The organism is Pseudoduganella aquatica (assembly GCF_009857595.1).
GTDB classification, from domain to species: Bacteria; Pseudomonadota; Gammaproteobacteria; order Burkholderiales; family Burkholderiaceae_D; genus Rugamonas; species Rugamonas aquatica_A.
Genome location: NZ_WWCU01000010.1, coordinates 1 through 114,153 on the forward strand (window position 1 = coordinate 1; position 114,153 = coordinate 114,153).

The window sequence follows — 114,153 nt, forward strand, 5'->3', positions numbered from 1 at the left end:
TATACCAAGACACAACATTACTCTTCTCCTGATCAACCTTGCAAATGCGGGCTCACGGCACGCCGGGCCAAAGATACTGTTCGATCTTTAATGGAATAAGAGCAACTGCTGCGAAATCTACATCACGATCTTGGCGACCAAGGGCGGGTACGGCATCCAGTTGCTCTGCCCCGACGTTCCGTTTTCGGGGCAGATGGAATAATACAAGGGCGGGTTAGCACGCAGTGCGTAACCCGCCAGAGTAGCCACGCCCTCGAGTGGCATCGTCTATAATGTCCGGAGCGTGCGGGGACGGGTCCCGCGCTCAACCGTTCATAGATGTCATCGATGTCCTTTGACTTAAAAAAAGCACTCCCCAAGCCAGGCAACCGCTTTGCGCTCCCCACTTTGCATGGTTCCGCCGACGCGCACGCGCTGGCGCAGGCCGCGCTTGAACTGAAGGCGCGCGGCCAGATGCTGGCAGTGATCGTCGCCAACGCCAGCGACGGCCAGCGCCTGCTCGACGAAATCCCCTGGTTCGCAGGCGAAGGCACAGCTTCAAAGCTGCGCTGCCACCTGCTGCCGGACTGGGAAACCCTGCCCTACGACGCATTTTCGCCGCACCAGGACCTGGTGTCCGAGCGCCTGGCCACGCTGCACGAGATCCAGACCGGCCAGTGCGACGTGATGATAGTCCCCGCCACCACGGCGCTGGTGCGCATGGCGCCGCCGTCCTTCCTGGCGGCCTACACCTTCTTCTTCAAAAAGGGCGAGTCGCTCGACGAGGCCAAGCTGAAGTCGCAGCTCACGCTGGCCGGCTACACCCACGTGACGCAGGTGATGTCGCCCGGCGAATACTCGGTGCGCGGCGGCCTGATCGACCTGTTCCCGATGGGCTCCGCCCTGCCCTACCGCCTGGACCTGTTCGGCGACACCATCGAGACCATCCGCACCTTCGACGCCGACACCCAGCGCTCGCTGTACCCGGTGAACGAGGTGCGCCTCCTTCCCGGCCGCGAGTTTCCCATGGACGAAGCGGCCCGCACCACCTTCCGCAGCCGTTGGCGCGAACAGTTCGAGGGCGATCCCTCGCGCTCCGTGGTGTACAAGGACATCAGCAGCGGCATCGCCTCGGCCGGCATCGAGTACTACCTGCCGCTGTTCTTCGACGAAACGGCCACGCTGTTCGATTACCTGCCCGAAGGTTCCACGCTGGCCATGGTGGGCGACATCGACGCGGCCATCAAGCGCTTCTGGCTGGACACGCAGTCGCGCTACCGCTTCCTGAAGTCGGACCGCGAACGCCCCATCCTGGCGCCGGAAGCCATATTTCTGGGCGACGAACAGTTCTTTACGCTGGCCAAGCCGCATGCGCGCATCAGCATCTCGCGTGAAGACCTGGGACAGGCTTCCGAAATCTCGGCGCCGGTGCCCAATATCGCCGTCAACCGCCACCTGGACGACCCGCTCACCAATCTGCGCGCCTACCTGCTGCAAAGCGGCCGCCGCGTGATGATCTGCGCCGAATCCAACGGCCGCCGCGAAACGCTGCAGCAGTACTTCGGCGAATTCGACCTGGCGCTGGCGCCGGTGGAAGGCTACGAAGGCTTCCTGCAGTCGGACGCGAAGCTGATGCTGGGCGTGGCGCCGCTGCACGCGGGCTTCGAATGGTCCGCAGACCAAGGCCAGCTCGTATTCATCACCGAGACCGAGCTATACGCCGGTTCCGGCCGCCGTGCGGGCAAGAAAAAGCAGGAAGGCGTCACCCAGGTCGAGTCCATGGTGCGCGACCTGTCCGAGCTGAAGATAGGCGATCCGGTGGTCCACATCAATCACGGCATCGGGCGCTACATGGGCCTGACCAGCATGGACCTGGGCGAAGGCGAAACCGAGTTCCTGCACCTGGAATACGCCAAGGACACCAAGCTGTATGTGCCGGTGTCCCAGCTGCACGTAATCTCGCGCTACTCCGGCGCCTCGCCGGACGACGCGCCGCTGCACTCGCTCGGCTCCGGCCAGTGGGAAAAAGCGAAGCGCAAGGCCGCCGAACAGGTGCGCGACACCGCCGCCGAGCTGCTCAACCTGTACGCCCGCCGCGCGCTGCGCCAGGGCCATGCCTTCGAATACTCGGCGCACGACTACGAGCGCTTTGCCGACAGCTTCGGCTTCGACGAAACACCGGACCAGGCAGCCGCCATCGGCAATGTGCTCAAGGATATGACCTCCGGCAAACCGATGGACCGCCTGGTGTGCGGCGACGTCGGCTTTGGCAAGACGGAGGTGGCGCTGCGCGCCGCCTTCATCGCCGTCATGGGCGGCAAGCAGGTGGCCATCCTGGCGCCGACCACGCTGCTGGCCGAACAGCACGCGCAAACCTTCGCCGACCGCTTTGCCGACTGGCCGGTGCGCATCGCCGAAATGTCCCGCTTCCGCACCGGCAAAGAGATCGCGCAAGCCATCAAGGGCATGTCGGACGGCACACTGGACATCGTCATCGGCACCCACAAGCTGCTGTCGGACGACGTGAAGTTCGAGCGCCTGGGCCTGGTCATCATCGACGAGGAGCACCGCTTCGGCGTGCGCCAGAAGGAAGCGCTGAAGTCCCTGCGCGCCGAAGTGGACGTGCTGACCCTGACCGCCACGCCGATTCCGCGTACGCTGGGCATGGCGCTCGAAGGCCTGCGCGACTTCTCCGTCATCGCCACCGCGCCGCAGAAGCGCCTGGCCATCAAGACCTTTGTGCGCAGCGAGAACGAGGGCGTAATCCGCGAAGCCTGCCTGCGCGAGCTGAAACGCGGCGGCCAGGTCTACTTCCTGCACAACGAAGTGGAAACCATCCAGAACCGCCTGGCCGCGCTCACCGAGCTGCTGCCGGAAGCGCGCATCGCCGTGGCGCACGGCCAGATGCATGAACGCGACCTGGAAAAGGTGATGCGCGACTTCGTGGCGCAGCGCTACAACATCCTGCTGTGCACTACCATTATCGAAACCGGCATCGACGTGCCGACCGCGAACACCATCATCATGCACCGCGCCGACAAGTTCGGCCTGGCGCAGCTGCACCAGCTGCGCGGCCGCGTGGGCCGTTCCCATCACCAGGCCTATGCTTACCTGCTGGTGAACGACGTGCAAAGCCTGAGCAAGCAGGCGCAGCGCCGCCTGGACGCCATCCAGCAGATGGAAGAACTGGGCAGCGGCTTCTACCTGGCCATGCACGACCTGGAAATCCGGGGCGCGGGCGAAGTGCTGGGCGAGAACCAGTCCGGTGAAATGCTGGAGGTGGGCTTCCAGCTCTACACCGACATGCTGAACGAAGCGGTGCGCTCGCTCAAGGCCGGCAAGGAGCCGGACCTGGCGGCGCCGCTGTCGACCACCACCGAGATCAACCTGCACGTGCCAGCCCTGCTGCCGGCCGACTTCTGCGGCGACGTGCACGAGCGCCTGTCCATCTACAAGCGCCTGGCCAACTGCAAGGAGCAGGACAAGATCGACGACCTGCAGGAGGAAATGATAGACCGCTTCGGCAAGCTGCCCGAGCCGGCCAAGGCGCTGATCGAAACGCACCGGCTGCGCATCGCCGCGGCCACGGTGGGCATCGTCAAGATCGACGCGCACGGCGAAGCCGCCACGCTGCAGTTCATGCCCAAGCCGCCCATCGACCCGATGCGCATCATCACACTGATCCAGAAGAACAAGCAGATCAAGCTCAATGGGCAGGACAAACTCAAGATCACAGCGAACATGCCCGACCTGTCGGCGCGCGTCACGCAAATCAAGACCGCAATTAAACAACTGGTAGCCTGATCCGATGAAGACCCAAAACAACCACACGATGAACCTGGTGCTGCAAGGCCTGGGCGATTGCATGCCGCGCCTGGAGCGCATTGCGGCCCTGACCGCGCCGCAGCGCGTGGTGCGCATTTCCGACACCGCCATTCGCTGCGAAGGCATCACCTACTCGGTGGCGCTGCGCCAGACCATCGAAGTGGCGGCCCACGCGGCCCAGCTGGACGCCACCTATATGATGGGTGTGCACAAGCTGGACGAATTCAAGCTGGTGGCCATGGATATGGACTCCACCCTCATCACCATCGAATGCATCGACGAAATCGCCGACATGCAGGGGCTCAAGCCGCAGGTATCGGAGATCACCGAAGCGGCCATGCGCGGCGAGCTCGATTTCTCGGCCAGCCTGCGCAAGCGCGTGGCGCTGCTCAAGGGCCTGGACGCGTCCGCGCTCGAGCGCGTGTACACCGAGCGCCTGCAGCTGTCGCCGGGCGCCGAGGCCATGCTGGCCGCCGTCCAGCGCGCAGGGCTCAAAACGCTGCTGGTATCGGGCGGCTTCACCTTCTTCACGTCGCGCCTGAAAGAGCGCCTGGGCCTGGACTACACGCTAGCCAACGAACTGGAAATCGTGGACGGCAAGCTGACCGGCGAAGTGCTGGGCGAGATCGTGGACGCGGAAGTGAAGAAGCGCACCGTGGAAGAATGCTGCGCCAAGCTGGGCATCAGCACCGGCGAAGCCATCGTGATGGGCGACGGCGCCAACGACCTGAAGATGATGGGTGTCGCCGGCATGTCGGTCGCCTTCCGCGCCAAGCCGGTGGTGCGCGAGCAAGCCAGCGTAGCCCTGAACTTCGTCGGCCTGGACGGCATCCTCAACCTGCTGGCCTAAGCTGCCAGGGCTTGGCCTTGCAGCAGTAGCGACCGGATTTGACCAAGCACAATACGGCTTCACATTGGGCAAACTACCATGGCCTCCTCACATACAGGAGGCCGAATGCATTTAGCCCCAGCTATCAAATGAATGATACAGGCCTTATGCGCGCTGCGGCGTTCGCCGTTGCATGGACAGGCCTCAGTGCGGTTCATGCGGAGGGCATAGTGTGCCCTCAGACCATCATGGTCACATCCTCGGCCCCGACTGTTCGAGAGTGGCAGCCGGCCGGCGGAAGACATGAGCATACGCTGGAAAATGCGCAGATTTTTTCCGGTCATCCCAGCGAAGAGGCCGCGCTCGTGCCTGACGAGGCTTCCAGCAAAACCACACTGACGGCAAGGTGGCAGCTGCCACCGGAAGCCCAGCAGGGTTATTGGATAAGCTGCAGCTACAGAGACACAGCCCTCACCATGGTCCGCAAGCTGGACCGAAAATATTCCACCTGCATGATCCGCTACAAGCGCAACAAAGGTCCGCCGCCAGGGCGCCTGCAAACAATCGAGTGCTCCTGACACAGGCAGCATGCGCTCGGGCGGCGAAAGCTAGACCGCCCGGGCGCATAGGCAGGTCTTAGAACTTGTAGGTTGCGCCCACGAAGTAGCGGCGGCCGGACCAGGCCATCTCGTTGCGGCGCGAGGTGGAGCCGGAGTTCAGGTACTGCGCTTCATCCGACAAGTTCTTGCCCTCGAAAGAGATGGTCAGATTGTCGTTCACGCGGTACTGGATCTTCGCGTCCAGGAAGCCCACCGCTTCGCCGTACACCGGCAGCGACGCGTTGGCGTCCACCGAACCGGTGTAGTAGGCGTCGCGGTAGTTGTAGGCCAGGCGCGCGTTCCACTGTCCCCTGTCATACCAGATGCCCACGTTGTAGCTGTTGCGCGACATACCAGGGTACGGCAGCACCGTGTTGTCCAGCGGGTTGAGCAGCTCCTTGCCCGGCGCGTAGGCGAAGGACATGCGGGTGTAGTTGGCGTCCAGCCCCAGCCCGCCCAGTACACCGGGCAGCATGGTCAGCGCGGTGCGGCCGGCCAGTTCCCAGCCCTTGGTCACCGCGCCTTCGCTATTGATCGAGGTCTTCAGATCCCACAGCCTGCCGTCGCCGAACACGTCCTGGTTCGGCAGCACCACGTCGTTCTGGATGTAGCTGGCGATGTCCTTGCGGAAGAAGGCGAGCGACAGCTGCGAGTCGCGCGATGGATACCATTCCACGCTCACGTCCTTGTTCGTGGCGCGGAACGGCTTCAGGTTGACGTTGCCGCCGGTGCAGTCGTCCGCGCTGCCGTCGCCGCCGAATTGCGACTGGCCGCTGTTGGCGATGCAGTTGACGGTCGGCGTCAGGCGGTCGATGAATGGCCGCGACATCACCTTGCCCCAGCCCAGGCGCGCCACCAGCGTGTCCGGCACCAGCCAGCCTGCCAGGTTAAAGCTCGGCAGCACGTCGTTGTACTTGTTGTTGACGGTGACGATGTCGTTCTTCAGCACGGTCTCCACGCGCGCGCCGCTGGACGGATTGAGCGTGTAGATGCGGTAGGAACGCAAGCCGGTGGCGTTGGTTTCCGTGCCCGCGTAGCGCACGCCCACATTGCCGTCCCAGGCCACGCCGAACAGCTCATGCTCGAAGTCGGCGCGCAGGTAGAAGGCCTTGATGCGCTCGGACACGGCGAACTGCGGCGGCATCTTGTACATCTTCCCATCGCTGCCGATGGATTCGCGCAGCAGGTCGTGGTTGTAGCGGCTCAGGTCGAAGAACTGCGCCGAGTTGGCGAAGCTGGGCGCCATCCAGCCGGTGGGATAGCCGCTCAAGCCATCGTAGCCGTTGAGGAAGGTGCCCGGCGTGTTGGTGCGGATGGCGTCCACCAGCGTGGCCATCTGCGGCGCGGTCACATAGCGCGTGGTGTTGTTGGCCGTGAGCCCGCTGCCCGGAATGACGGCGCCGCCGTTGCGCAGCACGCCGCTGGTGTTGAGCGGGTCGAAGATAATCTCGTGGGTCACTTCCGGACTGCGCACGATGATGTCGTCCGCCGTGCTGTTTGGATCGGCGCCCGCGCTGGCCATATAGCCGGTCCAGCGGTACTGCTCGGAGGTGGACTTGCGGCCCTGGCCGCCGAAGTGCAGCGTGGTCAGGAAAGGCAGGTCCGGACGGTACTTCAGATCCAGCTTGACCTGGTCTTCGGTATTGTCGGTGAACGAAGGCTGGTAATTCGAGCGGATGCGGGTGTAGCTGCTGCTCTTGTTCGGGTCGAAGTTGGCCGGGAAGACGAATTTCGGCAAGCCCTGCTCGTCGAACTTCACCTGCAGGCCGGGGATGTTCGCGTCCAGCACGATGTTGTTGGTGTGCAGCTCATAGAAGGAGCTGGTCTTGGCCACCAGGCCCTCGGCGGACCACGCGCCTTTTTTGTAGTTGAAGCCGGCCGACTTGTAGTCCGAGTTGATGTTCAGCGCAAAGTCGCGCGCGGCGGTATTGAAGTTGTAAGACGCGCCCTCGCCCGGCACGTTGACGCAGCTACCAGCGGTGAAGCCCGTCATCACGTGGTTGGTGAAGCTCATACCCGGCGGCGTGACGCCGGTGGGAGGTTCGGCGCAGGACGCGGCGGGCGTGCCCAGCGGCGCGCCGTTGGCGCCATACACCGGCGCCACGCCACTATTGGAAAAGCGCTTGATGGCGCCGAAATCGGTCACATAGTTGCGGTCGTTGAGCTTCTGCTTCTGGTCGTTCTTGTTGTAGCGTGCCCACACGTTCAGGTCGTTGTCCACCTTGTACTGCGCGGTCAGCTCGGCGCTGGAACGCTCGTGGTCGCGGGTCCAGATGCCGTAGCGCGGCACGCCGGGCGAGTAATCGAACCACTGGCTGTCGCAGGCGGTGCGGTCGGCTGCCGTGCCCAGGGCGGCGCAGCCGGCTTTCGAGCCGACGGCGGCAGCGCGCGGGTTCAGGCTGGTGTTGGTTTTTTCCGGCGACTGGTCCCAGTCGCGGAAATAGCGCCAGTTGCTGTTGCGGACGTAGTCGTTCTGCGTGAACACCTTGTCATACACCAGGTTGGCCATCAGGCCCAAGCGGCCATCCAGGAATTTGTCGGCCCACAGCAGGCTGCCGCGCGGCTGCGCGCCGCCCCGGTTGGTGCTGCGCTCGCCTTCCAGCTTGACCACCATCGTGCGTTTCTTGAAGTCCAGCGGCATATTGGTCTTGATGCTCACCGTGCCGCCGATACCGCCCTCGGTCTGGTCGGCGGTCACGCCTTTGAACACGTCGATGGACTTGATCAGCTCGGCCGGCAGCTCGCGCAGCTCCGCGCCACGGCCCGCCGTCCCGTTGGTGCTCAGCACCGACAGCCCGTTGATCTCGATCCGGTTCAAGTTCGCCTCGACGCCACGGATATTGACCTGCGAGCCTTCGCCGAAGTCACGCGACAGCTGCACGCCGGTCACGCGCGACAGCGCCTCGCCCACGTTTTTGTCGGGGAATTCGCCGATGTCCTCCGCCACGATGGAATCGACCACGGTGCTGGCGTTCTTCTTGCGGTCGATGGCGCTGGCCACCGACTGGCGCGTGCCGGACACAATGACGACGCTGCCGCTTGCCGCCGGGGCCTCCTGGGCGTATGCCGCAGGCGCCGCCAGCAACGCCAGCGCACTGGCCACTGCGGCCGCACACGCGGTAGGCCGGATAAGTTGATGGGTAATGCTATTCAATGCCATGCCTAGGTCTCCTCATATTTTTTGTAGTGGGCTAGCAAGGTGAAATGCGCCTTACAAAATCGATAATATGCGTAAACGTTTAATCGAAATTGTCAACAATGTGACTAATTGGGGCAGGCAGCTCACGCGGCTGGTGGGGAGATGTGTGTCAAAAGATTGAAAAATTCGCTACACTGCGATATCAACTTTGCAAGGAGCAAGCATGGCAAGCGACATCGTTTTGGACAACCGGCTGGAATCGGCCAAGAACACCGCCTGGTGGCTCTACCTGCTGCACGGCGTGGCATTTGTATTCTCGGTCGGCACGCTGTCGCTGCTGGTGCTGATCATCAACTACGTGCAGCGGCCGTCCACCGAAGGCACTTTCGTCTACAGCCACCACAGCTGGCAGATCCGCACCTTCTGGTGGTATATGGTCTGGTTCGTGCTAGGCATCATCTTTGCCGCCACCTTCATCGGACTGGTGCTGGCCGTGCCGATCTGGGTCGTGGCTTGGCTGTGGTCGGCCTATCGTCTGATACGCGGCATCAAAGACCTGAACGAGAACCGGCCCATGCCGGACTGACATGACGGCGGCGCAGGAGATCCTGGCGCACAACCGCCAGTTCAGGGACAGCAACCGGGACGACCTGGAGCTCAAGATAGCGAGCATGCGCAAGGATGTGTATCCCTTCTTCCGCGCCACCGCCCACCTGTTCTACCGCGACATGGCCGCCCTGCCCTCGTCGCCCTACACCAACGCGCAAACCGGTCGCTGCTGGCTGGCGGGCGACGCTCACCCGGCCAACTTCGGCTCCATGCGCGACGCCGGCGGCGGCCAGGTCTTCGCCGTCAGCGACTTCGACGAAGCCTATCCCGGCCAATACCTGTGGGACCTGCGGCGGCTCGCCGTAGGGCTGCTGCTGGCCCCCTACGCCACCGCGCTGGAACCGGACGAGCGGCGCGCCGCCATCGCCGCCATGGCAACGGCCTACCTGGCCTGCATGGAGCAGTTCCAGAGCCCCGGCGCCGCACAGGCATTCCGGCTCAGCGAAGACAACACCAGCGGCATCGTTCAAAAGATCATCAAGAAAGGCGCCAAGGGCGAACGCGGCGAACTGCTGGCCAAATTCCAGGACAAGAACACCGGCGCGCCAAGCCAAGCCAAAATCGATGAGCTTGTCGCCGCCATGCCCGGCTACGTCGCCGGCATCGCGCCATCCCTGCGCAAGCCTGCCGGGTTTTACGAGGTGATGGACGTGCGCCAGCGCTTCGGCGCCGGCATGGGCAGCCTCGGCAAACTGCGCTACTACGCGCTGCTGCGCGGCGGAGCCGACGGACAGGTACTGCTCGAACTGAAGCAAGCCATCGCCAGCGCCGTCGCGCAAGCCAGCCCCGGCGTGCTGCCGGAAGCAGCCGGCGGCGGCCACGAAGGCCGGCGCATCGCCCTGGCGCAACAAGCCATGCTGCCTGGCGCCGACCCGCTCGCGGGCTACGCCACCATCGGCGGCCTGCCCTTCAACGTACACGAAAAAGCGCCCACCGATAAAGACTTCAAGTACGAAGACATCACCACCGCAGCCGAGCTGAACAAAGCCGCAGCCAGCCTCGGCATGGCGCTCGCCTCCGCCCACGCCCTGGCCGGCCAGAACCTCGCCAGCCCGGCGGCCTCGGCCGATATCGCCGGCCAGATCCACCGCGCCGTCAGCAGCCTGGGCGGCTTCCTCGCCGAGTTGACCCGCTTTGCGGACAGCTACGCCGCCAAGGCCAGGCAGGACTGGCAGGACTTCGACGCGGCGGTGGCGCGGGGCGAGCCCATGTACTGAACGGTAGCTTGATCTTCATCTAAACGCGCGCTGCCGCTGCGCCCTACCATGGAAGTTCTCGTGGAACCGGGAGGCGACATGAAACACGCAGCCGCAATGCTCTGCGCCGCGCTGGCAACCGGCGGCGCGCGAGCCCAGAAAGAAGAAATCGTGTGCCCGCCCGCCATCCTGGCGTCCACCACTGTCACCACCGCCGAAGGATGGGAACCAGTAGGCGGCGCCGCAGAATACAAGCTCGAGCACGCTCAACTTTTCTCCGGCCATCCCAGCGACTCCGTGCAAGTCACGCCGGACGAGAGTTCCAAGGGCAAAAGCCTGATCACGCAGTGGCGCATCAAGCACGAGCAAGCCCCGGAATTCTGGATCGGCTGCGCCTACCGCGACACCACCGTCGTCCTCGCCCGCAAACTCGACACCCACGTGTCCCGCTGCGTGGCCCGCTACGACCAGAGCGACGGCCCGCCACCGGGGCATTTGCAGTCGCTGACGTGCTCTTGAGGCGGCTTGCCCGTGAGAATCCGCGCATTTTTCCATACCAACAAGATGCTATTCTTCGTGGCTACGGCTAAGGCCAACCATATAACAACCAACGGTAACCATGCTGCCCAAGAATCAAACCTATCAAAGCCTGATATCTGGTTTTCTCATGATATCGGCACTCACACCAACTGCCCTGTACGCCCATCCGTCGACTGCGGTAGCGTCTGAACGCATCGAGGTGGCGAGCTCGGAGGAACTTTCTCGCTGCGACAAGCCCATTTGGCCACATCAAAGGTCGAACGGGAATCTGAGGGGCGAAGTGACGCTCGCCTTCCTTGTCAGCGATGAGGGGAAAGTAATCGATACCTTCGTTCGTAAGTCGAGTAAGTATGAGTCGCTCGACAGAGCTGCAAGCTTTGGTATCCGGAGATGCCAATTCAAACCAAGATTGGTCAATGGTTTTCCCATAGCGAGGTGGATACAAGTGAAGTATAACTTCATCATGCCTGGGGGTTACTCCGATCCGACGGAGAAGATGTTACGCAACCAGCGCAAAGCCGTTGACGGCGACCTCGATGCCTATTTTCAGCTGGCGCTAGACATCCGTTCGGAACTTGCTGATGATACGCAGGCAATCCCAATGTTCCGTGATGCGGCTGAACGCGGACACGCTGGCGCGATCTATCAATTGGCGGACGCGATGTGGCACGGCCGGGGACTGCCGATGAACCAACCCAAGGCCTTGAGCTACTTCATGTCCGCAGCGCAACTGGGTCATGCGGACTCCGAATATGAAGTTGGCATGGCTTATGTCAACGGCGTCGGCGTCATGCCCAGCATTGCCAAAGCGATTCCTTGGCTCAGGAAAGCGGCCGACCAAGGCAACCACGAAGCACAGGTCGCGTTGGGCGACGCGCTCGCCGCACAGACAGAACCACAGCCGGACTACCAAGCGATTGCAGGGTGGTATCAGCAAGCGGCCCAGGCCGGAGACGACTTGGGACAACTCAGGCTTGCACAGTGCTATTTGTTGGGTTCGGGCGTTGAAAAAAATCCGGCGCAAGCGGCGTTTTGGCTGCGCAAGGCCGCCGATCAGCGCCAACCGCGCGCGGAGGCCTTGCTGGCATCGTTGTACCTGGAGGGTACCGGCGTCGCTGTAGACAAAACAGAAGCCGACAAGCTGCTGCGACTTTCGGCAGCGGGAGGCGACCCGGTTGCGATGCGGCGTCTCGCTGCGATAGCACCAACGCCCGACGAAGCCAAGGCCTGGCTGCAAAAGGCGCTACAAGCGGATCCAAGTGCGAACACGCAGTCGCTTACACATTAAAAAGGCCCTTCGACGTTGCTGTAGCTTTCATCTGTGACTCGCGTCCAATCCGAATTGGTCATACGCACGCCTACTGAAATATTGATTTAGCTCGGCAAGACGGCCGTGCTCCATGGCGCGAGCAGCCGCCAGCCGAGGCTCGTGTAAAGGCCTCGTCCTTCTTCCGTCGCGACCAGCAGGCGCTCCGTCACATTTGCCTGCCTGGCTATCGCATCCAGATGCTGCATAACGACCGTGCCCAGGCCACGGCGGCGATGGAATTCGGAGGTGATGATCTGATCGAATACGCCGCAGCCTTTGTCCGTGGTTATTCGGCCTGAGGCGGCTACTTCGCCATCCATGTGCATGACCCGCACCAGCTTGGCGCCGTGTTCAGCTGACTCTTCGACGGCATAGCCGGGGGGGAGTTCTACGTGCCTGGTCATCGCACCGGGTCCCAGCATCAGGTAGCCCGGGTCTTCCACGACCCAGCGGGCCGGCAGTGCAGCACGCAGGACGGCGGGTTCGACCGGCGCCTTCAGGTAGATGAGAGGGGCATGTATTTTGTCGGCACATGCCTGCAGCGCAGGTCCGGCGTCGAGGAAAACATGGCGGCGCAATTGGAGTGGCATGCCAACTTCGACGCTCAAGCCACCATTTTCCCTGACGGGCAGCGGCACGCCACGGGACAGGCTCCAGCCGGTCAGCCAGCGTTCCAGCAAGGGCAAATCGATCTCGTTCATTCTCGGTTCTTTCTGTTAGAAGAGTTCATCAAGCTGCTCGAAGAATTCACGCTTTGAGGGGGCGTCGGGCAGGCCCAGGCCGGGCAGGAGCTGCGCGGCTGCCTGCTCGGAGACGTCCTCGCGCAGGTTGCGGTGGGCGAAGGCGATGTCCATCCAGCGGTCGGCCAGCCCTCCCCGGCCAAAGTCGATGAAGTGCAATTGATCGTGCTGATCGACGAAGACATTGCTGTCGCCCAGGTCGCCGTGGGCGAAGACCAGGTCTTCCTGGGGGATGGTGGCATGAAGGCGCGCCACGAGATCCTGAGGCGTGGCGAGGCCGGGCCATGGCGTAAGGTCGTATTCCTCGTCGATGAGGCCTTTGTCGAGCAGGTAGTCCAGTTCGCGCAAGCGGAAATGCGCGCCAGCGTCGAATGGGCAGCCGGCGGCGGACACCGACTGCACCTGGCGCAGCGCTTCAAGGAACAGTTCGATCACGGGCTGCCCGGCCTCCACACGCGCGGACAGCGGCACGCCCGGCACGGCGCGCGTGATCATGTATTCGTGCGTATCGCTGCTGGCGGTGAGCACCACTTCGGGCACGTTCAGCCGCCCGGCAAGCCAGCCAAGGATGGCGGCTTCGCGCTGCACGCTGTAGGTGGTGGGCGCGTACACGGCCGGGGATGCCTTCAGGTAGAACAGCTCCTTGCCGCGCTTGAAGCTGTGCACCTGGCACGGCGATTCGCCAATCTTATCGCGCCGCAGCGCGGCGTTTCCGATAAAACCGGCAATCGCTGGCGGCCGCATGCGCTTACAGCTTACCGAGCGCCTGCTCGATGTCCGCGATCAGGTCGTCCGGGTCTTCCAGGCCTATGTTGAAGCGGACCAGGATGCCTTTGCCGTGCTGCCAGTCCTGGCGCATGGCCTGGATGCGGTACGGTACCGCCAGGCTGTTGGCGCCGCCCCAGCTGTAGCCGATGCCGAACAGTTTCAGCTCGTCGACAAAGCGGTCGGTCTGCGCTTCGGTGTAGCGCTCGTCGAACAGCACCGAGAACAGGCCGCCCGCGCCGCTGAAGTCGCGCTTCCAGATGTCGTGGCCCGGGCAGTCTTCCAGCGCGGGGTGCAGCACCTTGGTGATTTCGGGACGCGCCTTCAGCCATGCCGCCACTTTGCGCGCGCCCCTGTCGTGCGCTTCGAAGCGCAGCTTCATGGTCGGCAGGCCGCGCAGCACCAGGTAGGTGTCGTCCGCTCCCACGCCCATGCCCAGGCGCATGTGCGCCTGCGAGATGCGGTCGTGCACCGCGCGGTCGCGCGTGATGACGGCGCCCATCAACACGTCCGAGCCGCCGGACTGGTATTTGGTCAGCGCCTGCATCACCACGTCCACGCCCAGCTCGAAGCCGCGCAACGCTAGGCCCGCGGCCCAGGTGTTGTCCAGCGCGACCAGCGCGCCCTTCTCGTGCGCGGCCTTGCAGATGGCCGGCAGGTCCGGCACTTCCATCGACACCGAACCCGGCGCCTCGGTCCACACCAGCTTGGTGTTGGGCTGGATCAGCGCGGCGATGCCGGCGCCGATCAGCGGATCGTAATAGCGCGCGCTGACGCCGAAGTCGGCCAGCCAGCGTCCCAGCTCGCGGTTGGGGTTGTAGACGTTATCCGGCAGCAGCACGTCGTCGCCGCTTTTCAGCAGCGCGAAGTCGACCATGGCGATGGCCGCCAGCCCGCTCGGCGCCAGCAGGCAGTGCAAACCGCCTTCGATTTCGGCCAGCCGCGCTTCCAGCGTAAACGTGGTGGGCGTGCCGTGCAGGCCGTAGGTATAGGCGTTCTTCTCGCGCCACTCGCCCGAGCGCAGGGCGGCAACGTTCTTGAACAGCACGGTCGATGCGTGGTGGATGGCGGTCGGGAAGGCTGCGAAGCCGGACGGCGCTTCATAGTCGGTGTGGATCAGGGCGGTCTGCTGGGATTTTGGATTCGTCATGGCTCTTGAATGAAAAAAGGCGGACCGCCTGTGCGCGTCCGCCTTCGATTTTACAGCAGTGGAATAATTACGCCTCGCCCCACAGGTCATGCGCGTCGGCGCGGGTGATTTCCACGTCGAAGAACTCGCCCACTTTCAGTTTCTTGTGCGGCTCGTATGGCTTCTTCACGTAGACCACGCCGTCGATCTCGGGCGCGTCCGCAGCGGAACGGCCAACTGCGCCGCTCGGGGTCAGCTCGTCGATCAGCACGCGCACGGTCTTGCCGACCTTGGCCTGCAGGCGCTTGCGCGAGATTTCCTCTTGCAGCAGCATCACGCGGCCGCGGCGCTCTTCGCGCACTTCTTCCGGCACCGGGTTGGCGATCTCGTTGGCGGTCGCGCCTTCCACCGGCGAATAGGCGAAGCAGCCCAGGCGGTCGATCTGGGCTTCTTTCAGGAAGTCCAGCAGGTATTCGAATTCGGCTTCGGTCTCGCCAGGGAAGCCGGCGATGAAGGTGGAGCGGATGGTCAGGTCCGGATTCATGGCGCGCCAGCCCAGGATGCGGTCCAGGTTTTTCTCGCCGCTGGCCGGACGCTTCATGCGCTTCAGCACATCCGGATGCGCGTGCTGCATCGGGATGTCCAGGTAAGGCAGCACATTACCGCCGCTCATCAGCGGGATGATCTGGTCGACGTGCGGGTATGGGTAGACGTAGTGCAGGCGGATCCAGGCGCCGTAGGACTTGGCCAGCTCGCCCAGCGCTTCGGTCAGCTGCGTCATGTGGGTTTTGATCGGGCGGCCGTTCCAGAAGCCGGAGCGGAATTTCACGTCCACGCCATAAGCCGAGGTGTCCTGCGAAATGACCAGCAGTTCCTTCACGCCGGACTTGAACAGGTTCTCCGCTTCCAGCATCAGCTCGCCGATTGGACGCGATACCAGGTCGCCGCGCATGGACGGGATGATGCAGAAGCTGCAGCGGTGGTTGCAGCCTTCGGAAATTTTCAGGTAGGCGTAGTGCTTGGGCGTGAGCTTCACGCCTTGCGGCGGCAGCAGGTCGATGAAAGGCTCGTGCGGCTTCGGCAGGTGGAAGTGCACCGAGGCCATCACTTCACCCAGCGCGTGCGGACCGGTCACGGCCAGCACTTTCGGGTGGATGGTCTTGATCATGTCGTTGCCGTCGCCGTCCTTCTTGGCGCCCAGGCAGCCGGTCACGATGACTTTGCCGTTCTCGGCCAACGCCTCGCCAATGGCGTCCAGCGATTCCTGCACGGCGGCGTCGATGAAGCCGCAGGTGTTGACGATCACCAGGTCCGCGCCGTCGTAGGACTTGGCGGTCTCGTAACCCTCGGCGCGCAGCTGGGTCAGGATTTGTTCGGAGTCAACCAGCGCTTTCGGGCAGCCGAGCGAAACGAATCCGACTTTGGGAGCGGTGCCGGCGGGTGCCGCTGCGGTTGCAGCCTTGGGAATACGGGAGATTTCTTGCATGGTAGTGGGAAGCGATCAATGTTCAAGCCAATCGGCCATTATACCCTATGCGGGCACAGGCAAGATGTTTCCAAAATGCACTTCACTTATGTATAATTGCCTTAAGTAAAAGATTCCATCCCAGAGGCACTCTTGCTCAGCTTACACACCAGCCAGGCCAATCTGGCCGCACTGAACGCCACCACGGCCACGCAGAGGCAGATGGCCGTCAGCGCGACACGGCTGGCCACCGGCTACCGCATCAACTCGGCCATGGACGACGCGGCCGGGCTGCAGATCGCCACGCGCCTGAAGGCGCAAAGCAGCGGCATGAAGGTGGCGATGCGCAACATCCAGAACAGCATTTCGCAGCTGCAGTCGGTGGAAACGCTGTACGAGGGCATAGGCAACAACCTGCAGCGCATGCTGGACTTGGCCACGCAGGCGGCCGACGGCAGCTATAGCGAGGGCGACCGTGCAGCCATGCAGGCCGAATACGACGGCCTGGCCAAGGACAACAGCCGCGCCATCTGGCACGAGACGGTGTTCGGCGAAAGCGGCCTGTTCCCGGGCGGCACCTTCACCGACTTCGACCGCTCCTTCCAGATCGGTTCCGACGCCAGCGAACGTTTCATTTTCCAGTTCGACGACGCCTACGAAGACGCCTTCCAGCCCCTGACGAAGACTTCGGTCTTCAACGCCGGCAACATCGCCGCCCTGCCCGTGCTGGGCGATGAACTGCTGGGCGGCAATGCCGGCGACACCATAGACAAAGTCAACGCCGCAATCGACGGCGTCGCGGCGGGCCGCTCCATCTTCGGCTCGGTCTCCAACCGGCTGGAGCACGCTTACGCCAACCTGCAGAACATCAGCCTGAACACCACGCGCGCCGAAGGCCGCTTCATGGATGCCGACTTCGCCCAGGAAACAGCGGTCATGACGGCCAGCCAGATGCTGATGCAAAGCGGCACCGCCATGCTCAAGCAAAGCAGCAGCGTCAGCAGCCTGATCATCTCCCTGCTCCAGTAATCGCCAGTACGGAAACGCAAAAAGGGGTCAGGGTTAATTTTCCGCCTGCGGAAAATTAACCCTGACCCCTTTTTGTTTTGGGGAAAGGAACGCGCCTTACTTTTTGTCGGCGGGCGGGACCGGCATGACGAAGGGGAAGGCGCCGAACAGGTTTTTGCTCTGGTTCTGCATCTGCTCCTGCATCTGCACGAACAGGCTCTTGCTCTGGTCGATATAGTTATTCATCATGCCTTGCATCATCGGGCCTTGCACGTTCATGAACTGGGTCCACATTTCCGGGCTGAACGGTTTGCCGTCCAGCGAGGCGCCGGTGAATTTGCGCTGGATGTCGGTGAAGGCTTCCACGTTCTTTTCCAGGTAGGAACCCATCATGCCCTGCATGGCGTGGCCGTAGTAGCGGATGATCTGCGCCAGCACGCTGGTGGAGAACATCGGCACGCCGCTGGCCTCCTCTTCCAGGATGATTTGCAGCAGGATGCTGCGGGTCAGGTCTTCATTCGACTTGGCGTCGACCACCGTGAATTCTTCGTTGTCCAGCACCAGCTGCTTGACGTCGGTTAAGGTGATGTAGGAGCTGGTCTGCGTGTCATACAGCCGGCGATTGGGATATTTCTTGATCAAGCGTTCCGCATTTTTTTTTGCACTACTCATCACAAGTCCACGTATTGCGCCGCAGCGCGTTAATCCGAAAAAAAAGCGAACCAGGTTCGCTTTTTCACAAGCCTTATAGTCCTATTATAGAGTGAAAAAAACTCATCAGCACGTTCTGGCTTATAACTTTCGTGTTTTATTGCAACGCAACCAAGACGCTAGTCGGCTTTCATTTTTACGTAGCGGCCTGGAGCCGGCTCGATAGGCCGGTATGCGGCGTTGCCGGGCTGGGTGGGCGCTTTGATGTCCTTGCCGCCATGCTCGGCCAGGAACTTGGCCCATTCCGGCCACCAGCTGCCCGCGTGCTCGGCCGCGCCCTGCAGCCAGGTGTCGGCGTCGGCGCGCTTGGCCTTGGCGGTCTTGGGCGTGGCTTCGTCATTGATCCAGTAGCTGCGTTTTTTCTTCGAGGCCGGATTGATCACGCCGGCGATGTGGCCGGACGCGCCCAGCACGAAGCGGTTGGCCTTGGGCTTTTTCGGGTTCAGGATGTTCAGCGAGCTGTAGGCAGAGGTCCAGGGCACGATGTGGTCTTCGCGCGAGGCATAGATGAAGGCCGGGGCGTCGATGGCGGACAGGTCGATCTTTTCGCCCGCCACGGTGAGCTTGCCGGGCTCCTTCAGGCTGTTTTCCAGGTAGGTGTTGCGCAGATACCAGCAGAACATGGGGCCGGGCAGATTGGTGCTGTCCGAGTTCCAGTACAGCAGGTCGAATGGCACCGGTTCGTTGCCTTTCAGGTAGTTGGACTGCACATAGTTCCACACCAGGTCGTTCGGACGCAGGCTGGAGAAGGTGGTGGCCAGGTCGCGGCCCGGCATCAGGCCGCCCGCCTTGAGCGACTGCTCGCGCAGCGCCACCTGGGTTTCGTCGACGAAGACGTTGAGCACGCCGGTGTCGCTGAAGTCCAGGAAGGTGGTCAGCAGGGTCAGGCTGGCGGCGGGCTGCTCGCCGCGCGCGGCCAGCACGGCCAGCGCGGTGCTGACCAGGGTGCCGCCCACGCAGAAGCCGAAGGCGTTGACCTTGTCCTGGCCGCTGATGTCGCGCACCAGGCCGATGGCGTTGATCACGCCGCGCTCGACGTAGTCGTCCCAGCTCACCTGGGCCATGGACTGGTCCGGATTGCGCCAGGACACCAGGAACACGGTATTACCCTGCTCCACCGCGTAGCGCACCACGGAGTTTTCCGGCTGCAGGTCGAGAATGTAGAATTTATTGATGCATGGCGGCACCATCAGCAGCGGCCGCTCGTGCACTTTGGCAGTGGCCGGCGTGTACTGGATCAACTGGAACAAATCGTTCTCGTAGATCACGTGGCCCGGCGTGAGCGCCAGGTTGCGGCCCACTTCAAAGGCGGACTCGTCCGACAGCGAGATATGGCCCTTCTGCATGTCGCCCAGCATATTGGCCAGGCCCTTGGTCAGGCTTTCGCCCTTGCTTTCCACCAGCTTTTGCTGGGCTTCCGGGTTGGTGGCCAGGAAGTTGGCGGGCGACATGGCGTCCACTACCTGCTGCACGGCGAAGCGGATTTTCTGCTTCTGTTGCGGCGCGGCGTCGATGGCGTCGGCCATGGCGGTCAAGAATTTGGCGTTAAGCAGGTATGATGCGGCATTGAATGCGGTCACCGGGTTGCTTTGCCAGGCGCTCGAGGAGAAACGGCGGTCGCTCAGCGACGGCGCCTTGCCGGACAGGACTTCCTGCCACAGCGCGCCGAATTGCTGGAGGTACTCGTTTTTCAGCTGCTCGATCGTGTCAGGCTTGATGGTGGCGCCCGCATCGCGCAGGATGGCGCCGATGGGGTGGGACTGGACGTCCGGCACCATGTTGAACCAGGATTGCCATTGGGCCGGGTCGCTGAATTGCGAGGTCCAGGAGGTGGCAAAGGCTTGAGGATCGGGCAATTTCATGTTTAGTCCATAAAAAGAGTTTTTTACCGAGACTGCTTATGCTGATTGTCGCTGTTGCTTGGATCTACGTGGTGGTGCTGATGGCATTCACCGAACCTACCGTGGTTGCTGGAATTATGACGTTTTTGCTGTATTGCGTGTTGCCTTTGGGAATACTATTCTATTTAACAGGATCGGGCCGGCGCAAGCGCGCCCGCGCCGCCCGTGCAGCCGCCGAGCGGCCACCCGAAGCCTAAGGCCTTCCGGCCGCACATCATTTGATCCAGATCAAAGTGGCTTGCCGCCCGGTCACGCCGTCGCGGCGGTAGGAGTAGAAACGGCCGGAATTCGACACCGTGCAGTATTCCCCGCCCGCAACCCGCAGCACGCCGTCGCGCCGCAATATGGCGCGCGCCAGCGCGTACATGTCCGCCAGGTATTTGCCCGGTTTGATCTCGATAGGCACGATGGCGGCCTGCACCAGGGCTTCCGCCGCCGCGTCGCCGGACGCGCGCGCCTGCTTCAGGAACGCCTGCAGCACGTCGTTGCCGACTTCAAAGCGCACCGGGCCGATGGCCACACCCAGCCAGGCCATGATCTCCCCCGCCCCCGCCTCGCGCATCGCGCGCGTGGTTTCCTGCAGCACGCCGTCGGCCAGGCCGCGCCAGCCGGCGTGGGCCGCGCCCACCACCGTGCCGGCGGTGTCGCAGAACAGCACCGGCAGGCAGTCGGCCGTGAGGATAGCGCAAACCGTGTTCGGCACGCGCGCGATACTGGCGTCGGCCGTCGGCACCTGGCCGGGACGGACCTTGTCCGCGTCCGCCACGGCCACGCCATGGACCTGGTTCAGCCAGACCGGCTCGTCCGGCAGCTCGGCCGCCAACGTGGCGCGGTTTTGCGCCACGTTGTGCGGCTGGTCGCCGACATGGATACCAAGGTTGAGGCCGCCTCCACCCTGGCCGTCGTCATAGGGCGCGGGGCTGACGCCGCCGCGCCGCGTGGTGGCCAGCACGCCGATATTCGGCGGCAGGCCCGGCCAGTCGGGAACCAGCCATTGCGGGGAGCCTCGGGGTGCTGTCATCAGTCGTCGTCACCGTAGTCGAAGTCGTCTTCCTGGTAGTCGTCCTCGATGTCGCCGCCCACGTCGCCCAGGCCGGGGTTATGGATGCCGACCTGCTCCAGCAGCGCCGCGAAGTCGTCCGCCAGCGGCACGCGCCATTCGCAGTCCTCGCCGGTGGCCGGATGGATCAGGCCCAGGCGGCGCGCCTGCAGCGCCTGGCGCGGGAAGAAGTGGGTCAGGTGGGCCTTGCCGTACACATAGTCGCCGACCAGCGGGAAGCCAAGGTGGGCCATGTGGACGCGGATCTGGTGGGTGCGGCCGGTGGACAAACGGCACTGCACCATGCTCACCGGACGGCCTTCCAGCACGCCGGACTCGATGCGCTCGTAGTGCGTGATGGCAGGCTTGGCGCCCAGGCCGGTGGACACGGCCATCTTCACGCGGTCTTTCTGGTGTCGGCCCATGGGGGCGTTGATGGTGCCGCCGGACTGCGGCGTGCCCCATACCAGGCACCAGTATTCGCGCTTCACGCTGCGCGCCTGCAGCTGGCGCACCAGGTCGGTCTGCGCGGCCAGGGTCTTGCCGACCACCATCAGGCCGCTGGTGTCCTTGTCCAGGCGGTGCACGATGCCGGCGCGCGGCACGCCCATCAGCTGCGGGCAGTGGTGCAGCAGGCCGTTGAGCAGCGTGCCGCTCCAGTTGCCGTTGCCGGGGTGGACCACCAGGCCGGCGGCCTTGTTGACCACGATCAGGTGCTCGTCCTCGTAGACGATGTCCAGTTCCATCGGCTCGGGCTTGAAGGCCTCGGTTTCCTGGTCCGGCTGCGGCAGGATGACGACCTTCTCGTCGCCATACACGGTGGCCTTGGTTTTCGATGGCTTGCCGTCCACGGTAACGAAGCCGCCTTCGATCCACATCTGCAGGCGGCCGCGCGAAAACTGGGGCACCAGCTTGGAGATCACTTTATCCAGGCGTTCGCCGCACGCTTCGGGGCTCAATTCGAGTACGATAGGGGCCAGCGCGTCGCTGGCCTCGTCTTCGCCCAGGAAGTCCGCATCAAAGTCGGCGTCTATTTCGTTATTATCGTTATTAGTTAAAATCACAGCATTCCCATCGGCTATAATCAGCCAGTTGTACATATCTTGGTTAAACGTTCTTGCAAAACAACATGCAAAAAAAATTATCGGTAAGCGCGGCAAAAACAGCAGCAACCGCAGCAACTTTCTTAGTGCTCAGCCTCTCCGGCTGCAGCTTGCTGCCGGAAAAGGCAGATGAAACCAAAGGCTGGTCCGCTACGAAATTATACTCGGAGGCCAAGGAGGAATTGGCCGGCGGGCACTACGAGCGTGCAATTCAGTTATTTGAGAAGCTGGAAGCGAGCTATCCGTTCGGCACTTACGCGGTGCAGGCGCAGATGGAAATCGCCTACGCCAACTACAAGGCCCAGGATCAAGCCCAGGCGCTGGCGGCCGTGGAACGCTTCATCAAGCTGCACCCCAATCATGCCAACGTAGACTATATGTACTATCTGCGCGGCCTGATCAGCTTCAACGATCAGATCGGCTTCCTGAACTTCATCTACGAACAGGATCCCACCGAGCGCGACCCGAAAGCCACCCGCGAAGCCTTCGCAGCGTTCAAAGCGCTGGTCGACAAGTTCCCGGACAGCCAGTATACGCCGGATGCCATCGACCGGATGAAGTATCTGATTAACGCGATGGCTTCCTATGAAGTGCATGTGGCGCGCTACTACTACCGCCGCGGCGCCTACCTGGCCTCCGTGAACCGCGCCATGGGCGTGATCAGCGACTACCGCGACTCGCCTTCCATCGAGGAAGCGCTGTTCATCATGATTCGCGGCTACGAAAAAATGGGCAACGTGCAAATGCACGATGACGCCCTGCGCGTGTTCAAGAAGAACTACCCGAACAGCAAGTTCCTCGACGAAGGCGTGAAAAAAGAGCGCCAGTGGTGGAAACTCTGGGGCTAAGCGCCTGGCGGGTTACGGCCTGCGGCCTAACCCGCCCTACGTGATATGTAGCGCCGCAGGCCAAGGGACGCGCAACGCTAACGCCGCAGGCCGTAGGGCGGGTTAGGCGGAACGCCGTAACCCGCCAAGCTCAGTCGGCCACGCGGCGGCGGAACACCCAGGTGCGTTCGTCCGAGTCCTTCTTGTCGAAGGCGTAGCCGTCCACGTCGAAGGCCTTCAGCTTCTCCGGATTCGTGATGTTCTTCACCGCCGCGTAACGGGCCAGCAGGCCGCGCGCGCGTTTGGCGTAGAACGAAATGATTTTGTATTTGCCGTTCTTCCAGTCCTCGAACACCGGCGTAATCACCGGCATGCCCAGCTTGGCGCGCTTGACCGACTTAAAGTATTCCTCGGAAGCAAGGTTGATCAGCACTTCGGCGCCCTGCTCCTCGGCGGCTTGGTTCAGCGCATTGGCAATGGTGTCACCCCAGAAGGAATACAGATCCTTGCCGCGCGGCGTGCTCAGGCGCGTGCCCATTTCCAGGCGGTGCGGGTGGATCAGGTCCAGCGGACGCAGCATGCCGTACAGGCCGGACAGGATGCGCACGCGCTGCTGCGCATAACCCAGCTGCTTGGGCGTGAGCGTGCGGGCGGCCAGGCCGTCGTACACGTCGCCATTAAAAGTCATCACCGCCTGGCGCGCTTCCGACGTATCCTTGGTCCAGGACGCGTAGCGGGCCACGTTCAGCGTGGACAGCGCATCCGAAATGTCCATCAGCTCGCCGATTTCAGCGGGCGAGAAATCGCGCAGGCGGCTGATCAGCTGTTCCGAATGGTCGAGAAAATCGGGTTGGGTGTGCAGTTTGGTGGTCGGAGGGGTCTCCAGGTCGAGACTTTTTGCGGGCGAAAGCACTATCAGCATAGATTTTAAAAATTACTTCATATCAAGAACCGACATGATACCTGTTTCACCAAAACGCATCGTGCTGGACACCAATGTCTGCCTCGACCTGTTCGTCTTCAAGGACCCGCGCTGGTCCGCCCTGCTGGCCGCGATGGAAAGCGGCGCGGTGGAAGCCATTACCCGGGCCGACTGCCGCGCCGAATACCTGGTGGTGCTGCACTACAAGCACCTGCCGCTGGACGACGACAGCCGCCCGCTGAGCGCGGCGCGCTTCGACCAGCTGATCAAGGTGGTGGAGCCGCCCGAGTCCGGCGTGCGCCTGCCGGTCTGCACCGACCGCGACGACCAGAAATTCCTGGAGCTGGCGCGCGATGCCGGCGCCGCCATCCTCATCACCAAGGACAAGGCGCTGCTCAAGCTGGGCAAACGCCTGGCCAAGGCCGGCATGTTCAAGGTCATGGTGCCGGAGGCGTGGACGCCGGAGGCATAATGCTGTGGCGGGTTACGATACACCACGCGGCAGGCCGTAGGGCGGGTTAGCAGCGGAGCTGCGTAACCCGCCATGCAAGAAAATAGTGGGCGGATGAGCAACACCGAATGGTGGCGGCTGCGCTAGAATAAGCATACGCATTCTTCCGTCCACGCCCCATGAACAGCCGTCAAATACTGCCCGAAACACCCGTCCTGGCCACCCGCTTGCCGGCGGTGGGCACCACCGTTTTCACCCGCATGTCCGCGCTGGCCGCCGAACACGGCGCCGTCAACCTGGGCCAGGGCTTCCCGGACTTTGCCTGCGAGCCGAAACTGGTCGACATGGTGAGCGACGCCATGCGCGCCGGCTTCAACCAGTATCCGATGATGACAGGCGCGCCGGTGCTGCGCCAGGCCATCGCCGCCAAGATCGCCGCCCATTACGGCCACCAGTACGACGTCAACGCCGAGATCACCGTCACCGCCGGCGCCACGCAGGCGCTCACCACCGCCATCCTGTGCGCGGTCCATCCGGGCGACGAAGTGATCGTGCTCGAGCCCGCTTACGACAGCTACCTGCCCGCCATCGAACTGGCCGGCGGCGTGGCCGTGCGGGTGCAGATGGCCGTGGGCGAAGCGGGCTACAGCGTGCCCTGGGGCCAGGTGCAGGCCGCCGTCAGCGGCAAGACCCGCATGATCGTCATCAACACGCCGCACAACCCCACCGGCACCGTGCTGCGCGCGGCCGACATGCAGGCGCTGGCCGACATTGTGCGCGGCAGCAACATCCTGATCCTGTCGGACGAAGTGTACGAGCACATGGTCTACGACGGCCAGCGCCACGAATCGATCTGCCGCCACCCCGAGCTGGCGGCGCGCAGCTTTGTGGTGTCCAGCTTCGGCAAGACCTACCACGTCACCGGCTGGAAGATAGGCTATGTGGCCGCGCCGGCCGCGCTGATGGTGGAGTTCCGCAAGGTCCACCAGTACAACGTCTTTTCGATCAACACGCCCATGCAGCACGGCATCGCCAGCTATATGGCCGATCCGGCGCCCTACCAGCAGTTGCCGGCGTTCTACCAGCGCAAGCGCGACATCTTCCGCAATGGCCTGCAAGGCAGCCGCTTCGAATTGCTGCCGGCCGACGGCACCTATTTCCAGTGCGTGCGCTACGGCGCCATTTCGGGCATGCCGGAAGCAGAGTTCGCCGAATGGGTGACCACGGAAGTGAAAGTGGCGGCGATACCGGTTTCCGCGTTTTACCAGCAGGGCAAGGAGTCGGGCATTGTGCGCTTCTGCTTTGCGAAGAAGGACGACACGCTGGCCCTGGCGCTCGAACGCCTGGCCGCAATATAAGAAGACGGCAGCACAGGGATAGAGCCATGAACCAGTACAGCAGCCTGAAAGACATCGTCCTGGGCGACACACCCAACCTCGCCATGGCGCGCCCTTCCGCGCTCAACGCGCTGAACAAGTCCAACCGCCGCCTGGAAAAGCTGCTGGCCGATTTGCGCAACGAAGCGAACGCGCAAAGCGAACTGCGCGCCATCGCGCGCGAAGTGATGGCGGCGGTGCAGTTGAACCAGGACGTGGCGCTGGCCAGCATCTTCCTGAGCCAGATCGCCGGCACCTACGCGGTGCGGCACTGCATCGAGACCGCCATCGTGGCCACGCTGGTGGCGCAGCGCATGCGCAAGCCGCAGGAGGAAATGCTGGTGATCGCCGCGGCCTCGCTGACCATGAACGTGGGCATGCTGCGCCACCAGAACACCTTCAACAAGAACTCCAGCCTGACCAGCGAGGAAATGTCCATCGTGCGCCGCCATCCGGAAGAAAGCGTGGACCTGCTGCGCGACGCGGGCGTGGACGACGAGGAGTGGATCGCCTGCGTGCTGATGCACCATGAGAACGACGACGGCACCGGCTATCCCGAAGGCCGCACCAGCGCGCAGATCACGCAGAACGCGCGGCTGATCAGCCTGGCGGACCGCTATTGCGCGCAAGTGTCGGCGCGCAACTACCGCTGTTCGGTGCTGGCCGACAAGGCGCTGAACAATTTGCTGGGCGACCCGGCCAAGGTCAGCGACGCGCTGCTGGCGGACCAGTTCATCAGCCAGATAGGCACGTATCCGCCGGGCGCGCTGGTGCGCCTGCAAAACGGCGAGGTGGGCGTGGTGACGCAGCGCGACGGCGGCGGGGAGATCCACATCCACTGCCTGCGCGACGCCAACGGCAAGTCCTTGCGCGACGCCAGCGGCCTGAGCCAGGCCCTGCGCCGCGCCAGCGATCCGGACTGCGCCATCGCCGAAGTCCTCAGCGAAGACCAGGCAGACGTGCGCTTCAGCATGAAGCAAATCTGGGGCGAGCAGGCCAGCCTGTAAGCGCCTCAGCGTCCCAGCTGCTGCAGCTTGCGGTCTACGAAGCTATGCAGCTCCTGCGACAGATTGCCGCTGTTCTTCGCCCGCGTGAAGGCTTCCTGCGCTTCGGCGTTGCGCTTGTCGGCCATGAGCGAAATTCCCAGCCCCATCCACCACACGCCGTTCTGCGGCTGCAGGCGCAGCGCGGCCTGATACTGTTCGGCCGCTTCGCGGTTGCGTTGCGCGCGCTGCAAGGCGCCGGCCAGAAAAGCGATGTAGTCGCCATTCGCGCCGGCATAAGGCAAGGTCCGCTGCAGGGTCTCGATGGCCGGACCACCCTTCTCTATCTGCAAGCGCGCCAGTATCATGGCCATCTGCGGCTGTTTCAAATCCAGCCCCAGGCCGAACTGCAAATGGCGCATCGCCTCGTCCAGGCGCTTGTTCTCGATCAGCAAGCCCACCAGCGTCTGGCGGGCCGTGTCGTGGCGCGGATACAGGAAAACCGCCTGCTCCATATTCGCCAGCGCGTCCGGCACGCGGCCTTCCTGCAATGCAGCAAGGCCGCGCCGGTAAGCGTTCTCGCCCTGCTGCTGCGACGTCATCGTCACGCCGCCGGTGCCGGGCTGGGCGCCAACTTCGGCGGTGCGCACAGCCTTCGCTTTGGGCTCGGCCTTCGCCGCGCGCGCACCGGCCTGCGCGCCCGCCGGGCCAGCTGCGGGCGCAGCTGCGGAGGCGGCTTTCGCGCTGGCCTTGGCCGCAGCAGCGTCGGCCGCGGCCAGACGCTCAGCCTCGATCTTTGCCTGGCGCGCCTTCTTCTTCGCAGCCTTCAGTTCCGCCGCCAGTTCCGCCGCGCTGTGTTCATCCGCGTTTGAGCGCGGCGGGCGGCGCGAGAAGCTCGCTGCCGTATCGCCCGCGTCAGGCGATACCGCGTCCGGGGATACCGGCATCGGACGCGCGACGGCCAGCAAGGGCGCCGAACCGTGCGGCGCCACTGCAGGCGCGCTGCCGGCGGCGGTTGTGGCGGCTGCGTTGCCGGCGGAGGCGGCCGCCGTATTGGGAGCGGCAGCGGCACTGGCGGCAGTCGCGCCGGAGGCCCCCGGGGCTAAGGCAGCGGTGGCAGGCGCTCCCTCCGGTCTATGCATAAATCGCCATCCCAGCCAGCCACTAAGACCCAGCAGCACCACGGCCAGCCCGGCCCCTGCCGCCATCATGGCGCGCGGCGGCTGGCCTGTCGTAATTGCCCGCATCTGCGGCACGCTGCTCTGCCCGGCCTGCGCGCCGCCGCGCGCGTCCAGATCCTGCAGCATTTTATTTATCAGACTCATTTGATCAAGGCCCAGGTAATGCCGCACGCCGCCAGCGCCAGCCCCGCCGCGCCCGCAAACCACGGCCATGCCGCGCGCTGCGGCGCCACCGTGTCCGACGCGGCCAGCACCACATGGCGCTTTTCCACCTGCTGGCGGCCTTCGCCATACGCCAGCATCAGCGCCTTGTGCGACATGATGTTGACCAATCGCGGTATGCCGCCGGTCGCCAGGTAAAGCTTGCGCACCGCGCCGCGCGCGAACAGCCTGCCGCCGGCATAGCCGGCAATGCGCAGGCGGTGCGCCAGGTAGTAATCCAGGTCGTCCTTCGACAAGGCGCCCAGGTGGTAATGGAAAGTGATGCGCTGCGCCAGTTGCCGGATGGTGGGGCTTTCCAGGTGCGCGTTCAGCTCGGGCTGGCCGAACAGCACGATCTGCAGCAGCTTGCGTTTTTCGGTTTCCAGGTTGGTCAGCAGGCGCAAGGCTTCCAGGCTCTCCACCGGAATCGCCTGCGCCTCGTCCAGGCACAGCACCACTTGCTTGCCCTGTCCCGCCAGTTCCAGCAGCCGGTAGTTGATGGACTTGAGCAGCTGGTGCTGGTCAACGTCGCGCTCCAGCGTAATCTCCAGCTCGTCGGCCAGGGCCAGCATCAGCGTGCGCGGCTCCAGGTAGGGATTGGGAATGTAGGCAGTGACGAATTCCTCGCCCAGCGTGGCCATGAACTTGCGGCACAGCAGCGTCTTGCCCGTGCCGACCTCGCCGGTAATCTTGATAAAGCCTTCACCGCTTCGGGCCGCCACCAGCAGCGTATTGAGCGCCTCCTGCGAATGCGGGCTGGTGAAGAAAAAGCTCGTGTCCGGCGTGATGCTGAAAGGCACCTCACGCAGGCCGAAGTGGGACTTGTACATCAGCGGCGCTCCATAGGCCGGCGCGGGTCCAGCTTGTCGATGCGGCCGCTGGCGTCCTGCATATCCTGCGTCCAGCTGGCGGCGCCGTCCACGATGGTGGGCTTGATCAGCACCACCAGCTCGCGCTTCTGGGTCTGGCTGTCGGTATTGCGGAACAGCGCGCCCACCACCGGCAGGTCGCCCGCGCCGGGCAGCTGCGAACGGTCGTTGACGGTGGACTGGCGCATCAGGCCACCGATCGCGACGATCTGGCCGTCCTGGCCGCGCACCATGCTGTCCATTTCCGACGTACTGGACGCCGCCAGCGGCAGGTTCAGCGAGCCGGCGCTGCCCAGGTTCACCACCTTGTTCACGGTGGTCACCTGGCTGACCGAGGGATGCACGTGCAACATGATGTTGCCCTCGTCGTCGATCTGCGGCGTCACGTCCAGCACCACGCCGGAGAAGAAAGGCTGCAAGGTCACGTTGGGGCTGGTGGTGTTGCCGGTGGCGTTGGAATTGGTGGTGGTGCTCACGCCGGTGACGTAGAACTCGTCGGTGCCTATCTTCAGCACAGCCTTCTGGTTGTTCATGGTGGCGATGCGCGGGCTGGACAGCACATGCACCGAACCCTGCGACTCCAGGAAGGAAATCATGGCGGCGAAATTGCTGGTCTGGAAGGCCAGGCCGAACAGCGAACCGGGGTTGGTGGCGGCATTGGCCAGCGCGAAACCAGTGCTGGCGGCCAGGCCGGCGCCGGTGGTCATGGTGGGCGGCTGGCCGCCGGCATACGGCAGCGGCTGCAATGCCGAGCCCGGCTGCAAAAAGCCCGCCGAGACGCGGTTGTCGTGCCCGGTTTTGAAGGACGCGAACGAGGCCCAGTTGATGCCGCTCTGGAAGCCGGTGTTGAGCTGCACCTCCAGGATCTTGGCCTCCAGGATCACCTGGCGCTCCACCGCCAGCTGGGTGGCTTTCAGGTACTGGTCCACATTACGCAGCTGCTCGGGCATGGCGCGCACCACGATCACGCCGGACTGCGGGCTGATGACCAGGCTGCGGCCGTCGGCCACGCCGCCCATCAGCGCGGTCAGCGCTTCCTTCAGGTCAGCCCAGAAATTGCTGTCGGACGTGGTGGTGACGTTGCTGGAATCTTCCTGCGTCGCCTGCTGGTTGTTCTGCTGCTGCGGCTGCTGCGGCGTGTTGTTCTGGCCGTTGCCGCTCTGCCCGCTCTGGCCGGACGTGGTGGCGCCCGACGTGCCCACCGAGGTGGACGACACGCGCACATTGGAACTGCCCTTGCGGTTGGCGGTCAGGTAGTTCACCTTGAACATGCGGGTCTGCATCGTCAGCGGACGGATATAGATGCGCGTGCCTTCCACCTTGTAGTCGTAGCCGTACAGCTCGCGGACCGCGTCGAGCGCCTCGAACAGCGTGACGTCTTTCAGGTGGGCGGTGATGGTGCCGCTCACTTCTGGGTGAATCAGCATGTTGTAGCGCGTGCCCGCCACGATGGAGTTGTAGAACTGCTGCACCGGCACCTGGTTGAACGCCACATTGAAGCGCTCGTCCAGCACAGCGCGCGCCTTGGGCAGCTGCGAGGCCAGCGCGGGCAGTTGCGGCAGCAGCGCCGCCTCCACCGCGTCCGGCGCGGCCTGCTGGCGCGGCGAGTTGGCGGCGGCCTGGCGCACTTCCTTGCCGATTTCCTCATAAGTGTCGCGCTTCGCGGCAATCTGGCTCTGGCAGGCCGCCAGGCTGGCTACGGCGCCGGCGGCGCAAGCGAGGTGTATGAGTTTTTGCATATTGTGGACTCGGTTGGTACCTATTTTTTGATGCTTCATGGTTTAGCGAACAGTTTCAGCGTTTCCCGGGATTTGCCACGGCGCAGCACCACTTCCGTTTCGCCTACCCGCTCGACGACAGCGTCGCCAACTTTCATTCCCACCCGCACCATTTCGCCATTAATCACGGCAACGCGGCGCCCGCCTGGCTCGCGCGAGACGAGGATGGACTGCAGCTGCGGCGCGGCAGGTTCGCCGGGCTCGCCCGCCTCACCGCCCTGCACACCCATAACGGCGGGCGGCTTGGTGGGATCGGCCAGGCTTTGCGCCTGCGCCGGCCCCGCCAGCAGGCAGGCCAGAGAGGCGTACAGGGCGATAGGCTTCATAGCGCCATCCATTTGGTATCCAGGCTCAGGGTGTACAGCGTCAGCGTCAAGCGCGCTTTCGGGTAGTCTTCCGCTTCCAGCGTGGCCTTGCCCCAGAACAGCTGGGACGGCATATGCTCCAGCGCTTCCATATAATTCACCATGTCCAGGTAGCTGCCCTGCAGCACCAGCTGCACGCCGTGGCGGTACAACAATTCTTCCTGCTTGGCCGGGGCCGGCACCGGGGTCGCGCCTGGCGGCGCGGCGGCTGCCCCGGCAGCATTGGCGGGAGCGGCGGCGGGCTGCAACAGGTTGTTGGCAACGCGCTGGGTATCGTTCAGCACCGGCGCGGCGCCGCTTTCCGGCTCGGCAAAACGGCCGTCGCTCATGCCGCGCGGCGGCAGCGTCTTCAGCGACACCAGCTTCAGCTTGCCGCCTTGCAGCATCTGCTCCAGCATATGGCCTATCTTCTCCGGTGCGACCAGGCCTTTTTGCATGGTGCGCAAGGCGGTGCGCATGGCCTCGTTCTCAACCTTGAGCTTGGCCAGGCGGTTCTTGCTGCCCTGGTCCGGATCGACCTGCGCCACGGCCTGGCGCTGCGCCAGTTCCATGTCGTTGGCGGCCATTTGCTGCCGCTGCTGGCTGATCACGGCCTTCAGCGACTTCTCGCGCGCCAGGGCCGGCTCTATCATCATGGTGTACAGCAAAAACACGATCATCGCGGCGGCGGCGCCGCACGCCATCAGCCGCTCGCGCAGGCTCAGCGCTTCAATGCGGGCGGCCAGTTTCAACCATTGCTGCTTCATGGCGCCTCCGCTTTGGCGCCGGCGGGCATCGCTTGCAGGCGGAATTCAATATAGGGAGCCACGGCCGGTGCGCTGGATGCGCCTTCGCCGCCCGGGGCGGCCGCGCTCAGCGCAGGAGCGCCCGGCACCGCTGCGGCAGGCTTGGGCTGGTTCATCTCCAGGTGGCCAAAACTGGTGCCTTTCAGCACCGGCTCGCGCGACAGGCCGCCCAGGTAGCCAGGCAGCAGGCTGGCCTGCAAGGTGCGGCCCTGCAAGCCGATCTCGTTGCCCGCGCCGACTATCTGCACACCGGTCAGCCACAGGCCGTTGACGCGGCTGCGCGCAAACGCCTTGAAATAAGCCGAGTACCCGCGCGTATTGCCGAACTCGCCCTTGTCCAATATGGCCGACACGCCTAGCAGCGCGCGGTTTTCGGCCTCGGCCTGGTCCAGCTCCTGCTGCACCGTCGCGCTGCGCTGGCGCGGCGCCAGTTCGGTCAGCGCGGCGGTCTTGCGGGTTTCACTCTGCGCCAGTTCGCCTTTGACGACGGCGGCCTGCGCTTCCAGCGCGGCGGCGCGCTGCTTGGCCACCATGCCGGCCGCCAGCGCGCCCAGCAGGACAACGCCCAGCACGCCCGCCAGCGCGGCGGCGGAAAAATAGTTCTTCTGCTTGAGGAAACGCGGGTTGAACAGATTGATCTGCTGGCTCAAGGGCGGTCTCCTTCGTCGCGCAGGGCCGCGCCCAGCGTCATGAAGTAGCGCGCCTGCTGCGCCGGGTCGCGCAGCTCGGGCACCTGGTCAAGGTCCAGCACGCTGTCCAGGTCCAGCACTTCCACCGGCAGGTAGAGATTGCGCGACAGGTACTCGTGCAGCTCCGGACTGCCGGTAGGCGCCAGCACCAGCTTGGACACGGCCACATGGCTGAACTGCCGCTCGAAGTGGTCCAGCGAGCGCTGCAGTTCCAGCGTGATGCGGTCGTGCAGTTGCTGCTGCTTGCCGCTGTCGCCGCTCAGCAGCTGGGCCAGCGTGATGTCCATGCGGCGCGCAAGGTACAGCTCGCCGCCAAAGGTGACCGTCAGCAGGCCGCCGTCCAGGTCGAACGACAGCAAGGCCACGCCGCGCCCTTCCGGCTCCAGCATGGCGGAGATATTGCGTTGGGCCATTTCAGGAATGTCGATGGCGTCCAGGCTGACTTTGCTGCCCGCGAACAGGTTCTGGCGCGGCTCGATCACGCTGTTGCGCGCGGCCACGGCGAACACCTGGTGGTTGTGGGCCGGCGCGTTCTTGGCCACCGGCACATCGAGCACATCCACAGTGGCGTCGGCCACGGGAAAATCGATCATGTCTTTCAGGCGCCAGCTCACCGCCGTCTTCAGCTCCTCGGCCGGCACATTGGGCGCTTCCAGCATCAGCAGCTGGTATTCGCCCATGCCCAGCACGCTCGAGCATTGGTACTGCGCGGTGTTCAGGTCTTTGTGCAGGCGTGCCAGGGCCGCGCCGGCCTGCTCGCGCGCGCCCTGCACAAACAGCGCCGTCCGGACGGAAGGACGGGCCTCGCGGCGGCGCTCCACGCGCGCGGCGAGCACGCCATCCGCGTACAGCGCGATAGCCAGCCAGCCGTCTTTCTTTTTCGCTTTTCCCCAAAAACCCATAAAACCGTCTCAATATTTAGCAATGCATTCACAAAGCGTCGCAGTGGCTTGATTATATTCAAGATTCCTGTCGCGTCGAGACCATATTTCATCCCTTGAAACAACTTTCCCACGCTTTTTTGCCGAATGGAGACAAAAAGCATATTGCAAGGCGGTCAATGCATTTCCCTGAGGTAAATATATGGCGCGCGGTAGGTGCCAAACGTGAGACGCCCATAGACGCCGGGCAGCCAGACCGGCTTGTTCGGCGTCACATTCGCGCTGCCATAATTGCCCGCGCCCGGCGCCGCCAACCGGATGCTGATCACGCCATTTTGCAACGTCACCGTGGCGGGGGATGTGCTCGCCAGCACAGGCTTGCATTGCGCGCCCGCCGCCAGCATCTTGGTGCAACCGCTGAACGTGAGGTCGGTGCCGGCCAGGCTGCTGGCGTTGTCGCTGCTGCTGAGCTGCCAGCCGCTGCTGCTGAAGAATTGCGCCTGCAAACGCAGCGGCATGGGCAGCAGCTCCGAGCCGTAGCCGTGGCTGGCCACAAAACGGCCGCTGACGATGACGAGGCCGCCTTCGATGGCGCTGCTGACCTTGGAGGTGACGCCGTCCGTGCCGCTGGTCTCGGCGCCGCGCAGGAAGACATTCGTGGGCGGGATCGTGCTGGCCGCATTGACCGTTGGGAAGGTATACACCGGCGTGAGCGTGGCGACGCCGTCCGCAAAGCTGCTGGCAGCAGCGCTCGCCGCGCTGAGCACTGAACCCGCCGGCGTACTGGGCGGATTGGCGCTGCTGCCCTGCGCGGCGGAGAAAGCGGTCAACGCCGCTGCCCTGGCAAAGCCTCCGCGGTAGTTGCGGGTCGTGGCGCCGAGCGCATTGCGCGCCAGCAGCTGAACCGGGAACGGCTGCTTCGAATAGGCCGCGCCGTTGACGCCGGCCGCGCATGGCAGCTGGGTGTGGCAGTTCATGGTCCCAGCAGGAACGGCGTCGAAATGGTGCGGGTAAAAACGGCCGACATTGACCGGCAGCACATCAATCGGGCCCGTCCCCAGGTAGTCCGATACCTCCGCCGCTAGCCGGATAATGCCCACGTCGTTGAAAACAAGGTCGCCGCTGGCCACGCCGTTGCTGAAAGCGCCGAATCCACCGCCCACGTCGACGTCGCCGAAGTCGTTCTTCTTGTCCATGTCCGGGAAGAACTCACCACTCGCATCGGTCGCCACCCTGGCCTTCACCGTCAAGACCACAGGGACGTCCTCGCGGCCGAAGTTGGGCGTGATTACCGGCGTAATGCCGCCCGACATGGCTTGCACCTGCACCCGGAAGGTCGATCCCGCCGGCACGAAAGCGCCGTCGCTCAAGGACGCGGTCGGCCAGCCCGCCTGGTTGTTGCGGGATGGGGTGATGCCCACGCTGGTGACGGTGGTCAGCTGCAATTCGCGCGGGCGCGATACGAAGGGATCGGTGCTGCCCAGCTTGCCGGCCTGGTCGATGGCCAACAGCTCAACCCGGCCGGCGTCGGCGTAATTGAACTCGTAGATCACCGCGCTGGTCGGCGAATTGGCGGGCAGCACCACATCGCGGAAAGCACTGCCCCACTCGGCGGCGCTGGAGGCCGGCACCAGGCCGCTCTGCGCGCACAACTCAAGCGGAATGGCGGACGCGCCGCGCGGGGTAAAACTGGCCTTGCGTCCGTTGGCGGTGGCCGGATTGTGGCAAGACAAGGCAAACTTCATTTTGACCGTGGTGTCTACGGTATCCAGGCTGGTCGGCACTTCGTTCACCGTGTAGGTGACAAACATCGGTATCGCCTCGTTCGCCGTTACCGTAGTCAGTGAAATCCGTTTGCAGGTCTGGCCGCTGTCGTTGAACGGAAGGCCATGCCTGCAAACGCCGTCGGTAAACACATACACGGGCAAAATGCCGCCCTGGCCGACGCGCACGCTGACCGTCGCGCTGTTATTGCTGCTGTCATAGTCAAACAGGGAGCCGCTTACCCTGGCTGTATTGCTCACCAGGCCGCTGGCGTTGGCGGCCGGCGTGACGCGCAGCGTGATGGGGGGCAGCGTGGTTCCCGTCGCCATCGTGCCGCTGTAGGTGCAGGTCACCACCTGCGCCGCCATGCCGCAAGTCCAGCCAGTGCCGCTGGCACCGGTATAGATCAGCGAGGCCGGCAGTGTATCCCTGACCACGATGGGACCGGTCTCCGTGAGCGGACCGTTATTACCTACCGTAATCGTGTAAATACTGGGCAGCGAAGGCGCCAGCGTGTTGTTCAGTGTCATCGTAATACTGCGGTCGGTCGCCGGCACATTCGGCGCCGCGATAATCTCCGCATTCAGCAGTACCAGATCCTGACCGGAACGATAGGTGGTGATCGCCTGTGTATCGCCGCCTTTGATAACCGGCGAACGCACCGTGTAGGCATCGAAATCGATACCGTAGGAGGCCGCATTGTTGTCTATGCTGCTGGCGGAATTGAACTGGTTGTCGCTATTGTTGAGCGTATCCTGCATCGCCACGCCGTTGTACTGCAGATACTCGCTATCGTTCAGCGTAGCGTCGCCTTCCCAGGTGATATGCCCTACCCGGCCAGTAACAGTTCCGATCGGGTTCGGCGTCTGGAAATTGCTAAGCACCAAGGACTGCGAAGAATTGCTAATAAACTGGAACCCTTCGTAAATATTCAGTACGCGGAACGTTTCACTCGGCAGCGAATAGACCACCAGCAACTGGAAGCCGCCAAGCACCGTCTGGTTTGTGCAATACGGAGCGCCCTTTACGATCGCCAGGCCGCCGACGGTATACACCGCATTGCCTTTGGCCCTCACCTGGCCGGTCACGTCGGCTGCGCCGGCGAAGAATGGCCTGCTCACGCCGGCACTGACGTAGTTCAAGGAAAACTGGCGCGCCGCCGGCGCGGTGACGGTTACACCGTCGAAGTTGACTGTGTACTGCTGCGGCGCAGAGTTGGAACCGGCCCAGTACAGCTGCGCGCTCAGAACGGTGGAGCCGGACGGCAAGCCGGTCAAAGACATATTCAAAGTGCCTTCGTCGACCGCGCAGGCATCGCCACCATTATTGCCGCTGGGATTGGGCAAGGTCCGCATGCTCTTCTCGGTGCCGGTGAAGTTGATATTGCCGGCGAAGGCCTTGACTTGCTTGATCGGCGTATCGGCGCGCGCGGCCGGCGCGGCCAGCAGCAGCGCCCCCAGCCCGGCCAGCAATGCCTTGCGCAAGGCCCGCATCAGAACTGCACCGTCACAACGCGCTGCACATAGTCGGGCGACGTTGGCGCAGGATTCGGACAAACGCCGCCGGCCGGCTGGTTGCACGCGGTCGAGGTAATAATGGTTTGCAGCGGATGCCCCGGTGGCTGGTAGTCAGGCGCGCCAAGGGTGCCTATGGACGACATATTAGTGGTCGCGTTCTGTACGCACTGCACGCTGACCGTGAAAGGCGCCATCGTTGGCGCCGGCATGGTGAAGGAACTGCTGCCGCAGGCGCCGTCTATCGCCTGCCGGTACAAGCCGTATTCGGCCCCGGAGCGCGCCGCTTCATATGCGCGTGAACCGAGCAGATCCAGTGCCGAACCCACGTGCTGGGTAGTCGACAGCGTGACGATGGCCGCGCCCAGCGCCGACAGCACCACCAGCAGGAAGATCGCGGTGACGATGCTCACCCCGGCCTGGCGCCGCAAGCGCCGCGCTATGGAAAGTTGCGTTTTCATGGCGTGTTGTCCACGTGAACCTGCCGCACCAGCTCCACGGCCTCGCCGTTGGGCAGCTGCAGCTTCAGCTTGATGGTAATCAGGGCGGTCTGGATGTTCGGCAGCTGCGTGGCATCGAACTGGCAGGTCGCCACCGCGTTCGACATCAGCGCGCCCACGCCCAGCGGCCCCGGCACGTCCACCGCCTGCAGCACCTGGTTGTTTGTGTAGCGCGTCAGCGTGCCGGTCCCGCTCGCGGGCAGCGCGCACTGGTACACCACCGTGCCGCTCACCACCTGGAAGCGGCTGGTGGGCGACGGCATGGTGGGCGTGGCGACGGCGAAGGGGTTGGTGGCCATGGTGATCTGCGTGCCGTTCACGGCAGTGACCAGGCCGGCGTTCTGCTGGTTGTAGGCGTCGGCCGGGCTCTGGCCCTGCCCCAGGTTGTACACCACGATAAAGTCGCCCGGCACGATGGCCTGGCGGCCGGTGGGCGCCGCACCCGCCATGTGGAAGGTGCGCGCGGCCGGGTTGGTAAAACTGAGCGGCAGCACGGCGGGCGGCGGCTGGTCGCGCACGTCGATATAGCGGCCGCCGGTCTTGGTAATCAGGAACATGACCGAACGGCGGTCGGCCGACACGACGATGCTGTTGGGCAGCGCCAGGCGCAGCTCGCGGCTGATGCGGCGCAGTATCAGGTCGGCCGCATCGCTCAGCTCGGCGCGCGCCACGCTGTCGACATAGCTTTGCACCGGGGCTTTGATAAAGATGGCCACCATGCCGGCCACGATGCCGGTGATGACGATGACGATAATGGCTTCAACCAGCGTGAAGCCGCGCGCGCGGCGGGTCGGGTAATTGGGTCTCATAGTGGCGACGGTGGGCTGACCGGCAAGTTCTGCGGCGTGTAGCGCGCGCGATAGCTTTCCAGCACCACGTTCTCCGAACCGTAGGCTACGCGCACGGTGATGCGCAGCGCCAGGTTTTGCGGCACCCGGGCGCCCGCCGGACCGAAGGCGCTGTCCTCGACGATGGTAACGGTGGCGGCGTATCCGGTAGGGAAGCTGTTGCCTACCACGTCGGTGGTGTAGGTCGCGGGCGAGCCGAAGGCGGCCACGTAGTCGTTCACGTTGTCATATGGACGCGAGTTGCCAAGCTCCGGGCCCACACCCTCGGCGACGGCGCAGGCCGCGCCGGGGGTTTCCATGGCCGGATCGGCGCCATCGCAGGCCGTGAACGGCGCTAGCCGCACCTCTTCCATCAAACTTTCGGCGATGGCCATGGCCTGCTTGCGACGGGCCGGATCAGTGCTACTGCGGTTGCTCACGGTGATCACCTGCAGCACGCCAACCACGGCCACACCGACGATGACGATGAAGATGATCAGCTCGACCATCGTCAAGCCGCGCTGGCGCCGCTTAATAAACATAGCCAGTCTGCGTTGTGACGACGACATTGTGGTTCAGGCCGTCGCCAGCGATGACGATGGTCTGGGTGGGAAGACTCTGACTGCTGGACGCCAGGAAGGGCTCGCCGGAAGCGTCGAAGTAGAAAGTGGAGTACGCCGTAATGCTCAGGCCGGATGGCACGCCTTCGCAGGCCCACGCAGTGGAGTTGCCGCACCGTTGCAGCGTGGCGCTGCTGCCGGAGTTGCCGCCCGCGGCCGGAAGAACACGCTGCGCGCAGGCCGCGTCGAAGCACAGGGCAGCGCTGGCGCCGTCCAGGCGCACGAACACGTTGCGGTTCTGGGCGATAGCCAGCTTCTGTCCGTATCTGATCAAACCGCGCACCTGGTCGCTGTAAGCCACGGCGCCGAAGTTGCGCTGATCGAACAGGCGAGGCACAGCTACCGCCCCGAGGATGCCGGCCAAGACTATCACGATGATAAGTTCCACCAGCGTAAACCCAAACTGCCCGGACTTACGGCCAGGCAGTTCAGTTAAGCCAGCCACTACGGACAGGCTCAGATGCGTCATGGCGCCAGGATTAGCAGCCAGTGGTGGTCGGCGCACTTACAACGCCGGTCGCTTCGGTGTAGGTAAAGAAGCAGTTGGCCCGTCCAGTATCAGTGCCGATGGTAGCCACCCCCGACGCGGTGGCAAAAGAATAGTCCGACAGACTACCTGCCGCTACACCAATGCCATTCGCATCTGCGGTAGGGTAGCCGCTGCCGTTCATCGTCACACCGTTGAGAGTTTGCGCGGTACTTGGCGAACCCGCAACCAACCAGGCACCGCGCGAAATGCCTACGGCGCTGCTGACAGCGCCGCGTGCGCCGTTCAGCTTGGCGCGACGGGCATCAGCACCCAGGTCCGCAAACTTCGGCAGCGCGGTTGCAGCCAGAATGCCGAGGATGACGATCACCACGATCAGTTCGATCAGGGTAAAACCAGCTTGAGCACCACTACGGATAGAACCGATTTGTTTGTTTTGCATTTAATACTCCACCTTAGTCTGAAAGAAATTGTGACAGGCCTGTAGTCAGTATGTATAACGACCTCAGCTTCCGTCAACTTGAATCAGGGCGACGCTGCCATTCTGGTCATGCGTTCCATCCGGCTTGGCGTCTTTCGTGGGCAAGCGGCTGAATTCTACCTTGAAATACCAGCGATCAATTAGATCCTGCGGAAAACTTTTTTTCCCTCTGAACACATAGACAAGAATACGCTTGTCCCGATTGAAATACCAAAAACCGGGTTCCAGCTTATTTGCTGACAATCCATCAATTTCGCCCTTGTAATTCTCAGGTTCTCGCTCAAGCAGCCTGATCGGATTCGCGCTGACCAACTGGGCAAGGCGTGCACGGTCTTGCTGCACCGCCGCCTCAAGAGCCTTGCTGTACAAGGCGCTACGCATATTTGCCACCAACAATTGCGCACCAGCCCTCTCGGCCTCGTCCTGATAAAAAGCCAAGCGCTGCAACAAGACGGCCGCCAGAACGCTGAAAATAATTGCAACAACAGCGAGTTCGAGCAGGCTGAAGCCTTGCCCTCGCCTCCGTTGCGGCGAAACGACACCAATTGTGTACTGGGCCGGTTTGCGCATCAGTGCAGGGCCGCTTGCCCCAGATTCCAGATCGGCAGGAAAATCCCCAGCGCCAGCACCAGCACCATCGCCCCGAGAAAGGTAATCATGATCGGTTCAATCTGGGATGCCAATGTTTTCAACTCATAATCCACTTCGCGCTCATACATTTGAGCGATCTCATCCATCAAATCATCCAGTGCTCCCGACTCCTCGCCAACGGCGATCATCTGCAGTACCACTGGCGTGAAGACGCCCGCCGCGATGGAAGTACGCAAGATGCTGTCGCCCCGCTCCACGCTGTCGCGCATCTGCTCCACCCGCGACGACAAATACGCGTTATCCACCGTCTGAGACACCACGGTAAGTGCCTGCACGATAGGCACTCCGCTGCGACTGGATAGCGCAAAGCTGCGCGCAAAGCGGGCCATGGTCGCTTTGTGGATGATTTTCCCGGCAATTGGGAAGCGCAGCTTGGCCTTGTCCCAGGCGAAGCGTCCGCCAGGTGTCGCAACCCAGGTGCGCGAAGCGAAAAAGCCCGCAATTGCCGCCACCAGCAATACTGGCCAGTACTCAACGGTGAATTTGGAAGTGGCTATCAAAATGCGCGTCATAAGCGGCAGTTCGGCTTTGAAACTCTCGAACACTTTGACGAACTGCGGAATGACAAAAATGTTCACGACGACCATCGCCAACGTCATGGCGATGATGACAAACGTCGGATAACGTGTAGCGCTTTTGACCCGGTTTTTCATCTCCCGGTCAAATTCCAAGTGATCAAACAGGCGCAGAAACACGTCGTCGAGCCGGCCGGTCATCTCGCCCACCTTCACCATGGACAGGTAAAAGTTATTGAACACTTCAGGGTGGCGCCGCATCGCGGCGGACAATTCGCGGCCCGCGTCCAGCGATTCTCGCAAATCCTTTATAACCCGCCCGAACGATTTGCTGATGGCCGACTCTTGCAGGCCAGCCAGGCCGCGCATGATGGGCACGCCGGACTTGAGCAGCGTGTAGAGCTGGCGGCTGAACAGCTGCACGTCCATGGAATTGACCTTTTTCTCGGTCATCCTGGCCCACCAGCTCTCGCCGTCCTTGGCCGCAGCCTGGCGCGTGAGCGTGATTTCCACCGGCGTGGCGCCGGTGCCGAACAGCTGGTCGGCCACCGCGTTGCTGTCGGCGCCCTCCAGCACTCCCTGCATCAGTTCGCCGCGCGCGTTGCGGGCCTTGTAGGCAAAAAACGGCACGTCACTCCTCGTACTGGTTGCTGATGCGCATGGCTTCAGAGATGGTCGTGCGGCCCTGGATCACCAGGTGCACCGCGTGCCGGCGCAGGGTCTCGCCCCGCATCTGCGCATGCGCCACCTTCATGAAGTGGCTGGTGTCATGGTGGTGCGACGCGTCCACCACCGCCTGCGTCATCTCCAGCAGCTCATACACGCCGGTACGGCCGCGATAGCCCATGCCGTTGCAGTGCGAGCAGCCCTTGCCGTGGAAATAGCGCGCCATGTCCACCTTGTCGTTCAGCTCCAGGCGCAGCCACTCGTGCTCGGTCGGCGTGGGCGTGTACGGCGTGGTGCAGCTTTCGCAGATCACGCGCACCAGGCGCTGCGCCAGCACGGCCTGCAACGAACTGCCCACCATATAGCGCGGCACGCCCATGTCCATCAGGCGCAGCGGGGTGCTGGCGGCGTCGTTGGTGTGCAGCGTGGAAAGCACCAAGTGGCCGGTCATGGCGGCGCGCAGGCCGATCTGGGCGGTTTCCTGGTCGCGCATCTCGCCCACCAGCACGATGTCCGGATCCTGGCGCAGCGCGGAGCGCAGCACGCGCGCGAAATTCAGTTCGATCTTGTCGTTCACCTGCACCTGGTTGATACCGGGCAGGCGGTATTCGACCGGATCTTCCACCGTGATGAGCTTTTTCTCCACCGAATTGAGCTCGGCCAGCGCACTATATAGTGTGGTGGTCTTGCCGGAACCGGTGGGGCCGGTCACCAGCACCAGGCCGTTCGGGCGCTGCACGATGGCGCGGAACTTCTCCAGCACACCACGCGGCATGCCGATGGCGTCCAGCCGCAGGTTGATGCCGCCCTGGTTCAGCAGACGCATCACCACCGATTCGCCGTACTGGGTGGGCATGGTGGAAATACGCACGTCGATGCGCTGGTTCTTCACGCGCACGGCAAAGCGGCCGTCCTGCGGCAGGCGCTTTTCCGAGATGTCCAGGTCCGACATCAGCTTGAGGCGCAGCGCCAGCGAGGGCGCGATCTTGATATCGGCCTCGGTTTGCAGGTGCAGCACGCCGTCGATGCGGAAGCGGATCTGCAAGCGGCTTTCCTGCGGCTCGATGTGGATGTCAGAGGCGCGCACCTGGGTGGCGTCGTCGAACACCGACTGCAGCAGCTTGACGATGGGCGCTTCTTCCAGGCCGGGATTGGCGGCCAGCGCGCCGAAGTCGACCGACACGTCGCCCAGGTCCTGCTCCAGCTCGCGCGCCAGGTCGGTGATATCGTCGGTGCGGCGGTAGATGCGGTCGATGGCGGCCAGCACCTCGGTCTCGTTGACCACGGCCAGCTCGATATTCTGCTGCACCAGGCGGGCGATTTCGTCGTAGGCGAACAGGTCGGTGGGGTCGGCGATGCCGACCAGCAGCGAGCCGCGCCTGTCCTCCAGCACCAGCGCGCGGAAGCGGCGGGCCTGGGTTTCCGGCAGCAGGCGCACCACTTCCGGATTGATGTTGTAGAACTTGAGGTTGATATAGGGGATGTTGAGCTGGCGTGCCAGCGCCCCGGCGATCTGCTCCTCGGTGACGTAGCTGCTCTCGATGAAGACCCGGCCCAGCTTGCGGCCGCTGCGCTTCTGTTCGGCCAGCGCCAGTCCCAGCTGTTCCTCCGTCAGCAGCTTTTGCTGCACCAGGATTTCGCCTAAGCGGACTTTTTCGGGCCGAGCCATACACTACTCCGATCGTTGCACATTGGTCGCGGCCATTTTATGCCAGATCAGCCCGTTTCTACGAGTAATATGTGCTGCCCGCTGGCTAAACCAGTCCGATATTTGCTACAGTGCTCATCTGTTCAGCATGCACGCATATGGCCCTCGACCACTTCAACCTGACCCGCCCGCCTTTCAGCCCCGCAGCCGGCCCCGCCTTCCACTACGAGGACGCGGCGCGGCGCGAGTTGCTGGGCGCCCTGCACTACGCGCTCAGGCTGGGCGATGGCGTGATCAAAGTGACCGGCGAGCCGGGCAGCGGCAAGCGCATGCTGTGCCAGGTGCTGGCCGAGCGGCTGGCGCAAGGGGCCGTGCCGGCCGCGCCGCCGGTGCAGGCCTTGCTGCTGGGGCGGGGCACGCAGTTCCCGGTGTCGCCGCTGGACGCGGTGTGCGCCATCGCGCGCCAGCTGGACCTGGCGCCGGGCGGGCTGCGCACCGACGAAGTGATGCGGCTGCTGCACACCCATCTGGCGGCCGGGCGCGCCGCCGGCAAGCTGGCCGTGCTGCTGGTGGAGGAAGCGCACGCGTTGCCGCTGGACACGCTGGAGACGCTGCGCCAGCTCACCAACCTCAGCGCCGGGCCGCATACGCTGCTGCCGGTGGTGCTGGTCGGTACGCCTGAGCTGAACCATGTGCTGCGCCAGCCGCGTTTGCGGCAGCTGCGCGAACGCATCACGCTCAGCTTCGTGGTGCCGCCGCTGCCGCCGGAACTGGCGCCCGAGCTGCTGGCCTGCCGCCTGCGCGCCGCCGGGCACCCTGACGGCGCCCTGTTCCAGCTTGACGCCGCCAAACTGATCGCCCGCACCGCCGGCGCCGACCTGCACGCGCTCGTGGCGCTGGCGGACCGCTCGCTGGCCGTCGCCGCCGGCGCCAGCGCCTCCGCCGTGGCCATGTTCCATGTGCGCGACGCGATCAAGGGCGTACCGGTGCGGCCCGCCGGCGATGCCGCACCGGCTACCCCAGCTGTGGCGGTTGTGGCGTTTGCCCCAACGGCGCCGCTAGTGGCGGAAGCGGCGCCAGCGCTAAAGACCGAGGCTGAGCCAGAGCCCAAGCTTGAACCCTCCTTCGCGGCAGCGCCTGAAGTTGAGCTTGCGCCCACGCCTGCGCCGGAACCGCCGCCGCCCGCCTCACCCGCCGCACTCGAACTGGCTGAACGATTCGCCGCCCCGCCGTCAACACCTCCTGGCGGCCTGCAAGACTTAATGCCGGCGCAGCTGCGGCCCAGCTCGCTGCGCCGCAAAGCGGTGATTGCAAGCGGCGCCATGCTGGCTGTCGCCGGCATTGCAAGCGCCGCTTTCCTGCTAAGCCCTGCGGCCGCCCCGGCCAGCGCCATCGCCGCCGCGCCCCAGCCAGCGGCAGCGGAGTCCGTCCCGACCGCTACGGCAGTTGCATCGGCCCCGCCCGCTGCGGCAGCGGCGCCCGCCCAGTCCCCGGTGAAAGCAGCCGCGTCTGCGCCCGCCATCGCCGCCGCGCGCGGCCTGACGCTGGACGTGCCGCGCCACACGGCGGCAGCCGCCACCTCCCGACCCGCCAGCCTGCTCAAACAGTCCCTGCTGGCCAGCAAGACCTGGCTGCGCGACGAGCCTGCAAACAACTTCTGCGTGCAGATCGAGAACTTCCCCGCCAGCGAACCCGAGCGCGCCGAGCAGTTCCTCGCCGCCACCCGCGCCGCCATCGGCCTGAGCGAAGTCCACAGTTACCCCATGCTGATCAAGGGCGAACCCCGCATCGCCATCGTCTACGGCAGCTTCGCCTCCGCCAAAAAAGTCCAGGAAGTGCAAGCCACGCTGGCCGAGCGATCCGGCGCCCGCCACAAAATCCGCACCATCAAAGGCATCCGCGACGCCGTGCGGCTTGCCCAGCAAAAAGCCGCGTCCGAATAGTCATCGCGCCACAATCTCCCAAAGGTTGGATGGCGCCATCTCCCGCATTAAGGATAATGGGATGCTCTTGACAACGTCCCCCCGGAGACCGCAATGAACAAAAACTTTCTCGCAGGCATCGTCGGCATTTTTATCTGTGGCGGCCTCCACGCCGCCGAACATGGCACCGAAAAGGAAGCCGAAGACCTGGTGGCGAAAACCATCGCCCAGATGAAGGCGGAGGGCCAGGACAAGGTGCTGGCCCAGATCAATAGCCGCGCCGCCGGCACCGAATTGAAGGACCTGTTCGTGTTCGTCTACGACTACGGCGGCACCATGCTGGCGATGGGGCCGAACAAGAAAATGGTGGGCAAGAACCTGATCGATATGAAGGACGTGGATGGCACACCGCTGGCCAAGGGCATGATCGACATGGTCAAGGCCAAGGGCAAGGGCTGGTACGGGCCATACAAGTTCTCCAACCCGCAAACCTCTTCCTACGAATACAAGAAAGCCTACTGCCAGCAGGCGGTCGGCGAGACGCTGGCCTGCGTCGGCGTTTATCTGGGCGACAAGCGCCCGAAATGAGGCGACGCGCCGCCTGCCTGCAGCTGTTGGCCCTGCTGCTGTGCTGCGCCGCCACCGCAGCCGATGTCCAACCGGTGCTCAGGCTGGCAGCCAACTATTGGGAGCCTTACACCGGCGCGGAGTTGCCCGGCAACGGTCTCGCCGCCGAGATCGTCGCCACGGCGCTGCAGCGGGCCGGCTACGCCACCGCGATCGACATCATGCCCTGGAGCCGGGTACTGAGCAACGCTTACAACGGCCAAAGCGACGGCGTAGTGGCGATCTGGCCGACCGCACAGCGCCGCGCCCGCATCTTGTACAGCGACAGCTACCTGTCCAACGAGCTGCACCTGTTTTTCCTGCGGCCAGAGCTGGGCGACCGAAGCAGTATGGACGCCCTGACCGGCCTGCGGATAGGCGTGATGCGCGGCTACGACTACAGCGACAATTTCCTGCTCCATGACAACTTCCAGGTGTTGCCGGTGGACCGGGTGGTGCAGAATCTGCTCAAACTATCCGTTGACCGAATAGACATGCTACTGGAGGACAAACGCATCGTTGCCTACAACCTGCGCCACCGCTCGGACGAGCTGCGCGGGCTGCCACCGCTACGGCATTCGGCCACGCCCCTGTTGACGCTGCCGCTGCATTTCGGCATGAGCCGCCGCCATCCGCAGGCCGAGCAAGTGATAGCCGCTTTCAACGCGCAACTGGCCCACATGCGCAAGGATGGCACGCTGGCCGCCATACTCCGACGCTTCGACGAGGCCCAGCCAATCAAATTTACAGTTGGCAATTGAACCGTGCGCCCCTGTTGCAGGTTTTGTTAGATGATGCGAACTGTCGTTCCAAAACTACAACATTCCGCTTGCCTGGGGCGTTCTGCACATGAAACAACTCGTCGCTCCGCTCATCCCGGTTGCCTGCTTCCTGCTGGCCGGTTGCGCCACGCCGCAACTGGCGCTCTCGCCTGCGCATCTGGCCGACACGCCGCGCGTGGCCGGCGCCATTCCGGATCCCGTGCGCCAGAGCACGCTGCCGCCGCCGCCCAAGCCTTCCGCCAAGGTGGAGACCTATAGCGTCACCGTGCACAAGGTGCCGGTGCAGTCGCTGCTGTTTGCGCTGGCGCGCGATGCGGGCATGAACGTGGATATTCATCCCGGCATTGAAGGCACAGTCACCCTCAATGCGCTGGACCAGACCTTGCCGCAGCTGCTCGGCCGCATTGCGCGCCAGGTGGATATGCGCTACGAGATCGAGGGCAGCAACCTGGTGGTGCTGCCGGACTCGCCCGAGTGGCGCAACTACAAGGTCGATTACGTCAACGTGGCGCGCAGCACGAACAGCAGCGTGAATATCGCCACCCAGATTTCCACCACCGGCGGCGGACAAGGCCAAAGCAGCAATCCGGTCGGCGCGGCTACGCAGGGCGGCGGCGGCGCCAGCTCCAGCCTCGGCAGCGGCAACAACAACTCCACCACGTCGGTGTCCAACCGCTCGGACAATAATTTCTGGTACAGCCTGGAAAAGAACATCCGCGACATGCTGCGCGCCTCGACCCTGGGGGATGCGCAGCAGGATCCGCTGGCGCAGATGGCGGCGCAGGCCGCGGCCCAGGCCGCGCAAAGTGCGCCGGGCGCCGCCGGCCAGGGCGCCATTGCCCCCATGGGCGCGGCGCCGCAGCCTTTCACCGACAACGCCTCGCCCTACTCGCCGCGCGGGCGCGCCCGCAGCGATCCGTCCATCGTGGTCAATGCCGAGAGCGGCCTGATCGGGGTGCGGGCGACCGCGCGCCAGCACGAGAAGATCCAGGAGTTCCTGGACCTGGTGGTGAACAGCGCCAGGCGGCAGGTGCTGATCGAGGCCACCATTATCGAAGTGAAGCTGGGCGACCAGTACCAGCAGGGCATCAATTGGAACGGCCTGAACGGGCGCCTGAACCTGATCCAGGGCCAGGTGGGCACGCAGCCCCTGCCAAGCGGCGTGCAGCCGGGCGTGAGTCCCGGCATGTTTGTGCTGAACTACCTCAATCCGGGCAACCTGAGCGCGACCATCCAGCTGCTGGAGTCCTTCGGCAAGGTGAAGGTGCTGTCCAGCCCGAAAATCAGCGTGCTGAACAACCAGACCGCCATGCTGAAGGTGGTGGATAACAATGTGTTCTTCACCATCAAGGTCACGCCCGCCGTGCTGAACTCCACCGGCACGGTGACCGCTCCCGCCACGTATGAATCCACCCTGCAGACCGTGCCGGTGGGTTTTGTGATGAGCGTGACCCCGCAAATTGCCGACAGCGACGAGGTGACCCTTAACGTGCGGCCGACCATCACCCGCATCGTCGGCTATGTGCAGGATCCGAATCCGGCTCTGGCGGCGGGAAATGTGCGCAGCCAGGTGCCGGTGATCCAGGCGCGCGAGCTGGAGTCCATTATGAAGATCAGCAACGGCCAAGTGGCGGTGATGGGCGGACTGATGCAGGATTCGGTGGACAACGCCAAAGATGGCGTGCCTTTCCTGAGCACGCTGCCGGTGGTGGGCAATCTGTTCGCCTACCGCAACGAGAGCGCGACCAAGACGGAGCTGGTGATCTTCATGCGGCCGGTGGTGGTGAAGGACGCCAGCATGAGCGGCGACTATAAGGACTACCGCTACCTGATGCCGGGCCAGGCAGGTGGGCTATGAGCTTGCTGATGCAGGCGCTCAAAAAGGCGGAGCGCTCCAAACAACATACCTTGCTGGACGAGGAGACGGCGGACAAGCCGTCCGAGGCGTTTGACGAGGTGCTGGCGCTAACGCCGCAGGATCTGGCGCAGGACCGCTTTCAGCCCAGGCCGACGGAGTTTTCGCTGGAGCCGCTCGATGAGACTTTGCTGCCTGAGCAAGCGGATGAGCAGATCCCGGCTTTGACGCCGGCCGAGGAGGCGCCCCATGATCCGACGCCGCCCCAGGCCCGCGTCGGCGGCGAGCATGCCGCCTCGCCTGCGGCGGAAGCCAGGCATAAAATGGAAAGCGGGACCGGGCCGGACCACGGCACCCGCTCCTGGCCACGGTCCGCCCCCGGCGCGGGCGCCGAAGCCGGCACCGGGACTGGCACAGGCGCCGGCGCGGCAGCGCGCGTGCGGGCGGCGGCGCGCACGGCGGCGGACGAAAAACTGGGCTGGGATCCGGCCCGCGTCCGGCTTGCGGTTCTGGGCGGCATTTTGCTGCTGGTGGTGGCTTTGTTCGGCTACCTGTTCTGGCGCGCCACCACCTCGCCCGGACCAGGCGCGAACCTGCCGATGGTGCCCATGCCTCCGCCGGACGCGGCAGGCGCGAAAACCGGCACCATCGTCGTTCCGCCCGGGAGTACGCTGGGCGGGCCGGTGGCCGCCGACGTTCCCGGAACGCAGCCCGGCGGCGCTGGCGACCATCCGGCACCATCCGGCGCGGCGCAGCCCCAGGCGCCATCCACCGGCATCACACTGGCCACGCCTTACCCGCGCGGCGCTTCCGGTCAGGGCTCCATGCTGGGCTCGCCGCGCGGCGCGCCTCCGGCGTCCAACACCGTCATGGCCACGCCGGAAGAAATTGAGCAAGCCATGCAGATGCAGGCTGGCCAGCAAGGCGGATCGCCGCCGCCATTCGCGGCATCGGCGCACGCCGCGCCGCCAGCCGGCGCGGGCGGCGTCAACGGCGGCGCCGCTGGCCTGAGCGGCATGAGCGGTGCGGGCAGCGCAGGCGCAAACGGCGCGGCATCAGCCGGCACGCGCCCGGCGGATGCGGCCTGGGCCAGCGGCGACATCAAAGTCAGCCGCCACAGCAACGCCCCGCGCCTCAGCCCGGCGCTGCAAAACGGCTACCAGGCACTGCTGTCCGGCGACTTGACGGCCGCCGCCGAGCACTACGCCGCCGCCCTGCGCCAGGAGCCCAACAACCGCGACGCCCTGCTCGGCAACGCCGCCGTGGCGCTGCGCCGCAACGACGCCGCGCAGGCTTCGGCCAGCTACACCCGCCTGCTGGAGCTCGATCCCAGCGACGCGGACGCCCTCGCCGGCCTGCTCAGCCTGCGCCCAGGCGACGCCACGCAGTCCGAGCAGCGCCTTAAGGCCCTGCTGCGCAAAACGCCGGACGCCGCGCCCATCCAGTTCGCCCTTGGCAATCTGTACGCGCGCCAGGCGCGCTGGACCGACGCCCAGCAGGCCTATTTCCGCGCCTACACCGCCAGCCCGGACAACCCGGATTACGCGTTCAACCTGGCCATCGGCCTGGACCGTTTGAACCAGCCCAAGCTGGCACTGACCTATTACCAGCGCGCGCTGGCCCTGTCCCAGTCCGCCCCGGCGGGCTTCGACGCCGAGGCCGTGCGCGCCCGCATGCGCCAGCTCGGGGCGCCGGACTAAGCGATGGGCGAGTCTCCGAAAATCCCGCTCGGCAAGCTGTTGATCCAGAAAGGCGTCATCAGCGAAGACCAGCTGCGCATCGCCCTGATCGAGCAGAAGCGCAGCGGCGAGCCGCTCGGCAAGATGATGATCGCGCTGGGCTTCGTCACCGAAGCCATCATGCGCGAGGCGCTGAGCGAAAACCTGCACACCCCCAGCGCCGACCTGAACAGCCTGGTGGTGGACGCCGTCGCCCTCAAGCTGATTCCCAAGGAAGTGGCCAAGCGCTACCGCGTGTTCCCCATCGTCTACCAGCGCGACACGGACAACCTGGTGCTGGCCATGTCCGACACCAGCAACATCGTGGCGCTGGACCAGATCAACGCCATGCTGGTGCAGGGCATCACCATCACGCCCATGCTGGCCAACGAGTCCGACATCCAGCGCGCCATCGACCAGTACTACGGCTTCGAGCTGTCCATCGACGGCATCCTGCACGAGATTGAAACGGGCGAAGTGAACTACGCCAGCCTGGGCACGCTGAGCGACGAGTACAGCCAGCCCATGGTGCGCCTGATCGACGCCCTGCTGGCGGACGCGGTGCAGAACGGCGCCTCGGATATCCACTTCGAGCCGGAGCAGAGCTTCCTGCGCATCCGCTACCGCATCGACGGCATCCTGCGCCAGATCCGCAGCCTGCACAAATCCTACTGGCCGGCCATGGCGGTGCGGCTCAAGGTGATCAGCAAGATGAACATCGCGGAAACGCGCGCGCCGCAGGACGGCCGCATCGCCATCAAGTTCTCCGGCCGCCAGATCGACTTCCGCGCCTCGGCCCAGCCCACCACGCACGGCGAGAACATTGTGCTGCGCGTGCTGGACCGGCAAAAAGGCATCGTGCCGCTGGACGGCCTGGGCCTGGACGAGCCCGAGCTGACCCTGCTCAAGCTGATGATCGCCCGTCCGGACGGCGTGATCCTGGTGACCGGCCCCACCGGCAGCGGCAAGACCACCACCCTGTATTCCATCCTGAACCACATCAACACCGAGAGCGTGAACATCATGACGCTGGAAGACCCGGTGGAATACCCGATGAACATGATACGCCAGACCTCGGTCAACGAATCGGCCAAGATGGGCTTTGCCGATGGCATCCGCTCCATGATGCGGCAGGACCCGGACGTGATCCTGGTGGGCGAGGTGCGCGACAAGGAAACCGCCGAAATGGCCTTCGCCGCCGCCATGACCGGCCACCAAGTGTATTCCACGCTGCACACCAACTCGGCCGTCGGCTCCATCTCGCGGCTGCTGGACATCGGCATCGTGGCCGACGTTATGGCGGGCAATATCATCGGCGTGATCGCGCAGCGCCTGGTGCGCCGGCTGTGCCCGCACTGCCGCGCGCCGAACACGGCGGACCCGCTGGAGCGCCGCCTGCTGGGCCTGCCAGAGGACAGCCGGGGCGACACGCCCGCCACGCTGTACCGCGCGGTGGGCTGCGAGCGCTGCGCGCACCAGGGCTACAAGGGCCGGCTGGCCATCATGGAACTGCTGAAGATGAACGCCGAGCTGGACGAACTGGTGGCGCGCCGCGCCTCGGCGCGCGAGCTGCGCAAGGCGGCGCACGCGGCCGGCTTCAAGACCCTGGTGGACGACGGCATGCGCCGCGTGCTGGAAGGCGTGACCACGCTGGAGGAAGTGTCGCGCGTGGTCGATCTGACGGACAGGCTGAGCTGATGCCGCACTATCTTTACACCGCCATGGACAGCGCCGGCCAGCTTATGCCGGGCAATATGGACGCGGCCAACGTGCCCGACCTGGAGCTGCGCCTGGGCCGCATGGAGCTGGACCTGATCGACTACACGGTCACGCGCGAGAAGCTGCTGGTGCTGGGCCGGCGTTCGATTACGCGCGCGGACCTGATCAATTTCTGCTTCCACATGGAGCAGATGACGGGCGCGGGCGTGCCCATCCTGGAAGGCCTGGACGACCTGCGCGAGAGCATGGAGCAGCACCCGCGCTTCCGCGAGGTGCTCACCGCGCTGATCGAGAGCATAGAAGGCGGCCTGCAGATGTCGGACGCGCTGGCCGCGCACCCGGAAACCTTCGACCGCACCTTCACCAGCCTGATACACGCCGGCGAGCAGAGCGGCAAGGTGGCGGAGGTGTTCGGCAACCTGTCGGACAGCCTGAAATGGCAGGACGAGCTGGCCGCGCGCATGCGCAAGATCCTCACCTATCCGCTGGTGGTGGCCCTGGTGGTGCTGGGCGTGACCTTCTTCCTGATGATCTACCTGGTGCCGCAGCTGACCGCCTTCATCCGCAACATGGGCAACGAGCTGCCGCTGCACACGCGCGCGCTGATCGCCGTGTCCGGCGCATTTATCCAGTACTGGTACGCCATCCTGCTGCTGCCGGTGCTGGCCTGGGTGGCGCTGCGCGTCTGGCTGGGCCGCAGCGAGCGGGCGCGCTTCGCGTTCGACGCCTTCAAGCTGCGCGTGTGGCTGGTGGGGCCGGTGCTGCACAAGATCATCCTGGCGCGCTTTGCCACCTTCTTTGCGCTCATGTACGCGTCCGGCATCACGATACTGGAGTGTTTGCGGCTGTCCGAAGGCATCGTGGGCAACCGGGTGGTGGCGTCCGGGCTGCGCCGCGCGGCGCAGCTCATTTCCGAAGGCTACAGCGTCACGGCGGCGTTCCAGCACACCGGCATCTTTCCGCCGCTGGTGATCCGCATGTTGAAAGTGGGCGAAGCCACCGGCGCGCTGGACCGCGCCCTGCACAACGCCAGCTATTTCTACGACCGCGAAGTGAAGGAGATGATAGAGCGCGTGCAGGCCATGATAGAACCGGCCATGACGGTGACGCTGGGCCTGATGCTGGGCTGGATCATGTTGTCGGTGCTGGGGCCGATCTACGACACCATCAGCAGCATCCGGCTGTGAGGACCACCACCATGCGCCGCAAACACCTCTTTTACCTGAGCAGCGACAGGCTCGACGCCTGGCTGTGGCAGTCCGGCAAGCTGAGCGGACCGGCCAGCTTTGCCGCCACCCGAGCGGGACTGGACGCCTTCCTCGGCTACCTGGAGCACAAGCATCCCGGCGCGCCCGCCCTGCTGCTGGCCGACCTGGTGGAGGAGGACTTCCAGCGCATGCTGCTGCCGCACGTGGGCGGCAAGGCGGGCCGCAATCTGCTGGAACGGCGCTTGCTGCAGCAGTACCGCGAAACGCCCTACCGCCAGGCCATGGCCCAGGGCCGCGCGGAGGAAGGCCGGCGCGACGATATCCTGCTGTGCTCGGCGCTCACCAATCCCTTGCTGCTGCAGCCGTGGACGGATGCGCTGGCGCTGCTGAAAGTGCCGCTGGCGGGCCTGTATTCGGTGCCGCTGCTGAGCGAGGAGCTGGTCTCCCGGCTGGGCCTGGGACGCGAACACGAGCATTTGCTGCTGGTGACGCAGCAGACGGCGGGCGTGCGCCAGAGCTATTTCCACGATGGCCGCTTGAAATTCAGCCGCCTGACGCTGGCCACGGACCGGGAAGGCGCGCTGGTCAACGCCGGCGCGGAGACGGCGCGCACGCAGCAATTCCTGGTGAGCGTGCGGCTGATCGAACGCGGCGAGCAGCTGCACGCCGTCATGGTGGCGCCGGAGCCGGACCTGGAGCGCTGGAGCGCGCAGTGCGAAAGCGGGCCGGAGACGGCTTACCACTTTATTCCGCTGGCGATCGCAGCCGGACTGGCCGGGCTCGGCGGTGCGGGCAACCTGGGCCAGCCGTCCACGGACGCGCCGCTGGCCGATCCGCTGTTCCTCGAGCTGCTGGCCAGGACGCAGCCGGCCGGCCAGTATCCGCTGGGCGAGGACAGCCGCTACTACCGCCTGTGGCGCATCCGGCAAACGCTGATGTCCTCCAGCGCGGCGCTGGCCGCGTGCGCACTGCTGTGGACCGGGGGCAATCTGTGGGCCTATGCGGACGCGCAGCACGAAGGCAGCCGGCTGGTGATGGAGGCGGCCGGCTACGACGCCAGCTACCGGGTCAGCATGTCGGACATGCCGCCGTCGCTGGCGCCCACCGCCAATATGAAGGCGGCGGTGACGATAGAGCGGTTGCTGGCCACGCAGGCGCCCGCGCCCATCGATATGGTGGGCATGCTCAGCGCCGCGCTGGACAAAGTGCCGCAGGTGCAGATCGTGCGCCTGGACTGGCGCGTGGCGGCGGACGGGGCCGACCCCGAAGCGGCCATTCCATCCAGCGTGCTGGGCATTCCCTCCAAGCCGCCGCAGTCGCTGCGCGTCGAGGCCGAGATTCCGCTGGTGGCCAGCAGCACGCGCGCCATTGTCGACAGCATGAACGCCTTTGCGCAGGAGCTGGCCCGCAACCCCAGGCTGACGGTGGCCATAGAACGGCCGGTGCTGGACGTCAGTTCCTCGGCCAAGCTGAGCGGCAGTACCGGCGCGGCCGGCGGCAAGCCGGCCCCGTTCATCCTTAACCTGAGCCTCGCGCCATGAACGCCGCGTCCCGCAAAGCCCTCTCCCCGCGCGCGGCGGCGCTGCCCTACTGGCTGCGCGAGTTTTCGCTGATCCGCGCGCAGGTGCTCGCTTTCGTGCTCACGGCAGCGCTTGCGGCGGCGGCCGTGACCGCCAGCCGCTGGTACTTCCACCAGGCGCGCGACTACCAGGCCTGGGCGCAGCAGAAGCGCAACGGCGCACGCGACCGGCTGTTCAACGCAGAGACCGAAAAGCGCGAAATCCGCCTGTACCAGCCGCAGTACGCGGCCCTGCGCGAGCGCGGGCTGATCGGCAAGGAGAACCGGCTCGACTGGGTGGACGCCATCCGCCAGGTGCAGGAACAGCGCAAGCTGCTGCCCATCAGCTACGAGCTGGCGCCGCAACAGCCGGTGCGCCTGGATCCGGCCACGCCGCTGGGCGGCTACCGCCTGCACGGCAGCCGCATGAATTTGCATATGGACCTGCTGCACGAAGGCGACCTCTTCGTGCTGCTGGACGACCTGCGCCAGCGCAGCTTCTACAGCGCGCAGGAATGCAGCATCAAGCGCGCCGCCACCGGCCTGCCGACGCCGCTCGCGCCCACGCTCACGGCCGACTGCACCCTTAACTGGCTCACGCTGACGCCCGCGCCGGCCCCGCAAATCGCCCAGCAATGGAGGCCGCAATGAGCCACCTTGCAGCGATCCGCGCAAGCTGCGCCGCCATCGCGGCCTGCCCGGCGGCGGGCCGGGCGCACGTCGCAACAGCGCTCCTGTCCATGTTCGCCGCAGCGCCGCTCTGGGCCATGCCGCCCGAGACGCAGGCCCAAACGCAGGCGCCGGCCGCCCAGGTCCGCCACCTGGGACGCCTGTTCTCCACGCCCCAGCAGCGCGCGCAGCTGGACGCCCAGCGCGACGGCAACGCCGTGGAAAACCAGGCCAGCGCCGACGGCGCCGCCATGCCGGCCGCAACGCCGCCCGCGCCGCTGCAACTGAACGGCGTGGTCCAGCGCAAGGGCGGCCGGGCCACGGTCTGGCTCAACGACGTGCCGCTGGCCGAGCCCGGCAGCCAGGTGCTGCCGGACCGCTCGGTCTTGCTGCATCTCCCTTCCGGCAAGCGCATCACCCTGAAAGCGGGCCAAAGCTATGACGAAGCCACGGGCGCCATCACCAATGCCGGCCAATAAGCCCATGCGCCGCCAGCGCGGAGCCGTGCTCCTGATCCTGCTCGCCGTGCTCGCGCTGGCGGGCGCGTCGCTGTTGATGTCGGCCTTCAGCGGCGGCGCGGTGGACAAGCGGCGCGTCCAAAGGACGCAGATGCTGCTGGCCGACGCCACCGACGCGCTCACCGGCTTCGCCGCCGCCAACGGCCGCCTGCCGCGCCCCGCCGTCTCCGCCACGGACGGCCGCGAGCGGCCCCAGCCCTGCGCCAGCGACGAACAATGCACCGGCTTCCTGCCCTGGGTGGCGCTCGGCGTGGCCGGCGAGGACGCGTGGGGCAAACTGCTGCGCTACAGCGTCACGCCCGCCTTCACCAGCTACGACTACCAGCCTGCAACGGCCGCCGCCACGCGCACCGTGCAGCAGCGCGGCGCGGACGGCGAACTGCACTACGTGGCCGGCGGCCCCGCCTGCACCGCCCAGCTGCGCTGCGCCGCGCTGGTGCTGCTCTCGCACGGCAAGCACAACTACGGCGTGTCGGCGCACGGCGTGGAGCAGGCCAACGCCAGCCCTGGCGCCGACGGCGGCGACGAAGCCGTCAACGCCACCACCAGCACGCACTTCATTACCCGCGCCGCCAGCAGCAAGCCGGACGCCCCCGGCGGCGAGTTCGACGACCAGCTGGCCTGGCTGTCCCTGCAAACCCTGTACGCCCGCATGCGCGCCGCCCGCACGCTGCCCAACTGAAGACGCCACGCCGCCATGAACAAGCAACACGGATTCAGCCTCGTCGAAATCGCCATTGTGCTGGTGATCGTCGGCCTCATGGTGGGCGGCCTGCTCACGCCGCTCACCATGCAGCTCGAGCAGCGCAAGGCGGCCGACACCCAGCGCGCGCTGGACGAGGCGCGCGAAGCGCTGGTGGGCTTTGCGCTGCGCAACGGCTACCTGCCCTGCCCCGCCATTTCCGCCAGCGACGGCCAGGAGGACCGCAGCGGCGGCCGCTGCACCGGCGAGCGGCGCGACGGCTATCTGCCCTGGGCCACGCTGGGCCTGCCCCGGCTGGACGCCTGGAACCACTTGTACCGCTACAGCGTCACGCCCGCCTTTGCCGACAGCGCCATCCGCTTCAAGCTGGTCACCGCGCGCGACATCACCGTCTACACCCGCGACGGGCTGGGCAACCTGGCGCCCGCCACCGCGCCGGCCGACATCCCCGCCGTCATCCTCTCGCACGGCAGGAACGGCTACGGCGCCACCAGCGACGCCGGACTGCTTGTCAGCAACGGCTCGCGCAGCAACGAAGACGAACAAAACAACGCCCACGCCGACATCAATTTCATGGCGCGCAGCGCCAGCGACAACCACGCCCTGCCGGGCGGGGAGTTCGACGACATGGTGGCCTGGGTCTCGCCCAACATCCTGTTCAACCGCATGGTGGCGGCGCAGGTACTGCCCTAATCTGAACACAGCGAAAGGAACTCACATGCGCAAATCAAGCAAACCGGCCGCCCAGCGCGGCTTCACCCTGGTGGAAATCGCCATCGTACTGGTCATCATCGGCCTGCTGCTGGGCGGCGTACTCAAAGGACAAAGTCTGATCGACAGCGCCAAGGTGAAAAACATTATCCAGCAGGTGAACTCGCTCACCTCGGCCGTGAATGCCTACCAGGACAAATTCCGCGCCCTGCCCGGCGACGATCCGCTGGCCACCGCCCATGTGCCCGGCGCCACCGGCAACGGCAATGGCGACGGCCAGATCACCGAATACCAGCTCGCGCCGCAGCACCTGGCGCTGGCCGGCTTTATCACCGGCTCGTACAACGGCAGTTCGGACTTCATGACCAGCGCCCAGGGCGGCGCGGTCTATCTGTACAACGACGTGGTGGGCGGGCGCGGCGGCAACGGCATCCGCATCGACAACCTGCCCGACACCGTGGCCGAACAGATCGACGCCAAGCTGGACGACGGCAAGCCCAACACCGGTTCCGTGCGCGCCGCCGTCGCCCCCGGCGTGACCGCCTACACCAACACCGGCGCCATCATCACCCGGCTGGCGATCTTCTTCTGATCTTGGCGGGTTACGGTGCGTTGCACCTAACCCGCCCTACGCTCGTAGGCGCCGTGGTTCCGCATCGACGCATTCGGTTCCGGCCTGGCGCCGTTGGGCTCGCGTAGGGCGGGTTAGCGCGAAGCGCGTAACCCGCCAACACAAAAAAGTACGCGCGTTCGTTTTTATGCGATAGAATAAATAAACTATCCCAACGCAGGAGACGCGATGTTTGAGGAATTCATGGGCACCAAAGCAGTGTCCGAACGCCACCAGTTCGACGTGGCGGCGCTGGACGCGTATCTGCGCCAGCACGTCGAAGGCTACCCGGAAGGCGAGCTGGCGGTGGTGCAGTTCAAGGGCGGCCAGTCCAACCCCACTTTCAAGCTGAGCAAGGGAGACCAGCCGCATTGTCAACACTACGTCCTTCGCACCAAGCCGGCCCCGGCCGCCAAGCTGCTGGCCTCGGCCCACGCCATCGACCGCGAATACCGCGTGATGGACGCGCTCAACAAGGCCGGCTTCCCCGCCGCCCGCCAGTACACCCTGTGCACCGACGAATCCGTGATCGGCCGCGCCTTCTACGTGATGGAGTTCGTCGACGGCCGCGTGCTGTGGGACCAGGCCCTGCCCGGCATGACGCCGGCCGAACGCAGCGCCATCTACGACGAGCAGAACCGCGTCATCGCCCAGCTGCACAGCATAGACTACACCGCCATCGGCCTGGGCGACTACGGCAAACCCGGCAACTACTTCCAGCGCCAGATCGAGCGCTGGAGCAAGCAGTACGTGGCTTCGCAGACCGAGCCGATCGAAGCCATGGACCAGCTTATCGCCTGGCTGCCCAACAACATCCCGCCCGGCGACGACACCGCCATCGTGCACGGCGACTACCGCCTGGACAATATGATTTTCCACCCCACCGAGCCGCGCATCCTGGCGGTGCTGGACTGGGAACTGTCCACGCTGGGCCACCCCTTCGCCGACTTCTCCTACCACGCCATGGGCTGGAATATCGAGCCGGGCCAGTTCCGCGGCATCGCCGGGCTGGACCTGAAAGCGCTGGGCATCCCCTCGCAGCAGGAATACATCGCCAAATACGCCGAGCGCACCGGCAAGACCATACGCCTGGAAGACTTCAACTTCTACCTGGCCTTCAATATGTTCCGCCTGGCGAGCATCATGCAAGGCATTATGAAACGCTATGTGGACGGCACCGCCGCCAGCGCGCAGGCGCTGGAATCGGGCAAGATGGCGCGCCCCATGGCGGAGCTGGCCTGGGCCTACGCGTCCGGCAAACAAATCTAACAGGAGACGGGCATGGAATTCGAGTACTCGGCACGCTGCAAAGAACTGCAAGCCAAACTGCTGGCCTTCATGGACCAGCATATCTACCCGAACGAGAAGGTGTTCTACCAGGAAGTGGAGCGCAACGGCCGCGAAAAGGGCAACCGCTGGATACCCACCGAGATCATCGAGAAGCTCAAGCCGCTGGCGCGCGAACAGGGCCTGTGGAATCTGTTCCTGCCCAAGTCCACGCGCGCGCCGGAAGGCCTGTCCAATCTGGACTACGCGCCGCTGTGCGAAATCATGGGCCGCGTGCCCTGGGCGCCGGAGGTGTTCAACTGCGCCGCGCCGGACACCGGCAATATGGAAACGCTGGAACGCTACGCCAGCGAGCAGCACAAGCAGCAATGGCTGGAGCCCCTGCTGCGCGGCGAGATCCGCTCGGCCTTCGCCATGACCGAACCGGCCGTGGCCTCGTCGGACGCGACCAATATCGAGACCCGTATCGAGCGCAACGGCGACGAGTACGTGATCAACGGCCGCAAGTGGTGGATTTCGGGCGCGGGCGACCCGCGCTGCAAGATCTACATCACCATGGGCAAGACCGATTTCAGCGCCGCCCGCCACCAGCAGCAGTCCATGATACTGGTGCCGGCCGATACCCCCGGCCTGACCGTGGTGCGTCCGCTGCCGGTGTTCGGCTACGACGACGCGCCGCACGGCCACTGCGAGCTGGTGTTCGAGAACGTGCGCGTGCCGGCCGCCAACATCCTGCTGGGTGAAGGACGCGGCTTTGAAATCGCCCAGGGCCGCCTGGGGCCGGGCCGCATCCACCACTGCATGCGCGCCATCGGCGTGGCCGAGCGCGCGCTGGAGCTGATGTGCCAGCGCCTGCACAGCCGCGTGGCCTTCGGCAAGCGCATTTCCGAACAGGGCGTGTGGCGCGAACGCATAGCCGAGGCGCGCATCCAGATCGACACGGCCCGCCTGCTGACCCTCAAGGCGGCCTATATGATGGACACCGTGGGCAACAAGGGCGCGCAGGCCGAGATCGCCATGATCAAGGTACTGGCGCCCAACGTGGCCCAGCAGGTGCTGGACTGGGCCATCCAGGCGCACGGCGCGGCCGGGGTGTCGGACGAATTCCCGCTGGCCTACCAGTGGGCCGGCAACCGCACGCTGCGCCTGGCCGACGGCCCGGACGAGGTGCACCGCAACGCCATCGCCAAGCTGGAGCTGGCCAAGCACCTGCCGCTGAAGGAAGACCTCGGCCTGCCCGTCACGCGCAGCTGAGCACCCTCCCTGCCCCTGCGACATTGTTTCAGCAGTGTTGCATCGGGGCCGGCGGGCGTGACAATTTTTCTTGGTCGCCGCGCGGCGCTCGGCTATCATCAGAGCGCTATCCACGCACTCCGGGGGCGATGCGGTGCTAAACACTACGGCCAGGCTGCCATCGATACGCTTGCAGATCGCGCTGCTGGTCCTGGCCTGCGCGCTGCCCTCCGTCATCGGCCTGGGCGTGCTGGTCCAGCACTTCTATCACCGCCAGCAGCTGCAGATCCAGCACGACACCCTCATTACCGCGCGCACCCTGGCCGGCGCCATCGGCCATGATATCGACGCTGCCGAAGGCGCGCTCCTGGCGCTGGCCGGCGCGCCCGGACTGGACAACATCGGCGACAGCATGGAAGGCGCCGGCGAGGCCGCCTTCGCGGCGCAAGCCGGGCGCCTGCTGCGGCCCGGCTTGCCGGTCCATCGCATCCTGCTCAGCGACGCGGGCGGACGCCAGCTGCTGAACGCAGGGCCGGCCGGCGCCGCCATCCCCCAGCAGGACAACCTCAAGCGCCTGGCCACCGTATTCGAACAAGGCAAGCCGGCACTGTCCGTGCTCCCCCAGCCCGGCCAGCCCCACCAGCCGGAAGTGGCCGTGGACGTGCCGGTGCTGCGCAACGGCAAAGCCGTCTACGCGCTGACCGCCGTGCTGCTGCCCCAGCGCCTGGACGCGGCCGCCGCCGCGCAGCACCTCTCGCCCCAGCTGCTGATGGCGCTGATCGGCGCGGACGGCATCGTGGTGGACCGCAACAAGAACCGCGAGCGCTACGTGGGCACGCCCATGTCGGAAACCAACCGTGCTCTGCTGCTGGCCAACGGCGAGGCCGCGCTGCGCACCGACTCGCGCGACGGCTTCCCCGTCTTCGCCGCCCTGTGCCTGCTGCCGGGACGGACCTGGGCCGTGGGCGTGGGCATGCCGGAGCAGGAAGCCATACTGAATGCCGAACTGCCGTCGGTGCCGCTGGTGTCCGGCGCGGTGTCCATGCTGCTGCTGGTGGGCATCGTGCTGGCCTGGCTGATGGGCGGCCAGATCAGCCGCTCCATCGTCGGCCTGACCCGGCCCGCGCGCTCGCTGGCCAGCGGCGAAGCCATGCAGCTGCCTGTGATGACTTTCCGCGAAGCCGATGAAGTGGCCCAGGCCCTGGCCCAGGTGGAAGTGGACGTGCACCGCCACCGGCACGAGCTGGAGGCCCTGGTGGCCGAACGCACCGCCGAACTGGAGGCGTCCAAGGCGCTGCTGGAGAACGTGTACGCCAGCGCGCCGGTCGGCCTCAGCTATGTGGACCTGGACCTGCGCATCGTCATGATCAACGACTACCTGGCCTCGGTGAACGGCAGGCCGGTGGCCGAGCACATCGGCCTGCATTTCGGCGACGTGATTCCCGACGAGCAGGTGAGGAACGACGTGGAGCGCGACTACCGCAGGGTGATCGCCACCGGCGTAGCCATCTCCGGCATCGAAATGAGCGGCAGCGCGCCGGGCCGACCGGACCAGGCCTGCCACTGGCTGTCCGGCTACTTCCCGGTGCGCGACGCCACCGGCCGCATGATAGGCATTACCGGGCTGCTGGTCGACATCTCGCCGCAGAAGCGCATCGAGCGCGAGCTGCGCCAGTCCAAGCAACTGTTCAAGTCGGCGGTCGAATACATGCCCGCCATGCTGTTCCTGAAAAGCGCGTCCGACCTGCGCTTTGAAATGCTGAACCGCCAGGGCGAACTGACGCTGGGCCGTCCGCGTACCCATGTGCTGGGCAAGAACGATTTCGATTTCTTCCCCCGCGAGCAGGCCGAAGCCTTTGCCGCAGCCGACCGCGCCGTGCTGGCCAGCGAGGATGTGGTGGAAATCGCCGAGGAGGAGCTGACCGCGTCCGACGGCACCGTGCACGTGCTCAACACCCGCAAGGTAGTCTTGCGCGACGACGACGGCGTGCCCACCCATTTGCTGGGCATGTCCATCGACATCACCGAACGCAAGCGCGCCGACGAGGTACTGCGCGCCACCTCGCTCAGCCTGGCGCGCAGCAACGCCTTTATCCGCACCGTGACCGACCACGTGCCAGGCATGGTCTCCTACTGGGACGAGCAGCTGCGCTGCCGCTTCGCCAACCGCGCGTTTATCGAGGCCGCCGGCAGCGACGTGGACACCGTGCTGGGCGCCACCATACCCGAGATCATGGGCGGCGATATGTACCGGCGCAACCGCCAGCGCATCGAGGCGGTGCTGGCCGGCCATCCGCAAAGCTTCTACCAGGACCGCCCGGACCGCAACGGCGAATCGCGCTTTGTATGGGCCAACTATATTCCCGACCTGAACGAAGACGGCAGCACGCGCGGCTTCTTCAGCATGGTGTCGGACGTGACGGAGCTCAAGCGCACCGAGCTGCGCCTGCACGACCTGAACGAGCAGCTGGTGCGCGCGCGCGACCGCGCCGAGGCGGCCAGCCGCGCGAAAAGCGCTTTCGTTGCCAATATGAGCCACGAGATCCGCACGCCGATGAACGCCATCATCGGCCTGGCGCGGCTGCTGGAGGAGGCGCCGCTGGCGCGCCGCGAGCGCAGCTACGTGGGCAAGATCCAGCTCGCCACCCACTCGCTGCTGGCGGTGGTGAACGACGTGCTGGACTTCTCCAAGATCGAGGCCGGCCAGCTCAAGCTCGATCACAGCCCCTTCAATCTCGACCACATCCTCACCAGCATCGGCGTGCTGATCGGGCAGACCGCCTGGAACAAGGGCGTGGAGCCCATCTTCTGCATAGCGCCCGAGGTGCCGCTGGAGCTGCTGGGCGACGCCATGCGCCTGCAGCAGGTGCTGCTCAACCTGTGCAGCAACGCCGTCAAGTTCACCGAGCAGGGCGAAGTGGTGCTGGCCGTGCGCCAGCTCTCGTGCACCGCCACCTCGGCCACGCTGGAATTCGCCGTGCGCGACACCGGCATCGGCATCAGCCCGGCGCAGCAGGCCCATTTGTTCGAGGCCTTCTCGCAGGGCGACAACAGCACCAGCCGCCAATACGGCGGCACCGGGCTGGGCCTGGCGATCTGCCGCCGCCTGGCCGACCTGATGGGCAGCGCCATCAGCGTGCACAGCGAACTGGGCAAGGGCTCCACCTTCCGCTTCGCCTGCACGCTGGAGCGCGCCGTGCACGGCCTGCCGGCGCCGCGCACGCTGGCGCCGACGCTGGAGGGACTGAGCCTGCTTATCGTGGACGACAACGCCACCGTGCGCGACATGCTGGCGCGCCAGTGCGAGGCGCTGGGCTGGCGCGTGTGGAGCGCAGACAGCGGCCAGGCCGGCCTGGCCATGCTGCGCAAGCTGGCGCGCGCCGGCGGCCCGCCTCAGCTCGATTTGCTGCTGCTGGACGCCGGCCTGCCCGACCTGGACGGCATCTCGCTCTTGACCCAGGCGCATACCGACGATACCCTGCTGCTGCCGCCCACCATCATGATGGCGCCCGACCATTACACCGAGGAGTTAATCCCCATCGCCGATAGCCTCCACATCGCCACCGTGCTGGCCAAGCCCACCACGCCGGCCCGCCTGCTGTCGGCCATTACCGCCGTGCGCACCGGCTCGGTGCAGCCGTCCGCGCTGCCGGCCCACACGCCGCTGTCCGGCCGCCTGGCCGGCATGCGCGTGCTGCTGGTGGAAGACAATGAAATCAACCAGGAGATGGCGCAGTACATCCTGCTGCACGCCGGCGCCCGGGTCGATATCGCCGGCAACGGCCGCGTGGCGGTCGAGCTGCTGACCGAGGACCGCAAGCGCTACGACGCGGTGCTGATGGACCTGCAGATGCCGGTCATGAACGGCTACGAAGCCACCGCCGCGCTGCGCGCCATGGGGCTGGCCGACCTGCCCATCATCGCCATGACCGCCAACGCGCTGGACGAGGACCGCCAACTTGCCATCGAGGCCGGCGTGAACGCCCACGTGCCCAAGCCGATCGACGTGGACGAGCTGCTGGCCACGCTGCTGCGCCTGGCCCCGCTGCGCCCCGGTCCCGGCCGTACCGCCCCCGACGACAGCTGGCGCAAGCCGGGCGCCGAGGACAGGCCGCTCAGCCTGCCCGGCATCGACCTGGAGGCGGCGCTGAAGCGGCTTGCCGGCAACTACCCGGCTTTCGTGGGCCTGCTCAAGCGCTTTGAAAATTCGCAGGGCGGCACGGTGGGCGAAGTGCGCACCCTGCTGGCCGGCGGCAAGCACCACGCCGCCGCCCAGCTGCTGCACCGCCTGCGCGGCGTGGCCGCCAACCTGGGCGCGGGCGACATCGCCCGCCTCAGCGCGCAAGCCGAAGTGGCGCTGCACGAGGCGCGCGAAACCGAGCTGGCCTTCCTGCTGACGGCGCTGGACCAGTCCATCAGCGTGGTGACGGAGGCCGCCCGCACCCTGCCGCTGCCGTTGCCGGAAACAGACGCGGCCAGCGGGTCGGCCGGGGCGCCGGACGGCCCCGCGCTTCCGCAAGCACTGGAAGACCTGTTATCCTTGTTACAGACTAACAATATGAAAGCGTTGACGCACTTCCAGTCGCTGCGGCCCGGACTCAAGGCGCACGGCCACGACGCCGTGCTGGCCCTGGCCCACGCCGTAGAGACCTTGGATTTCGCTGCCGCAGAACAATTGGTGCAAGATATGCTGAAGCGAAAGGACACTGCATGAGCTGGAGCGACCTGGCGATGAACGGACGCATCCTGATCGTCGACGACGCGATGGAGAATATTCAGATTCTCCACCACGCGCTGCAAGACGAGCACGACGTGCTGTTTGCGCTCAGCGGTGAAAAAGCGCTGCAGATAGCGCACAACCAGCAGCCGGACCTGATCCTGCTGGACGCGGTCATGCCCGGCATGGACGGCTACGAAGTGTGCGCCGCGCTGCGCGCCTCGGCCGCCGTGCGCGACATTCCGGTGATCTTCGTCACCGCCCTCACCCATCCCGAAGACGAAACGCGGGCGCTGGAAGCGGGCGCGGTGGACTTTATCAGCAAGCCCTTCAACGTGGCGGTGGTGCGCGCGCGGGTGCGCACCCAGCTGACTGTCAAACGCCAGGCCGACGCCATGCGCGAACTGACGCTGACCGACGCGCTGACCGGCGTGGCCAACCGCCGCAGCTTCAACGAAGCCATCGACAACGAATGGCGCCGCTGCGCGCGCTCCGGCGTGGAAATGGCGGTCGTCATGATAGACATCGACCACTTCAAGCATTACAACGACGCCTACGGCCACCAGGCCGGCGACCTGTGCCTGCAACAGGTGAGCGCGGCCATGAAGCGCTGCGCCGGGCGCCCGCCCGACCTGCTGGCGCGCTACGGCGGCGAGGAATTCATCATTTTGCTGCCGCAGGTGGGAGCGGACGGCGCCGAAGTGGTGGCCAAGCGCATCCTGGACGAAATCCGGCTGCTGCAGATACCGCACAAGGCCTCGTCGGTGGGACCGCTGGTCACCGTCAGCATGGGTGTCGCCACCGCCCTGCCGGACGAGAACGCGGACCCCAGCGCCCTGATACGCACCGCCGACGCCCTCCTCTACCGCGCCAAGGAAACCGGCCGCAACCGCTACTGCATGTCCGCCACGGATTAATTTGGCGGGTTACGCGCCTTGCGCTAACCCGCCCTACGCAATATCCGAATGTTGAAACACCAGAATATTGCCGCAATATACGAATGTCGAAACCTCAGAATACCGTAGGGCGGGTTAGCGGCGAGGCCGCGTAACCCGCCACCACGTAGCCAATCCGTGCTGGCCTGCTAGTAGCGCCGCATGACGAACTCGGCCACGCAGACGGGTTTGGCCTGGCCTTCGCGCTCGATGACCACGCCCCACTCCACTTGCGCGCCGCCTTCGATGTCGGCGATGGACTGGATGGTCAGGCGGGCGCGCAGGCGGCTGCCGACCGGCACGGGGCCGGGGAAGCGGACTTTGTTGAGGCCGTAGTTCAGGCCCATTTTCATGTCCACCATCCTCAGCGCGCTTTCCAGCATGGCGGGCACCAGCGACAAGGTCAGGAAGCCGTGCGCGATGGTGCCGCCGAACGGAGATTCTCGCTTGGCGCGCTCCTCATCCACGTGGATCCACTGGTGGTCGTCGGTGGCGTCGGCGAAGCGGTTCACGCGCTCTTGCGTGATGTCGAACCACTCCGAGACGGCCACTTCCTCGCCCACCAGCTGCTTCATGTCCTCCAGCGTGGCGATCTCACGCATCGGCCGCTCCCGCCGGGCGGCGGCCGAACATGCCCATGCCTTCCACCGTGGCCACCAGCTCGCCGTGCTGGTTGGTGGCCTTCCAGACAGACACCACCACGCCCCGGTCCGGCTTGGAGTTCGATGGCCGCACTTCCTTGGTCACGTAGCTGACGTTCAGCGTGTCGCCCGCGTACACCGGCTTGATCCAGCGGATGCTGTCCAGGCCGGGCGAGCCCATGCTGGACGAGTCGTTCAAAATGCCGTCCACCACCATGCGCATCATCATGCTGCAGGTGTGCCAGCCGCTGGCGGCCAGCTTGCCGAAGATGGACTTGGCGGCCGCGTCGTGGTCGATATGGAAGGGCTGCGGGTCGAACTGGGTCGCGAAGGCGATGATCTCCTCCTCCGTCACATGCCGGCCGCCCAGCGCAATTTCCTGGCCCTCGGCAAAATCCTCGAAATACCATTTCTTCATGCGGCCTCCTGATCAAGCGGCGTGTTTGAATCCGGGCTGGGCGATGAAGCGTTCCAGGTGGTGGTCGGCGTCGCCCAGGGTCAGGTCTATCATGGTCAGGCGCTTGAAGTGGTGGGCGGCGGGCAGCTCGTCCGTCACGCCCATGCCGCCGTGCAGCTGCACCGCCTGCTGGCCGACGAATTTGCAGGCGTGGCCCACGCGCACCTTGGCGGCGGACACCACGCGGCGGCGCTCTTCCACGTCGCTGGAGGCCACTTTCACCGCCGCCAGCATGGCCATGGAACGGGCCTGCTCCAGGTGGATGAACATGTCTGCCATGCGGTGCTGCAGGGCCTGGAATTTGCCGATGGGCGCGCCGAACTGCTGGCGCGTTTTCAGGTAGTCCAGCGTGGCGGCGAAGATGGCGTCCATGGCGCCCACCGCTTCGGCGCACAGCAAGGTGGCGCCGTAGTCGGAGGCGGCGTCCAGGATGTCCCAGCCGGCGCCCACGCCGCCCAGCAGTGCGGAAGCGGGCACTTCGGCGCCGCTGAACTGCACGGTGGCGGCGCGCTGGCCGTCGATGGTGCGGTAGTCGGTAACGGTTGCGCCCTTGGTATCGGCCGGCACCACGAACAGGGAAATGCCACCCTTGTCGCGCTGCTCACCGCCGCTGCGGGCGGACACGATGAAGGCGCCGGCCTGGCCGCCATGGATCACCACAGTCTTCGTACCGTTCAGCACGTAGCCATTGCCCAGTTCGTGGCCGGTGGTGGCGACGTCGCTCAGGTCGTGGCGCGATTGCTGCTCGCCCAGCGCGCAAGCCAGCTTGAGTTCGCCGCCCGCCACTTGCTCCAGCAGCTTGCCGTGACCGCCGGCCAGGTTCAGGAATTGCGCGCCCAGCACGGTGGCGAAATAGGGTTCCACCACCAGGCCGCGGCCCAGTTCCTGCATCACCACCAGCATGTCCACGGCGCTGCCGTTGAAGCCGCCCTGCTCTTCGGGCACCGGCAGCGCCAGCATGCCCAGCTCGGCGAGCGTGGCCCACGCTTCGTCCGACACGCCGGCCGGAGAATGGATGATGCGCTTGCGCGTCTCGAAGCCGTAGTCCTTGTCCACCCAGCGACGCAGGGCGTCGGCGAACTGCTGCTGTTCTTCTTTGAAAATAAAGTCCATGCTGTCTCCCCTCACAGGCCCAGTATCATCTGGGTGATGATGTTTTTCTGAATCTCGTTCGAACCGCCGTAGATCGAGGTCTTGCGGAAGTTGAAGTAGTAGCCCGCCAGCGGCGCGTGGTCGTCGTCGCCGGTGACGGCGTGCTCGGACTTGCCTTCCAGGTAGCTGGTGTCGAAGGGTAGCGCATCCGGCCCCAGGGCTTCTATCATCAGTTCGGTGAGGATCTGCTGGATTTCGGAGCCGCGCACTTTCAGCATGGACGCTTGCGGACCCGGGGTCTGGTCTTCCTGGCAAATGGTGCGCAGCACGGTGGTTTCCAGCGCCATCAGCTCGATTTCCAGGTTGGCCACTTTGGCCGCGAACAGCGGATCCTCCAGCAGCGGCTTGCCGCGCTTGAGCTGCTTGAGCGCCACCTTTTTCAGGAATTGCAGCTCGCGCTTGGAGCGGCCCACCGCTGCAATGCCGGTGCGCTCGTGGCCCAGCAGGTATTTGGCGTAGGTCCAGCCCTTGTTTTCCTTGCCGATCAGATTGGCGACCGGCACTTTCACGTTGTCGAAGAAGACTTCGTTCACTTCGTGGTCTTCGTCCAGCATGATGATGGGGCGCACAGTGATGCCCGGCGTTTTCATGTCGATCAGCAGGAAGGAAATGCCCTCCTGCTTGCGCACGGTGCTGTCGGTGCGCACCAGGCAGAAGATCATGTCGGCGTGCTGGCCCAGCGTGGTCCAGGTTTTCTGGCCGTTCACTATGTAGTGGTCGCCCACGCGCTCGGCGGTGGTTTTCAGCGAGGCCAGGTCGGAGCCGGAGCCCGGCTCGGAATAGCCCTGGCACCACCAGTCTTCGCAGCTGAGGATGCGCGGCAGGTAGTAGGCTTTTTGTTCTTCATTGCCGAAGGCCATGATGACCGGGGCCACCATGTTGATGCCGAAGGGCAGCACGGGCGGCGTGCCGGCGATGGCGCACTCTTCTTCCCAGATGTGGCGCTGGGTGGCGTTCCAGCCCGGGCCACCGTACTCGACCGGCCAGGCGGGCGCAACCCAGCCCTGTTTGGCGACGATCCGGTGCCAGCGCACGATGTCTTCGCGCGACATGCGCAGGTGCTTGCGCACTTTCTGCTGCAAGTCGGCGGGCAGGTTGGCCGCGAGGAAGGCGCGCACCTGGTCGCGGAACGCCAGATCCTCGGACGAGTAGTTCAAATCCATGCTGTCTCCTTGTTATGACGAATCTTAAAAAGCACGATCGTTCATTTATTGTACCGCACCGGGAGACAGCGGCAAGCTCTTTATTATCGCTTCAACTTGCTACAGCAGCGTGAACGGCAAATCGCGCCCCTCGATGGCTTGGTTGCCCGCATAGTCAGCCGCCAGCACGCGCAGCTTGTAGTTGCCGGGCGCCAGGCCGGCCACGCTCCACATGCCGGGCGTGACCTGGCCGTGGATCATGCGGTTGGTGAGCGTGTAGGCGAAGCGCGTAGCCTTGCTGCCGTAGACGGTAATGCCGCTGTTGGGCGCGTAGGCGTATTTCACGGCTTCGCGGTTGCGCGGGAGTTCGTCGTAGACCTGGGTGATGGTGGGCTGCTCGTAGCCGGCCACCGGGCTGCCGTCTTCGCGCAGCAGCTGGTAGCCCAGGGTGTACAGGCCCAGGCGGCGGCGCGCTTCGTTGCCGTCCATCTGGTCGTAGGCGTCCACCACGATGCTCAGCTCGCCGACCTCGCGCGCGATGACCAGCGGCTTGCGCTTGGCGGCCTTGATGACCTTGCCCCGGCTGTCGAACAGGGTGATGCTGTTGATGTGCGGGCGCACCGTGTCCACCTGGCCTTTGAATGGCAGGCTGAGGGGGTTGAGGACTTTGCCTTGCTCGTAGTAGTCGAGGTGGACGTGGGCCATGCCGTTGATGGTGCCCAGCGTGTCGCCCGCCGCGAAACGGGCGCCGCGACGCACGCGCACACGTTCGGGCTTGCCCTTGGCGTTGCGCAGCAGCTGGAAGCGTTCGTCCAGCGCGGCGTTTTTCGTGTTGCGGCCCACGCGCATGTGGATGTAGGAGATGTGGCCGAGGGCAATGCCTTCGCTCAGGCTGCCGAAGCCCCAGTTGGGCAAGGGGTCGCTGACTTTGACGGGGGCCACGGCCAGCACGGGCTGCCCGACGTCGGCCTGCACGTCCAGGCCGGCGTGGAAGTGGTCGCGGCTTTCGCCTTCGAAATTGCCGCGCACTTCGCCCATCAGGCCAACCACTTCGTGCGGCGCGTTTTGCGGGCCGACCGGCCACAGGATGCTGTTCACCGGAGACGGCCTCCGCGCCGTATTGGCCGGTGCCGGGGCGGCCGCAGGGGCGGCTGCCGGCGCTGCTGCGGCCACATTGAGCATGCCGTTGCCGCCACCGGCGGCAGGCTGCAGGGCGGACTGCGGCGCGCCCGTGGCGGACGCCGAGGCAGCCTGCGTATCGGCCGGCGTGGCCATGCTGAGGCGGTGGATGCGGAAGGTGGCGGCGTCGCTCACGACCAGGCTGCCATTGCGCGCCAGCGCCATGCCGCGCGGCGCGTAAAGCTGCACTTTGCCGTCGCTGCCGTAGCCCGGCTCAACCTTCTGACCCACATCAACCAGTCCATCCAGACCGCCCTGCGGCGTGAGCTGCAATATCCGGCCTTGCGAGCCGGTGGCAATATACAGGTGGCCGTCGTGCGTGCGCGCCAGCGCGATGGGACGGCGCAGCAAGGCTTGCCTGTCGTTGTCCGGCGCGCGCACCACGGTGCTGACCATGCCGTCCTTGCCCAGCTTGCGGATGGCGTTGTTGCGCGTGTCGGCGATCAGCAGCGCGCCGTCCGCGTCCAGCAGCAGCGCGCAGGGGGTGTCGAAGCCCGCCTTCAGCGCCGGACCGTCCGCATCCCCCGGCAGGCCGTTGCCCGCGATGGTGCTTACCGTGCCGTCGGGCGCGATGCGGCGGATGGCGTCGTTATAGGTGTCCGCCACGTAGACCACGCCGTCGTCGCCCACCGCCACGCCTACCGGACCGTTGAACTGCGCTTCCCTGCCCTTGCCGTCCGCCGTGCCCGCCACACCGCTACCGGCAAGCGTGTTGACCGTGCCGTCCGGCGCCACCTTCCTGATCGCGTTGTTGCCGGTGTCCGCCACATACAGATTGCCCAGCGCGTCGATGGCGATGCCGGATGGCGTATTGAACATGGCCTGCGCGCCCGGGCCATCGGCAAAGCCTTCCTTGCCGCCTGCAAGCGTGGACGTGGCGCCGCCAGGCGTGAGCTTGCGGATGCGGTTGTTGTCGCCCGCATCAGCGATATAGATATTGCCTGCGGCGTCGAGCGCCACGCCGTAGGGATCGGCAAAACGCGCCACGGTCAGGGGCATATTGCCTTCCGCCGCACCCGCCGTGCCGTCGCCGGCCAGCGTGGTCACGCGCGCAGCCCAGAAGTCCGGCGTGCGTTCCACCGCCTTTTTCGGAGCAGCCTGCCCGGCCTCCACCTGCGGCGCACGCGCTTGCAGATAAAAATACACGCCCGCCCCTGCCACGGCTGCCGCCACAGCGATGCCCGCCAGGGGCAAATGTTTTCTTTGATGCTGCCGATTCTGATTTGCCGCCACGTTACTACCCATCCAGGAATGAATGATGAGCTTAACCGAAAAGGTGATGCGGATGCTATAGTTGGCGATCTTGCAACCCACACGCCGGAGACAGCCATGCTGAAGATTTCCCTGCTTCCTCTCGCCCTCGCGCTGAGCCTGTGCAGCGCCGGCGCCGCCGCCAAAGTGCAGCAGTTGCCGGGCTTTGCCGCCAACAGCAAGGAGGCCAGCATCGCGGTCGATATCAACGCCAACGGCCAGGTGGCGGCCGTGATCGAGGACGAGGACGGCAAGCAGCGCGCGGTGCTGTACGACAAAGGCGTGCTGGAACTGGGCACGCTGGGCGGCAGCGACAGCTACACCAAGGGCATCAACGACGACGGCGTGGTGGTGGGCTCGGCGCAGGACGGCAAGGGCCACTGGCGCGCTTTCCTGGTGCGAAAGGGCGAGCGCATGCGCGACCTGGGCACACTGGGCGGCGGCAGCAGCTACGGCACGGCCGTCAACGCGTCGGGCCAGGCCGCCGGTTTCGCCGACACGGCGGACGGCTATTTCCGCGCCTTCGTGCTGGACGCGCAAGGCCGCATGGTGGACCTCGGCACGCTGGGCGGCAATATCAGCTACGCGTCCGGCATCAACAACAGTGGTGTGGTGGTGGGCACGGCAGCGCTGCCGGACGGCTACCGGCGCGCCTTCATCCACCGTCCCGGCGCGGGCATGACGGACCTGGGCACGCTGGGCGGGCGCTCCAGCGCAGCCACCGGCGTGAACGACGCGGGCATGGTGGTGGGCGCGTCCGAAATGCCGAACCGCCGCTGGCACGCTTTCCTGCACGACGGCAGCAAAATGGTGGACCTGGGCGCGCTCATCGGCTACGGCAACAGCTACGCCACCGGCATCAACGCTGCGGGCCACGTGGTGGGCACTATCCTGATCGGCGACGAGCGCCGCTCCTTCGTCTACCGCGACGGCAAGATGGCGGTGCACCAAGCGGGCAAGGGTTTATACCTGACCAACGCCATCAATGACGAGGAAATCGTGGCTGGGGCAACCTATCTGAGCAAGCGCTACGCGGCGGCCACCATGCGCTCGGACATGGTGCCGGTGGTGCCCAAGGGCCACCGCGAGTTCATGGGCATGATGACGATGGCGGTCGGCACCGCCGTGGCGCTGATGCTGCTGCGCCGGCGCTATCGCGGCATTGCGCTGGCGCGCTACTGAGGCTTACTTCTTCCGCGCGCGCTTGAGGAAAGCGGGCAGCAGGTTGAACAGGCGGACCAGCGCGTGCAGCTGCCAGGGGAACACGCAGCGCTCGTCGCGCCGCGCGATGGCGGCGGCGATGCGCTGCACGGCCTCCTGCTCGGACAGGAGGAAAGGCTTGTGGCTGGCGTCGCCGTGGTTCAGCTCGCGCAGGCGTGCGGTATCCACATAGCCCGGCACAATGACGGTGACGGCGATGCCGAACGGCGCCAGCGCCTTGCGGTAGGCGCCGCAGATGGCGATGGCCGCGCGCTTGCTGGCACTGTAGAGGGAGCCGTTCGGATAGTCGTCCTGCAGGCCGGCGATGGAGGCGACCGCTACCAGATGGCCCTGGCCCCGTTCCATCATGGCATCCGAGGCGGCCGCGAAGGCGTTATCCAGGCCACCCACGTTCACGCGCAGCACCGGCAGCACGCTGCTGCGGTCCCGCGCGATTGCGGCGGCGTCGGTGTACTGGCCGGCGGTGACGATGAGCAGGTCGAGCTGGCCATCGTGGGCAGCATCCGGCAGCGCAACCACTTCGGCCACCGTGCGCGCCACAGCGGCGCGGTCCGAGATATCGCACACATGGATGCTGACGCGGCTGTCCCGCGCAAACGCCACACCGTCCAGCTTCTCAGGCCGCCGCCCACAGATTGCCACGCGCGCGCCCTGCATCCAGTAGTGCTGCGCCAAACCCAAGCCTATGCCGCTGGTGCCGCCGATAATCATCACCTTCATGCCAGCGCCTTGTTGTGGCGCGTGGCGCGGCGCATGGCTGGGCTGCGGCCCTGGGCGGCCAGCGCGTAGGCTTCGGCGGCGCGCGCGTAGCCATACTGCCACTGCGCCTCCACCTCCTCAACGTAGCGCGCATAACTGGTTGGCGCCACCAGCCGCACGCGGTTGCGCAGCCAGTCCACGCGCTTCTGGATGCCGTTACCGCGCAGGGCGATGCCAACGTCGCTGGTATCCACCCACACGTCCACCGGCTGGCCGTGCACATGGCGCATGCGCTGGTTGCCGTCGAAGCCGAACACGGTGCGTAAGGCCGGAATGGCCATCAGCTGGTCGTAGGGCGGCTTCATTTCCATGGTGACGTGCCGCGCCAGGCTGCGCGCCAGCTCAACAGGAAACAGGTCCACCACGCCGCCGGTATAGTCTTCGGCGCCAACCGAGTGGCAGCGGAAGTAATACATATCGGAGATCGAAATGCGCACGGCGTCGGCCAGCGGCATGGTGGAATCGACCCGCAGCTCGGGCGCCACCGCATCCGTCCAGCCGCCGCTGCCGATGGCCGATGGCAGGCCCTCAGCCAGCGCGGCGGTGCGGCTGCCGCAGAACAGGGTTACGCCGTACAACTGGCGCCCTAGCCTGGGCTGGCCCACCTCGTGCTCGCCGAACAGCATCTTGCCACCCAGGATGGCCAGCGCGGCGCCGCCCTGCCCGGCCGCCGGAGGCAACGGCAGCACGGCGGGGATCTCGAACAGGTAATCCTGGAACAGGTCCGGCAGGCGGGCCGCCTTGCCCGGATGCAGGCGGCGCAGCGCCACGTTGGCCAGCGCGCGCAGCGGCGAAGCGCGCGGCCCTGGCTGCAGGCCGCAGAACAACTCGTACATCTGCGGCGAAGCCACCCAGGCTTTGCGCGACGCGCTGTCCGGCAGGTTGCGGATGATGGCGCCGGCCACCGCGCCGCCGCAGGTAGCCAGCAGCAGGTCCGGCTCCTGGCCCGCGTCCACGGCGGCGGCGTGCATGCCGAGGTAGTAGCCGAAACGGAAACCGCCGCCGGCCAGCACCATGCAGCGCTGGTATGGTTCGGGCCGTTCCTGCCTTTGGTCTGGTTGTGCTTGCATCATGCGTGCCATAATGCATCAATTACATCGTTAATAACAAGGACAGCTTGACCATGAATCCGGTGGCGGTGCCCAGCATGCGCGAGCGCGTGACACAGCTTGCGCTCAATGGCGCGCTGTTCGGGCTATGTTACCCCTTGGCCAACCACCTTGCCGAACGCTCCGGCGCCGCCCGCAGCGTGGCCCTGCCGTGGGACGCGGCCGTACCCTTTCTGCCGTGGATGGTGCTGCCCTATATGACGTCCGGCCTGCTGTTCGGACTCAGCTTTCTGCTGACGGACAGCCGCGCCAGGCTGTCCGCGCTGAGCCGCCGCGTGGCGTTTGCCACTGTGGCCGCCTGCCTGGTGTTCGCCGCCTTCCCGCTGCGTTTCAGCTACTTGCGGCCGCTTGTGGACGCTCCGCTGCCCGCCTGGCTGTTCGCGCAATTGTCCGCCATGGACCAGCCCTACAACCAGCTGCCATCGCTGCACGTGGCCTACTGCGTGATCTTCTGGCCCGCGCTGCGCCGCTTTGCAGGAGGCCGCACACAGCAGGCCGCGCTGGCCGCCTGGCTGCTGCTCGTCGCGGCCGCCACCGTGTTCACTTATCAGCACCATCTGGCCGACGTCGCCGCAGGCGCCCTGCTCGGCCTGCTTGCCATACGCCTGCTGCCCGAGGCCGCGTCCGGCGCGTCCGAGCCCGTCGCCTTCAGCTACACGCTGATGGCGGGCCTCTCACTGCTGGCGTGGTTCGCGTTGGGCGGCCTGTGGTGGCTGTACCTGTGCGCCAGCCTGCTGCTGGTGGCGTGGGCCTACCATCGCCGCCATGCCGCCTTCCTCCACAAGCACGAGGGCCGCTACCCGCTGTGGGTCTGGCTGCTGTACGCGCCCTACCTGGGCGGCTATCTGCTGACATGGCAACTGGTGCGCTGGCGCGAGCGGCACCGTCCGCCTTTCGACCGGCACAGCGAGCGCCTGTGGGTGGGCCGCCGCCTGAGCAATGCGGAAGCGGCCCGCCTGCCCGCCGGATGCGCCGTCATCGACCTGGCCAACGAACTGAGCGAAACAAAGGCACTGCGCAACCGCCCCTACCATCACTTCCCGCTACTGGACCTGCATGCGCTCGATGCGCGCTCAGTCCAGCCCATCCTGGCCGCCATCGCAGCCCACGCCGCCCAGGGCCGCGATATTTATCTGCACTGCGCCATGGGCTACCAGCGCAGCCGCCATATCGCCCAGCTTTACAAGGAGTATTCCCAGCAATGAGCTTTTCGATCTACCAGCTGAAGCCCAAATTCCAGCAACTGCTGCAGCCGCTGATGCGCGCGCTGGTGCGCTGCCGCGTAACGCCGAACCAGATCACGCTGGTCACCATGCTGCTGTCCGTGGCCTACGGCGCCGCGCTCACGTGGCAGCCTGATTGCGCAGGCTTGTGGCTGGGCCTGCCCGCCTTCCTGCTGCTGCGCATGGCGCTGAACGCCATCGACGGCATGCTGGCCAGTGCCACCGGCCAGAAAACCCGCCTCGGCACGCTGCTCAACGAACTCTGCGACCAGGTGTCCGACGCCGCGCTCTACCTGCCCTTCATGCTGGCCGCCGCGCTGCACGCGCCGCTGGTGGTGCTGTGCGTGGTGGGCGCGCTGCTGGCCGAGTTCACGGGCGTGCTGGCGCTCAGCGTGGGCGCCGCCCGCCGCTTCGACGGGCCGATGGGCAAGAGCGACCGCGCCTTCTGGTTCGGCCTGATTGCCCTGCTGATCGGCTACCAGGCCGCGCCGCTGCTGTTGAACGGCATACTGGTGCTGGTGATCGCCCTGTCCGTGTGGACCGTGTTCAACCGCCTGCGCCAGGCGCTGCGGGCTTCTGCGCCAGCGACACCGTAAAAATGCCCTCCAGGCCGATGCGCGTGGCAATCTTACGCCCGCCCGCATAGGCCACCAGGCCGTCCATTTCAGCTTGCGGCCGGGGCCGCATCTGCCACGGCGTGCCCCGGTGGCTGGTCAGCGTGAGAGCGATCATATCCAGCTGCGGGTGCCAGGGCTGGCCGGTATAAATCAGATAGCCGCCCGGCCGCAGCACGCTGAAGATGCCCTTGAGCGAGGCGCACACCGGCTCGTTGTCGCTGAACAGCTCATGCAGGCCGGACACGATGGCAATATCGTACTCGCCTTCGGCGGCGCGGTAGCTGTCCGGGCTGAAGGCGTCGCGCAGCTGGAAGTCCACGCTGGCGCGCAGTTGCAACTGCTCGGCCAGCACGCGCGCCTGGTCCATGTTGTGCTGCGTGTAGTCGCGCAGGGTGACCTGGATGTCCTTGTCCTGGAAGCGCTTCACGGTTTCAAGCACGTAGCGGCCGGAGCCTGCGGCAATATCCAGGATGCGCAGCGGCCCATCGCCCGTGTGCGCGGCGATGCGCTCGCCCAGCATCTGCTGCAACTGGCGCTTGCGCAGGCGGATGCCGCGCCAGCCCACCGCGTCCAGATAGCCCCGGTCCATGGTTTTGCCCATGATGAATCGTCCGCCGGCCTGGTTGCGGTACACATAGTCCAGCGACGCGCCGGAATCGAAGCCGTGTTCCAGGCCTATCTTCATGCCGTCGCTCACGCCGCCCAGCGTGCCCAGCATGACGCGCTGCATGCCGAACCAGGCCTTGGCGAGCGCGCCGCAGCTCTCGCCGGCCTGCATGGCGGCGTAGCGGCGCGCACTATGGCTGTCGCGGTCGGCATTCAGGTAATGCGACGGCGCCCACGGTGCGCGCTGGAAGCACTGCTCGACGAACTGGCGGCTTTCATGCAGAGCCACGCTGGTGTCCTGCTCGTAGAACAGCGCGTGGAAGGCGTCCGGCAGGCGCACGTAGCGCTTCAGCGGCGAGGACAATCGGTCGAAGAAGACCTGCTGCGGCGCTTCCTTCACCACAAAGTCCTTGCCTGCGGCCAGCATCAGCACCGGCGTATCGATGGCGGCGGCGTCGTGCACGATGCGCTGCGCGGTGTCCGCCAAGCCCAGCAGCACGCAAGCCGAGATGGCCTTGGCGATCAGCGGATCGGCCGCGTAGGCGGCAGCCTCCTGCGGCGAATGCGTCAGCATGCCGGGGCGGATATAGCTGGTGACGAACAGCTCGGGCTTGAAGCGGCGTGCGAAACGCAGCGCGGGCTTGGCCAGCGGTACGTAGAGCTTGATCTCGAAGGCGGCGGCGGCCATGATGACGCCCCGCACGCGCGGCGCGTAGTCGTGCAGCCAGGTGGCGGCGATGACCGCGCCGACGCTGTTGGCCACCACCAGGATGTTTTCCTCGGCAAAGCCGTGCGCGTCGCGGATGTGGCGGATGAAGGTGTCGAAGTCTTCCACCAGGGCTTCGAAACTGGGGGCGTCGCCGCGCTCTCCCGGCGAGTAGCCGTGTCCGCGCGCGTCCCAGGCAAAGGCGTGGTCCTGTGCAAAGCCGAATTGCTCGACCAGCGGCTGGATGCGGCCGGAATGCTCGTGGCCCCGGTGCAGGAAGACCAGCGCGCGCTGCGGCCCGTCCCGGCGCGGCGCCAGCGGTTCCCAGGCGCGGTAGAACAGCCGCGTTCCATCCTTGCAGTCGAAACCGGATTCGGTCGTGCGCCAGGCCAGTGAGCGTTCAGCTTTCATGCGGGCATCCCTTGAGCGTAGGTAATCAGAAAATACAGCAGCGGCGCGGTGACCACCAGGCTGTCCACCCGGTCCAGCATGCCGCCGTGGCCAGGTATCAGATGCGAAAAATCTTTCACGCCCAGCACGCGCTTGGCGGCCGAGAACATCAGGTCGCCGCAGAACCCGCCCAGCGACAGCAGCACGGCATAGCCCGCCAGTTGGCGCGCCGGCGCCAGGTGCAGATAGCTGCCCAGCGCCAGCGACAGCAGCAGCGTTGCCGCAACGCCGCCCAGCAGCCCCTGCCAGGTCTTGTTCGGACTGATGCCCGGCGCGATACGGTGCCGTCCGAACAGCGTGCCGCTGATGAACTGCGCCACGTCGTTCAGCGCGGTCAGCACGTACAGGTAAAACAGCCAGGCCAGCCGCTGATGCGGCGCCAGCGGCAGCATGTCGTAGCGCGGCAAAAAGCTGACGCCAAAGCACAGCATGAGCCACAGCAGCCACAACAGCGAAACCGTGCTGCGTAACCAGAGGAAATATACCAGTGTTATGAGGATGGCAATGGCCAGCGCAAGCGCAATTGCCTGAGGTTTGAGAAAAATCAAGGTGATGGTGGCGGCCAGTGTGGCCCCGGCGGGCCAAGTAAAGCGCACCGCGCCGCCCTGCCCGGCAAACGGCGCCAGCTCCCGCAGCGCCAGCACGCCGATGAGCAGCGCCAGCAAGGGCGCGCCCGCCGGGTGCAGCAGCAGGCTGAGCGTAACCACCGGGAAGATGGCCCACCAGGCGTTGACTTGCAGCCTGAGCCTGCTCTGCGGGCGGGCGCGCAGCTTCAGGCCGACGCCCAGCGAAGCCATGCCCAGCATCAGATACAGCATACCGAGCGCGGTCAGGATTTCCGTGCCCAGCAGAGAAAGCAGTGCTTGCATAATCGCCTCAATTGCTTGAAAGGCAATTATACGTTAAATTTTCCTTTAGACAACGTCCTGCGCGACAGGCAGCGCTTCGGTCTTCCAGCGCAGCATGCCGCCGGCCAGGTTGGCGACCTGCTTGAAGCCGGCCTTGGTCAGCAGCACGCTGGCCTGGGCCGAGCGCACGCCGGAGCGGCACACGGCAACGATGGGACGTTCGCGGTCGAATTCGTCCAGCTTGAACATCAGCTGCGACAGCGGCACCAGGCGCGCGCCGCGCAGATGGCCAAGGCGGTCGATAAACTCGGGCGCCTCGCGCACATCCACGATCTGCACCTGGTCGGCATGCTCGAGCAGCGCCATCGGTTCGATTTCCCACACGCCGCTGAAGCGCAGCGTGAGCGGCGCCCAGGCCGGCGTATCGGGCGGCTCGGTCCCGCCCTCGGGCTGGCCGCAGCGCAGGTTGGCGGGCACGGCCACCGCGATCATCTTGGGATGCGGCAGGTTCAGGTTGTTCATATGGCCGGCGAAATCGCCCTCGTCCACGTCGCCGCCCAGGCGCGGGTTGAAGCGGCGCTCCTCGGCCACGCTGGTGACGGTGATGCCACGGTAGTCGTGCGCGGGATAGAGCAGGCAGTTGTCGGGCAGCGTGAGGATCTGGCCGCGCACCGAGGCGAACAGTTCCTGCGGGCTGCCGCCCTGGAAATCGGTGCGGCCGCAGCCGCGTATCAGCAGGCTGTCGCCGGTGAAGGCCATGCTCTGGTCGTCCAGCACGAAGGTCAGGCAGCCGCTGGTATGGCCCGGCGTGGCGCGCACTTCCAGGTAGCGGCTGCCGAACTGGATGCGGTCGCCGTGCCGCAGCGGCCGGTCCGCCAGCTCGGCGCCTGCCGCCGCCGCCAGCGCAATGCCGCTGCCGCAGCTCTGGTGCAAGCGCCAGGCGCCGGTGACGTGGTCGGCGTGCACATGGGTGTCCAGCGAGGCCAGCAGGCGCAAGCCCAGCTCGCGCACCAGCGCCAAGTCGCGCGGCACCTGTTCGTAGACCGGGTCGATCAGCACGGCCTCGCCGCCGTCGCCGAGCAGGTAGGTGTAGGTGGACGAGGTTGGATCGAATAGCTGGCGGAAAATCATGGTCGTCCCTGAGTTGTTATTCCTCGAATGATAGCAAAGGGCGACGGCCATGCCAGGCGGCAAGGTAAAAAAAAGCCCGCTCAGGGAGCGGGCTACATCTATTGTCCGATTGGCCGGATGGGCCGAGAAATTTCTGGGACGTCTTTCGAACGCGTCAAGTCTCCACTAGCCAACGCAGCAGTCATCAAATGCGCAGTTCTCAACGCGCTGGAACGCTTCAAATTCAACAATTCCGGTTTCAGCAATTTATCTTCTTTGGAAGCCATGAAATTCTCCTAAAGGACACTCTATCGCTTTGAACACGGAAAGCACACCGTTCATAGGTAACTGCTTGAAAATTCTAGCATAAAACCTGTCCAGCACTGCAGAAACGGCCATGTAGAAGTATTGCGTAATCGCTGGATTCACCCGGAAATGCTGCGCCACTACATCTCCCAGGGCCTCGCCGAACTGAAACACGTACCGTGGGTCATCCAGATGCCATTCCGACGCTCTGAACTCATCGCCGGTTGCATCCGCACGGAAAACCTTGCGAGAACGACCTGCTCCCGTCACATCCCCAAAACTACCTGGGCGAGTGGCGCGCGCCGGTCTGACGCTGGCAAAAAAAAAGCCCGCTCAAGGAGCGGGCTAAATCTAATCTCTTGGAGGAGAATAGAGGAGACAGGTGTAATCATGCCGCGTCGCAGCATATAAATCTACTTTATCTTTCCAATGACAGTCATAGCCAAAACAAATATGTCTATTGCCTTCAGCCGCCGCCTCGCCCTCATCTTTGGAATTTTGCTTCCGCTGGCTGAACTGGTACGGCGCAGCGGGCAGCTTGGCAGCGCGGCCGTGATTCCCCATCTGCTGGACGACTTCCTGTTGGGCGGGAGTTTGCTGTATGCCGCCGCGCTATGCCGGCGCGATCCGCGCCGCGGCCGCCTCTATCTCGCGGCGGCGTGGGGCGCAGCGTGCGGCATGGGCTACAACAGCTTCATGTGGCAGCTGCTCACCCTGGACCAGCCCGACCCGGCACCTATTTCCTCAGCGGCGGTCGCCGCCGTCAAAGGCATCGGATTGCTGCTGTGCCTGGCCGCCCTGCTGGGCTGCCTGCGCGAACCGGATGCCGCGCCGCATCGACAAAAAAAAGCCCGCTACGGGAGCGGGCTAAATCTAATCTCTTTGAGGAGAATAGAGGAGACAGGACTATGATGCCGTAGCGCATCATATATTTCTACTTTATATTGGTGATGATAGAAATAAATGATGCGTATAACTTGGCAAAAATACTTACTTTCCCACGTCGGCTGCGTATGGGAGCACGCGGGAGGCCAGTCGGGTATCGGTTTTGAGCAGGCCCACTTCGTCGGCCAGGATGTGCACCGCTTCATTCAGCAGCACGTCCTTGGCCGCTTTGGCGGCTTTCTCCGCGTCCAGCTCGGCGCTCAGGCTGCGCTCGTCGCCTTGCAGGCCGTCGTCGGTGCGCAGCGCGCCCTTCACTGCCGCAATCTGGCGCGCGGCCTTGGCGTTGGCGTTGGCCGGCTTGGCCGCGATGGCCTTGTTCAGCGCTTCCTTGGCGTCCGGGATCAACACCGGATCATCCGGTGAGGCCACCAGGTTCAGCAGGCGTGCCTCGCGCAGCTTGGCGCGCGCTTCCTGCTGGTCGCGTTCCTTGCGGCGCGCAGCTTCGTTCAGCGAAATGGTGTTGTCCTTGCGCTGCTTCTTCACCAGGGCGATGTCCTCGGCCAAGTACTGGAAGTCCTTGTCCTTGGCCACGCGCGCCTCGTGCTTCTTGTCCAGCAGCGGCACGATCTCCTTCAGCTCGCCTGCGGGAATGTAGATCGCCGGCTTGATGGCCACCCACGGCAGCGCGTTGTCATAGCTCGATTCGCCAAAGGTTTCCGGGTCCGACATCGACGGCAGGTTGATGTCCGGCACCACGCCGCGCAGCTGCGTCGTGCCGCCGTTGATGCGGAAGAACTGCGCCACCGTCATTTTCAGTTCGCCGTAGCGCGGCTTGTCGGCCTGCGAATAGCGGTCCAGGCTCACCAGCTGCTGCACGGTGCCCTTGCCGAACGACGGTTCGCCGATGACCAGGCCACGGCCGTAGTCCTGGATCGCGGCGGCGAAAATCTCCGACGCCGAGGCCGAGCTGCGGTTGATCAGCACGCCCACCGGACCGTCCCATGCCAGGCCGGCGTTGGTGTCGCTCTCCACTTCCACTTTGCCTTGCGCATTGCGCTGCTGCACCACCGGGCCTTTGTCGATGAACAGGCCGGTCAGTTCCACCGCCTCGGTCAGCGAGCCGCCGCCGTTGTTGCGCAGGTCGATCAGCACGTTGTCGACTTTTTCCTTCTTCAGCTCGGCCAGCAGGCGGGCCACGTCGCGGGTGGCGCTCTTGTAGTCCTTGTCGCCCTTGCGGCGCGCTTCAAAGTCCAGGTAGAAGGTCGGCAGCGAAATCACGCCGACGCGGCGCTTGGCCGTGCCATCGCGCACTTCGAGGATGGATTTCTTGGCCGACTGCTCTTCCATGCTGATTTTCTTGCGCACCAGCGACAGCTGCGCCAGCTTGCCGTCCGGGCCGGCGTCGGCCGGCAGAATCTGCAAGCGCACCGTGGAATCCTTGGCGCCGCGGATCTGCTGCACCACGTCGTCGATGCGCCAGCCCACCACGTCGGTGAAGCTGCCGGACTCGCCCTGGGCCACGCCCACGATACGGTCGCCCACTTTCAGCTTGCCCGACAGCGCGGCCGGGCTGCCCGGCACCACTTCGCGCACCACGGTGTAGTCGTCGCGCTGCTGCAGCTGGGCGCCGATGCCTTCCAGCGACAAGCGCATGGCGATGTCGAAGTTTTCGGCGGCGCGCGGGCCGAGGTAGTTGGTGTGCGGCTCGATCGACATGGCGTAGGCGTTCATGAAGATCTGGAACACGTCTTCATTGTTCAGCTTGCGCGAACGGCTCATGTAATTTTCGTAGCGCTTGTCCAGCGTCTCGCGGATGGCCTTGTCGTCCTTGCCGGCCAGTTTCAGGCGCAACCAGTCGTTCTTGACGCGCTTGCGCCACAGGTCTTTCACTTCCGCGTCGGTCTTCGGCCATTCGGCCTTTTCCCGGTCGATCTGGTAGCTCTCGTCCAGCGAGAAATCGAATTTGGTCTTCAGCAGTTCGCGCGCGTAGCCGATGCGCTCGTTGAAGCGCTGCTGGTAGAGGTTGTAGATGGCGAACGGCACCGTCAGGTTTTCCGACATGATGGCGTCGTCCATCTTGGTGCGCATGGGGGCGAACTGGTCCACGTCGGCTTGCACGAAGAACAGCTTTTCGCCGTCCAGGGACTTGAAGTAGCGGTCGAAGATCTTCTCCGACATCGCGTCATCCAGCGGGGTAGCCTTGTAGTGATAGCGCGTCATGACGTGGGAAGCCCACAACGCGGCCTGCGACTGCACCGCCTGCGGCTTGACGATCTCCGCGGCCTTTTCAGGCGCCGCGGCGCCCACTTGTACCGATACGGCCAGCGCAATCGCGCTCAACAACATCTGCTTCTTCATCGGCTTACTCCGAAAACTTTGATTTCATGGAAAACTGGGTCCCGCTGCGCCTTATTCTACAGGATAGCAGGACGGCGGCAACGGCTGTACGGCTCAGTTTCGGCGCCTAGCCTTAAGGCTGAATTAAAGCGCCCGGCAGCGCCTCAGCCGCCGGCCTCGGGCACGGCGGACGCAGAGGGTATCCCGGAGCGCGCCCACTTGACCAGCTCGAACCAAGCCACGCTCAGCAGCGCAACCAGGCCGCTGCCAGCCAGTTGCGCCGGGCCAGGCTGAGCAAATGCGAACAGACTGCGCAAAGGCCCCCAACTGAGCACCAGCGCCAGGAGCAGGACGGCAGCCAGGCTGATCCAGGCAAACCAGCGGCTAGCTGCCGCGCGCGGCGCCCAAGCCGGCCGCGACCAGGTCCGATTGCTGTAGATTAAGCCCAAATCAGCCAGCACCAGCGCCACGAAGGCCGAGGTGCGCGCCAGGTCGTCGGATAGGCCGGACCATCTGACTTGCAGATACAGCCCGACCAGCAGCAGCAACAGGCCGCCGCCTTGCAGCAGGCCGCGCAGGAGTATCTCGCGGTCGAACAGGCGCATATCCGGCCGGCGCGGCTTGCTCGTCATCGCGTCGGGCTCGAGCGGCTCGGCCTCGAAGACGATGGAACAGGCCGGGTCGATCACCAGCTGCAGGAACATGATGTGTACCGGCATCAGCAGCATCGGCCAACCCAGCAGCACCGGCACGATGGACAGGCCGACGATGGGCACGTGCACCGCGACGATGAACACTATCGCCTTGCGCAAGTTCGCGAACAGGCGGCGCCCGTGCCGCACCGCCAGCAGCAGCGAGGAAAAGTCGTCCTTGAGCAGCACCAGCGCGGCCGCTTCGCGCGCCACGTCGCTGCCGCGCGCCCCCATCGCCACGCCGATGCTGGCCGCCTTCAGCGCCGGCGCGTCGTTGACGCCGTCGCCGGTCATGGCGACGATATCGCCACGGCGGCGGAAGCCCTGCACCAGCCGCAGCTTCTGTTCCGGCGCGATGCGGCAGAACACCGCGGTGTCCCGCAGCCGCAGTTGCAGGGCGGCATCGTCCATCGCCGCCAGCTCGGTCCCGGACAGCACGCCGGCGGACGCGCCGCCTATCCCGGCCTCGCGCGCGATGGCCTGGGCGGTGGCCGGATGGTCGCCCGTGATCATCACCACCCGCATGCCGGCCGCCTGGCATTCCGCCACGGCGGCCGGCACCTCCGGCCGCACCGGGTCGTGCAGCGCGACCAGGCCGAGAAAGCTGAACTCGAAGACATGCTGGTTGTCCGGCAGGCCGGCGGCCGGAAAGGTCGCCTGCGCCACGCCGACCACGCGCAGTCCCTGGCCGGCCAGCGCGGCGGCCCGGGCCGCAATGGCCGCCGCGCGCGCCGGCGCCAGGTGGCACAGATCGGCGATGGCTTCCGGCGCGCCCTTGGCCGCCACCAGATATGCCGAACGGTCCGGCGACCGCCACACGCGCGACATGGCCAGCATCCCCGGCGACAGCGGGTAGTCGTCTATCAGCTCCCAGTCGGCATGCAGGTGCTCGGTATCCGCCAGCAGGCGCGCGCCGGCCTGGACTATGGCCGACTCCATGGGGTCGAATGCCCGGCGGTGGCTGGCCAGCACCGCGTACTCGAGCAGGCCGTGCAGCTCCTCCTGCAGCGGCGCGCCGCCCGCCGCCCGGCAATCGTAGCCGGACTGCTCCGACCACAACTGGGCCACCTCCATGCGGTTGACCGTCAGCGTGCCGGTCTTATCGACGCACAGCACGCTGGTCGCGCCCAGCAATTCAATCGCCGGTATGCTGCGCGCCAGCACCTGCTCGCGTCCCAGCCGCCAGGCGCCCAGCCCCAGAAACAGCGTCAGGATCACCGGCAGCTCTTCCGGCAGGATGGCCATGGCCAGCGTCAGCCCGGCGAGCAGGCCTTGCAGCCAATCTCCGCGCAGCGCCCAGTAGGCCAGCGCCAGGGCGCAGGCCAGGCCAATGCCGCCGCTGGCGACGGCCTTGACGACAGCGCGGGTTTCGCTTTGAATCGGCGTCAGTTCGCCGCCGATGGCGGCCAGCGACGCGCCGATGCGCCCCAGCGCGCTTGCCGCGCCGGTGGCCACCACCACGCCACTGGCGGCGCCCTGCGTGACCAGCGTGCCGGAATAGACCCGGTGTTCGGCTTCGCCTTGCGCCGCGCCGGCCGCGCGCTTCATCACCGGAACCGATTCCCCCGTGAGCATGGACTCGTCCGCGCTCAGGCTGGCGGCGGACAACAGATCGATATCGGCAGGGACGCGATCGCCTTCGGCAAGCAGAACCAGGTCGCCCACCACCAGTTCGCGGCCAGCAATGCGTTGCTGCTTGCCGTCCCGCACCACCAGGGCGCGCGGACAGGACAGGTCGCGCAAGGCGCTCAGCGAGCGCTCGGTGCGGCGCTGCTGGAAAAACGTGGTGCCGACCACGATGCCGACAAAGCCCAGCAGCATCAGCGCCTCGTTCCGGTCGCCCAGCATCAGGTAGACCGCGCCGCAGGCGGCCAGCAGCAGAAACATCGGCTCCGATGCCACATCGAGCAGCAGGCGCCAGCCGTTCAAGGGGGGCGAGGCGGGCAGCGCGTTCGGGCCGGCGGCGCGCAGCCGCGCCGCCGCCTCCGCCGCCGTCAGACCTTCCCGCTCAGCGTGCAATGCCATCGTTGGACTCCGGTTCGGATGAGCAATTCCTTGGCGCGCAGCGCCAGCGGACAGCGTATCACACACTGCGCGCTCGCCATCCTTAGCGGGCCGGCTTAAGGATTGCCGATGGCATCGCGGCGCCGCGTTCAGAATTCCTTAATCTCCGGCGGCCACCATCCGCCTATGCCGACGCGCCGCCGGCCCTTAGCCGGGGCGCGCGATTGGCCAAACCAACGCACAGGAGCATCCCATGAACGACATGCAGGCCCGCCCCGGAGAACGCAACGGCTCCGCTTCCCCACCGTATCAGACGCTGGTCTGGGATCTGCCCGTCCGGCTGTTTCATTGGCTCATGGCCTTCAGCTTCGCGGGCGCCTATTTGACGGCGGAGATGGAGCGCTGGCGAACGGTCCACGTCACCCTCGGCTACACGATGGCGGCGCTGGTCTGCTTCCGCATTGTCTGGGGCTGGATCGGCACCGACTACGCCAGGTTTTCCAGCTTCGTGCGCGGACCGCGAGCGACGCTGCGCTATGTGCGCTCGCTGTTTAGCCCGCGCCCGCAGCATTTCACCGGGCACAATCCGGCCGGCGCCGTCGCGATCCTGCTGATGCTGGCCACCACCATGGCCCTGGCCGGTTCAGGCTGGCTGCTCTACACCGGCCGCGCCGGCGCATGGATGGAGGACGGGCATGAATTGATCGCCGAGCTGATGCTGGCCCTGGTGCTGGTCCACATTGGCGGCGTGCTGGCCGCCAGCCTGCTGCACCGGGAGAACCTGGCCAAGGCCATGCTCACCGGCCGCAAGCGGGCCGACGCCGGTGCGAAGGCACAGGGCCGGCGCGCCGGCACCGCCTTGCTGCTATTGCTGGCCGTGCTGGCGTTCTGGTGGTGGCAGGCCGGTCATGCGGAGGCGCCGGCAAGCGGTGCCACGTCCGCGGCGCAGCGGCACGGCGCGCACCGCGGCGATGACGACTGAGCTGGCAATCGTGGGATAATCCGGGCATGCACATACTCCTCGCCGAAGACGATACGCTATTGGGCGACGGCCTTCAGGCCGGCCTGCGCCAGCTCGGCTTTCAAGTCGACTGGGTGCGGGATGGCGCCGCGGCGGCGCGCGAACTGCGGGTGTCGCCCCCTTACACGGCGGCGGTGCTCGACCTCGGCCTGCCCGTCAAGGATGGCTGGGCCGTGCTGGACGACGTGCGGCGCGCCGGCGTGACGGTGCCGGTGCTGATCCTGACCGCGCGCGACGCCGTCCCCGACCGCATCCGCGGACTCGACCTGGGCGCCGACGACTATGTGGTCAAGCCGGTCGACCTGTATGAATTGGCCGCGCGCCTGCGGGCGCTGGTCCGGCGCGCACACGGCCAGATCCAGCCCTGCCTGCGCGCGCAGGATGTCGAACTCGACGCCGCCGCCAGAATGGTGCGCAAGGGCGGCGCGCCGGTATCGCTGTCGACCCGGGAATTCGACTTGCTGCAGGCGCTGATGCTCAATCCGGACAAAGTGCTCTCGCGCGAGCAGCTGGAACAATACCTGTATAGCTGGGGCAAGGAAGTCGAGAGCAATGCAATCGAGGTCCACATCCACAATCTGCGGCGCAAGCTGGGCGGGACGCTGATCCAGACGGTGCGCGGCGTCGGCTACATGTTGTTGCGGAGCGCCCCCTAGCATGCAGGACAGGCCCGCCTCGCTGCAAGGACAACTGATCCGGCCGGTGCTGGCTGTCGTCAGCCTGATCTGGCTGGTCGCCGCCGGCGCCGTCTGGTTCGACGCCCGGCACGAGCTCGACGAGCTGCTCGATGCGCGGCTGGCGCAGGCGGCGTCGCTGCTGCTGATCCAGAAATTCGGCGACTTCGACGGCGACGACATCGCGCCGCCGCCCGCCGGCACGGAGCAGTACGCCACCGCGCTGATGTTCCAGGTCTATCAATCGGGCCGGTTGATGCTGAAATCCGCCGACGCGCCGTCGCGGCCCATGATGGCGGGTGGCGCGCCCGCGGCGCAATACGCCACGCTGTCGCTGGCGGGCGCTTCTTGGCGGGTCTACCGGGCGCCGGACCGGACCCGTGCGCTCGAAGTGATCGTCGCCGAGCGCCTGGACGCGCGCCGGGAAGTGCTGTGGGCGGTGCTGCGCAGCAGCCTGTGGCCGCTCGCCGTGGCGTTGCCGCTGCTGGCCGCCGCCACCTGGTGGGTGGTGCGGCGGGGCACGGCGCCGCTGCGCGCGCTCAGCCGCGCCATCATGTCGCGCCAGCCGCACGCGCTCGAGCCCATCGCGGACCCCGGCATCCCCCGTGAACTGCAGCCGCTGCTGCGCTCAATGAACGGCCTGTTCCAGCGAATCGCCACCCTGCTCGACTCGGAGCGCCGGTTCACCGCCGACGCGGCGCATGAACTCAGAACGCCGATCGCCGCCATCCGCATGCAGGCGCAGGTGGCCGCCGCCGCCGCCGAGCCCGCGGCGCGACAACACGCGCTCGGTGCGACAATCGATGGCTGCGACCGCGCGACGCGCCTGGTGGAACAGCTGCTGACGCTGGCGCGCCTGGAAGCGAACGGCGTCACGGACCAACGCTGCCTGGACTTGCGGCAACTGCTGCGGCAGGTGGTGGCGGAGCTTGCGCCTCAATCCGCGGCGAAACAGCAGGAGCTGAGCTTCGACGCCGACCGGGCATGCCTGGTCCAAGGAAATGAGCTGCTGCTGGCTATCCTGTGCCGCAATCTGATCGACAACGCCATCCGCTACAGTCCGGTCAAGGCCAGCGTCGCGCTGCGGCTGCGGTGTGACAAGGACCGCTTCCGCCTGACGATAGAGGACAGCGGCCCCGGCATGGCTGCCGCCGACCTGCTACGCGTGGGCGAACGGTTTTTCCGGGTTGCCGGCAGCGGCGCAAGCGGCAGCGGGCTGGGCTGGTCCATCGCGCGGCGCATCGCCGCGCCGCACGGCTTCGCGTTGTGCGCGGAACCGTCCGCGCGGCTCGGCGGGCTGGCGGTCGGGCTAAGCGGTCCGCTGCTCAAACAGGCGGCAGGATGACGGTGTAATAGCTGGCGGACCAGGCCAGGGCGGCGATCACCAGGTAGGGCCAGGAGCGCAGCGCTATCTTCCAGTCCACTGCCGAGGGCCAGCAGGCCAGGAACTGCGGCGCCACGGCGAAGGCCAGCAACAGGTCCAGCGGCTCGAAATGCCAGCCGGGCTGGGCGCGCCACAGCGCCACCGCCAGCGGCACGGCCGCCACCAGGAAGGGGGCCAGCGCGACCGGGGCGGCGTTGTACCAGCGCACCCGGGTCAGGCTCACCGAGCCGAGCTGCCAGCTCTGCCCCACCCTGCGCGGCATCACGGAAAAGCCGGCTGGCCGCGCGCCCGTCAGCAGGCCGACGCAGAAATGCGCCAGCTCGTGGCAGATGGTGCCGGCCAGCGTGAACAGGAAAAAGAAGGGATGGAAGGCGGCCAGGCGCCGTATCACCAGCGCCAGCGCCAGCGACGGGGCCAGGTAGAGCAGAACGTTGAGCAGCACTTCGCGGTGCTGGCAGAACCAGGCGGGGGCGATGGCGGCACAGTCGAACATGGTCGGATACTACCGTGTTTCCGCCACCGCCGGCACAACTATCACTACTCGGAGTAGAAGCAGCGGCCGCAGGCCTGGCGGTAGCTCTCGTTGCCGCCTATGCTGATCTGCTCGCCCTCCTTCATGCGCTTGCCGTCCTGGTCCACGCGGATATTCATGGTGGCTTTCTTGCCGCAAGTGCAGATGTTTTTCAGCTCTTCGATATCGTCCGCCAGCGCCAGCAGGTAGGCCGAACCGGGGAAAGGCTCGCCCCGGAAGTCGCTGCGCAGGCCGTAGCTGATGACCGGAATGCCGCGCACCTGCGCCAGCTTGTGCAATTGCTGCACCTGCACAGTGGTCAGGAACTGCGCCTCGTCGATCAGCAGGCAGGCGATGCGTTGATCGATCACCTTGAGAAAATCGGTGTCGGCGTCAAACACCTCGGTCTCGCGCTGCGGGCCGAGGCGGGACGTGACCTTGCCCACGCCGTAGCGGTTGTCGATGGCGGCGGTGAACAGGCGCACGGCCTGGCCCTGTTCCTCGTAGTTGTGGGCGACCTGCAGCATGGCGGTCGATTTGCCGGCGTTCATGGCCGAATAGCGGAAGTAGAGTTTTGCCACGGCGATGCGAGTGAAATGAACAAAGCGGGATTATACGGCCCGAGTCCCCGGCCCCGCCAGTATGGCGTTGCCGCATCGCCAACTGCGCACGCTGGCACACCAAACCGACATGGTTGCAATTTAGCCAATCACATTTGACTTCAAATGTATTGCTTGCTACGATGGCCGCGTCCTCTGGCGCCTGGCGCCCGGAACCATATCCACATATGCCATCACCTTTGCCTTTGTGCAGCAGGAACCGAGATATTGAGTCGATTAAATAAACTGGGCGCTATCTTGCTGGCAGCCATGATGCTCGCCAATGCAGCTCGTGCGGAAACAACCCTGGAACGCATAGTCCGGACTGGAGTCCTACGCTTGGGGTATGTCGACGAGGCGCCGTTTGCCTACCTCCTGCCCGACGGCACGCTGACCGGCGAGTCCGCCGTGATCGCCACCGAAGTACTTGGCCGTTTGGGGGCGCAGCGCATTGAGCCGGTGGCTGCGACATGGGAGTCGCTTATTCCGGGCTTGCTGGCGGGCCGCTACGACATGGCCGCGGGCGCGCTGACGATTACACCGGAATTGAGCAATACCGTGTTGTTCAGCAATCCGCACTACCGGCTAGGCGATACGCTGCTGGTTGTGCGCAGCAATCCGCGCCAGTTGCGCAGTTACGGCGACATTGCAGCCGACCGGCGCCTGCGCCTGGCCGTGGTGACTGGGTCGGCCCAGTACGACTATGCGCTGGACGCAGGGATGAGCGCGCACCAGTTGCTGTCGGTGCAGAACAGCCAGGCGCAGTTGCAGGCCGTGCGCACTGGCCGGGCCGCCGCAGCCGCCGGCTCGGAACTGAGCATGCGCCGGCTGGCGCAGCGCGATCCGGCCCGGGTGCAAGCGCTGGCGGTGTTCGCTGACGACCCGGTACATGCCGGTTACGGCGCGTTCGCCTTCCGGCCTGAAGACGCGACCTTGTGCGATGCGGTGAACCGCGCGCTGAAGGGATGGCTCGGTAGCGCAGAGCACCTGCGCCTGGTGGCGCCATTTGGTTTTGGGCCGCTGCATGTCACAACCAGGACGGCGGCCGAAGTGGTGGCGCGCGCAGCACCTTAACACTTGTCGAAGACAAGGCAGTCCAGCTCAGTAGGCGGGTTACCGGACCCGTTGGCAGCCCTCATCGGGCTGCTTTTTTTTTGCGGCCCGCAGCCGGCCTATCAGCACGCGCGGGTTTTTCCGCTATGATGCGCCCATGTCTACCTCCACCTCGTCACTTGGCCACGAAAGTGCTTCCGATCCGGCGGCGCCTGCACGCGTGCTGCGCCAATTCCGCGTGCTGTTCAACGCGGTGCGCGGCCATTTTCGCGAAGTGGAGCGGGCAGCCGGCATCGGCGGCGCGCAGTTGTGGGCGCTAAGCGAGATCAGCGCCTCGCCAGGCATAGGACTGGGAGAGCTGGCAGCGGCGCTGGATATCCATCAATCGACCGCCAGTAATTTGGTGAAGGCGCTGCAGGAGCGCGAGCTGGTCACGCTGGCGCGGCGCGCCAAGGACCGGCGCGCGGTACAGCTGACGCTGACCGAAGAAGGGGCTGCGGTACTGGACAAGGCGCCCACACCTTTCCGGGGCGTGTTGCCCACCGCGCTGGGGGAGCTCGATCCGTCCGTGCTGGTCCGGCTGGAGGACGATCTGGCCGCGTTGATCGGGCTCTTGCAGGCCGGCGACCATGGCGCAAGAACGCCCTTGGCGGACCTGTAACTGTTCCGCTAGCGCGGCGGCGCCCGGTTTTTATTGATGATCGCCACCAAGATCAGCACATAGGACGCCAGACGGATCAAGTAATACAGGGGCGCGTCGGCATCGCCCAGCGGCGCCAGCGCCCATAGCAGGCGGTGCAAGGCCTCGAGCATGAAGGCGACCGCGAAGTACAGGAAAAAACGGTCGCGGGTCTGGCGCCAGAAACGCAGGAAAAACAGCGCGGCAACCAGTGCCGCCATCACGATGGCGCCGCTCAGCAAAGAGTTGACCGCCATCAGTCGTCCTCCCAAATCAAGCCATACAGCAGCGGCATCAAGGACAGCAATGCCGAACCCAGGCGCCAGAGCGACAGGTCCTGCTCAGGAAGAATGACGCGGTCCAGCATAAGCAGCATATTGTTGATGAACATGCCGGCGAAACACAGTCCGCTCCACAGCAGCAGCCGGTGCCGGGTCCTCGTGTAGCTGCGCAGCAGCAGCCAGGCACAGGCCAGCGCGGTTGCCGCGCACAGCAGGTAAATGATGATGGCCATTCAGCGCTCCTTCTTACGCCACACAAAGGCATCGGCAAACAGATGCGCTTTGCGGTTGGTCTTCAGGTGGATCAAGGTACTGACTTCGATCAGATTTTGCCCGTATATCACCGCCAGCTGGTCGACGAGGCCAGCGAGCTGCGGCGTGCGCGGGGCGTAGAAATACCGCGTCGGCGCCGCCTCGTGCAAGCTCAGCAGGCCAGCGCGCAGCAGTTGCGCCAGCAACTCGTCGGCCTTGGCCGTATTCAGGTACAGGCGTTGAGCCAATTGCGCGCTGTCCCACTCCCTGGCGCCACCGTCGCGCAGCAGCAGCAGCGCTTCCAGGAAGGGCACGGAGGGAATGCACTGGACAATGAAGCGTCGGATGTCGTCAGGAATCATGGATGGGCAGTCGCGCCACAAAAATACATTTGGACAAATTATATTCCGGAAACAATATGCCTGGCGCACGATGTTGTGCGACCGCCATGGGTCGCTTCGCCGGAGGCACAGCCTAGGCCGGCGGCGCCACGCGCCGCAACTGCAATTGCGCAAGCGCCCCGTACAGCGGCGGACTGAGCACGCGCGAGACCGTGCTGGCGATGACCGCGCAGGCCATCAGGCTCAGCACCATGGCATGGCCGTCCACCATTTCCATCACGATGATGAAGGCGGTGAGCGGCGCCTGGGTCGCGGCGGCCAGGAAGCCCACCATGCCCAGTGCGATGAGCGCCGGCGCGTAGGGATAGGCGGTCAGCAGCGCGATATCGCGCCCCAGTCCGGCGCCGATGGACAGGGACGGGGCGAAGATGCCGGCCGGTGCACCGGTCCACACGGTAAGCCAGGTGGCGGAAAATTTTTGCAAGGCGAAGCCCGGCGCCGGCGCCGCCGCGCCGTCGAGCATGGCTTTGGTGGCCTCGTTGCCGCTGCCAAACGTCGCGCCGTGACTCAGCACGCCGATCACGGCGACCAGCAGTCCGCAGCCCGCCGCGAACAGCACCGGACGGGCCGCGCGCCAGCGGCTGAAGCGGTCCGCCGACTGGCCGCTCAGGCTGGCGATCAGCAGGCGCGCGAACAAGCCGCCCGCCAGACCGCTGGCCAGCGCGGTGAGCAGCCCCGGCCAGAACAGCGGCCATCCGATGGGGCCGGCGTGGATCACGCCGAAATGCGTGCCGTTGCCATACACCGACACGGCGATCAGGCCAGCCAGGACGATGCCGGCGACTATCAGGCCGCTGTTGCGCTGCTCCGGCGCCCGCGACAGTTCCTCGATGGCGAACATCACGCCCGCCAACGGCGTGTTGAACGCTGCGGCGATGCCGGCCGCGCCGCCGGCCACCAGCAGCGACTGCGCCGAGACCAGGGATCGGCGCGGCAGCAGCGGCTGCACCGCCAGCATGACGCCGGCGGCAATCTGCACCGACGGCCCTTCGCGCCCCAGCGACAGGCCGCCCAGCAGGCCGGCGGCGGTCAGCCCGATCTTGGTCGCGCTCAGGCGCAAGGACACGAACAGCCCGCGTTGCGTCGGCCCCACCTCAGCTTCGAGGCAGGCCATCACCTGCGGGATGCCGGACCCGGCCGCGCCGGGGGCGTAATGCCGCGTCAGCCAGACCACGCCGGCCGCACAGGCCGGGCTCCAGACCAAGGGCAACCACCAGGCCCAGTGGCTGGCCCACTCGAACACGGCCAGCGCCGATTCGGCCAGCCAGGTGAACCCGACCACGATCAAGCCGGCCAGGGCGGCGGCGCCCACCACCACCGCGCGTGTCCACCATAGCCGTGGCGTGGCGAATTCGCGCCGGAAGGCGCTGGGAATGTCGTGCCGCTGGTGCATGGGATCGCCGGAGGAGAATAGAATCGTTATTATAGAAGATAGATTTGAACAAATGTAATTTCCGCAGCGACTATATTTGCTATACTTGCCACTTTGCCAAATTGAAACTCGGCCGCCTCGCCACTGCGGCTCGGCCCCTATTGAAGATCGCCCATGGAAAATCACACCGTCGAACTTGTCGCCGCCGTCTTGTTCGGCCTGGCACTGCTGCACACCTTCAGCGCCAAATTCTTCGAGGTGCTGGCGCACCGCAACGGCCGCCACGCGGGCTTGTTCCACCTGCTGGGCGAGGTCGAAGTGGTGTTCGGTTTCTGGGCCGCCGTCCTGATTGTCGCCATCGCGCTGATCGCCGGCAGTGAACCGGCGGTGCGGTATGCCGAGTCGCGCCAGTTCGCCGAACCGCTGTTTGTCTGCGTGGTGATGGTGGTGGCCGCATCCCGGCCAGTGCTGGCCTTCGTCAATGCGGTGCTGGTTCGGCTGGCGCGGCTACTGCCGCTGCCCGCGCCGTTGGCGCTGGCCTGGCTCGGGCTGGCCGTCGTCCCCCTGCTGGGCTCCTTGATCACGGAACCGGCCGCCATGACGCTGGCGGCGCTGATCCTGGCGCCGCTGGTGTTTCGGGCCGGAATGCCAGAATGGCTCAAATACGGCGCGCTGGGCGTGTTGTTTGTGAATGTCTCGATAGGCGGCACCTTGACTTCCTACGCCGCGCCGCCGGTGCTGATGGTGGCTGGCGCCTGGCAATGGGACAGCGGTTTCATGCTGATGACCTTTGGCTGGCGCGCGGCGCTGGCGGTACTGGTCAACGCGACCGGCGTGACTTTGCTGCTGAGGCGCCATATGGACACGCAAACAGTCCAGGCTGACGCTGGCGAGCCGGTACCCGTGCTGGTGAGCGCCATCCATCTCGGCTTTCTGGCCGCTATCGTGCTGCTGGCGCACCACCCCGTCCTGTTCCTCGGCATCTTCCTGTTTTTCCTCGGCTTTACCCAAGCCTACGAGCGCTACCAGCAGCCGCTGATTTTGAAGGAAGGGCTGCTGGTCGGTTTCTTCCTGGCTGGGTTGGTGGTGCTGGGCGGCCTGCAGCAATGGTGGCTGCAGCCTATCGTCGAGCAACTCTCGCCCACCGCCATGTTCTTCGGCGCGCTAGGGCTGACCGCCGTGACGGACAACGCCGCGCTCACATATCTGGGCTCCCTGATCGCCGGTTTGTCGCCTGAAGGCCGCTACAGCCTGGTCGCGGGCGCGGTGGCTGGCGGCGGGCTGACCGTGATCGCCAATGCGCCGAATCCGGCAGGCGTGGCCTTGCTGCGGCGCGGCTTCAACGATGAATCCATAGGCGCCATGGGACTGCTGCTAGGGGCTTTGATCCCGACCATGGTCGCGGCCGCGGCTTTTCTGACATAAGTGCCACCGCTGTGCCGGTAGTTGCCCGTCTACGACAATAGCTGCCCAACACACACCACTCCGCCACCGCCCCCCGCCGCCGAAAATAGGCGCATACTTGGACATGCAGAATTTGCATATACAAGCACACAATGATTCCTTCCCAGCGACTATCGTGCGGCCTAACATCCGCCTTTTTTCACGGAAAGCGCGGCCGACACAATCGGCCGGCGCTGTTTCGAAGCGAGGAGTGTTTATGAACCAACCCCACGAGGCCGCCCTGTTCGGCCTGATCGGCAATACCCCGCTGATCGAAGTCACCCGGCTCGACACCGGCCCCTGCCGCCTGTTCCTCAAGCTGGAATCGCAAAATCCCGGCGGCTCCATCAAGGACCGCATCGGCCTGTCCATCATCGAAGCTGCCGAGCGCAGCGGCCAGCTCCAGCCGGGCGGCGTCATCATCGAAGCCACGGCGGGCAACACCGGCCTGGGCCTGGCGCTGGTGGGCCGCATCAAGGGCTACCGCGTGGTGCTGGTGGTGCCGGACAAGATGTCCACCGAAAAAGTGCTGCACCTGAAGGCGCTCGGCGCCGAAGTGCACATGACGCGCTCGGACGTCGGCAAGGGCCACCCCGAGTACTACCAGGACTACGCGGCCCGCCTGGCGCGCGAGCTGCCGGGCGCCTTTTACGCCGACCAGTTCAACAACCCGGCCAACCCGCTGGCCCACGAAACCACCACCGGCCCCGAAATCTGGGAACAGATGGGCCACGACGTGGACGCCATCGTGGTCGGCGTGGGATCGTCCGGCACCCTGACCGGGCTGAGCCGCTTCTTCCGCAAGGTGCAGCCGGAGCTGGAATTCGTGCTGGCCGACCCCAAGGGCTCCATCCTGGCCGAATACATCGACAGCGGCGTGGTGTCCGACACCAGCGGCTCCTGGGCGGTGGAAGGCATAGGCGAGGACTTCATCCCGTCCATTGCGGACATGACTTCTGTGCGCAAGGCCTACACCATTTCCGACCAGGAAAGCTTCGACAGCGCGCGCGCCCTGCTGGGCGCCGAAGGCGTGCTGGGCGGCTCGTCCACCGGCACGCTGCTGGCGGCGGCCCTGAAATACTGCCGCGAGCAGACCGAGCCCAAGCGCGTGGTCAGCTTCGTGGCCGACACCGGCACGCGCTACCTGTCCAAGATGTACAACCACGGCTGGCTGGTGGACCAGGGCCTGGTGCAGCGCCCGCAAACGAACGACCTGCGCGACCTGATCGGCCGCCGCTACGACGAGGGCGACGTGGTCAGCGTGGCGCCGTCCGACACCTTGCTGGTGGCCTTCAACCGCATGCGCGCGGCCGACCTGGCCCAGCTGCCGGTGCTGGACCAGGGCCGCCTGGCGGGCATCATCGACGAGTCCGACCTGCTGCTGAAGGTGGACAACCACGCCGAACAGTTCAGCAGCCTGGTCGGCGCCACCATGACCACGCGGCTGGAAACGCTGCATCCCTCGGCCAGCGTGCAGGCGCTGCGCAGCACCCTGGACCGCGGCCTGACCGCCGTGGTGGCCGACGACAACAAGTTCTATGGCCTGATCACCCGTTTCGACCTCCTCAACCACTTGCGCAGGACTTTATCTTGAGCTCAAACAAAGACCACAAAGCCCACCTGGCCACCCGCGTCATCCACGCGGGCCAGTCGCCCGATCCGTCCACCGGCGCCATCATGCCGCCCATCTACGCCACCTCCACGTTTGTGCAGGAAAGCCCGGGCGTGCACAAGGGCCTGGACTACGGCCGCTCGCACAACCCCACCCGCTGGGCGCTGGAGCGCTGCGTGGCCGACCTGGAAAGCGGCGTGCAAGGCTACGCCTTCGCGTCCGGCCTGGCCGCCATTTCCACCGTGCTGGAGATTGCCGACGCCGGCTCGCACATCATCGCGGGCGACGATATGTACGGCGGCAGCTACCGCCTGTTCGAGCGCGTGCGCCGCCGCAGCGCGGGCCACGACTTCACCTATGTGGATTTGACCAATCCGGAAAACCTGCTGGCCGCCATCCGCCCGGAAACGCGCATGGTGTGGGTGGAAACGCCGACCAACCCCATGCTCAAGCTGGCCGACCTGCAGGCGATTGCCAAAATCTGCCGCGAGCGCAACATCATCGCCGTGGCCGACAACACCTTCGCCAGCCCGCTGGTGCAGCGCCCGCTCGAGCATGGCTTCGACATCGTGGTGCATTCGGCCACCAAGTACCTGAACGGGCACTCGGACATTATCGGCGGCATCGCCGTGGTGGCGGGCGAGGAACGGCAGGCGGCGTGGCGCGAGCAATTGGGTTTTCTGCAAAATTCGGTGGGCGCCATCGCCTCCCCCTTCGACAGCTTCCTGGCCTTGCGCGGCGTGAAAACGCTGGCCATCCGCATGGAACGGCATTGCGCCAGCGCCTTGCAGCTGGCCGAGTGGCTGGAGCGCGAGCCCAAGGTGAAGAAGGTGTTCTACCCGGGCCTGAAGTCGCATCCCCAGCACGAACTGGCCAAGCGGCAGATGGAGGGCTTCGGCGGCATTATCTCCATCGACCTGGACACGGACCTGGCGGGCGCGCGCCGCTTCCTGGAGCGCTGCGAGGTGTTTGCGCTGGCCGAAAGCCTGGGCGGCGTGGAAAGCCTGATCGAGCACCCGGCGCTGATGACGCACGCCAGCATACCGGCGGCCCAGCGCGCCGCGCTCGGCATAGGCGACGGGCTGATACGCCTGTCGGTAGGCATCGAAGACCTGGCCGACCTGCGCCAGGACTTGCAGCACGCGCTGGACGCCATCTAGCGCGGCTTCGAGGGGTCCGGCACGTTGAACACGCGCCGGACAAAGCTTTCCATGGCCTGGAACACCCCTTCCACGCCGAAGCCGGCGATAAAGGACAGCGCCGAGCCGCTCAGCGTCCACGCGCCCGCCAGCGCGGGCTCGGCGGTGCTGCCTGTGCCGCTGGCGTTGACGAACAGGCCGATGCACGCGCCTATGGTGGCGCCCAATGCCAGCTGGCCCAGCGCCAGCGAATGGTCGCGCGGCGACAGCATGCTTTCCCGCATCTTGCGCCACAGGTCGCGCACCACCGCCGCGCCAGCGCCCAGGATGCCGTAGCACAGCGGCAGCACCGCGCTGCCCAGCACCAGCGTGAGGATGCGCGCGGTTTCCTCGTCGCCGCCCTGGCGCGGCGCGCGGCCGGGACGCTGCGGCGGCTCGGGAATGGGTTCCAGGAAATAGGTCGCGCTGCGGTACAGCGCCTTCCACGGCTGCAGCCAGGCGGCCAGGTTGTGGCGGGTGACGGAGCGCTCGCGGTCCAGCCGGCTGTCCTGCGCGCACAAATGGTATTCCTCTATGCTGCGGTAGCGCTGCGCCGGCGGCGTGTTGTCCAGCTGGGGTGCGCGCTCGGGGTCGCAGTAGACCACCAGGCGCATGGGCGGCGTGACGGCCGCCGCTTGCGGCGCACCCTTTGCCAGCCGCGCCAGCTCGTCCGCCGCCAGCTTGGCCTCGGCGTCCGACACCTTGGCGGTCAGCTCGCGCTGCTGGGTGCGCAGCGTGTCCAGGTGGGTCAGGATCACATTACCCGCCGTGACGTTCCAGGACAGCAAACAGGTGAACACCAGCCAGATCACCAGGCCCACCACGATGCGCCAGATGCCACGGCTGAACTTGCCGGCCGGGCCGATCAGGCCGGGGAAGGCGGTGCGCGCCAGCGACATGCGCGTGGGCGGGCGCGTAAAGCCGCCGCCCGGGGCGATCAGGTCGCCATTGCTGGCGCCGGCACGGCTGCCCGGCCAGCCGTTGCCTCCGCCGCCGGCCCCACCGCCTCCGCCTCCGCCTCCGCCTCCGCCTCCGCTACCGCTTCCGCCACTTCCAGCACCGCTGCCCCCGCCGCTGCCATGGCCGCCGTCGCCTCGGCCGGAACCGGGCGCCCTGCGGCTCGCGCTGTCACCCATCAAGCCGCCGGGGCCGGAGGGGCCGCCCAGCCAGGGCGGCGGCCCTGCGTCCGCGCGCATGCCCTCCCCGTCGCCGGCTCCGGGCTGCGCGACGCCGCCTCCCCGGCGGTCGACATGGCGGCCCCAGCGCGAGCGCTGGCGCGGGTCGTCCTCGCCCACCACCAGCAAGGTGAAGGCGATGGTGGCGCCGTTGGCCGGCTTGGCGGCGGCGTTCAGTTTGTCTTTGGCTTGCAGCAGGATGGCCGCCTGATGCGCCTGGCTGGCCTGGCCGGCCTCGGGCGGCCAGCCGATTTCGCAGATCTCGGTGATCAGCTCCTGCACATCCGGCGCCAGGCCCTTGTCCCAGCGGCCGGAAATGAAGTCGAGCAGCAAATACACTTCGCTGAGCTCGCGCACGAAGATGAAATCGCGGATCTGGACGGGCCGCGCGGCCCCTTCGCTTTTAATGTCAGCCATGGCGCACCTCCATACGCCACAGCATGTTCCCTCAAGGCTCAGCCACCATGATTTGCATCAAGCACGGCAGCCGAACTTTTCACTCGCCCGGGTGATACTTGCGTTCCAGGTGCTTTTCCACGTCTTCCTTGTAGAACAGCACATCCTTGAACTCGCCGCGCGCATACATTTCGGCCTGGTCCATGAAGTGCGGCGAGGCCGGGTTGCCGCTCTGGCCGCCCGCCAGGATGCTCCTGGCGCGCACCCGCTTGCCGAATTCCACCGCCGCCACAAAGCTGTTGCCGCGCTCGCCATAGATGCGCTTGGTCTTCGGCGCGGACGTCTGGCCGTAGGCCGCCAGCGCGCCCCAGTTGCCGGAGGCGTAAGGCACCGGAATGCTGGGCTTGCTGTCGTCGAAAGGCTGCACCACGTCGCCAGTCAGGCGCTGGAAGCGGTTGATTTCACCCCACGGCGTTTGCCAGCTGCCAAAGTCCTCGTTCAGCTTGGCCGACGCGCGCGCCAGCGCGTACAGGCGCTCCTGCGGCGCCAGCTGGGTGGCGATATAGTCCAGCACCGGCAGCTCCATCTTGCGGGCCGCCGGGCCGAATATCTTGGCCAGATCCTGCAGCCAGAAGATGGCCAGCGAAGTCTGCACCGAGGCCAGCGAATAGCGCATGTCCCAGCGGCGCAGCACATGCACCTGCGGCGCCAGGCTGGATTTCAGCGTGTCGCCGTCGGGCAGCTCGTCCCAGGCCGCGAACAGCTGCGGCAGCAGCGGCTCGAAGGCGGTGAGCTGGCTGTCGTAGGCCGAGGCGATCAGGCTCTCCAGCGTGAAGTCCTTTTTGTTCTCCAGTACCCGCACGGCGTGGATGCCGCGCGCGTTCTCCGGCTGCGCCGCCATGTAGGCCGGATAGTCGGCCGCTTTCGGGCTGTAGGCGCCCGCCGCCGTGAACGGCGTGCTGTTGGTGTTCTGGATCCAGCCGTTCTTCGGATTGAACAGCTGTATCGTGTCCTTCACCGCGTGCAGGCCCTTCCAGTCGGTGGCGGGATCGCTGCCGTCCACCGGCTTGCGGTAATTGAAGCGCGGGTCGCGCACGGGAATAAAATTGCCATGGAAGTAGGCGATATTGCCGTCCGCATCCGCATACACGGTGTTGTTGGACGAGTTGGTGCGCAGCTCCATCACCTTGCAGAACTCGGCATAGTTGCGCGCCTTGGTGCGCAGCCAGGACTGTTGCAGCGCTTTCAATGGCTCGTTCATCAGGCTGACCGATACCCAGCGGCCGTCGATGGCACGCACCACCGGGCCGTGGTGCGTGAAGTAGGCGGTGACGGTCTTCTCCGCCATGCCGGCGGCGGTTTTGTAGGGCAGGCGCAGCGGCACCGCTTTCACGGGACGCTCCTCGCGGCCGTATTTGTAGACGAATTTGCCATCCTTGCCGCTGACCGTCTCCAGGAACTCGTCGATGACGTCGCCGCCGCCGGAAGTGTGCATCCAACCCAGGCGCTCGTTGAAGCCCTGGTAGACGAAGAACTGGCCCCAGGTCACGGCGCCGTAGGCGTTCAGGCCTTCCATGCTGCTGACCTGCACTTCGGGCCGGAAATAGAAGGAGGTGTGCGGATTGATCATCAGCATGGCGTGGCCGGACTTGCTGATGGCCGGCGCAATGGCGAAGCCGTTCGAGCCGCTGGGCTCGTGGTCCAGGTCGCTGCCGGCCAGCGCCAGCGGCGGCAACGGCTGCGGCGTCTTGCCGTAGAAGCGTTCCAGCTCCTTCAGGTCCACCGATTCGATATCGCCGCCTATGCTGCCTTCGCTGAAGCTAAGCGCCATCCACGGCTCGAAGCGCGTGATCAGCGCCGGCTGCACGTCGGGATGCGTGAGCAGATAGTAGTTCAGGCCGTCCGCATAGGCGTTCATCAGCTTTTTCAGCCAGGCCGGCGCGGCCGCGTACTGCGCTTTCAGACTCTCGGGCGTGATGAACAGCTTCATGCGCAGGTCCCGGTACAGCTCGGCCTCGCCCTGCACCTCGGCCAGGCGGCCCATGGCGTTGATGTAATTGAGTTCCACCCGGTGGAAGTCGTCCTCCGCCTGCGCGTACAGCAGGCCGAACACGGCGTCCGCGTCGGTCTGGCCGTAGACGTGGGGAATGCCCCACTTGTCGCGCAAGATCGTCACGCGCTGGGCCAGCCCTTTCAGGCGCGCGGCCTCGGCTTTGGACGGCGGTACGGCGGCGGCAGCGCGCGGCGTGGCAGGCGTGCCGGACTGCGCTGCACTGGCGCACAGCGACGCGGCGCTGGCGCCGCAAGCGGCGGCCAGCAGCAGAAAACTCCATCTCGACATAGGCAACTCCGGGTTTGTTCTGATCAGGAAGCGTCCACCAGCTGCGCGATGCGCTCGCGCAGTTCCGCGTTTTCATTGCGCAACTTGGACACGCGGTCTTTCAGCTGCGCCACTTCGGCGCGCAATTGCTCGACTTCGCTCATCGGCTCGGCCATCGCGCCGTCCTCGCCCGCCTTGGCTTCCTTGGGCGGGCGCGATGCGGCGCGCTGTTCGCGGATCTCCTTGGCGGCCTGCTGCAGCAGCTTCTTGCCACCCGCCACCGCCGCCACCTGCTCGGCCTCGGGCAGCGACGCCACCGTGGCGGCGGCGTTGATGGAGATGGTGCCGGCGCGCACAGCCTCCACCAGCTCGGGCGCGGCCGTTTTCTGGATCTTCTCGATCTGGCTGATGGTGTTGCTGCTCAGACGGGCGGCGCGCGCGATGTCCTCGCGCGAGGTGCGCACCTTGGCCGGCGCAGGGGCGCCTTCCTGGTCCGGCTCGGGCGGGGTGATGCTCGCGTCCTCGGCCGCCGTTTTCGCGGCCAGCTCGGCGCTGCGGGCGTCCATGATGTCCTTCTTGCGCAGCGCCAGCACGCCGCGCTGGAAGTCGGACACGCTGCGGCGGCCCAGATGGTTGTCTATCATCCACAGCATCACGTCTTCCATGCTGTGGAAGCTCTCGTTCTGGATCACCTTGAACGGAATGCTGTGGCGCTGGCAGATGGAGTAGCGGTTGTGGCCGTCCACCAGCACGTCGTTCCACAGCACCAGCGCGTCGCGACAGCCTTCGGCCAGGATGCTGCGCTCAAGCGCAGCGTACTCGGCCTCGGTCAAGGGGTCGATATAGCTGCGCAGCATGTCATTGATTTGGATTTGCATTCGGTATTCCTGGAAAAATCGGGCGCGGCCGGCGCGCATGCGCGCACCCTGCCCCATCGCCGTCCAGCATGCTACACCAATTGCGTGTCCAACCCAAGGCGGGCGGCCCTGCTCTCCGGCAGGCTCAGGCGCCGCGCACCCGCAGCACCCGCTCCGCCCCCACATAATTGACCGCGTAGCCGTTGCGGCCCGCCGCTTTCACGCCGTACAGGGCCTGGTCGGCGGCCCGCATCACCAGGTCCGCCGCCACCGGCAGCTCAGTGGTGAGCGCGATGCCCACGCTGGCGCTCACGGGCAGCAGCTGTCCGCCCGCCGCGAACGGCGCCCGCATGGCCTCGATAATCTTTGCGCCCAGCAGGCTGACCTCGGCCCCGCCGGGCAACTGCTCGAAAATGATCACGAACTCGTCCCCCGCCAGCCGGGCCACCGTGTCGGTGCAGCGCACGGCGTCGCTCAGGCGGCGCGCAAACTCCACCAGCACCGCGTCGCCGGCGGCGTGGCCGTGCTGGTCGTTGATGGACTTGAAATGGTCGATATCGAGGAAGGCCAGGCCCACCTGCTGCCCGGCGCGCTGGGCGCGTGCCAGCGCCAGCGGGAAATAGTCGTCGAACATGCGGCGGTTGTGGATGCCGGTCAGCGCGTCGGTGGTGGCCAGGCGCTGCAAGTCCTTCTCGGCCCGCTCGCGGCGGCGCGACAAGGAGAAGAACGCCCGGCTCAGCTGGGCAAACTCGTCGCGGCCCTGGACGTCGAACACGCTGATCGGCGCCAGGCCGGTGTCGATGTCGACCACGTGGCGGTGCAGGCGCAACAGCGGACGCAGCATGAGCTTGACCAGCAGCCAGCCGAACAGGCCCGCCAGCAAGGTCACCACCGCCACCGCCACCAGTGCCCGGGTACGCACGCTGGCCATGGGCGCGAACGCGCTCTGGATCGGATAGGACACGGCGATCACCCAGTCCACCTCGCGCAGGCGCTGGTGCGCCAGCAGGGTCGGCACCCCTTCGTCGAGCAGCTCGTCGGTCCAGCCGTCCGCGCTGCCCAGCACCGCGTCCACCAGAGAGCCGTCGCCGGCGTCCCCGTGGTTCAGCAGCAAGGCCTTGTTGGGATGGTGCACAAAGACGCCGTCGCCGGTCACGATAAACAGATAGCCGCCCGTGCCGGAGCGCAGACTGTCGAGGCGTGCCGAAAACGAGGGCCGCAGCAGCTCGATGGAGCCCTGCACCACGCCGATGATCTCGCCCTTGGAATTGAGCAACGGCTGCGTCAGCGCGACTATCGGCTTGCCGGTCAGTACGCTGCGGAACGGCGCCGACGTCACGCCTTCGCGCGTGCGCAGGGTGTCCCTGAAGTACTGGCGCGCGGCCACGTTCAGCGTGCCCCGGGCGCGGCGGTCCACCAGGCTGGCGACCAGATTGCCTTGCGTATCGAACACGGTGACGTTGAAAAATTCGTCGCGCAGGCTGCTGTGCGCTTCCAGCAGCGCCTGCATGTCGCCGAGCGCAGGTTCGGCACCGGACGGCTGCTCGGTGAACGCCTTGAGCATCTGGCGCTTGGCCACGATGTCGCGCTCCACATAGGCTGCGGCGGTCGCCAGCAGCGCCTGCTCCTGCTGCGCGATCGACTGGCGCATGGCCGATTCGGCAATCAGCAGCGACACGCCGCCCGCGCCCAGCGCGGCGAACAGCACCATCGCGGTGACGAGCATCGTGATCTTGAATTTGAAACTAAGGAAGAAATGAACCACTGGCCGCATAGCAAGCCTCCTGCCGCGCACGGAGCGCATCCAATTAATACATTGGCGGAGCTGGGGCCATTTCGGTAGCCGGGAGCGGAGGCGAGGCGCCGGCCAATCTGCCGCGATTATAGTGGATATTCCCGCTGGGCATAACAGCAATTGACGTGCGTTGCACGATGGCAACGAGGGCGCTGGCGAAGAGCAGGCACGAAGAAAATTGCCAATCGTGTATTATTTCCCGACATTTAACTGGAGGGCAGAATAAGTGGACAAACTACTGTTGACCTTGCGGGCCGCCGCTTTCCCGAAAAAGCTGGCTGGATTTGCCCTGCTGTTTTCAGTCGGCGTGGGCGCATGCGGTTCGAGCCACGCGAAGCCGGCCATAGCGGCCCCAGCGAGCGGCTTGGAACACATCGCAGCCCAGACTTGCGAGAGCGGCGTGATAGCGCGCTCGAAAAACAAGACTACGCTGGATTTCCACCATTCCACCACCACGCCACAGGTGCGCAAATTGGGCGAGGACATGGTGGTCGTGCTGCTCAAGTTTTCCGCGAAAAACGCCTCCGGCGCTGAATCGGGATCGATCGCCAAATGCGTGCTCTCCGCAGACGGCAAGAAGCTGATTGTGATTGATGTTGAGGATGCTAAGTAAGCCACGTGCGCCGTGCAGGGCCTCATAGCAAGTTTCGCGCAATGTGGCAGGGATCAGCTAATAGCTCTGCGAATATTCTCGCTTCTGAAAACTGCTGGACTTTGGTCGCCATCACCCGCGCCAGCACGCTCTGCACGTGCGAAGAAATGGCATAGGCACGCGCCCCGGGGTGTCGTCGCGACGGATAAATAAACCCGTGTACTTGCCCACCGAGTTCGGCCAAGATCTGGTCAAGCTCAAACCCGAGCCATTGGCACCAAATATAATCTGGACTACGGAGATGATCATAAATTCCCAGTCGGCTCGCAGCGACACCGGAGAGATCGAAAAGCTGCAGTGGCTGAGAGAACGATAGGTTAGCAATCAAGCCATTTTCCGCGCCCGCCTCAATGACGAAACGACCAGGATGGGTCGCGGGGTTCTTGCAAAACTGCGCTTCCCACACTGCTGTATAGGCTGTCTCGGCGGTATAAATCCAGAAGAAAGGAAATCCCGCACCAGTCTTCATACTGTCCGGCGGCCCGAATCTGTAGGTACGCATCACGGCGTGCGGCCAGATCGACGGCGTATTCCAGGCCGCCCTAACCAGCTCGCAACCGGCTGGAATTTCAACAATATAAGATGCCAGGACTTCCCTTAGCAAATCACGTGGCGGCAACTGTGCAGCAATGGCAGGCGGTATCGCCACTGCATCGGTTGGATAAGACATGTTTAGCCTATAAAGTCGGCCTCGCTCCTGAGTTTGAACTCAACCAGTTCAGTCACCTTGCGCGCACGCTCTGGTGCTGGCGCGCGCAGGATAGCCCACTGGCTGGTGTGTGTTGTGTGCCGCGTTGCAAATGGCAGCCCTGCAAGCACTTCCGCTGGAGACATACCATTTAGTTCCTCGGCCTCGCTCACCCAGAATGCGTGGATTTCACTACTCGGCATGTCGTCAAATAGTGCGAGCACCGGCGCGATCAATTCGGGGACGGGCGGCACAAATTGCCAAGCCGGAAATTCCTTACCGATTGCGCGTCCTGCTGGGGTGATGCAGTAAAACCGCTTGCTATCTACAGCGCGATAAAACGACGCTTGAGAAAGCCCCACCCATCCTTGCCCGACGACTTCCGAAACCTTGAGCTTAGACACTGGAAGAGCACTGGGACTGGTATTGGCAGGCACTTCCGTCGCACCGCCACTTCCGGTCAATGCCTGCCGACCTTCTGAAACAGCGCGTTTTACCAAGTTGAGCACACGGAGACGATCCGGTCCTTGCGCAAGCGCATCTGCCCGTTCGATAACCAGTTGAGAAAAACGGTCCAGAACAGCCAAGTCGCGCTGGGTAAGGTGGATATCCCAGGACTCAATGACAGAAGGTTCAGATTGCAGTGTCATCTCTCGATCCTTAAGCAATTTGTGGTAGAGCGGCTGCAGGATGGGTGGCAGCATGGGATTGATCCTGGCGGCCTAGGGGCTAAATTAGCTATCAGTCGTTAGAATATCAACAATTCTTAAGTTTATCAACTTTCTCGAGATTATCAAAATCCTAAACATAGACATGCTCCAGGGGATGTTGTCGTCCAACGCAGCATGAATTTCCTGAGCGCGCGTGGCAGCATTCGCAAGCCCAGGTTCCGCAAACGCCCATATGCGCAACTGGGCTGCTGGTGGTGTATGCTGCTGCGATTTAGCTCATCCACTATGAAAGTACTCATGAAACAACTGATCCCCTCCAGCCTCCTGGCGCTGTCCCTGACGTTGACCCTGGCCGCGTGCGACCGCGCCAAAGCCCCCGCCGCAGCCGCAGCGCCTGCCGTGGCTTTCCAGAAGATCGACACCGTCACCGGCACGGGCAAGGAAGCGGTGGCGGGCAGCACCGCCGTGGTGAACTACACCGGCTGGCTGTACGAGCCGGCTGCGCCCCAGCAGCACGGCCAGCAGTTCGATTCCTCGATCGGCCGCTCGCCATTCGCCTTCCCACTGGGCGCCGGCCAGGTTATCAAAGGCTGGGACGATGGCGTGCAAGGCATGAAGGTGGGCGGCAAGCGCACCCTGATCGTGCCTGCAGCACTGGGCTACGGCGACGGCGGCGCGGGCCCGATTCCGCCGAATGCCACGCTGATCTTCGAAGTGGAACTGCTGGACGTGCGATAAGGTTCGGCCGCTTAGTCGTTCGCGTTATAAATCGCCACTTCGAAGAGTTTTCGTGGACGAAGCAGCGGAACCTTGTAGTCGAACTCGATAATCGCGTCGTTGCTCCACTGCCCGCTCGCGATTGGCATCCGATACATTGGGTTCTTGGGATCATCGTTGGCTTGCAAGGGCGTGCGCCGGCTTCCCTCGATGATCCACGCGCCGCTGGTGGCTGCCCAAGGCTGATGCCATATTGCCTTGCTGGGCCGCTTGCAGCGGCTCCAGCGCCCCGTCCCCTTGCATTGGGCGTCGTATTCCTGCGGATCGTCAAACATCGCAATGGCGGCGTTGATTTCATATCGCAGGCGAAGGTCGCCCAGGCGCAGCTTTTCAGGCGATACCGTGGGGGTGTGCACGAGTAGTCCAATCCGTAAGGTGCCTCCCTTGAAATTGCTTACCAAGTCCGCCTCCGCTTCAAGATCGGGCAGCAGCGGCAGTGTGAACAATTCGCCATGCTCAAGGGGTATTGGGAATTCCTGCCCTGTCTCGGTGCGCACACGCAGCGCGAAATTGGGCGGGAGCTGCATTCCCGCCGGCGGCATCAGCGCGAAACTGAATACCGCGTCGGGCGCGAGGGATTGGTGTTTTTCGTAGGCCGAGACAGCTGCACGCATGGCGCCATAGCTCTTCCAGGGCACCGCCCGCAAACCGGTCACGCGGACCATGGCCAGGCCTTCCCCTGCCTGGCCATGGCTTTCTGCGGGAAGGACCATCTCGTCGGCAGCAGCGCTCGCCATCGGGCCAGGCAAGCCGTGCCCTGCCGGTTTTGCCAGTTCTGGCGCGGCCTGCGCATGCTCGCCAAGTGCAGACATCCACCCAATCGCAAGCTGGGCGCCGGAGTGGCCCTCCTCCGCCGCCATGCTGAAATAGCGGTAAGCCCGGTCCAGATCGCGCACGACGCCATCGCGTCCCAGATAGTACTCTCCCAAGGTATTCCATGCCGGTACGAACCCGAACTCAGCAGCCCTGACATACCATCTCTCCGCCTCGGCCCAGTCCCGCTCCGCCTCGTCCCCGAGCTGGTAAATGCGTGCCAACGCCATGGCAGCCTCAATGCGGGCATTCGTCGTTTCCGGCTTGCGGGGATTGAAACGCATCCGGTCGCGGTGCGGATTGAACCGGTCCTCGGCGACCGCACGGAGCCACCGGATGCCCTGGACAGCATCCTTCGGCGTGCCGAGCCCTTGGCGATGCATATGCGCCAGCATCAAGGCAGCATCCGGGTAGCCTACTTTCTCATGCGCGGCCTCGAATCGCTGCAGTGCTATCGCATAGTCGTGCTTCTCGAAGGCCTCCAGCCCTTCACCCAGGCTCTTGTCCTTCGCCTGGATATGGCTCCTGCCGCACATGATTTTAAAATCGAGATTCGTGATCGGCCCCTTCAGGCACCAGCGCAGCAATCCCTCGAATGCGGTGGCCTGACCCGAAACGATTTTCCGTATCCGCGCTTCGGTATCCACCATCGGCTGCTTGACCGGGCGCGGCGCAGCCACCACAACGGTGCTGGATTGCTGTGGCTCCTGCCCCAGCGCGGGGGACTGGGCTAACGCGATGTGCGACAGGCCGGCCGCCAGCCAGATCAGGATCTCCGCGCCGTGCCCATATGCTTTTCTACGCAAAGTCCCTCCTGGTAAGCAAAATGACTTCATCCTGCATTGGAGAATTGACTTTGCCACTGGCGCTGATATTTGGCAATGATTAGTACAAAACCACCGAACGGATCGACTCGCCGCTCTTCATCAGGTCGAAGCCTTCGTTGATGCGTTCGAGCGGCAGGCGGTGGGTGATCAGGTCATCGATGTTGAGCTTGCCTTCCATGTACCAGTCGACGATCTTCGGCACGTCGGTGCGTCCGCGCGCGCCGCCAAACGCCGAGCCGCGCCACTCGCGGCCGGTGACCAGCTGGAACGGACGGGTCGAGATCTCCTGCCCCGCAGCGGCAACGCCAATGATGAATGACTTGCCCCAGCCTTTGTGCGTGCACTCCAGCGCCTGGCGCATCAGCGTGGTGTTGCCGACGCACTCGAAACTGTAGTCGGCGCCGCCGTCGGTCAGCTGGACGACGTGGTCGACGACGTTCTCCACCTGATTCGGATTGATGAAGTGCGTCATGCCGAATTTGCGCGCCATTTCCTCGCGGCCAGGGTTGATGTCCACACCAATGATCTTGTCGGCGCCCACCATCCTGGCCGCCTGGATCACGTTCAAACCTATGCCACCCAGGCCGAACACCACCACGTTGGCGCCGGCCTCCACCTTGGCCGAGAACAGCACCGCGCCCACGCCGGTGGTGACGCCGCAGCCGATGTAGCAAACCTTGTCGAACGGCGCATCTTCCCGGATCCTGGCCAGCGCAATTTCCGGCACCACAATGTAGTTCGAGAACGTGGACGTGCCCATGTAGTGAAACAGCGGCTTGCCGTCCAGCGAAAAGCGGCTGGTGGCGTCCGGCATCAGGCCCCGCCCCTGGGTCGAGCGGATCGCCTGGCACAGATTGGTCTTCCGCGACAGGCAGAATTTGCATTGGCGGCATTCGGGCGTGTACAGCGGGATCACATGGTCGTCTTTCTTGAGGGTCGTGACGCCCGGCCCAACATCCACCACCACACCCGCTCCCTCATGGCCCAGAATGGCCGGGAACAAGCCTTCCGGATCGGCCCCGGACAGGGTGTAGTAGTCGGTATGGCAGATTCCCGTGGCTTTTAGCTCGACCAGAACCTCGCCCGCGCGCGGTCCCTGCAGGTCAACTTCCTCGATGGTCAGCGGCGCGCCGGCGCGCCACGCAACAGCTGCTTTGGTTTTCATAAAACGTGCTCCCGTAAAGGTGTGTGAATCAGGCCGAGGCATTGTGCATGCCTTCGCAGGCCAAACGGCGGGAGCCGGGAGAGAATGGCCGGAAATGGTGCCATAATGACCGGATTTTTCAGACCTCCCAGCATCACCACTTCATGAATTCACCCTCACACCGCGCAGCAACGACCATCGACATCGTCGTCTATCCAGGCTTCAAGGCAGTCGAAGCGATTGGTCCCATGTCGGTGTTCGAATACGCAAATTTGCATCTGCAGCGCCGTGGCAAGGCGCCGGGTTATGACGTGCGGGTGGCGTCGTGCAAGGTCGGCCAGGTGCGCTCGGACACCTTGATGTCGCTCGACGCCACCAAAGCCCTCAGCCCCCTCGCCCTGCCCGACAACGCCATCATCGTCGGCGCGCGCCACATCCAGGAGGCGCTGGTCGAGAGCGCGGCAATCATAGACTGGGTCGCCTCCGTGGCGCCGCGCCTCAAGCGCCTGGCCTCCTTGTGCTCCGGTGCGTTTTTCCTCGCTGCGGCAGGCGTACTGGACGGCAAACGCGCGACCACCCATTGGAGCGTGGCGGACCGATTGCAAACGGACTTCCCCGCCGTCCACGTGGACGCCGACGCCATCTTCATCTGCGCCGGCAATGTGTGGACGTCCGCCGGCGTGACAGCGGGCATTGATCTGGCGCTGGCACTGGTGGAGGAGGATTTCGGCCGCGAGCTGGCATTGGAGGTGGCCACCGAGATGGTGGTGTTCCTGAAGCGGCCAGGCGGGCAGTCGCAATTCAGCGCGCACCTGCGCAATGAGCGCACGGCCCGGCCCAATATACGTGAACTGCAGAACTGGATACTGGACAACCTGCAAGAAAAGCTTTCGGTGGCGCAGCTCGCGCAGAAGGCGATGATGAGCGAGCGTCATTTCACCCGGGTGTTTCAGCAGGAAGTGGGCATGAGTACCCAGGAGTTTATCGAGCGCAGCCGCTTCGAAGGAGCGATGTCATTGCTGGCGGAGCTGGCGCTCTCGCTGAAGACAGTCGCGGCGCGCGCCGGTTTTACCGATGAGGCGCATATGCGCAGGGTGTTTTTGAAAAAACTGGGCATCACGCCCAAGCTCTACCGCGAGCGTTTTGCCACAACGGGCGTTGAGGCCTGAGGGGCCGAAAGGCTGTTCGAGAGCATCTCGAACAGCGTGCGCGCGGCGGGCGCCATGGTGTGATTGCGCTTGCTGATCAAGCCCAGTGTCCGATGGATTGCAGGATTCACCAGCGGCACGCCGACGATGGTATCCGCCCGCCCAGGCAGCACGGACAAACCGGGCACCGCGGCCACCCCCATGCCCGCCTCGACCAGGGCCAGTACGCCCGACACGTGATTGGCTTCGCAAAAGATAAGTGGATGCTTCTCCACGCCCGCCAGCGCGGCGTCGATGACGCTGCGGTTGCCGCTCGACTTGGCCACCGAAATATACCGTTCGCCCACCGTGTCTTTCCAGTTCAGCTTCTTGCGGCGCGCAAAGGGATGATCGCGGCGCATGGCCAGCACATAGCGCTCCTCGTAAATCGGTTCGAACACGATTTCCGGGTCCGCCGCGCCAGTGAAATTGATCCCGAAATCGGCCTCCCCCGCCAGGACCAGGTTTAGCACGTCCTGGGCGCTTTCGTCGTGGATGCGCACCCGGATGCGCGGAAAGCGTTCACTGAACTGCTTCAACACCTCGGGGAGGAAATGCCAGACGGCAGACGGCACGCACGCAAGCGTCACCGTGCCCGTCCGGTGCGCCGCGAGGTCGGCAACGCCCAGCACGGCGTCCTCCAGCCCGCCGAGCGCGGTGCGGACATTCACCAGGAAAGTTTGCCCCACATTGGTCAATTGCACGCGGCGCGTGGTGCGCTCGAACAACTTGACGCCAAGGCCTTCCTCCAGTTTTTCGATCCGCCGGCTCAGCGCTGATTGCGACAGGAAGAGGTCGCTTGCAGCCTGGCGGAAACTGGCGCGGTCGGCAACGGCGACAAAGGCCTGCAAGTCGTGGAGATCGTAATTGATGCGCATGGTGCATTAATACGCTGGAAAATTGCAATTATCAAATTATGCCATTTAGCGGATGATTCATCCACTGAACAATGAGCCTCATCAAGAAGGCATCCAAAGAGGAGACATCGTGCGCCATTCCTGCACCCTTACCGCACTGCTCATGGCAGGCAGCCCCTGCCTCGCGCAGTCAGGCATCGACGTGTACGGCATCATCGATGTCGGCGTGCGGGGCACCAGCGACCTTGGCGCGAACAATGCGCCCGCCCTGCCCGGCCATAGCACTGCAGTCAGCAGCGGCGTGGACCAAACCAGCCGCTGGGGCGCAAAAGGCAAAGAGACACTTGGCGGCGGCTGGGCCGCGCTGCTGCGCCTGGAAGGCGGCATCAATGCCGACACCGGCGCTTCGGCCAAGAGCGACCGCCTGTTCGACCGGCTGGCATGGGTCGGACTTGAATCACCATATGGCACCCTCGCTGCGGGACGCCAGACCAACCTGCTGTCCGACGCGCTCATCCCCGTCGATCCACTCGGCAAGCGCTACGCCTCGTTCAATCCGAACATCAACGTGGCGGGGCTGAGCAATACCGCCTTTGGCACGCATGCATTGGGGCGCCAGTACGGCCCCAGCGGCTACGCCGACAATTTCTACCGCCTCGACAACACGGTCAAATACACCGCCAACGCCGGGCCATGGCAAGCCCGCGCCGCCTGGTCCTTCGGCGAAGCGCCAGGCGACGCATCAGCCTCCTCAAGCCACGGCGCCGCGCTGGCTTACCAGCGCCCGGACTGGGTCGTCTCCGGCGCCACCATGCAATTTCGCAGCCGGGAGGACTTGCCGCTCAACGCCTGGACGCTGGGCGCAGCAGTCCGCATCGCCGGCTGGGACTTCAAGGCAAACGCCGCGCGCAACAAGGCCAACACGGGAGCGGACAAGACGTTACGCCAGCGCGTGCTGTCGGCAGGCGTGAGCCGCGAGGCCCGTCCGGGGCTGCTCGTCACCACGGCCTGGTACAGCGTGCGGCGCGAAGCCACGGGTTTTTCCGGCGACGGTTTTAACCGCGGCTTCCTTTTCCTCGAAAACACGCTAGCGCCGCGCACCACGGCATATGCCGAGGCCGACTACACCGTCTGGCGCGGCGACGCGGCTGGGCTGACCGCGTCGCGCCCGAACGGCCGCCACGGCAGCGGCCTGACACTCGGCCTCATGCACAAATTTTA

100 protein-coding genes (1 of these 100 only partly in view) are annotated in these 114,153 nt (G+C 65.3%); 46 read left to right on the forward strand and 54 right to left on the reverse strand.

Annotated elements, in window-relative coordinates:
- Positions 1–327: 327 nt before the first annotated feature.
- The 3 genes from mfd to GTP77_RS11015 all read left to right on the forward strand — a co-directional run bounded on the left by mfd (position 328) and on the right by GTP77_RS11015 (position 5,211).
- Positions 328–3,783 (forward strand): transcription-repair coupling factor, encoded by a 3,456-nt coding sequence (gene mfd, locus GTP77_RS11005; protein WP_161072211.1) that lies wholly within the window; start codon positions 328–330, stop codon positions 3,781–3,783.
- A 4-nt stretch (positions 3,784–3,787) separates the two neighbouring features.
- Entirely contained in the window at positions 3,788–4,654 is an 867-nt protein-coding gene (gene serB, locus GTP77_RS11010) for a phosphoserine phosphatase SerB (RefSeq protein WP_228896462.1), read from the forward strand.
- A gap of 146 nt (positions 4,655–4,800) precedes the next feature.
- Positions 4,801–5,211, forward strand: coding sequence for an STY0301 family protein (locus GTP77_RS11015; RefSeq protein WP_308807717.1), 411 nt, complete (start codon positions 4,801–4,803; stop codon positions 5,209–5,211).
- 58 nt (positions 5,212–5,269) lie between these two features.
- Here the strand turns inward: GTP77_RS11015 and GTP77_RS11020 are convergent, their stop codons facing one another.
- Positions 5,270–8,392, reverse strand: coding sequence for a TonB-dependent receptor (locus GTP77_RS11020; RefSeq protein WP_161072213.1), 3,123 nt, complete (start codon positions 8,390–8,392; stop codon positions 5,270–5,272).
- Between the two features lie 202 nt (positions 8,393–8,594).
- Between GTP77_RS11020 and GTP77_RS11025 the strand changes: the two genes are divergently transcribed.
- The 4 genes from GTP77_RS11025 to GTP77_RS11040 all read left to right on the forward strand — a co-directional run bounded on the left by GTP77_RS11025 (position 8,595) and on the right by GTP77_RS11040 (position 12,004).
- On the forward strand, positions 8,595–8,957 hold the full coding sequence (locus GTP77_RS11025) for a DUF4870 family protein (RefSeq protein WP_161072214.1): 363 nt from the start codon (positions 8,595–8,597) through the stop codon (positions 8,955–8,957).
- Between the two features lies 1 nt (position 8,958).
- A complete protein-coding gene (locus GTP77_RS11030) occupies positions 8,959–10,197 on the forward strand; it encodes a DUF2252 family protein (protein ID WP_161072215.1) in 1,239 nt (412 codons plus the stop codon).
- A 78-nt stretch (positions 10,198–10,275) separates the two neighbouring features.
- Complete coding sequence (locus tag GTP77_RS11035; RefSeq protein WP_161072216.1) at positions 10,276–10,695, forward strand: STY0301 family protein; 420 nt, start codon at positions 10,276–10,278, stop codon at positions 10,693–10,695.
- 100 nt (positions 10,696–10,795) lie between these two features.
- A complete protein-coding gene (locus GTP77_RS11040; protein WP_161072217.1) occupies positions 10,796–12,004 on the forward strand; it encodes a TonB family protein in 1,209 nt (402 codons plus the stop codon).
- Between the two features lie 86 nt (positions 12,005–12,090).
- Here GTP77_RS11040 and GTP77_RS11045 read toward each other — a convergent pair whose 3' ends face one another.
- From GTP77_RS11045 to rimO, 4 genes are all read right to left on the reverse strand, one after another.
- A complete protein-coding gene (locus GTP77_RS11045) occupies positions 12,091–12,726 on the reverse strand; it encodes a GNAT family N-acetyltransferase (protein ID WP_161072218.1) in 636 nt (211 codons plus the stop codon).
- A 15-nt stretch (positions 12,727–12,741) separates the two neighbouring features.
- Entirely contained in the window at positions 12,742–13,509 is a 768-nt protein-coding gene (locus tag GTP77_RS11050; RefSeq protein ID WP_161072219.1) for an APH(3') family aminoglycoside O-phosphotransferase, read from the reverse strand.
- 4 nt (positions 13,510–13,513) lie between these two features.
- The gene (locus GTP77_RS11055) at positions 13,514–14,680 is read right to left on the reverse strand and encodes a cystathionine beta-lyase (protein WP_161072220.1); all 1,167 of its coding nucleotides are present in this window, start codon (positions 14,678–14,680) and stop codon (positions 13,514–13,516) included.
- Positions 14,681–14,747: 67 nt separating this feature from the next.
- Entirely contained in the window at positions 14,748–16,145 is a 1,398-nt protein-coding gene (rimO, locus tag GTP77_RS11060) for a 30S ribosomal protein S12 methylthiotransferase RimO (protein WP_187358684.1), read from the reverse strand.
- 132 nt (positions 16,146–16,277) lie between these two features.
- On the opposite strand from rimO, the gene GTP77_RS11065 reads away from it, so the two are divergent.
- A complete protein-coding gene (locus GTP77_RS11065) occupies positions 16,278–17,153 on the forward strand; it encodes a flagellin N-terminal helical domain-containing protein (protein WP_161072221.1) in 876 nt (291 codons plus the stop codon).
- 96 nt (positions 17,154–17,249) lie between these two features.
- Here the strand turns inward: GTP77_RS11065 and phaR are convergent, their stop codons facing one another.
- Together phaR and phaC are read right to left on the reverse strand one after the other, a co-directional pair.
- Positions 17,250–17,804 carry a polyhydroxyalkanoate synthesis repressor PhaR gene (phaR, locus tag GTP77_RS11070; RefSeq protein WP_161072222.1) on the reverse strand — a complete coding sequence of 185 codons (555 nt, stop codon included), beginning with the start codon at positions 17,802–17,804 and terminating at the stop codon, positions 17,250–17,252.
- Between the two features lie 158 nt (positions 17,805–17,962).
- Positions 17,963–19,705 (reverse strand): class I poly(R)-hydroxyalkanoic acid synthase, encoded by a 1,743-nt coding sequence (gene phaC, locus GTP77_RS11075; RefSeq protein WP_161072223.1) that lies wholly within the window; start codon positions 19,703–19,705, stop codon positions 17,963–17,965.
- 38 nt (positions 19,706–19,743) lie between these two features.
- On the opposite strand from phaC, the gene GTP77_RS11080 reads away from it, so the two are divergent.
- The gene (locus GTP77_RS11080) at positions 19,744–19,941 is read left to right on the forward strand and encodes a hypothetical protein (RefSeq protein WP_161072224.1); all 198 of its coding nucleotides are present in this window, start codon (positions 19,744–19,746) and stop codon (positions 19,939–19,941) included.
- A gap of 17 nt (positions 19,942–19,958) precedes the next feature.
- Here GTP77_RS11080 and pgeF read toward each other — a convergent pair whose 3' ends face one another.
- On the reverse strand, positions 19,959–20,765 hold the full coding sequence (gene pgeF / locus GTP77_RS11085) for a peptidoglycan editing factor PgeF (protein ID WP_161072225.1): 807 nt from the start codon (positions 20,763–20,765) through the stop codon (positions 19,959–19,961).
- A complete protein-coding gene (locus tag GTP77_RS11090) occupies positions 20,765–21,844 on the reverse strand; it encodes an RluA family pseudouridine synthase (RefSeq protein ID WP_371869351.1) in 1,080 nt (359 codons plus the stop codon). Before GTP77_RS11090 ends, pgeF begins: the two co-directional genes overlap by 1 nt.
- Before the next feature lie 68 nt (positions 21,845–21,912).
- Between GTP77_RS11090 and GTP77_RS11095 the strand changes: the two genes are divergently transcribed.
- Entirely contained in the window at positions 21,913–22,734 is an 822-nt protein-coding gene (locus GTP77_RS11095) for an outer membrane protein assembly factor BamD (RefSeq protein ID WP_161072346.1), read from the forward strand.
- A gap of 130 nt (positions 22,735–22,864) precedes the next feature.
- Here the strand turns inward: GTP77_RS11095 and yaaA are convergent, their stop codons facing one another.
- Positions 22,865–23,635: a peroxide stress protein YaaA gene (gene yaaA / locus GTP77_RS11100; RefSeq protein WP_161072227.1), complete on the reverse strand. Its 771-nt coding sequence runs from the start codon at positions 23,633–23,635 to the stop codon at positions 22,865–22,867.
- A 34-nt stretch (positions 23,636–23,669) separates the two neighbouring features.
- Between yaaA and GTP77_RS11105 the strand changes: the two genes are divergently transcribed.
- From GTP77_RS11105 to GTP77_RS11115, 3 genes are all read left to right on the forward strand, one after another.
- Positions 23,670–24,107 (forward strand): putative toxin-antitoxin system toxin component, PIN family, encoded by a 438-nt coding sequence (locus GTP77_RS11105; protein ID WP_161072228.1) that lies wholly within the window; start codon positions 23,670–23,672, stop codon positions 24,105–24,107.
- Positions 24,108–24,265: 158 nt separating this feature from the next.
- Positions 24,266–25,444 carry a pyridoxal phosphate-dependent aminotransferase gene (locus tag GTP77_RS11110; RefSeq protein WP_161072229.1) on the forward strand — a complete coding sequence of 393 codons (1,179 nt, stop codon included), beginning with the start codon at positions 24,266–24,268 and terminating at the stop codon, positions 25,442–25,444.
- A 26-nt stretch (positions 25,445–25,470) separates the two neighbouring features.
- Positions 25,471–26,469, forward strand: coding sequence for an HD-GYP domain-containing protein (locus GTP77_RS11115; RefSeq protein WP_161072230.1), 999 nt, complete (start codon positions 25,471–25,473; stop codon positions 26,467–26,469).
- 5 nt (positions 26,470–26,474) lie between these two features.
- Here the strand turns inward: GTP77_RS11115 and GTP77_RS11120 are convergent, their stop codons facing one another.
- The 16 genes from GTP77_RS11120 to GTP77_RS11195 all read right to left on the reverse strand — a co-directional run bounded on the left by GTP77_RS11120 (position 26,475) and on the right by GTP77_RS11195 (position 42,888).
- Positions 26,475–27,752 (reverse strand): tetratricopeptide repeat protein, encoded by a 1,278-nt coding sequence (locus GTP77_RS11120; protein WP_161072231.1) that lies wholly within the window; start codon positions 27,750–27,752, stop codon positions 26,475–26,477.
- A 14-nt stretch (positions 27,753–27,766) separates the two neighbouring features.
- Positions 27,767–28,657, reverse strand: coding sequence for an ExeA family protein (locus tag GTP77_RS11125; protein WP_161072232.1), 891 nt, complete (start codon positions 28,655–28,657; stop codon positions 27,767–27,769).
- Complete coding sequence (gene mshL, locus GTP77_RS11130; protein WP_161072233.1) at positions 28,657–30,435, reverse strand: pilus (MSHA type) biogenesis protein MshL; 1,779 nt, start codon at positions 30,433–30,435, stop codon at positions 28,657–28,659. Before mshL (GTP77_RS11130) ends, GTP77_RS11125 begins: the two co-directional genes overlap by 1 nt.
- A 35-nt stretch (positions 30,436–30,470) precedes the next feature.
- On the reverse strand, positions 30,471–30,800 hold the full coding sequence (locus GTP77_RS11135) for an MSHA biogenesis protein MshK (protein ID WP_161072234.1): 330 nt from the start codon (positions 30,798–30,800) through the stop codon (positions 30,471–30,473).
- On the reverse strand, positions 30,797–31,585 hold the full coding sequence (locus GTP77_RS11140) for a type II secretion system protein M (RefSeq protein ID WP_161072235.1): 789 nt from the start codon (positions 31,583–31,585) through the stop codon (positions 30,797–30,799). Before GTP77_RS11140 ends, GTP77_RS11135 begins: the two co-directional genes overlap by 4 nt.
- Positions 31,582–32,274 carry an MSHA biogenesis protein MshA gene (locus tag GTP77_RS11145; RefSeq protein ID WP_161072236.1) on the reverse strand — a complete coding sequence of 231 codons (693 nt, stop codon included), beginning with the start codon at positions 32,272–32,274 and terminating at the stop codon, positions 31,582–31,584. The genes GTP77_RS11140 and GTP77_RS11145 overlap by 4 nt, the downstream gene beginning before the upstream one ends.
- A complete protein-coding gene (locus GTP77_RS11150) occupies positions 32,271–33,215 on the reverse strand; it encodes a type IV pilus biogenesis protein PilM (protein ID WP_161072237.1) in 945 nt (314 codons plus the stop codon). The genes GTP77_RS11145 and GTP77_RS11150 overlap by 4 nt, the downstream gene beginning before the upstream one ends.
- A 155-nt stretch (positions 33,216–33,370) precedes the next feature.
- Entirely contained in the window at positions 33,371–36,451 is a 3,081-nt protein-coding gene (locus tag GTP77_RS11155; protein WP_161072238.1) for a DUF6701 domain-containing protein, read from the reverse strand.
- Positions 36,451–36,933, reverse strand: coding sequence for an agglutinin biogenesis protein MshP (locus tag GTP77_RS11160; RefSeq protein ID WP_161072239.1), 483 nt, complete (start codon positions 36,931–36,933; stop codon positions 36,451–36,453). Before GTP77_RS11160 ends, GTP77_RS11155 begins: the two co-directional genes overlap by 1 nt.
- The gene (locus GTP77_RS11165; protein WP_161072240.1) at positions 36,930–37,781 is read right to left on the reverse strand and encodes a prepilin-type N-terminal cleavage/methylation domain-containing protein; all 852 of its coding nucleotides are present in this window, start codon (positions 37,779–37,781) and stop codon (positions 36,930–36,932) included. The genes GTP77_RS11160 and GTP77_RS11165 overlap by 4 nt, the downstream gene beginning before the upstream one ends.
- On the reverse strand, positions 37,778–38,341 hold the full coding sequence (locus GTP77_RS11170) for a prepilin-type N-terminal cleavage/methylation domain-containing protein (RefSeq protein ID WP_161072241.1): 564 nt from the start codon (positions 38,339–38,341) through the stop codon (positions 37,778–37,780). Before GTP77_RS11170 ends, GTP77_RS11165 begins: the two co-directional genes overlap by 4 nt.
- Entirely contained in the window at positions 38,331–38,888 is a 558-nt protein-coding gene (locus tag GTP77_RS11175; RefSeq protein ID WP_161072242.1) for a pilus assembly FimT family protein, read from the reverse strand. The genes GTP77_RS11170 and GTP77_RS11175 overlap by 11 nt, the downstream gene beginning before the upstream one ends.
- Before the next feature lie 10 nt (positions 38,889–38,898).
- Positions 38,899–39,348, reverse strand: coding sequence for a type II secretion system protein (locus GTP77_RS31045; RefSeq protein ID WP_161072243.1), 450 nt, complete (start codon positions 39,346–39,348; stop codon positions 38,899–38,901).
- Positions 39,349–39,411: 63 nt separating this feature from the next.
- Complete coding sequence (locus GTP77_RS11185; RefSeq protein ID WP_161072244.1) at positions 39,412–39,957, reverse strand: type II secretion system protein; 546 nt, start codon at positions 39,955–39,957, stop codon at positions 39,412–39,414.
- The gene (locus GTP77_RS11190) at positions 39,957–41,183 is read right to left on the reverse strand and encodes a type II secretion system F family protein (RefSeq protein WP_161072245.1); all 1,227 of its coding nucleotides are present in this window, start codon (positions 41,181–41,183) and stop codon (positions 39,957–39,959) included. The genes GTP77_RS11185 and GTP77_RS11190 overlap by 1 nt, the downstream gene beginning before the upstream one ends.
- Before the next feature lies 1 nt (position 41,184).
- Positions 41,185–42,888, reverse strand: coding sequence for a GspE/PulE family protein (locus GTP77_RS11195; protein WP_161072246.1), 1,704 nt, complete (start codon positions 42,886–42,888; stop codon positions 41,185–41,187).
- Between the two features lie 137 nt (positions 42,889–43,025).
- On the opposite strand from GTP77_RS11195, the gene GTP77_RS11200 reads away from it, so the two are divergent.
- The 17 genes from GTP77_RS11200 to GTP77_RS11280 all read left to right on the forward strand — a co-directional run bounded on the left by GTP77_RS11200 (position 43,026) and on the right by GTP77_RS11280 (position 65,600).
- Entirely contained in the window at positions 43,026–44,810 is a 1,785-nt protein-coding gene (locus GTP77_RS11200) for an ExeA family protein (RefSeq protein ID WP_161072247.1), read from the forward strand.
- Between the two features lie 93 nt (positions 44,811–44,903).
- A complete protein-coding gene (locus GTP77_RS11205; RefSeq protein WP_161072248.1) occupies positions 44,904–45,377 on the forward strand; it encodes a cache domain-containing protein in 474 nt (157 codons plus the stop codon).
- Positions 45,374–46,156, forward strand: a complete 783-nt coding sequence (locus GTP77_RS11210) for a substrate-binding periplasmic protein (protein WP_161072249.1) — start codon at positions 45,374–45,376, stop codon at positions 46,154–46,156. Before GTP77_RS11205 ends, GTP77_RS11210 begins: the two co-directional genes overlap by 4 nt.
- 88 nt (positions 46,157–46,244) lie before the next feature.
- Complete coding sequence (mshL, locus tag GTP77_RS11215; protein WP_161072250.1) at positions 46,245–48,035, forward strand: pilus (MSHA type) biogenesis protein MshL; 1,791 nt, start codon at positions 46,245–46,247, stop codon at positions 48,033–48,035.
- An 8-nt stretch (positions 48,036–48,043) separates the two neighbouring features.
- Positions 48,044–49,732 (forward strand): tetratricopeptide repeat protein, encoded by a 1,689-nt coding sequence (locus GTP77_RS11220; protein ID WP_161072251.1) that lies wholly within the window; start codon positions 48,044–48,046, stop codon positions 49,730–49,732.
- Between the two features lie 3 nt (positions 49,733–49,735).
- Positions 49,736–51,448 carry a GspE/PulE family protein gene (locus tag GTP77_RS11225; RefSeq protein WP_161072252.1) on the forward strand — a complete coding sequence of 571 codons (1,713 nt, stop codon included), beginning with the start codon at positions 49,736–49,738 and terminating at the stop codon, positions 51,446–51,448.
- Positions 51,448–52,656, forward strand: coding sequence for a type II secretion system F family protein (locus GTP77_RS11230; RefSeq protein ID WP_161072253.1), 1,209 nt, complete (start codon positions 51,448–51,450; stop codon positions 52,654–52,656). The genes GTP77_RS11225 and GTP77_RS11230 overlap by 1 nt, the downstream gene beginning before the upstream one ends.
- A gap of 11 nt (positions 52,657–52,667) precedes the next feature.
- Positions 52,668–54,218: a hypothetical protein gene (locus GTP77_RS11235; protein ID WP_161072254.1), complete on the forward strand. Its 1,551-nt coding sequence runs from the start codon at positions 52,668–52,670 to the stop codon at positions 54,216–54,218.
- A complete protein-coding gene (locus GTP77_RS11240) occupies positions 54,215–54,886 on the forward strand; it encodes a hypothetical protein (RefSeq protein WP_161072255.1) in 672 nt (223 codons plus the stop codon). Before GTP77_RS11235 ends, GTP77_RS11240 begins: the two co-directional genes overlap by 4 nt.
- Positions 54,883–55,383, forward strand: coding sequence for a hypothetical protein (locus tag GTP77_RS11245; RefSeq protein WP_161072256.1), 501 nt, complete (start codon positions 54,883–54,885; stop codon positions 55,381–55,383). Before GTP77_RS11240 ends, GTP77_RS11245 begins: the two co-directional genes overlap by 4 nt.
- A complete protein-coding gene (locus tag GTP77_RS11250) occupies positions 55,370–56,104 on the forward strand; it encodes a hypothetical protein (protein ID WP_161072257.1) in 735 nt (244 codons plus the stop codon). Before GTP77_RS11245 ends, GTP77_RS11250 begins: the two co-directional genes overlap by 14 nt.
- Positions 56,105–56,119: 15 nt before the next feature.
- A complete protein-coding gene (locus GTP77_RS11255; protein ID WP_161072258.1) occupies positions 56,120–56,818 on the forward strand; it encodes a type II secretion system protein in 699 nt (232 codons plus the stop codon).
- 25 nt (positions 56,819–56,843) lie between these two features.
- The gene (locus GTP77_RS11260; protein WP_161072259.1) at positions 56,844–57,428 is read left to right on the forward strand and encodes a prepilin-type N-terminal cleavage/methylation domain-containing protein; all 585 of its coding nucleotides are present in this window, start codon (positions 56,844–56,846) and stop codon (positions 57,426–57,428) included.
- A gap of 207 nt (positions 57,429–57,635) precedes the next feature.
- Positions 57,636–58,715 (forward strand): phosphotransferase, encoded by a 1,080-nt coding sequence (locus tag GTP77_RS11265; RefSeq protein ID WP_161072260.1) that lies wholly within the window; start codon positions 57,636–57,638, stop codon positions 58,713–58,715.
- Between the two features lie 12 nt (positions 58,716–58,727).
- Complete coding sequence (locus GTP77_RS11270) at positions 58,728–59,987, forward strand: acyl-CoA dehydrogenase family protein (RefSeq protein ID WP_161072261.1); 1,260 nt, start codon at positions 58,728–58,730, stop codon at positions 59,985–59,987.
- Between the two features lie 133 nt (positions 59,988–60,120).
- Positions 60,121–64,680 (forward strand): PAS domain-containing protein, encoded by a 4,560-nt coding sequence (locus GTP77_RS11275; RefSeq protein WP_161072262.1) that lies wholly within the window; start codon positions 60,121–60,123, stop codon positions 64,678–64,680.
- Complete coding sequence (locus tag GTP77_RS11280; RefSeq protein ID WP_161072263.1) at positions 64,677–65,600, forward strand: diguanylate cyclase domain-containing protein; 924 nt, start codon at positions 64,677–64,679, stop codon at positions 65,598–65,600. The genes GTP77_RS11275 and GTP77_RS11280 overlap by 4 nt, the downstream gene beginning before the upstream one ends.
- A 167-nt stretch (positions 65,601–65,767) precedes the next feature.
- Here GTP77_RS11280 and GTP77_RS11285 read toward each other — a convergent pair whose 3' ends face one another.
- The 5 genes from GTP77_RS11285 to GTP77_RS11305 all read right to left on the reverse strand — a co-directional run bounded on the left by GTP77_RS11285 (position 65,768) and on the right by GTP77_RS11305 (position 71,383).
- Positions 65,768–66,220 carry a MaoC family dehydratase gene (locus GTP77_RS11285; protein ID WP_161072264.1) on the reverse strand — a complete coding sequence of 151 codons (453 nt, stop codon included), beginning with the start codon at positions 66,218–66,220 and terminating at the stop codon, positions 65,768–65,770.
- Complete coding sequence (locus GTP77_RS11290; protein ID WP_161072265.1) at positions 66,213–66,677, reverse strand: MaoC family dehydratase; 465 nt, start codon at positions 66,675–66,677, stop codon at positions 66,213–66,215. Before GTP77_RS11290 ends, GTP77_RS11285 begins: the two co-directional genes overlap by 8 nt.
- A gap of 12 nt (positions 66,678–66,689) precedes the next feature.
- Positions 66,690–67,829 (reverse strand): acyl-CoA dehydrogenase family protein, encoded by a 1,140-nt coding sequence (locus GTP77_RS11295; protein WP_161072266.1) that lies wholly within the window; start codon positions 67,827–67,829, stop codon positions 66,690–66,692.
- Positions 67,830–67,840: 11 nt separating this feature from the next.
- On the reverse strand, positions 67,841–69,031 hold the full coding sequence (locus tag GTP77_RS11300; protein WP_161072267.1) for an acyl-CoA dehydrogenase family protein: 1,191 nt from the start codon (positions 69,029–69,031) through the stop codon (positions 67,841–67,843).
- Positions 69,032–69,130: 99 nt separating this feature from the next.
- Complete coding sequence (locus tag GTP77_RS11305) at positions 69,131–71,383, reverse strand: gluconolaconase (protein WP_229202153.1); 2,253 nt, start codon at positions 71,381–71,383, stop codon at positions 69,131–69,133.
- Between the two features lie 135 nt (positions 71,384–71,518).
- Between GTP77_RS11305 and GTP77_RS11310 the strand changes: the two genes are divergently transcribed.
- Positions 71,519–72,622, forward strand: coding sequence for an HAF repeat-containing protein (locus tag GTP77_RS11310; protein WP_161072269.1), 1,104 nt, complete (start codon positions 71,519–71,521; stop codon positions 72,620–72,622).
- A gap of 3 nt (positions 72,623–72,625) precedes the next feature.
- Here GTP77_RS11310 and GTP77_RS11315 read toward each other — a convergent pair whose 3' ends face one another.
- Positions 72,626–73,381 carry an SDR family NAD(P)-dependent oxidoreductase gene (locus tag GTP77_RS11315; protein WP_161072270.1) on the reverse strand — a complete coding sequence of 252 codons (756 nt, stop codon included), beginning with the start codon at positions 73,379–73,381 and terminating at the stop codon, positions 72,626–72,628.
- Complete coding sequence (locus tag GTP77_RS11320) at positions 73,378–74,493, reverse strand: patatin-like phospholipase domain-containing protein (protein ID WP_229202154.1); 1,116 nt, start codon at positions 74,491–74,493, stop codon at positions 73,378–73,380. The genes GTP77_RS11315 and GTP77_RS11320 overlap by 4 nt, the downstream gene beginning before the upstream one ends.
- A 50-nt stretch (positions 74,494–74,543) precedes the next feature.
- On the opposite strand from GTP77_RS11320, the gene GTP77_RS11325 reads away from it, so the two are divergent.
- Both GTP77_RS11325 and GTP77_RS11330 read left to right on the forward strand, forming a co-directional pair.
- Positions 74,544–75,734, forward strand: a complete 1,191-nt coding sequence (locus GTP77_RS11325; protein ID WP_229202162.1) for a phosphatase PAP2 family protein — start codon at positions 74,544–74,546, stop codon at positions 75,732–75,734.
- Entirely contained in the window at positions 75,731–76,348 is a 618-nt protein-coding gene (locus tag GTP77_RS11330) for a CDP-alcohol phosphatidyltransferase family protein (protein ID WP_161072272.1), read from the forward strand. Before GTP77_RS11325 ends, GTP77_RS11330 begins: the two co-directional genes overlap by 4 nt.
- Here the strand turns inward: GTP77_RS11330 and GTP77_RS11335 are convergent.
- The 4 genes from GTP77_RS11335 to GTP77_RS11350 all read right to left on the reverse strand — a co-directional run bounded on the left by GTP77_RS11335 (position 76,299) and on the right by GTP77_RS11350 (position 80,376).
- Positions 76,299–78,092: a bifunctional alpha/beta hydrolase/class I SAM-dependent methyltransferase gene (locus GTP77_RS11335; RefSeq protein WP_161072273.1), complete on the reverse strand. Its 1,794-nt coding sequence runs from the start codon at positions 78,090–78,092 to the stop codon at positions 76,299–76,301. The two genes, GTP77_RS11330 and GTP77_RS11335, sit on opposite strands and share 50 nt — an antisense overlap.
- Positions 78,089–79,000 (reverse strand): phosphatidate cytidylyltransferase, encoded by a 912-nt coding sequence (locus GTP77_RS11340; RefSeq protein ID WP_161072274.1) that lies wholly within the window; start codon positions 78,998–79,000, stop codon positions 78,089–78,091. The genes GTP77_RS11335 and GTP77_RS11340 overlap by 4 nt, the downstream gene beginning before the upstream one ends.
- Before the next feature lie 45 nt (positions 79,001–79,045).
- The gene (locus tag GTP77_RS11345) at positions 79,046–80,110 is read right to left on the reverse strand and encodes an MBL fold metallo-hydrolase (RefSeq protein ID WP_161072275.1); all 1,065 of its coding nucleotides are present in this window, start codon (positions 80,108–80,110) and stop codon (positions 79,046–79,048) included.
- 98 nt (positions 80,111–80,208) lie between these two features.
- Positions 80,209–80,376, reverse strand: a complete 168-nt coding sequence (locus GTP77_RS11350; protein WP_161072276.1) for a hypothetical protein — start codon at positions 80,374–80,376, stop codon at positions 80,209–80,211.
- Positions 80,377–80,848: 472 nt separating this feature from the next.
- Here GTP77_RS11350 and GTP77_RS11355 point away from each other — a divergent pair, with 472 nt between their 5' ends.
- Positions 80,849–81,307 carry a hypothetical protein gene (locus GTP77_RS11355; RefSeq protein WP_161072277.1) on the forward strand — a complete coding sequence of 153 codons (459 nt, stop codon included), beginning with the start codon at positions 80,849–80,851 and terminating at the stop codon, positions 81,305–81,307.
- Between the two features lie 78 nt (positions 81,308–81,385).
- Here GTP77_RS11355 and GTP77_RS11360 read toward each other — a convergent pair whose 3' ends face one another.
- On the reverse strand, positions 81,386–83,638 hold the full coding sequence (locus tag GTP77_RS11360; RefSeq protein ID WP_161072278.1) for a carboxy terminal-processing peptidase: 2,253 nt from the start codon (positions 83,636–83,638) through the stop codon (positions 81,386–81,388).
- A gap of 143 nt (positions 83,639–83,781) precedes the next feature.
- On the reverse strand, positions 83,782–86,334 hold the full coding sequence (locus tag GTP77_RS11365) for a cation-translocating P-type ATPase (protein ID WP_161072279.1): 2,553 nt from the start codon (positions 86,332–86,334) through the stop codon (positions 83,782–83,784).
- A 232-nt stretch (positions 86,335–86,566) separates the two neighbouring features.
- Between GTP77_RS11365 and GTP77_RS11370 the strand changes: the two genes are divergently transcribed.
- Genes GTP77_RS11370 through GTP77_RS11380 form a run of 3 tightly spaced genes read left to right on the forward strand, consistent with a single transcriptional unit; the run spans position 86,567 to position 89,353 of the window.
- Positions 86,567–87,295 carry a cytochrome b/b6 domain-containing protein gene (locus tag GTP77_RS11370; RefSeq protein ID WP_187358686.1) on the forward strand — a complete coding sequence of 243 codons (729 nt, stop codon included), beginning with the start codon at positions 86,567–86,569 and terminating at the stop codon, positions 87,293–87,295.
- 26 nt (positions 87,296–87,321) lie between these two features.
- On the forward strand, positions 87,322–87,990 hold the full coding sequence (locus GTP77_RS11375) for a winged helix-turn-helix domain-containing protein (protein ID WP_161072280.1): 669 nt from the start codon (positions 87,322–87,324) through the stop codon (positions 87,988–87,990).
- 1 nt (position 87,991) lies between these two features.
- Entirely contained in the window at positions 87,992–89,353 is a 1,362-nt protein-coding gene (locus GTP77_RS11380) for an ATP-binding protein (protein WP_161072281.1), read from the forward strand.
- Here GTP77_RS11380 and GTP77_RS11385 read toward each other — a convergent pair.
- Together GTP77_RS11385 and GTP77_RS11390 are read right to left on the reverse strand one after the other, a co-directional pair.
- Complete coding sequence (locus tag GTP77_RS11385) at positions 89,334–89,885, reverse strand: hypothetical protein (protein WP_161072282.1); 552 nt, start codon at positions 89,883–89,885, stop codon at positions 89,334–89,336. The genes GTP77_RS11380 and GTP77_RS11385 overlap by 20 nt on opposite strands.
- A 44-nt stretch (positions 89,886–89,929) precedes the next feature.
- The gene (locus GTP77_RS11390) at positions 89,930–90,484 is read right to left on the reverse strand and encodes a thymidine kinase (RefSeq protein WP_161072283.1); all 555 of its coding nucleotides are present in this window, start codon (positions 90,482–90,484) and stop codon (positions 89,930–89,932) included.
- Between the two features lie 276 nt (positions 90,485–90,760).
- Between GTP77_RS11390 and ehuB the strand changes: the two genes are divergently transcribed.
- Entirely contained in the window at positions 90,761–91,576 is an 816-nt protein-coding gene (ehuB, locus tag GTP77_RS11395) for an ectoine/hydroxyectoine ABC transporter substrate-binding protein EhuB (RefSeq protein ID WP_308807716.1), read from the forward strand.
- Positions 91,577–91,712: 136 nt separating this feature from the next.
- Positions 91,713–92,216, forward strand: a complete 504-nt coding sequence (locus GTP77_RS11400) for a MarR family winged helix-turn-helix transcriptional regulator (protein ID WP_161072285.1) — start codon at positions 91,713–91,715, stop codon at positions 92,214–92,216.
- An 8-nt stretch (positions 92,217–92,224) separates the two neighbouring features.
- Here GTP77_RS11400 and GTP77_RS11405 read toward each other — a convergent pair whose 3' ends face one another.
- The 4 genes from GTP77_RS11405 to GTP77_RS11420 all read right to left on the reverse strand — a co-directional run bounded on the left by GTP77_RS11405 (position 92,225) and on the right by GTP77_RS11420 (position 94,561).
- Entirely contained in the window at positions 92,225–92,491 is a 267-nt protein-coding gene (locus GTP77_RS11405) for a DUF5985 family protein (protein ID WP_161072286.1), read from the reverse strand.
- A complete protein-coding gene (locus GTP77_RS11410) occupies positions 92,491–92,748 on the reverse strand; it encodes a DUF5985 family protein (RefSeq protein WP_161072287.1) in 258 nt (85 codons plus the stop codon). Before GTP77_RS11410 ends, GTP77_RS11405 begins: the two co-directional genes overlap by 1 nt.
- A complete protein-coding gene (locus GTP77_RS11415; protein WP_161072288.1) occupies positions 92,749–93,129 on the reverse strand; it encodes a hypothetical protein in 381 nt (126 codons plus the stop codon).
- A gap of 112 nt (positions 93,130–93,241) precedes the next feature.
- Positions 93,242–94,561 carry a chloride channel protein gene (locus tag GTP77_RS11420; RefSeq protein ID WP_161072289.1) on the reverse strand — a complete coding sequence of 440 codons (1,320 nt, stop codon included), beginning with the start codon at positions 94,559–94,561 and terminating at the stop codon, positions 93,242–93,244.
- A 153-nt stretch (positions 94,562–94,714) separates the two neighbouring features.
- On the opposite strand from GTP77_RS11420, the gene GTP77_RS11425 reads away from it, so the two are divergent.
- From GTP77_RS11425 to GTP77_RS11435, 3 genes are all read left to right on the forward strand, one after another.
- A complete protein-coding gene (locus GTP77_RS11425) occupies positions 94,715–95,965 on the forward strand; it encodes a putative Na+/H+ antiporter (RefSeq protein WP_161072290.1) in 1,251 nt (416 codons plus the stop codon).
- Between the two features lie 235 nt (positions 95,966–96,200).
- A complete protein-coding gene (locus GTP77_RS11430; RefSeq protein WP_161072291.1) occupies positions 96,201–97,577 on the forward strand; it encodes a pyridoxal-phosphate dependent enzyme in 1,377 nt (458 codons plus the stop codon).
- The gene (locus tag GTP77_RS11435) at positions 97,574–98,755 is read left to right on the forward strand and encodes a trans-sulfuration enzyme family protein (RefSeq protein WP_161072292.1); all 1,182 of its coding nucleotides are present in this window, start codon (positions 97,574–97,576) and stop codon (positions 98,753–98,755) included. Before GTP77_RS11430 ends, GTP77_RS11435 begins: the two co-directional genes overlap by 4 nt.
- Here the strand turns inward: GTP77_RS11435 and GTP77_RS30190 are convergent.
- The 4 genes from GTP77_RS30190 to GTP77_RS11450 all read right to left on the reverse strand — a co-directional run bounded on the left by GTP77_RS30190 (position 98,752) and on the right by GTP77_RS11450 (position 105,295).
- Entirely contained in the window at positions 98,752–100,365 is a 1,614-nt protein-coding gene (locus tag GTP77_RS30190; protein ID WP_187358687.1) for a hypothetical protein, read from the reverse strand. The genes GTP77_RS11435 and GTP77_RS30190 overlap by 4 nt on opposite strands.
- A 79-nt stretch (positions 100,366–100,444) precedes the next feature.
- On the reverse strand, positions 100,445–102,685 hold the full coding sequence (locus GTP77_RS11440) for a penicillin acylase family protein (protein WP_161072293.1): 2,241 nt from the start codon (positions 102,683–102,685) through the stop codon (positions 100,445–100,447).
- Between the two features lie 23 nt (positions 102,686–102,708).
- Positions 102,709–103,542, reverse strand: a complete 834-nt coding sequence (locus GTP77_RS11445) for a hypothetical protein (protein WP_161072294.1) — start codon at positions 103,540–103,542, stop codon at positions 102,709–102,711.
- Between the two features lie 124 nt (positions 103,543–103,666).
- On the reverse strand, positions 103,667–105,295 hold the full coding sequence (locus GTP77_RS11450) for a sensor domain-containing diguanylate cyclase (RefSeq protein WP_161072295.1): 1,629 nt from the start codon (positions 105,293–105,295) through the stop codon (positions 103,667–103,669).
- Positions 105,296–105,542: 247 nt separating this feature from the next.
- Here GTP77_RS11450 and GTP77_RS11455 point away from each other — a divergent pair, with 247 nt between their 5' ends.
- On the forward strand, positions 105,543–105,929 hold the full coding sequence (locus GTP77_RS11455) for a hypothetical protein (RefSeq protein ID WP_161072296.1): 387 nt from the start codon (positions 105,543–105,545) through the stop codon (positions 105,927–105,929).
- A 22-nt stretch (positions 105,930–105,951) separates the two neighbouring features.
- On the opposite strand, the gene GTP77_RS11460 is transcribed toward GTP77_RS11455, so the two are convergent.
- Positions 105,952–106,638, reverse strand: a complete 687-nt coding sequence (locus GTP77_RS11460; protein ID WP_161072297.1) for an RES family NAD+ phosphorylase — start codon at positions 106,636–106,638, stop codon at positions 105,952–105,954.
- 2 nt (positions 106,639–106,640) lie between these two features.
- Positions 106,641–107,360 carry a hypothetical protein gene (locus tag GTP77_RS11465; protein WP_161072298.1) on the reverse strand — a complete coding sequence of 240 codons (720 nt, stop codon included), beginning with the start codon at positions 107,358–107,360 and terminating at the stop codon, positions 106,641–106,643.
- A gap of 264 nt (positions 107,361–107,624) precedes the next feature.
- Here GTP77_RS11465 and GTP77_RS11470 point away from each other — a divergent pair, with 264 nt between their 5' ends.
- Positions 107,625–108,065: an FKBP-type peptidyl-prolyl cis-trans isomerase gene (locus tag GTP77_RS11470; protein WP_161072299.1), complete on the forward strand. Its 441-nt coding sequence runs from the start codon at positions 107,625–107,627 to the stop codon at positions 108,063–108,065.
- 11 nt (positions 108,066–108,076) lie between these two features.
- Here GTP77_RS11470 and GTP77_RS11475 read toward each other — a convergent pair whose 3' ends face one another.
- Positions 108,077–109,723 carry a tetratricopeptide repeat protein gene (locus GTP77_RS11475; RefSeq protein WP_161072300.1) on the reverse strand — a complete coding sequence of 549 codons (1,647 nt, stop codon included), beginning with the start codon at positions 109,721–109,723 and terminating at the stop codon, positions 108,077–108,079.
- Positions 109,724–109,802: 79 nt separating this feature from the next.
- Positions 109,803–110,909, reverse strand: a complete 1,107-nt coding sequence (locus GTP77_RS11480; RefSeq protein ID WP_161072301.1) for an S-(hydroxymethyl)glutathione dehydrogenase/class III alcohol dehydrogenase — start codon at positions 110,907–110,909, stop codon at positions 109,803–109,805.
- Positions 110,910–111,052: 143 nt separating this feature from the next.
- On the opposite strand from GTP77_RS11480, the gene GTP77_RS11485 reads away from it, so the two are divergent.
- Entirely contained in the window at positions 111,053–112,057 is a 1,005-nt protein-coding gene (locus tag GTP77_RS11485; protein WP_161072349.1) for a GlxA family transcriptional regulator, read from the forward strand.
- Here the strand turns inward: GTP77_RS11485 and GTP77_RS11490 are convergent.
- A complete protein-coding gene (locus tag GTP77_RS11490; protein WP_161072302.1) occupies positions 112,018–112,953 on the reverse strand; it encodes a LysR family transcriptional regulator in 936 nt (311 codons plus the stop codon). The two genes, GTP77_RS11485 and GTP77_RS11490, sit on opposite strands and share 40 nt — an antisense overlap.
- A 109-nt stretch (positions 112,954–113,062) precedes the next feature.
- Between GTP77_RS11490 and GTP77_RS11495 the strand changes: the two genes are divergently transcribed.
- Positions 113,063–114,153 carry the 5' portion of a porin gene (locus tag GTP77_RS11495; RefSeq protein WP_161072303.1) on the forward strand. 1 nt of this gene lie beyond the right edge of the window, so 1,091 of the gene's 1,092 nt are visible here — the first part of the coding sequence; its start codon is at positions 113,063–113,065; only part of the stop codon is in view: it crosses the right edge, with 2 bases visible at positions 114,152–114,153.

Coding starts and splice junctions, on each gene's coding strand:
- GTP77_RS11045 (WP_161072218.1), bottom strand. CDS start 12,726: ATGAACGAGATCGATTTGCCCTTGCTGGAACGCTGGCTGACCGGCTGG.
- GTP77_RS11470 (WP_161072299.1), top strand. CDS start 107,625: ATGAAACAACTGATCCCCTCCAGCCTCCTGGCGCTGTCCCTGACGTTG.
- GTP77_RS11465 (WP_161072298.1), bottom strand. CDS start 107,360: ATGCTGCCACCCATCCTGCAGCCGCTCTACCACAAATTGCTTAAGGAT.
- GTP77_RS11270 (WP_161072261.1), top strand. CDS start 58,728: ATGGAATTCGAGTACTCGGCACGCTGCAAAGAACTGCAAGCCAAACTG.
- GTP77_RS11185 (WP_161072244.1), bottom strand. CDS start 39,957: ATGCGCAAACCGGCCCAGTACACAATTGGTGTCGTTTCGCCGCAACGG.
- GTP77_RS11230 (WP_161072253.1), top strand. CDS start 51,448: ATGCCGCACTATCTTTACACCGCCATGGACAGCGCCGGCCAGCTTATG.
- mshL (WP_161072233.1), bottom strand. CDS start 30,435: ATGCAAAAACTCATACACCTCGCTTGCGCCGCCGGCGCCGTAGCCAGC.
- GTP77_RS11285 (WP_161072264.1), bottom strand. CDS start 66,220: ATGCGTGAGATCGCCACGCTGGAGGACATGAAGCAGCTGGTGGGCGAG.
- GTP77_RS11095 (WP_161072346.1), top strand. CDS start 21,913: ATGCAAAAAAAATTATCGGTAAGCGCGGCAAAAACAGCAGCAACCGCA.
- GTP77_RS11220 (WP_161072251.1), top strand. CDS start 48,044: ATGCAGGCGCTCAAAAAGGCGGAGCGCTCCAAACAACATACCTTGCTG.
- GTP77_RS31045 (WP_161072243.1), bottom strand. CDS start 39,348: ATGCAAAACAAACAAATCGGTTCTATCCGTAGTGGTGCTCAAGCTGGT.
- GTP77_RS11485 (WP_161072349.1), top strand. CDS start 111,053: ATGAATTCACCCTCACACCGCGCAGCAACGACCATCGACATCGTCGTC.
- GTP77_RS11235 (WP_161072254.1), top strand. CDS start 52,668: ATGCGCCGCAAACACCTCTTTTACCTGAGCAGCGACAGGCTCGACGCC.
- GTP77_RS11295 (WP_161072266.1), bottom strand. CDS start 67,829: ATGGACTTTATTTTCAAAGAAGAACAGCAGCAGTTCGCCGACGCCCTG.
- GTP77_RS11430 (WP_161072291.1), top strand. CDS start 96,201: ATGAACCAACCCCACGAGGCCGCCCTGTTCGGCCTGATCGGCAATACC.
- GTP77_RS11345 (WP_161072275.1), bottom strand. CDS start 80,110: ATGATTTTCCGCCAGCTATTCGATCCAACCTCGTCCACCTACACCTAC.
- mshL (WP_161072250.1), top strand. CDS start 46,245: ATGAAACAACTCGTCGCTCCGCTCATCCCGGTTGCCTGCTTCCTGCTG.
- GTP77_RS11490 (WP_161072302.1), bottom strand. CDS start 112,953: ATGCGCATCAATTACGATCTCCACGACTTGCAGGCCTTTGTCGCCGTT.
- GTP77_RS11355 (WP_161072277.1), top strand. CDS start 80,849: ATGTCTATTGCCTTCAGCCGCCGCCTCGCCCTCATCTTTGGAATTTTG.
- GTP77_RS11460 (WP_161072297.1), bottom strand. CDS start 106,638: ATGTCTTATCCAACCGATGCAGTGGCGATACCGCCTGCCATTGCTGCA.
- GTP77_RS11480 (WP_161072301.1), bottom strand. CDS start 110,909: ATGAAAACCAAAGCAGCTGTTGCGTGGCGCGCCGGCGCGCCGCTGACC.
- GTP77_RS11225 (WP_161072252.1), top strand. CDS start 49,736: ATGGGCGAGTCTCCGAAAATCCCGCTCGGCAAGCTGTTGATCCAGAAA.
- GTP77_RS11330 (WP_161072272.1), top strand. CDS start 75,731: ATGAGCTTTTCGATCTACCAGCTGAAGCCCAAATTCCAGCAACTGCTG.
- GTP77_RS11365 (WP_161072279.1), bottom strand. CDS start 86,334: ATGGCATTGCACGCTGAGCGGGAAGGTCTGACGGCGGCGGAGGCGGCG.
- GTP77_RS11265 (WP_161072260.1), top strand. CDS start 57,636: ATGTTTGAGGAATTCATGGGCACCAAAGCAGTGTCCGAACGCCACCAG.
- GTP77_RS11290 (WP_161072265.1), bottom strand. CDS start 66,677: ATGAAGAAATGGTATTTCGAGGATTTTGCCGAGGGCCAGGAAATTGCG.
- GTP77_RS11195 (WP_161072246.1), bottom strand. CDS start 42,888: ATGGCTCGGCCCGAAAAAGTCCGCTTAGGCGAAATCCTGGTGCAGCAA.
- GTP77_RS11015 (WP_308807717.1), top strand. CDS start 4,801: ATGCGCGCTGCGGCGTTCGCCGTTGCATGGACAGGCCTCAGTGCGGTT.
- GTP77_RS11380 (WP_161072281.1), top strand. CDS start 87,992: ATGCAGGACAGGCCCGCCTCGCTGCAAGGACAACTGATCCGGCCGGTG.
- GTP77_RS11125 (WP_161072232.1), bottom strand. CDS start 28,657: ATGTACAAGTCCCACTTCGGCCTGCGTGAGGTGCCTTTCAGCATCACG.
- GTP77_RS11200 (WP_161072247.1), top strand. CDS start 43,026: ATGGCCCTCGACCACTTCAACCTGACCCGCCCGCCTTTCAGCCCCGCA.
- GTP77_RS11210 (WP_161072249.1), top strand. CDS start 45,374: ATGAGGCGACGCGCCGCCTGCCTGCAGCTGTTGGCCCTGCTGCTGTGC.
- GTP77_RS11260 (WP_161072259.1), top strand. CDS start 56,844: ATGCGCAAATCAAGCAAACCGGCCGCCCAGCGCGGCTTCACCCTGGTG.
- GTP77_RS11025 (WP_161072214.1), top strand. CDS start 8,595: ATGGCAAGCGACATCGTTTTGGACAACCGGCTGGAATCGGCCAAGAAC.
- phaC (WP_161072223.1), bottom strand. CDS start 19,705: ATGAAATTGCCCGATCCTCAAGCCTTTGCCACCTCCTGGACCTCGCAA.
- GTP77_RS11440 (WP_161072293.1), bottom strand. CDS start 102,685: ATGTCGAGATGGAGTTTTCTGCTGCTGGCCGCCGCTTGCGGCGCCAGC.
- GTP77_RS11245 (WP_161072256.1), top strand. CDS start 54,883: ATGAGCCACCTTGCAGCGATCCGCGCAAGCTGCGCCGCCATCGCGGCC.
- GTP77_RS11030 (WP_161072215.1), top strand. CDS start 8,959: ATGACGGCGGCGCAGGAGATCCTGGCGCACAACCGCCAGTTCAGGGAC.
- GTP77_RS11120 (WP_161072231.1), bottom strand. CDS start 27,752: ATGCTGCAGGATCTGGACGCGCGCGGCGGCGCGCAGGCCGGGCAGAGC.
- GTP77_RS11155 (WP_161072238.1), bottom strand. CDS start 36,451: ATGCGGGCCTTGCGCAAGGCATTGCTGGCCGGGCTGGGGGCGCTGCTG.
- GTP77_RS11415 (WP_161072288.1), bottom strand. CDS start 93,129: ATGATTCCTGACGACATCCGACGCTTCATTGTCCAGTGCATTCCCTCC.
- GTP77_RS11035 (WP_161072216.1), top strand. CDS start 10,276: ATGAAACACGCAGCCGCAATGCTCTGCGCCGCGCTGGCAACCGGCGGC.
- GTP77_RS11105 (WP_161072228.1), top strand. CDS start 23,670: ATGATACCTGTTTCACCAAAACGCATCGTGCTGGACACCAATGTCTGC.
- GTP77_RS11315 (WP_161072270.1), bottom strand. CDS start 73,381: ATGAAGGTGATGATTATCGGCGGCACCAGCGGCATAGGCTTGGGTTTG.
- GTP77_RS11140 (WP_161072235.1), bottom strand. CDS start 31,585: ATGAAGCAGCAATGGTTGAAACTGGCCGCCCGCATTGAAGCGCTGAGC.
- GTP77_RS30190 (WP_187358687.1), bottom strand. CDS start 100,365: ATGGCTGACATTAAAAGCGAAGGGGCCGCGCGGCCCGTCCAGATCCGC.
- GTP77_RS11020 (WP_161072213.1), bottom strand. CDS start 8,392: ATGGCATTGAATAGCATTACCCATCAACTTATCCGGCCTACCGCGTGT.
- GTP77_RS11255 (WP_161072258.1), top strand. CDS start 56,120: ATGAACAAGCAACACGGATTCAGCCTCGTCGAAATCGCCATTGTGCTG.
- GTP77_RS11320 (WP_229202154.1), bottom strand. CDS start 74,493: ATGATGCAAGCACAACCAGACCAAAGGCAGGAACGGCCCGAACCATAC.
- GTP77_RS11175 (WP_161072242.1), bottom strand. CDS start 38,888: ATGACGCATCTGAGCCTGTCCGTAGTGGCTGGCTTAACTGAACTGCCT.
- GTP77_RS11280 (WP_161072263.1), top strand. CDS start 64,677: ATGAGCTGGAGCGACCTGGCGATGAACGGACGCATCCTGATCGTCGAC.
- GTP77_RS11385 (WP_161072282.1), bottom strand. CDS start 89,885: ATGTTCGACTGTGCCGCCATCGCCCCCGCCTGGTTCTGCCAGCACCGC.
- GTP77_RS11350 (WP_161072276.1), bottom strand. CDS start 80,376: ATGGCTTCCAAAGAAGATAAATTGCTGAAACCGGAATTGTTGAATTTG.
- GTP77_RS11040 (WP_161072217.1), top strand. CDS start 10,796: ATGCTGCCCAAGAATCAAACCTATCAAAGCCTGATATCTGGTTTTCTC.
- GTP77_RS11370 (WP_187358686.1), top strand. CDS start 86,567: ATGAACGACATGCAGGCCCGCCCCGGAGAACGCAACGGCTCCGCTTCC.
- phaR (WP_161072222.1), bottom strand. CDS start 17,804: ATGAGTAGTGCAAAAAAAAATGCGGAACGCTTGATCAAGAAATATCCC.
- GTP77_RS11050 (WP_161072219.1), bottom strand. CDS start 13,509: ATGCGGCCGCCAGCGATTGCCGGTTTTATCGGAAACGCCGCGCTGCGG.
- GTP77_RS11445 (WP_161072294.1), bottom strand. CDS start 103,542: ATGCAAATCCAAATCAATGACATGCTGCGCAGCTATATCGACCCCTTG.
- GTP77_RS11170 (WP_161072241.1), bottom strand. CDS start 38,341: ATGTTTATTAAGCGGCGCCAGCGCGGCTTGACGATGGTCGAGCTGATC.
- GTP77_RS11450 (WP_161072295.1), bottom strand. CDS start 105,295: ATGCGGCCAGTGGTTCATTTCTTCCTTAGTTTCAAATTCAAGATCACG.
- mfd (WP_161072211.1), top strand. CDS start 328: ATGTCCTTTGACTTAAAAAAAGCACTCCCCAAGCCAGGCAACCGCTTT.
- GTP77_RS11340 (WP_161072274.1), bottom strand. CDS start 79,000: ATGCAAGCACTGCTTTCTCTGCTGGGCACGGAAATCCTGACCGCGCTC.
- GTP77_RS11310 (WP_161072269.1), top strand. CDS start 71,519: ATGCTGAAGATTTCCCTGCTTCCTCTCGCCCTCGCGCTGAGCCTGTGC.
- rimO (WP_187358684.1), bottom strand. CDS start 16,145: ATGCAAGAAATCTCCCGTATTCCCAAGGCTGCAACCGCAGCGGCACCC.
- GTP77_RS11410 (WP_161072287.1), bottom strand. CDS start 92,748: ATGGCCATCATCATTTACCTGCTGTGCGCGGCAACCGCGCTGGCCTGT.
- GTP77_RS11115 (WP_161072230.1), top strand. CDS start 25,471: ATGAACCAGTACAGCAGCCTGAAAGACATCGTCCTGGGCGACACACCC.
- GTP77_RS11165 (WP_161072240.1), bottom strand. CDS start 37,781: ATGAGACCCAATTACCCGACCCGCCGCGCGCGCGGCTTCACGCTGGTT.
- GTP77_RS11250 (WP_161072257.1), top strand. CDS start 55,370: ATGCCGGCCAATAAGCCCATGCGCCGCCAGCGCGGAGCCGTGCTCCTG.
- GTP77_RS11405 (WP_161072286.1), bottom strand. CDS start 92,491: ATGGCGGTCAACTCTTTGCTGAGCGGCGCCATCGTGATGGCGGCACTG.
- GTP77_RS11300 (WP_161072267.1), bottom strand. CDS start 69,031: ATGGATTTGAACTACTCGTCCGAGGATCTGGCGTTCCGCGACCAGGTG.
- GTP77_RS11420 (WP_161072289.1), bottom strand. CDS start 94,561: ATGCACCAGCGGCACGACATTCCCAGCGCCTTCCGGCGCGAATTCGCC.
- GTP77_RS11080 (WP_161072224.1), top strand. CDS start 19,744: ATGCTGATTGTCGCTGTTGCTTGGATCTACGTGGTGGTGCTGATGGCA.
- GTP77_RS11150 (WP_161072237.1), bottom strand. CDS start 33,215: ATGGGTTTTTGGGGAAAAGCGAAAAAGAAAGACGGCTGGCTGGCTATC.
- GTP77_RS11055 (WP_161072220.1), bottom strand. CDS start 14,680: ATGACGAATCCAAAATCCCAGCAGACCGCCCTGATCCACACCGACTAT.
- pgeF (WP_161072225.1), bottom strand. CDS start 20,765: ATGACAGCACCCCGAGGCTCCCCGCAATGGCTGGTTCCCGACTGGCCG.
- serB (WP_228896462.1), top strand. CDS start 3,788: ATGAAGACCCAAAACAACCACACGATGAACCTGGTGCTGCAAGGCCTG.
- GTP77_RS11375 (WP_161072280.1), top strand. CDS start 87,322: ATGCACATACTCCTCGCCGAAGACGATACGCTATTGGGCGACGGCCTT.
- GTP77_RS11425 (WP_161072290.1), top strand. CDS start 94,715: ATGGAAAATCACACCGTCGAACTTGTCGCCGCCGTCTTGTTCGGCCTG.
- GTP77_RS11160 (WP_161072239.1), bottom strand. CDS start 36,933: ATGAAAACGCAACTTTCCATAGCGCGGCGCTTGCGGCGCCAGGCCGGG.
- GTP77_RS11240 (WP_161072255.1), top strand. CDS start 54,215: ATGAACGCCGCGTCCCGCAAAGCCCTCTCCCCGCGCGCGGCGGCGCTG.
- GTP77_RS11400 (WP_161072285.1), top strand. CDS start 91,713: ATGTCTACCTCCACCTCGTCACTTGGCCACGAAAGTGCTTCCGATCCG.
- GTP77_RS11205 (WP_161072248.1), top strand. CDS start 44,904: ATGAACAAAAACTTTCTCGCAGGCATCGTCGGCATTTTTATCTGTGGC.
- GTP77_RS11110 (WP_161072229.1), top strand. CDS start 24,266: ATGAACAGCCGTCAAATACTGCCCGAAACACCCGTCCTGGCCACCCGC.
- yaaA (WP_161072227.1), bottom strand. CDS start 23,635: ATGCTGATAGTGCTTTCGCCCGCAAAAAGTCTCGACCTGGAGACCCCT.
- GTP77_RS11325 (WP_229202162.1), top strand. CDS start 74,544: ATGAATCCGGTGGCGGTGCCCAGCATGCGCGAGCGCGTGACACAGCTT.
- GTP77_RS11360 (WP_161072278.1), bottom strand. CDS start 83,638: ATGAAGAAGCAGATGTTGTTGAGCGCGATTGCGCTGGCCGTATCGGTA.
- GTP77_RS11335 (WP_161072273.1), bottom strand. CDS start 78,092: ATGAAAGCTGAACGCTCACTGGCCTGGCGCACGACCGAATCCGGTTTC.
- GTP77_RS11135 (WP_161072234.1), bottom strand. CDS start 30,800: ATGAAGCCTATCGCCCTGTACGCCTCTCTGGCCTGCCTGCTGGCGGGG.